General features: G+C 74.0%; 107 protein-coding genes, 4 tRNA genes and 1 riboswitch (2 of these 112 cut by a window edge). Of the genes, 81 read left to right on the top strand and 30 right to left on the bottom strand.

What is annotated here, in order from left to right:
• Together IR170_RS12070 and IR170_RS12065 are read left to right on the top strand one after the other, a co-directional pair.
• Nucleotides 1–179: the 3' end of a tyrosine-type recombinase/integrase gene (locus tag IR170_RS12070; RefSeq protein WP_193664366.1), read on the top strand. The gene continues 733 nt to the left of window position 1, outside the view; only the last 179 of its 912 coding nucleotides appear in the window; its start codon lies beyond the left edge, outside the window; it ends in the stop codon at nt 177–179.
• Between the two features lie 150 nt (nt 180–329).
• Nucleotides 330–821: a YaeQ family protein gene (locus IR170_RS12065; RefSeq protein ID WP_227489138.1), complete on the top strand. Its 492-nt coding sequence runs from the start codon at nt 330–332 to the stop codon at nt 819–821.
• 144 nt (nt 822–965) lie between these two features.
• Here the strand turns inward: IR170_RS12065 and IR170_RS12060 are convergent, their stop codons facing one another.
• The gene (locus tag IR170_RS12060; protein WP_193664364.1) at nt 966–1655 is read right to left on the bottom strand and encodes an endonuclease/exonuclease/phosphatase family protein; all 690 of its coding nucleotides are present in this window, start codon (nt 1653–1655) and stop codon (nt 966–968) included.
• Between the two features lie 199 nt (nt 1656–1854).
• Between IR170_RS12060 and IR170_RS12055 the strand changes: the two genes are divergently transcribed.
• Entirely contained in the window at nt 1855–2766 is a 912-nt protein-coding gene (locus tag IR170_RS12055) for a hypothetical protein (RefSeq protein ID WP_193664362.1), read from the top strand.
• A gap of 831 nt (nt 2767–3597) precedes the next feature.
• On the opposite strand, the gene glnA is transcribed toward IR170_RS12055, so the two are convergent.
• Nucleotides 3598–5022: a type I glutamate--ammonia ligase gene (glnA, locus tag IR170_RS12050; protein ID WP_056904425.1), complete on the bottom strand. Its 1425-nt coding sequence runs from the start codon at nt 5020–5022 to the stop codon at nt 3598–3600.
• A 207-nt stretch (nt 5023–5229) separates the two neighbouring features.
• On the opposite strand from glnA, the gene IR170_RS12045 reads away from it, so the two are divergent.
• Complete coding sequence (locus tag IR170_RS12045; protein ID WP_056904424.1) at nt 5230–5655, top strand: RDD family protein; 426 nt, start codon at nt 5230–5232, stop codon at nt 5653–5655.
• 89 nt (nt 5656–5744) lie between these two features.
• Nucleotides 5745–6626 carry a DUF6612 family protein gene (locus tag IR170_RS12040; RefSeq protein ID WP_193664359.1) on the top strand — a complete coding sequence of 294 codons (882 nt, stop codon included), beginning with the start codon at nt 5745–5747 and terminating at the stop codon, nt 6624–6626.
• 77 nt (nt 6627–6703) lie between these two features.
• Here IR170_RS12040 and IR170_RS12035 read toward each other — a convergent pair whose 3' ends face one another.
• The 5 genes from IR170_RS12035 to lipB all read right to left on the bottom strand — a co-directional run bounded on the left by IR170_RS12035 (nt 6704) and on the right by lipB (nt 11499).
• The gene (locus tag IR170_RS12035; protein WP_193664357.1) at nt 6704–7441 is read right to left on the bottom strand and encodes a DUF4191 domain-containing protein; all 738 of its coding nucleotides are present in this window, start codon (nt 7439–7441) and stop codon (nt 6704–6706) included.
• 34 nt (nt 7442–7475) lie between these two features.
• Nucleotides 7476–8417 (bottom strand): lipoyl synthase, encoded by a 942-nt coding sequence (lipA, locus tag IR170_RS12030; protein WP_056862687.1) that lies wholly within the window; start codon nt 8415–8417, stop codon nt 7476–7478.
• Between the two features lie 107 nt (nt 8418–8524).
• On the bottom strand, nt 8525–9517 hold the full coding sequence (locus tag IR170_RS12025) for a hypothetical protein (RefSeq protein ID WP_193664355.1): 993 nt from the start codon (nt 9515–9517) through the stop codon (nt 8525–8527).
• A complete protein-coding gene (locus IR170_RS12020) occupies nt 9517–10509 on the bottom strand; it encodes an ABC transporter ATP-binding protein (protein WP_193664353.1) in 993 nt (330 codons plus the stop codon). Before IR170_RS12020 ends, IR170_RS12025 begins: the two co-directional genes overlap by 1 nt.
• Nucleotides 10510–10737: 228 nt before the next feature.
• Nucleotides 10738–11499 carry a lipoyl(octanoyl) transferase LipB gene (gene lipB, locus IR170_RS12015; protein WP_193664350.1) on the bottom strand — a complete coding sequence of 254 codons (762 nt, stop codon included), beginning with the start codon at nt 11497–11499 and terminating at the stop codon, nt 10738–10740.
• Between the two features lie 109 nt (nt 11500–11608).
• Here lipB and IR170_RS12010 point away from each other — a divergent pair, with 109 nt between their 5' ends.
• On the top strand, nt 11609–12271 hold the full coding sequence (locus IR170_RS12010; RefSeq protein WP_193664347.1) for a hypothetical protein: 663 nt from the start codon (nt 11609–11611) through the stop codon (nt 12269–12271).
• 40 nt (nt 12272–12311) lie between these two features.
• Here the strand turns inward: IR170_RS12010 and IR170_RS12005 are convergent, their stop codons facing one another.
• From IR170_RS12005 to lpdA, 3 genes are all read right to left on the bottom strand, one after another.
• Complete coding sequence (locus IR170_RS12005) at nt 12312–13208, bottom strand: TIGR01777 family oxidoreductase (RefSeq protein ID WP_193664345.1); 897 nt, start codon at nt 13206–13208, stop codon at nt 12312–12314.
• 169 nt (nt 13209–13377) lie between these two features.
• Nucleotides 13378–15300 (bottom strand): 2-oxoglutarate dehydrogenase, E2 component, dihydrolipoamide succinyltransferase, encoded by a 1923-nt coding sequence (gene sucB, locus IR170_RS12000; protein ID WP_193664343.1) that lies wholly within the window; start codon nt 15298–15300, stop codon nt 13378–13380.
• A 123-nt stretch (nt 15301–15423) separates the two neighbouring features.
• Nucleotides 15424–16827, bottom strand: coding sequence for a dihydrolipoyl dehydrogenase (gene lpdA, locus IR170_RS11995; protein ID WP_319805045.1), 1404 nt, complete (start codon nt 16825–16827; stop codon nt 15424–15426).
• Nucleotides 16828–16941: 114 nt separating this feature from the next.
• Between lpdA and IR170_RS11990 the strand changes: the two genes are divergently transcribed.
• Nucleotides 16942–17319 (top strand): hypothetical protein, encoded by a 378-nt coding sequence (locus tag IR170_RS11990; protein ID WP_227489137.1) that lies wholly within the window; start codon nt 16942–16944, stop codon nt 17317–17319.
• Between the two features lie 55 nt (nt 17320–17374).
• Here the strand turns inward: IR170_RS11990 and IR170_RS11985 are convergent, their stop codons facing one another.
• Nucleotides 17375–18880, bottom strand: coding sequence for a leucyl aminopeptidase (locus IR170_RS11985; protein WP_193664339.1), 1506 nt, complete (start codon nt 18878–18880; stop codon nt 17375–17377).
• 42 nt (nt 18881–18922) lie between these two features.
• Here IR170_RS11985 and gcvT point away from each other — a divergent pair, with 42 nt between their 5' ends.
• From gcvT to IR170_RS11960, 5 genes are read left to right on the top strand one after another with little or no spacing between them, the layout of a single operon-like run.
• On the top strand, nt 18923–20110 hold the full coding sequence (gcvT, locus tag IR170_RS11980) for a glycine cleavage system aminomethyltransferase GcvT (protein ID WP_193664336.1): 1188 nt from the start codon (nt 18923–18925) through the stop codon (nt 20108–20110).
• Entirely contained in the window at nt 20107–20373 is a 267-nt protein-coding gene (locus tag IR170_RS11975) for a hypothetical protein (RefSeq protein ID WP_319805044.1), read from the top strand. Before gcvT ends, IR170_RS11975 begins: the two co-directional genes overlap by 4 nt.
• Nucleotides 20370–21290 (top strand): PhzF family phenazine biosynthesis protein, encoded by a 921-nt coding sequence (locus IR170_RS11970; RefSeq protein WP_319805043.1) that lies wholly within the window; start codon nt 20370–20372, stop codon nt 21288–21290. Before IR170_RS11975 ends, IR170_RS11970 begins: the two co-directional genes overlap by 4 nt.
• Before the next feature lie 10 nt (nt 21291–21300).
• Complete coding sequence (locus IR170_RS11965; RefSeq protein ID WP_193664334.1) at nt 21301–22113, top strand: thymidylate synthase; 813 nt, start codon at nt 21301–21303, stop codon at nt 22111–22113.
• Nucleotides 22110–22622: a dihydrofolate reductase gene (locus tag IR170_RS11960; RefSeq protein WP_193664332.1), complete on the top strand. Its 513-nt coding sequence runs from the start codon at nt 22110–22112 to the stop codon at nt 22620–22622. Before IR170_RS11965 ends, IR170_RS11960 begins: the two co-directional genes overlap by 4 nt.
• A gap of 128 nt (nt 22623–22750) precedes the next feature.
• On the opposite strand, the gene IR170_RS20340 is transcribed toward IR170_RS11960, so the two are convergent.
• Complete coding sequence (locus IR170_RS20340) at nt 22751–24796, bottom strand: ATP-binding protein (RefSeq protein WP_193664330.1); 2046 nt, start codon at nt 24794–24796, stop codon at nt 22751–22753.
• A gap of 93 nt (nt 24797–24889) precedes the next feature.
• Between IR170_RS20340 and IR170_RS11950 the strand changes: the two genes are divergently transcribed.
• From IR170_RS11950 to IR170_RS20335, 4 genes are all read left to right on the top strand, one after another.
• Nucleotides 24890–25825, top strand: a complete 936-nt coding sequence (locus IR170_RS11950; protein WP_193664329.1) for an LLM class F420-dependent oxidoreductase — start codon at nt 24890–24892, stop codon at nt 25823–25825.
• 42 nt (nt 25826–25867) lie between these two features.
• Entirely contained in the window at nt 25868–26785 is a 918-nt protein-coding gene (gene dapA / locus IR170_RS11945; protein WP_193664327.1) for a 4-hydroxy-tetrahydrodipicolinate synthase, read from the top strand.
• A 147-nt stretch (nt 26786–26932) separates the two neighbouring features.
• Nucleotides 26933–29677 (top strand): DNA translocase FtsK, encoded by a 2745-nt coding sequence (locus tag IR170_RS11940; RefSeq protein WP_193664324.1) that lies wholly within the window; start codon nt 26933–26935, stop codon nt 29675–29677.
• On the top strand, nt 29674–31719 hold the full coding sequence (locus IR170_RS20335) for a helix-turn-helix domain-containing protein (RefSeq protein ID WP_193664322.1): 2046 nt from the start codon (nt 29674–29676) through the stop codon (nt 31717–31719). Before IR170_RS11940 ends, IR170_RS20335 begins: the two co-directional genes overlap by 4 nt.
• Nucleotides 31720–31895: 176 nt before the next feature.
• On the opposite strand, the gene IR170_RS11930 is transcribed toward IR170_RS20335, so the two are convergent.
• Both IR170_RS11930 and IR170_RS11925 read right to left on the bottom strand, forming a co-directional pair.
• The gene (locus tag IR170_RS11930) at nt 31896–32573 is read right to left on the bottom strand and encodes a response regulator (protein ID WP_319805042.1); all 678 of its coding nucleotides are present in this window, start codon (nt 32571–32573) and stop codon (nt 31896–31898) included.
• 10 nt (nt 32574–32583) lie between these two features.
• Nucleotides 32584–34323, bottom strand: coding sequence for a sensor histidine kinase (locus tag IR170_RS11925; RefSeq protein ID WP_227489136.1), 1740 nt, complete (start codon nt 34321–34323; stop codon nt 32584–32586).
• A 181-nt stretch (nt 34324–34504) separates the two neighbouring features.
• Here IR170_RS11925 and IR170_RS11920 point away from each other — a divergent pair, with 181 nt between their 5' ends.
• From IR170_RS11920 to IR170_RS11885, 8 genes are all read left to right on the top strand, one after another.
• Nucleotides 34505–35470 carry a Bug family tripartite tricarboxylate transporter substrate binding protein gene (locus IR170_RS11920; protein WP_319805041.1) on the top strand — a complete coding sequence of 322 codons (966 nt, stop codon included), beginning with the start codon at nt 34505–34507 and terminating at the stop codon, nt 35468–35470.
• On the top strand, nt 35467–36027 hold the full coding sequence (locus IR170_RS11915) for a tripartite tricarboxylate transporter TctB family protein (RefSeq protein WP_082499968.1): 561 nt from the start codon (nt 35467–35469) through the stop codon (nt 36025–36027). Before IR170_RS11920 ends, IR170_RS11915 begins: the two co-directional genes overlap by 4 nt.
• Nucleotides 36027–37589 (top strand): tripartite tricarboxylate transporter permease, encoded by a 1563-nt coding sequence (locus IR170_RS11910; RefSeq protein ID WP_193664313.1) that lies wholly within the window; start codon nt 36027–36029, stop codon nt 37587–37589. The genes IR170_RS11915 and IR170_RS11910 overlap by 1 nt, the downstream gene beginning before the upstream one ends.
• Nucleotides 37586–38062: a universal stress protein gene (locus IR170_RS11905; RefSeq protein WP_193664310.1), complete on the top strand. Its 477-nt coding sequence runs from the start codon at nt 37586–37588 to the stop codon at nt 38060–38062. Before IR170_RS11910 ends, IR170_RS11905 begins: the two co-directional genes overlap by 4 nt.
• 130 nt (nt 38063–38192) lie before the next feature.
• Nucleotides 38193–39752 carry a 30S ribosomal protein S12 methylthiotransferase RimO gene (rimO, locus tag IR170_RS11900; RefSeq protein WP_193664308.1) on the top strand — a complete coding sequence of 520 codons (1560 nt, stop codon included), beginning with the start codon at nt 38193–38195 and terminating at the stop codon, nt 39750–39752.
• Complete coding sequence (gene pgsA, locus IR170_RS11895) at nt 39749–40384, top strand: CDP-diacylglycerol--glycerol-3-phosphate 3-phosphatidyltransferase (protein ID WP_056862706.1); 636 nt, start codon at nt 39749–39751, stop codon at nt 40382–40384. The genes rimO and pgsA (IR170_RS11895) overlap by 4 nt, the downstream gene beginning before the upstream one ends.
• 94 nt (nt 40385–40478) lie before the next feature.
• A complete protein-coding gene (locus tag IR170_RS11890; RefSeq protein ID WP_251530851.1) occupies nt 40479–42515 on the top strand; it encodes a bifunctional metallophosphatase/5'-nucleotidase in 2037 nt (678 codons plus the stop codon).
• A gap of 171 nt (nt 42516–42686) precedes the next feature.
• Complete coding sequence (locus tag IR170_RS11885) at nt 42687–45509, top strand: ExeM/NucH family extracellular endonuclease (RefSeq protein ID WP_193664304.1); 2823 nt, start codon at nt 42687–42689, stop codon at nt 45507–45509.
• Between the two features lie 95 nt (nt 45510–45604).
• On the opposite strand, the gene IR170_RS11880 is transcribed toward IR170_RS11885, so the two are convergent.
• Nucleotides 45605–47383 (bottom strand): glycoside hydrolase family 15 protein, encoded by a 1779-nt coding sequence (locus IR170_RS11880; protein WP_193664302.1) that lies wholly within the window; start codon nt 47381–47383, stop codon nt 45605–45607.
• 82 nt (nt 47384–47465) lie between these two features.
• Between IR170_RS11880 and IR170_RS11875 the strand changes: the two genes are divergently transcribed.
• Complete coding sequence (locus IR170_RS11875) at nt 47466–48041, top strand: CinA family protein (protein ID WP_193664300.1); 576 nt, start codon at nt 47466–47468, stop codon at nt 48039–48041.
• Between the two features lie 54 nt (nt 48042–48095).
• Nucleotides 48096–48398, top strand: coding sequence for a helix-turn-helix domain-containing protein (locus IR170_RS11870; protein WP_056862710.1), 303 nt, complete (start codon nt 48096–48098; stop codon nt 48396–48398).
• A gap of 34 nt (nt 48399–48432) precedes the next feature.
• On the opposite strand, the gene IR170_RS11865 is transcribed toward IR170_RS11870, so the two are convergent.
• On the bottom strand, nt 48433–49245 hold the full coding sequence (locus IR170_RS11865; RefSeq protein ID WP_193664298.1) for a DNA-formamidopyrimidine glycosylase family protein: 813 nt from the start codon (nt 49243–49245) through the stop codon (nt 48433–48435).
• Nucleotides 49238–54031: an Lhr family ATP-dependent helicase gene (locus IR170_RS11860; RefSeq protein ID WP_193664296.1), complete on the bottom strand. Its 4794-nt coding sequence runs from the start codon at nt 54029–54031 to the stop codon at nt 49238–49240. Before IR170_RS11860 ends, IR170_RS11865 begins: the two co-directional genes overlap by 8 nt.
• Nucleotides 54032–54226: 195 nt before the next feature.
• On the opposite strand from IR170_RS11860, the gene IR170_RS11855 reads away from it, so the two are divergent.
• From IR170_RS11855 to IR170_RS11830, 6 genes are all read left to right on the top strand, one after another.
• Complete coding sequence (locus IR170_RS11855; protein ID WP_425572616.1) at nt 54227–55171, top strand: ABC transporter ATP-binding protein; 945 nt, start codon at nt 54227–54229, stop codon at nt 55169–55171.
• Nucleotides 55171–56013 carry an ABC transporter permease gene (locus IR170_RS11850; RefSeq protein ID WP_193664294.1) on the top strand — a complete coding sequence of 281 codons (843 nt, stop codon included), beginning with the start codon at nt 55171–55173 and terminating at the stop codon, nt 56011–56013. Before IR170_RS11855 ends, IR170_RS11850 begins: the two co-directional genes overlap by 1 nt.
• On the top strand, nt 56013–56825 hold the full coding sequence (locus tag IR170_RS11845; protein ID WP_056862713.1) for an ABC transporter permease: 813 nt from the start codon (nt 56013–56015) through the stop codon (nt 56823–56825). The genes IR170_RS11850 and IR170_RS11845 overlap by 1 nt, the downstream gene beginning before the upstream one ends.
• 68 nt (nt 56826–56893) lie before the next feature.
• The gene (locus tag IR170_RS11840; RefSeq protein WP_056862982.1) at nt 56894–57088 is read left to right on the top strand and encodes a DUF3046 domain-containing protein; all 195 of its coding nucleotides are present in this window, start codon (nt 56894–56896) and stop codon (nt 57086–57088) included.
• A 101-nt stretch (nt 57089–57189) separates the two neighbouring features.
• Nucleotides 57190–58023 (top strand): S-methyl-5'-thioadenosine phosphorylase, encoded by an 834-nt coding sequence (locus tag IR170_RS11835; protein WP_193664292.1) that lies wholly within the window; start codon nt 57190–57192, stop codon nt 58021–58023.
• A complete protein-coding gene (locus tag IR170_RS11830) occupies nt 58020–59075 on the top strand; it encodes an NAD-dependent epimerase/dehydratase family protein (RefSeq protein WP_193664289.1) in 1056 nt (351 codons plus the stop codon). Before IR170_RS11835 ends, IR170_RS11830 begins: the two co-directional genes overlap by 4 nt.
• Nucleotides 59076–59127: 52 nt before the next feature.
• Here the strand turns inward: IR170_RS11830 and IR170_RS11825 are convergent, their stop codons facing one another.
• Nucleotides 59128–60537, bottom strand: coding sequence for a hypothetical protein (locus IR170_RS11825; RefSeq protein WP_227489135.1), 1410 nt, complete (start codon nt 60535–60537; stop codon nt 59128–59130).
• Nucleotides 60538–60790: 253 nt separating this feature from the next.
• Between IR170_RS11825 and IR170_RS11820 the strand changes: the two genes are divergently transcribed.
• The 13 genes from IR170_RS11820 (at nt 60791) to IR170_RS11760 (ending at nt 71515) form a co-directional block, all read left to right on the top strand.
• Entirely contained in the window at nt 60791–61447 is a 657-nt protein-coding gene (locus IR170_RS11820; RefSeq protein ID WP_228942047.1) for a glycosyltransferase family 2 protein, read from the top strand.
• On the top strand, nt 61444–62154 hold the full coding sequence (locus IR170_RS11815; protein WP_227489134.1) for a TIGR04282 family arsenosugar biosynthesis glycosyltransferase: 711 nt from the start codon (nt 61444–61446) through the stop codon (nt 62152–62154). The genes IR170_RS11820 and IR170_RS11815 overlap by 4 nt, the downstream gene beginning before the upstream one ends.
• A complete protein-coding gene (locus tag IR170_RS11810; RefSeq protein WP_319805040.1) occupies nt 62151–62888 on the top strand; it encodes a methyltransferase domain-containing protein in 738 nt (245 codons plus the stop codon). The genes IR170_RS11815 and IR170_RS11810 overlap by 4 nt, the downstream gene beginning before the upstream one ends.
• A 63-nt stretch (nt 62889–62951) precedes the next feature.
• A complete protein-coding gene (locus IR170_RS11805; RefSeq protein WP_193664287.1) occupies nt 62952–64160 on the top strand; it encodes a molybdopterin-dependent oxidoreductase in 1209 nt (402 codons plus the stop codon).
• Nucleotides 64157–64657 (top strand): hypothetical protein, encoded by a 501-nt coding sequence (locus tag IR170_RS11800; protein WP_193664283.1) that lies wholly within the window; start codon nt 64157–64159, stop codon nt 64655–64657. The genes IR170_RS11805 and IR170_RS11800 overlap by 4 nt, the downstream gene beginning before the upstream one ends.
• A 2-nt stretch (nt 64658–64659) precedes the next feature.
• Entirely contained in the window at nt 64660–65343 is a 684-nt protein-coding gene (locus IR170_RS11795; protein ID WP_193664281.1) for a response regulator transcription factor, read from the top strand.
• Entirely contained in the window at nt 65340–66587 is a 1248-nt protein-coding gene (locus IR170_RS11790; RefSeq protein WP_319805039.1) for a sensor histidine kinase, read from the top strand. Before IR170_RS11795 ends, IR170_RS11790 begins: the two co-directional genes overlap by 4 nt.
• Nucleotides 66588–66830: 243 nt before the next feature.
• Nucleotides 66831–67877, top strand: a complete 1047-nt coding sequence (recA, locus tag IR170_RS11785) for a recombinase RecA (protein ID WP_056862721.1) — start codon at nt 66831–66833, stop codon at nt 67875–67877.
• A 2-nt stretch (nt 67878–67879) separates the two neighbouring features.
• Nucleotides 67880–68746: a regulatory protein RecX gene (locus tag IR170_RS11780; protein ID WP_319805038.1), complete on the top strand. Its 867-nt coding sequence runs from the start codon at nt 67880–67882 to the stop codon at nt 68744–68746.
• Nucleotides 68747–68890: 144 nt separating this feature from the next.
• Nucleotides 68891–69385, top strand: coding sequence for a phosphoribosyltransferase (locus IR170_RS11775; RefSeq protein WP_056862722.1), 495 nt, complete (start codon nt 68891–68893; stop codon nt 69383–69385).
• Nucleotides 69382–70260 carry a PPK2 family polyphosphate kinase gene (locus IR170_RS11770; protein ID WP_193664277.1) on the top strand — a complete coding sequence of 293 codons (879 nt, stop codon included), beginning with the start codon at nt 69382–69384 and terminating at the stop codon, nt 70258–70260. Before IR170_RS11775 ends, IR170_RS11770 begins: the two co-directional genes overlap by 4 nt.
• Entirely contained in the window at nt 70257–71099 is an 843-nt protein-coding gene (locus IR170_RS11765) for a HipA family kinase (protein WP_319805037.1), read from the top strand. Before IR170_RS11770 ends, IR170_RS11765 begins: the two co-directional genes overlap by 4 nt.
• A complete protein-coding gene (locus IR170_RS11760) occupies nt 71096–71515 on the top strand; it encodes a DUF3037 domain-containing protein (protein ID WP_319805036.1) in 420 nt (139 codons plus the stop codon). The genes IR170_RS11765 and IR170_RS11760 overlap by 4 nt, the downstream gene beginning before the upstream one ends.
• Nucleotides 71516–71578: 63 nt before the next feature.
• Here the strand turns inward: IR170_RS11760 and IR170_RS11755 are convergent, their stop codons facing one another.
• From IR170_RS11755 to IR170_RS11740, 4 genes are all read right to left on the bottom strand, one after another.
• Nucleotides 71579–72322, bottom strand: coding sequence for a sirohydrochlorin chelatase (locus IR170_RS11755; protein WP_193664275.1), 744 nt, complete (start codon nt 72320–72322; stop codon nt 71579–71581).
• Between the two features lie 142 nt (nt 72323–72464).
• Nucleotides 72465–73211, bottom strand: a complete 747-nt coding sequence (locus IR170_RS11750) for a phosphoadenylyl-sulfate reductase (protein ID WP_056862725.1) — start codon at nt 73209–73211, stop codon at nt 72465–72467.
• Nucleotides 73208–73405: a hypothetical protein gene (locus IR170_RS11745; protein ID WP_193664273.1), complete on the bottom strand. Its 198-nt coding sequence runs from the start codon at nt 73403–73405 to the stop codon at nt 73208–73210. The genes IR170_RS11750 and IR170_RS11745 overlap by 4 nt, the downstream gene beginning before the upstream one ends.
• A complete protein-coding gene (locus tag IR170_RS11740) occupies nt 73402–75138 on the bottom strand; it encodes a nitrite/sulfite reductase (RefSeq protein WP_193664271.1) in 1737 nt (578 codons plus the stop codon). The genes IR170_RS11745 and IR170_RS11740 overlap by 4 nt, the downstream gene beginning before the upstream one ends.
• 440 nt (nt 75139–75578) lie before the next feature.
• Between IR170_RS11740 and IR170_RS11735 the strand changes: the two genes are divergently transcribed.
• The 3 genes from IR170_RS11735 to IR170_RS11725 all read left to right on the top strand — a co-directional run bounded on the left by IR170_RS11735 (nt 75579) and on the right by IR170_RS11725 (nt 78483).
• Complete coding sequence (locus tag IR170_RS11735) at nt 75579–77021, top strand: glycine hydroxymethyltransferase (protein ID WP_193664269.1); 1443 nt, start codon at nt 75579–75581, stop codon at nt 77019–77021.
• A gap of 86 nt (nt 77022–77107) precedes the next feature.
• Nucleotides 77108–77584: a hypothetical protein gene (locus IR170_RS11730; RefSeq protein WP_193664267.1), complete on the top strand. Its 477-nt coding sequence runs from the start codon at nt 77108–77110 to the stop codon at nt 77582–77584.
• Between the two features lie 71 nt (nt 77585–77655).
• Entirely contained in the window at nt 77656–78483 is an 828-nt protein-coding gene (locus IR170_RS11725) for a hypothetical protein (RefSeq protein WP_193664265.1), read from the top strand.
• Nucleotides 78484–78499: 16 nt separating this feature from the next.
• On the opposite strand, the gene IR170_RS11720 is transcribed toward IR170_RS11725, so the two are convergent.
• Nucleotides 78500–79210, bottom strand: coding sequence for a response regulator (locus IR170_RS11720; RefSeq protein ID WP_193664263.1), 711 nt, complete (start codon nt 79208–79210; stop codon nt 78500–78502).
• Nucleotides 79207–80922 (bottom strand): sensor histidine kinase, encoded by a 1716-nt coding sequence (locus IR170_RS11715; RefSeq protein ID WP_193664261.1) that lies wholly within the window; start codon nt 80920–80922, stop codon nt 79207–79209. Before IR170_RS11715 ends, IR170_RS11720 begins: the two co-directional genes overlap by 4 nt.
• 175 nt (nt 80923–81097) lie before the next feature.
• On the opposite strand from IR170_RS11715, the gene IR170_RS11710 reads away from it, so the two are divergent.
• The 4 genes from IR170_RS11710 to IR170_RS11695 all read left to right on the top strand — a co-directional run bounded on the left by IR170_RS11710 (nt 81098) and on the right by IR170_RS11695 (nt 85333).
• Nucleotides 81098–82495 (top strand): cation:dicarboxylate symporter family transporter, encoded by a 1398-nt coding sequence (locus IR170_RS11710; protein ID WP_056862732.1) that lies wholly within the window; start codon nt 81098–81100, stop codon nt 82493–82495.
• A gap of 142 nt (nt 82496–82637) precedes the next feature.
• A complete protein-coding gene (locus tag IR170_RS11705) occupies nt 82638–83822 on the top strand; it encodes a YihY/virulence factor BrkB family protein (protein ID WP_227489133.1) in 1185 nt (394 codons plus the stop codon).
• A gap of 51 nt (nt 83823–83873) precedes the next feature.
• Complete coding sequence (locus tag IR170_RS11700) at nt 83874–84932, top strand: potassium channel family protein (protein ID WP_056862988.1); 1059 nt, start codon at nt 83874–83876, stop codon at nt 84930–84932.
• Between the two features lie 68 nt (nt 84933–85000).
• Nucleotides 85001–85333, top strand: a complete 333-nt coding sequence (locus IR170_RS11695; RefSeq protein ID WP_193664259.1) for a hypothetical protein — start codon at nt 85001–85003, stop codon at nt 85331–85333.
• Between the two features lie 391 nt (nt 85334–85724).
• On the opposite strand, the gene IR170_RS11690 is transcribed toward IR170_RS11695, so the two are convergent.
• From IR170_RS11690 to IR170_RS11680, 3 genes are all read right to left on the bottom strand, one after another.
• Nucleotides 85725–85799 (bottom strand) — tRNA-Val (locus tag IR170_RS11690).
• A 1-nt stretch (nt 85800) separates the two neighbouring features.
• Nucleotides 85801–85871 (bottom strand) — tRNA-Cys (locus IR170_RS11685).
• A 33-nt stretch (nt 85872–85904) separates the two neighbouring features.
• Nucleotides 85905–85977, bottom strand: a tRNA-Gly gene (locus tag IR170_RS11680).
• Between the two features lie 184 nt (nt 85978–86161).
• On the opposite strand from IR170_RS11680, the gene IR170_RS11675 reads away from it, so the two are divergent.
• Both IR170_RS11675 and IR170_RS11670 read left to right on the top strand, forming a co-directional pair.
• Complete coding sequence (locus IR170_RS11675; protein WP_193664257.1) at nt 86162–87001, top strand: aminotransferase class IV; 840 nt, start codon at nt 86162–86164, stop codon at nt 86999–87001.
• 88 nt (nt 87002–87089) lie between these two features.
• Nucleotides 87090–87164, top strand: a tRNA-Val gene (locus tag IR170_RS11670).
• Between the two features lie 490 nt (nt 87165–87654).
• On the opposite strand, the gene IR170_RS11665 is transcribed toward IR170_RS11670, so the two are convergent.
• The gene (locus IR170_RS11665) at nt 87655–87969 is read right to left on the bottom strand and encodes a DMT family transporter (RefSeq protein WP_193664255.1); all 315 of its coding nucleotides are present in this window, start codon (nt 87967–87969) and stop codon (nt 87655–87657) included.
• An 11-nt stretch (nt 87970–87980) separates the two neighbouring features.
• Nucleotides 87981–88043, bottom strand: a riboswitch (guanidine-III (ykkC-III) riboswitch).
• Nucleotides 88044–88047: 4 nt separating this feature from the next.
• On the opposite strand from IR170_RS11665, the gene IR170_RS11660 reads away from it, so the two are divergent.
• From IR170_RS11660 to IR170_RS11640, 5 genes are all read left to right on the top strand, one after another.
• Complete coding sequence (locus IR170_RS11660) at nt 88048–88953, top strand: NADPH-dependent F420 reductase (protein WP_319805035.1); 906 nt, start codon at nt 88048–88050, stop codon at nt 88951–88953.
• A gap of 204 nt (nt 88954–89157) precedes the next feature.
• Entirely contained in the window at nt 89158–91152 is a 1995-nt protein-coding gene (gene thrS / locus IR170_RS11655) for a threonine--tRNA ligase (protein WP_193664253.1), read from the top strand.
• Between the two features lie 9 nt (nt 91153–91161).
• Nucleotides 91162–92241, top strand: a complete 1080-nt coding sequence (locus tag IR170_RS11650; RefSeq protein ID WP_193664251.1) for a glycoside hydrolase family 25 domain-containing protein — start codon at nt 91162–91164, stop codon at nt 92239–92241.
• A gap of 189 nt (nt 92242–92430) precedes the next feature.
• Nucleotides 92431–93468 (top strand): AurF N-oxygenase family protein, encoded by a 1038-nt coding sequence (locus IR170_RS11645; protein ID WP_193664249.1) that lies wholly within the window; start codon nt 92431–92433, stop codon nt 93466–93468.
• A 76-nt stretch (nt 93469–93544) separates the two neighbouring features.
• Complete coding sequence (locus tag IR170_RS11640) at nt 93545–95278, top strand: FAD-dependent oxidoreductase (protein ID WP_193664247.1); 1734 nt, start codon at nt 93545–93547, stop codon at nt 95276–95278.
• A 67-nt stretch (nt 95279–95345) separates the two neighbouring features.
• Here IR170_RS11640 and IR170_RS11635 read toward each other — a convergent pair whose 3' ends face one another.
• Nucleotides 95346–95483, bottom strand: a complete 138-nt coding sequence (locus tag IR170_RS11635; protein WP_165699018.1) for a hypothetical protein — start codon at nt 95481–95483, stop codon at nt 95346–95348.
• Nucleotides 95484–95605: 122 nt separating this feature from the next.
• Between IR170_RS11635 and IR170_RS11630 the strand changes: the two genes are divergently transcribed.
• Genes IR170_RS11630 through pdxS form a run of 5 tightly spaced genes read left to right on the top strand, consistent with a single transcriptional unit; the run spans nt 95606 to nt 99376 of the window.
• Nucleotides 95606–96391 (top strand): TetR/AcrR family transcriptional regulator, encoded by a 786-nt coding sequence (locus tag IR170_RS11630; protein WP_156697724.1) that lies wholly within the window; start codon nt 95606–95608, stop codon nt 96389–96391.
• Entirely contained in the window at nt 96388–96948 is a 561-nt protein-coding gene (locus tag IR170_RS11625; protein WP_319805034.1) for an HIT family protein, read from the top strand. The genes IR170_RS11630 and IR170_RS11625 overlap by 4 nt, the downstream gene beginning before the upstream one ends.
• A gap of 3 nt (nt 96949–96951) precedes the next feature.
• Nucleotides 96952–97788 carry an inositol monophosphatase family protein gene (locus tag IR170_RS11620; protein ID WP_193664245.1) on the top strand — a complete coding sequence of 279 codons (837 nt, stop codon included), beginning with the start codon at nt 96952–96954 and terminating at the stop codon, nt 97786–97788.
• 12 nt (nt 97789–97800) lie between these two features.
• The gene (gene pgsA, locus IR170_RS11615; RefSeq protein WP_193664243.1) at nt 97801–98409 is read left to right on the top strand and encodes a phosphatidylinositol phosphate synthase; all 609 of its coding nucleotides are present in this window, start codon (nt 97801–97803) and stop codon (nt 98407–98409) included.
• Nucleotides 98410–98461: 52 nt separating this feature from the next.
• Nucleotides 98462–99376: a pyridoxal 5'-phosphate synthase lyase subunit PdxS gene (pdxS, locus tag IR170_RS11610; protein WP_056862745.1), complete on the top strand. Its 915-nt coding sequence runs from the start codon at nt 98462–98464 to the stop codon at nt 99374–99376.
• A gap of 147 nt (nt 99377–99523) precedes the next feature.
• Here pdxS and IR170_RS11605 read toward each other — a convergent pair whose 3' ends face one another.
• Nucleotides 99524–100372, bottom strand: a complete 849-nt coding sequence (locus IR170_RS11605) for a hypothetical protein (protein ID WP_193664240.1) — start codon at nt 100370–100372, stop codon at nt 99524–99526.
• 249 nt (nt 100373–100621) lie between these two features.
• Here IR170_RS11605 and IR170_RS11600 point away from each other — a divergent pair, with 249 nt between their 5' ends.
• From IR170_RS11600 to secF, 17 genes are all read left to right on the top strand, one after another.
• Complete coding sequence (locus tag IR170_RS11600; RefSeq protein ID WP_193664238.1) at nt 100622–101155, top strand: alternate-type signal peptide domain-containing protein; 534 nt, start codon at nt 100622–100624, stop codon at nt 101153–101155.
• Between the two features lie 4 nt (nt 101156–101159).
• The gene (locus IR170_RS11595; protein ID WP_193664236.1) at nt 101160–101762 is read left to right on the top strand and encodes a signal peptidase I; all 603 of its coding nucleotides are present in this window, start codon (nt 101160–101162) and stop codon (nt 101760–101762) included.
• Entirely contained in the window at nt 101755–102363 is a 609-nt protein-coding gene (locus tag IR170_RS11590; protein WP_193664234.1) for a SipW-dependent-type signal peptide-containing protein, read from the top strand. The genes IR170_RS11595 and IR170_RS11590 overlap by 8 nt, the downstream gene beginning before the upstream one ends.
• Nucleotides 102360–102806: a hypothetical protein gene (locus IR170_RS11585; protein ID WP_193664232.1), complete on the top strand. Its 447-nt coding sequence runs from the start codon at nt 102360–102362 to the stop codon at nt 102804–102806. The genes IR170_RS11590 and IR170_RS11585 overlap by 4 nt, the downstream gene beginning before the upstream one ends.
• 161 nt (nt 102807–102967) lie before the next feature.
• The gene (locus IR170_RS11580; RefSeq protein ID WP_156697726.1) at nt 102968–103561 is read left to right on the top strand and encodes an alternate-type signal peptide domain-containing protein; all 594 of its coding nucleotides are present in this window, start codon (nt 102968–102970) and stop codon (nt 103559–103561) included.
• Complete coding sequence (locus IR170_RS11575) at nt 103561–104142, top strand: signal peptidase I (RefSeq protein ID WP_193664230.1); 582 nt, start codon at nt 103561–103563, stop codon at nt 104140–104142. Before IR170_RS11580 ends, IR170_RS11575 begins: the two co-directional genes overlap by 1 nt.
• Nucleotides 104143–104303: 161 nt before the next feature.
• On the top strand, nt 104304–104930 hold the full coding sequence (locus IR170_RS11570; protein ID WP_193664228.1) for a hypothetical protein: 627 nt from the start codon (nt 104304–104306) through the stop codon (nt 104928–104930).
• Between the two features lie 67 nt (nt 104931–104997).
• Nucleotides 104998–105564, top strand: coding sequence for a TasA family protein (locus IR170_RS11565; RefSeq protein WP_193664226.1), 567 nt, complete (start codon nt 104998–105000; stop codon nt 105562–105564).
• Nucleotides 105561–106406: a hypothetical protein gene (locus IR170_RS11560; protein WP_193664224.1), complete on the top strand. Its 846-nt coding sequence runs from the start codon at nt 105561–105563 to the stop codon at nt 106404–106406. Before IR170_RS11565 ends, IR170_RS11560 begins: the two co-directional genes overlap by 4 nt.
• A gap of 61 nt (nt 106407–106467) precedes the next feature.
• A complete protein-coding gene (gene pdxT / locus IR170_RS11555) occupies nt 106468–107067 on the top strand; it encodes a pyridoxal 5'-phosphate synthase glutaminase subunit PdxT (protein ID WP_056862756.1) in 600 nt (199 codons plus the stop codon).
• Between the two features lie 81 nt (nt 107068–107148).
• Nucleotides 107149–107916: a YebC/PmpR family DNA-binding transcriptional regulator gene (locus IR170_RS11550; protein ID WP_056862757.1), complete on the top strand. Its 768-nt coding sequence runs from the start codon at nt 107149–107151 to the stop codon at nt 107914–107916.
• 128 nt (nt 107917–108044) lie between these two features.
• Nucleotides 108045–108680 carry a crossover junction endodeoxyribonuclease RuvC gene (gene ruvC, locus IR170_RS11545; protein ID WP_193664222.1) on the top strand — a complete coding sequence of 212 codons (636 nt, stop codon included), beginning with the start codon at nt 108045–108047 and terminating at the stop codon, nt 108678–108680.
• A complete protein-coding gene (gene ruvA / locus IR170_RS11540; RefSeq protein WP_056904373.1) occupies nt 108677–109273 on the top strand; it encodes a Holliday junction branch migration protein RuvA in 597 nt (198 codons plus the stop codon). Before ruvC ends, ruvA begins: the two co-directional genes overlap by 4 nt.
• A 49-nt stretch (nt 109274–109322) precedes the next feature.
• Complete coding sequence (gene ruvB, locus IR170_RS11535; RefSeq protein WP_227489176.1) at nt 109323–110339, top strand: Holliday junction branch migration DNA helicase RuvB; 1017 nt, start codon at nt 109323–109325, stop codon at nt 110337–110339.
• Nucleotides 110340–110543: 204 nt separating this feature from the next.
• Nucleotides 110544–110873 (top strand): preprotein translocase subunit YajC, encoded by a 330-nt coding sequence (yajC, locus tag IR170_RS11530; RefSeq protein ID WP_193664219.1) that lies wholly within the window; start codon nt 110544–110546, stop codon nt 110871–110873.
• A gap of 1 nt (nt 110874) precedes the next feature.
• Nucleotides 110875–112764 (top strand): protein translocase subunit SecD, encoded by a 1890-nt coding sequence (gene secD / locus IR170_RS11525; RefSeq protein WP_193664217.1) that lies wholly within the window; start codon nt 110875–110877, stop codon nt 112762–112764.
• Nucleotides 112764–113702, top strand: the 5' portion of a protein-coding gene (gene secF, locus IR170_RS11520; RefSeq protein WP_056862763.1) for a protein translocase subunit SecF. 324 nt of this gene lie beyond the right edge of the window; only the first 939 of its 1263 coding nucleotides appear in the window; it begins with the start codon at nt 112764–112766; its stop codon lies off the right edge, out of view. Before secD ends, secF begins: the two co-directional genes overlap by 1 nt.

The raw sequence follows: 113702 nt of genomic DNA, 5'->3' as shown, positions 1-113702 counted from the left end.
CACACTCACTGCGACACGCCGCCATCACCAACGCCCTCGACGCCGGCGTCCCGCTACGCGACGCGCAGATCCTGGCGCGCCACGCCGACCCACGCACGACCGAGCACTACGACCGCGCCCGCGGAAACCTCGACCGACACGGCGTCCACTTTCTCACCGCCTACGTCGCTGGAGTGTGAACGTCCTGCGTCCCGTGCGCCCAGAAGGGTAGGCGCCCCTTTCCGAGGGAAGACAAGGCCTTGTCGCTGACACGTCGCGACGTTTCCTCGTTTCCCCCCGGCGATTCAGTCCATTCGACTTCAGGACGCGATGTGGGCCAGCATTGCCCAATGGCAGCCGGCGCGACGATGCACACGTTCGAGATCGAGCTGGCCGACATGGATCGGGGCGTCTACGAGCAGTTCACGCTTCGGGCGGCGCGGCATCCGTCAGAAACCGAGGCGTACCTCGTGACGCGTGTGCTCGCCTACTGCCTCGAATACGAAGAGGGCATCGCGTTCAGCGAGGGGATCTCGGCGGCCGCCGACCCGGCGGTGCTCGTGCGCGACCTAAGCGGAAAGCTGCTGGCCTGGATCGAGGTTGGGGCGCCGGACGCCGCGCGCCTTCACGCGGGCAGCAAGGCTGCTGAGCGAACGACCATCTACACGCACCGCGACCACACCAGGGTGCTGGCGCAGTGGGCGGGCGTGAAAATACATCGCGCAAGCGAGATTGTCCTGCACAACTTTGATCCCGGGTTCATCGATTCCGCCGTGGACGCGATCGAGCGCCGCAACGCGCTCACGCTCACTGTTACCGAAGACAGCTCTACCTCGAACTAAATGGCGTGCACCTTTCGTCGGCGGTCCACGATCATCCGATCAGTTAGTGGCGCGGGCTCCCCTCGCTATCGGCCCCGCTGTTGCCGAGCAGCATTTCATCGGTGCCAGCAGGCCACGCCCACTCCGCCGCCTCAGCCCCCCATGTCAGGCCGCGGGAGTCACGTCGACGATCAGTGGAACGTGATCGGACCGACGCGGTAAGACCCAGTCGTCGTAGCTGCCGACGGTCATCGAGAGCCTGCTCGCCCACTCCTTAGGGACGAAGGCATGATCAATGTGGAACGGGTGTTCCCGACGGAGCCAGCGGTAGTACGTGGGCTCGAGGGGTGCGCCCATCGCCCGGGTTGCAGTGAAGGCGCTCACGAGCCCGCGCTCTTCGAGCAGCCGCACATTCTCCGTGTGAGCCGCGGCAGTGGTGGCGATGGGAGCATTGAAGTCACCTGCCAGCACGACCGGGCCGGCGAGCTTCGGCAGGACGTCATCGATGACGCGCCGTGCCTGCGAAGTGTATGAGCCGAAGAGCTTGGGCTCTACACCCCAGAATCCCAGCAAGGTGAACGAAGTGGGTCCAGTCACGGTCATGGGGAGCAGCCCCGCCGTCGGCTGGATCTCGGTATGTGCTGTCACCCGCCATGGCTCTTGTGCAAAAACCCCCAGCAGCTTAGGAGCGCCGACGAGTGGCTGCACGTAGCTGGACGTGAGTCCGCGAACTTGGAGGGCGTCAGCTGTGATGCGGGTGCGCTCAGCAACGACAGCAACATCGAAGTTCAACTCCCGCAGATGGGCGTAGTTGGAAGAGAACTTCTCGCAGCAATTCCAGGCGATGAGGCGCATGCACGAGAGTGTGTCCGGCCGGCCCTGCGGCCAGCCAAGCACCCCTGGGTCAGGCCCTTGAGGTCCTGTGGTCTTGGAGCGTCATACCCTCGCGAGTCGGACGCACGGATCAGCCGAGATGCGCGTTGATCTGACGGAGGTCAAGCGTTGAGAGAGGATCAGTTCCGTCGTAGCAAGAGCGCACCGGAGGGTACGAGTCATGTCGGACGAGGAGTACGTCGCCACTCTGCTGGCCATCCTGACCAACACCGCACCAACCGGGATTGACCCCTCCGACCCCTACGGGGAGGCCGATGACGGCATCGACCGCTTCGACGGCTTCGGCCGAGACGTGATGGTCTGCGGCCTTCAGCGCGTTGATGGCCCGCACGGTGACGAGCTCGAGGTGTCGTTCATCCTGAAGCTGCCGAGTGGAGACCCTGACTGGCATGGCGTGCCAGCGGGTGGATCGGTCCGTGTTCCGTTCGATGCGGAATGGCGCCGTCTGAGCGAGTTCGACGACCCTGCTGCCTACGCACCTAAGGTCGCCATGCGGGTGATGTCGGCTGCTCGGGACCATGCCACGAAGCACCAGCACGAAGGTCGCCTGGTTCGGGAGAGAACCGAGTGGCGGACCCGGGCGCGAGAAGGATTACCGGACCGGGAGACCCAGCGGCAACTGCTTCTACAGACGCTGGCCGGGGAGGGAGAAGCCAGCCAGGTGGCGCCAGACCGGTTCGAACTGCGTCTGCGCCAGGACCACCAGGGCGACCCGACCGACGAAACTGCGGGTGCTGCAGCGCTAGATGCGGTACCGAAGGTGATCACGTTCGTGCTCACTCCCGAGGAGTGGGAGGAGGTACTGATCGACCAGGACGATTTGGGGCTCTACCTCGCCGAGACGCTCGCGGATCCGGACCCGGATGAACGATTCGTGGTGTTCCACAACGGGTCTCTACACCGATCGACCAGGGCCCAGCTCCCACCCGTGCAAGGCAGGGGTCGTGAGCGCGCGTGGGCTCGGCTCCGGGCCCAGCATCCCCTGGGGTCCGGCGACGGCTGGTACGCCGACGACCCACACGGCCGGGACCGACGGAACGACTCCCAGCGGCGGCTACCGCCGCAGCAGTGAACCCGGCATTCGCTCATGCCGCCGATGGCGCGCGGAACTGCCGATGAGAGGGCGAGCGACGCCGGGGGTACTGGCGCACGGGACCGGCGGCGACGAGACTGCGTCACATGTGCATGTCCGTAGCCAGTGCGTCGCGCCTGCTGGCCGTGGCGGCGATGGCTCTTGCGCACTGGGGGCGTGCGACTCGGCTTCGAGCCCCGCCTCCGACGTCGTCAAGGAAGCGGAGTCGGTCAGCGATTCACCTACCCCCGCTCCCGACAAGGCTGAGAAGTCAGTCGGTTCCTCCGCCGAACGTCTATGTGCCGACGCGGCCCCAGATGACGCCAAACTGCTTGGCGCGTGGCCGACCACTGTCCATGTCGTCAGGCAGCGCAGAGGAGGACCCGCACCTGCACCGGGTGGCTCCCGGCCCCCTCACCCGTGGGCGGGCCTTGATGGTTCACAGCCTGCCGCATGGTGCACATTCAGTCTCGATGGCTCGTACGCGGTTAGCGCGGCCACCGGGGATGGACCACTCATCGACTTCATGGTGACGGAGACGCCACCCGGTAAGTACCCGGACGGTCCGAAGATTCCCTGACGACCGCGAAACGCCCTCTTCTGCCGCGATCCGCGCGGACTGGAGGAGCCCCATTCCGCAAAGGTGCGCGTCCTCCGAGGTCTTGAGAACCGCTAACGGCGAGTGCGGCCGTCGGTGTGTGAGCCTCGAACGGCGCGTGGAGCGAATCTCCTGCGGAATCCCTGCGGAATTTGGCCCGTTTCGAGCCAACGAGAACGGCCCCCGATCCTGCGTCTCCGCAGGTCAGGGGCCGTTTCCCGGTCTTCGAGATCTTAGATGTCGTAGTAGAGCTCGAACTCGTGCGGGTGCGGGCGCATCTGCACGGGCATGATCTCGTTCTGGCGCTTGTAGTCGATCCAGGTCTCGATCAGGTCGGGCGTGAAGACGTTGCCGGCCGTCAGGAACTCGTGGTCGGCCTCGAGGGAGTCGAGGACGGCGTTGAGCGAGGTCGGGACCTGGTCGATGTCGGCCATCTCGTCCGGCGGCAGCTCGTAGATGTCCTTGTCGATGGGCGACGGCGGCTCCATCTTGTTCTTGATGCCGTCGAGGCCGGCCAGCAGCAGCGCCGAGAAGGCGAGGTAGGGGTTGGCCGACGGGTCGGGGCAGCGGAACTCGATGCGCTTGGCCTTGGGGTTGGACCCCGTGATCGGGATGCGCACGCAGGCCGAGCGGTTGCGCTGGGAGTAGACCAGCGAGATCGGGGCCTCGAAGCCGGGCACCAGGCGGTGGTAGGAGTTCACCGTGGGGTTGGTGAAGGCCAGCAGCGAGGGCGCGTGCTTGAGGATGCCGCCGATGTAGTGGCGGGCCATGTCGGAGAGGCCGCCGTAGCCGGTCTCGTCGTAGAACAGGGGCGAGCCCTCGTTCCAGATCGACTGGTGCACGTGCATGCCCGAGCCGTTGTCGCCGAAGATCGGCTTGGGCATGAAGGTCGCGGTCTTGCCGTTGCGCCAGGCGGTGTTCTTGATGATGTACTTGAACTTCATCACGTCGTCGGCGGCCTTGAGCAGCTCGTCGAACTTGTAGTTGATCTCGGCCTGGCCGGCCGTGCCGACCTCGTGGTGGGCGCGCTCGACCTGCAGGCCCGACTTCTCCAGCTCGATGACCATCTCGTCGCGCAGCTCGCCGAAGTGGTCGGTGGGGGCCACGGGGAAGTAGCCGCCCTTGTACTTCACCTTGTAGCCGCGGTTGTCGTTCTCGAACGAGTCACCCGTGTTCCAGGCGCCGGCCGAGGAGTTGATCTCGTAGTAGCCGGCGTTCTGCTTGGTCTCGAAGCGCACGTTGTCGAAGACGTAGAACTCCGCCTCGGGGGCGAAGAACGCGGTGTCGCCGATGCCGGTGGTCTGCAGGTAGGCCATCGCCTTGCGCGCGATGTTGCGCGGGTCGCGGGAGTAGGCCTCGCCGGTGAGCGGGTCGTGGATGAAGAAGTTCACGACCAGGGTCTTCGAGGACCGGAAGGGGTCGATGTAGGCCGTGGTCGGGTCCGGGAACAGCGACATGTCGGACTCGTGGATGGCCTGGAAGCCGCGGATCGAGGAGCCGTCGAAGGACAGGCCGTCCTCGAAGACGGACTGGTCGAACGACGACACCGGCACGGTGAAGTGCTGCATGACACCGGGCAGGTCGCAGAAGCGCACGTCGACCATCTCGACGCGCTCGTCCTTGATATAGGCGAGCAGCTCGTCGCTGTTCTGGAACATTCGTCCTCCTTGGCTGTCCATCTCGTGGGGCAGCCGGCGGTCTGGGAGTGGACAGCCCGGTGCGACGTTGCGCCGGACGGATGCGGCCCACCCTAGGGAGATAGGCGTTTCCTGACCGTATCGGTTGTGTGTCGTGCATGTAACAGCAGGCACGCCCAGTGGTCAGGCTCCGGCGGCGGCGCAGGAGCCGCTGGCTAGCCTGGGGGAGTGACCAGCGCCGCCACCGGACCCGCCCCCGCCGTCGACACCGCGACCTGGCCGCGGCGGATGCTCGCGCTGCTGGTCGACTGGGCCGCCTCCACCCTGGTCGTGGTGCTCTTCGTCGGCTTCGAGGACTACTTCGAGGTCGGCAGCAACCTGCAGTCGTGGACCCTGCTGGTCTACGTCGTCGAGGCCACCGTGCTGACCTCCACCGTCGGCGGCTCCTTCGGCCAGGTCGCCACGCGACTGCGCGTGGTCTCCCTGCCGTACGGCGCCCCCGTGCCCTTGCTGCGCAGCCTGGTGCGCCACGTGATGGTCATCCTCGTCATCCCGCCGCTGGTCTTCCGCCCCGACGGGCGCGGCCTGCACGACGTCGTCGCGGGCTCGGCCACCATCACCCTGCAGACCTACCGCGGGATGCTCGCGCGCTGAGCCCGGATCGTGACCTCCGGGGAGGTTTGCCGGACGCCGGTCGTTGGGACTCTCGAGACAGACCCCCACGACGACACGAAGGGCACCCCATGTCACGCACCACCACCTGGAGCCGCACCCTGCGCCGCTCCGCCGCTGCCGCGGTCGTCCCGCTGGCCCTCGTCTCGCTGAGCGCCTGCGGCAGCGACGAGTCCGCCGACGACACCAGCTCCAGCAGCGCCGACTCCGGCAGCGACACCGGCAGCGACTCCGGCTCCGAGGGCGACTCGGGCTCGGAGGGCTCGACCGAGGAGACCCTCGCCGAGGGCGACGAGGTGCCTGCCGACGAGATGGCCGACATCCTCTCCGCCTCCTTCGAGGACGCCACGACCGCCACCTTCACCATGGAGACCGGCGGCTCCACGGCCTTGCAGGCCGAGGGCGAGGCCGACTTCTCCGAGAACCCGTACTCCATGGAGATGCAGATGAAGGCCGGCGGCCAGGACCTCACCATGGTCCTGGAGGACAACGTCATCTACATGCAGGGCATCGCCGGCGACGGCTGGGTCAAGATGGACCTCAGCGACCCCAACAACCCCTTCGGCTCGCTGATGACCGAGCAGATGGACCCGCGCACGATGTTCGACTCGATGGAGAAGGGCATCCAGTCCGCCACCTTCGTCGGCACCGAGGACGTCGAGGGCGAGAGCCTCGACCACTACTCCATCGTGCTCGACGGCAAGGCCCTGCTGGAGAACCTCGACCCCGAGATGGCCGGGCTCGCCGAGTCGCAGATGCCCGACACGATCGCCTACGAGATCTTCCTCGACGACGAGGGCCTCTTCCGTCGCGCCGAGGTCGACATGGGCGCCACCGGCCCCATGACGATGACCTACGACAACTGGGGCGACCCGGTCGACATCGAGGCCCCGCCGGCCAGCGAGGTGCAGTCGATGGAGGACCTGATGGGCTCCATGGGCGGCATGAGCTGAGCCCCACCACCCAGCACGACGACGAAGGGCGCCTCCCTGGCCGGGGAGGCGCCCTTCGTCGTAGGTGGTGCGGTGGGTCAGCGGCCGCGCATGTTCTGCCGCATGCCCTTCATGTTGGTCGGCACCGGCCCCTTGGGCAGCGGTACGGCGGAGCGGTTGGCGTCGAGCGCCTTGAGCCGGTTGAGGATGTCGGTGATCTCGGCGGGCTTCACCTGGCGACCGAGCTTCTGGACGTGCTTGACCAGCTTCGGCAGCGGCACCTGGCCCTCCTCGCGGCCGCAGACGACCTCGTGGATCGGGGCGCCGCCGGCGACGCGCTCGTGCTTGCGGCGCTCGGCGGTGAGCAGTTGGCGGGTGCGGTGGGGGTTGCCCTCACCGATGAGCACGATGCCCGGAGGGCCCACGACGCGGTGCACGACGTCCTGCTGGCGGGTGAACGCGACCGCCGGGGTGGTCGTCCAGCCGCGGCGCAGCATGCGCAGGGCGGCCGCGGCGGCGCCGGGCTGCCCCTCCATCTGCCCGTAGGCCGAGCTCTGGGCGCGGCGGCCGAAGACGATGAGCGCGGCCAGCGAGCCGAAGAGCAGCGCACCGATGGTGGAGAGCACCCAGGCGAGGGCGCCGGAGCCGGGCAGGATCCAGAAGATCGCGAAGCCGACGGCGGCGGCGACCACGAAGGCCAGCAGCAGCCACAGCCCGATCTTGGGGTCGGTGCGCTTGGTGATCTTGTAGGTCTCGGCGAACTGCTTGCGCCGGCTCATCGCCTCCGGCGCTGCGGGTGCGCCGGACTTCGCGGCGGCGTCCTTCTTCTTGGCCATGCGGGCGTGCTGCTCCCAGTCGTGTCGGTCGTGCTCAGGCCGAGGCGCCGGAGCGGGCCTCGATGGCCTGACGGTACAGGCGCCCGGCGCGGTAGGACGAACGCACCAGCGGGCCCGAGAGCGCGCCGGCGAAGCCGATCTCCTCGGCCTCGGCCTGGAGCTCGACGAACTCCTGCGGCTTGACCCAGCGCTCCACGGGGTGGTGGCGCACCGAGGGGCGCAGGTACTGCGTGATCGTGATGAGGTCGCAGCCGGCCTCGTGCAGGTCGCGCAGCGCCTGCGAGACCTCCTCGCGGGTCTCGCCCATGCCGAGGATGAGGTTGGACTTGGTGACCAGGCCGAAGGCGCGGGCCTGGGTGATGACGTCGAGGGAGCGCTCGTAGCGGAAGGCCGGGCGGATCCGCTTGAAGATCCGCGGCACGGTCTCGACGTTGTGGGCCAGCACCTCGGGGCGCGACTCGAAGACCTCGGCCAGCAGGTCGGGCTTGCCGTTGAAGTCGGGGATGAGGTTCTCGACGCCGGTGCCGGGGTTCATGTCGTGGATGGCGCGCACGGTCTCGGCGTAGAGCCAGGCGCCGCCGTCGGGCAGGTCGTCGCGCGCGACGCCGGTGATGGTGGCGTACTTCAGCTGCATCTTCTGCACCGACTCCGCCACGCGACGCGGCTCGTCGCGGTCGAGGGCCTCGGGCTTGCCGGTGTCGATCTGGCAGAAGTCGCAGCGGCGCGTGCACTGGTCGCCGCCGATGAGGAAGGTGGCCTCGCGGTCCTCCCAGCACTCGAAGATGTTGGGGCAGCCGGCCTCCTGGCACACCGTGTGGAGTCCCTCGGACTTCACCAGGCCCATCAGCTCGGTGTACTCCGGGCCCATCTTGGCCCGGGTCTTGATCCACTCGGGCTTGCGCTCGATGGGGGTCTCGGCGTTGCGGACCTCGAGTCGGAGGAGCTTGCGGCCGTCAGGAGCAGGAGCAGTCGTCACCCCTCGACTCTACGCCGGTGGGCCAGGTCACGAGGAGTCGGCGAGCTCCGGCCGGCACCGGTGTGCCCGTGCGGGCGCCGGCCGCCCAGGTCGGGGAGCGGGCGGGCTCAGGGCACGTCGCGGCGGCGGAACGACACCACGGAGACCGCGCCCAGCGCGAGCAGCACGACGCCGACGTAGGAGCCGCCCTGCACGGCGCCGATGCGCTGGGTGGCGTCGCAGTCGAGACGGGGTCGGGCCATGCCGGTGAGGCAGGCGGGCTCGAGGCCGGAGTCGTCGTAGTAGGTGACCTCGTTGGTGACCGCGGCCATCACGTTGAGCTGGGGCTGCCAGCGCTGGGTCTCCTGCCCGCCGAGGACGCCGATGAGGGTGCCGCCGAGCACGGTGAGGGCGAAGACGACGCCGAGCGTGGCCACCGTGCTGCGCAGCAGCATGGTCAGCGCGTAGCCGCCGAACGCCGCGCCCGCGGCCACCAGGCCCGTGCGCAGGCACTGCTCGACGCCGTCGAGCAGCATGCCGTCGGCGGCGCTCAGGTCGCGGGAGGAGGCGATCGCCAACAGAGCGAGCCAGCACGCCAGGCTCACCAGCAGCGCGACGAGGAGCCCGACCGCGCCGACGGCGAGTGCCTTGGCCGCCCAGACGCGCCCGCGGCGGGCCTCGAAGAGCAGCTGGTTGCTCATCGACCCCGTGTTCCAGTCGTGGCCCACGAAGGTCGTGCCGAGCAGCACGAGCAGCAGCACCAGCACCGCGGCGACGACGAGCATCGCCCCGCTCTCCAGCGAGTCGGACAGGTCGAGCGGGCTGCGCCCGGCGTACGACGACACCACCGCGAGGCGGCAGGCCTCGGGGAGCTCGGCGGCCGCGACGTCCTCGAGGCCGTAGAACTCCGGCGTGCGGCCGCAGGAGCGCACCTCCTGGCGCAGGAACCGGCCGCCGAAGTCGCTCTCGGCCGAGGCCAGGTCGGCCTCGGAGAGGGGGCGGGTGCCCCACGCGGTGGCGCCGACCACGACCGCCGGCACCAGCACGGCGGCCGCGAGCAGCAGCACGACCGCGCGGCGCCAGCGCAGGCGGGTGAGCTCGACCTTCAGCAGGGCGCCCATCAGCGGCCTCCCAGGGTGTCGTCGGCGGTGAGGGCGAGGAAGTAGGACTCGAGGTCCTGGCGCACTGGGGTCAGCTCGCTCAGCCACACCCCGGCCTCGGCCAGGACCCGGGTGACGCGGGCGGGGTCGTCGGTCTCGACGGTGAGGGCGTGGTCGGGCTCGGAGCCCGGGTGGTCGGCTGGGTGGCCGGCGCGGTGGTCGCCTGGGTGGTCGCCTGGGTCCTCGGCGGGGCCGGTGACGGCCAGGCCGGCCGCGCGCAGCACGCGGGCGGCGAGGACGGGGTCGGGCGTGACGACGCGGTGGGCGGCGGCGCCGGCGAGGAGGTCGTCGACGGTGCCGCTGGCCAGCAGCCGGCCGTTGCCGATGATGGTGGCCGAGGTGCACACCTGCTGCACCTCGGCGAGGATGTGGGAGCTCAGCAGCACCGTGACGCCGGCGGCGCCGAGGTCGCGGACGGTGTCGCGCACCTCCCGGATGCCGGCCGGGTCGAGGCCGTTGGTGGGCTCGTCGAGGATGAGCAGGTCGGGGTCCTTGAGCAGGGTGGCGGCGATGGCCAGGCGCTGCTTCATGCCCAGGGAGTAGGAGCGGTAGCGGTCGGCGTCGCGGCCGGTCAGCCCGACGGTCTCCACCGCGGCGTCGACGCGCGCGTCGGGGGCGCTGATGGAGCGGGCCAGGAGGAGGAGGTTCTGCCGACCGGTGAGGTGGGGGGAGAACTTCGGCGACTCGACCACCGCGCCCACGCGGCCGATGACGCTCGGCAGCCGCTGCGGCACCTCCTCGCCGAAGAGGCGCATCGAGCCGGCGGTGGCCCGTGAGAGCCCCAGCAGCATGCGGATCGTCGTCGTCTTGCCCGACCCGTTGGGGCCCAGGAAGCCGTGGACCCCGCCGGCGGGCACCGCCAGGTCGAGGCCCTGCACGGCCACCCGCCGGCCGCCGCGGCGCGACGTGTACTCCTTGCGCAGGCCGCTGGTCTCGATCACGAGCGCGCTCACCGGTGTCCTCGATCCTCCCGACGTCACGGCGTCGGTCGGGTGATCAAAGCAGCCGCCCGCCGGCGGCGCGCGGGGGCGCGCCGCAGGAGGTCTTTACCCGCCACGGTCGCACTCGCGTCGGGGGCCGGCGCCGGGCGTGGGGTGGGACGTCGTGCGGAGGGTGGATGCGCATCCACGGTGCGTATGACGTCCGGGCCCGCCGCGGCGAGGAGCGCCGGAGCGGCGCGGTCAGCGGGAGGACGCGGGGGCGAGGATCTCGATGCGGGGGGCGCGGCCGGGCTCGGGGCGGGGCTCGTAGTCGGGGGTGGGGGTGTAGTCGTCCCACGCCAGCAGCGCCCGCAGGTGCTCGGTGAGCACCGGCAGGACCTCCGCGACGGTGACGTCGCGGCCGGCCTCCTGGCTCAGCGAGGTGACGCCGGCGTCGGCGATGCCGCAGGGCACGAAGCGGTCGTACCAGCCCAGGTCGACGTCGCAGTTGAGCGAGATGCCGTGCATGGTGACCCCGCGGCTGACGCGGATGCCGATCGCACCGACCTTGCGCTCGGGGCGCGTGCCGGAGCCGGGGGAGTCGGCGCGCAGCCACACGCCGCTGCGGCCGGGCACCCGGGCGGTGGTGACGCCGAAGGCCGCGCAGGTCGCGATCATCGCCTCCTCCATGCGGCGCACGAAGTCGACGACGAGCACGTGGTCGGGCAGGCGGACGATCGGGTACGCCACCAGCTGGCCCGGCCCGTGGTAGGTGATCTTGCCGCCGCGGTCGACGTCGAGCACGGGCGCGCCGCCCGGGTCGGCGGGCCGCTCGTGGGGGTCGGTGCGCTTGCCCGCGGTGAAGGTCGGGGGGTGCTCCAGCAGCAGCACCGTGTCGGGCGCCTCACCGGCCACGACCTGGGCGTGCACCTCGCGCTGGAGGTCCCACGCGGCGAGGTAGTCCACGGCCTGCGCGCCGAGGCCGACCGTGCGTACGTCGAGGTCTCTCCCGCTGCTCGCCATGGCCCCGATGCTACTCGCGGGCGTGCGCCCCCGCCCCGGCCCGTGCACAGGAGGCTGCCACCTGTGGACGGCCCGCGGGCGCCGATCGCCAGGTGGGTAGGGGGGACCCATGCTGCGCCTGCTGCTGACCGCCGTCGTCGTCACCTCCGCCGTCGTGCTGGGCGGGGTCGGCCTGCGGGGAGGAGGGCCCGGCCACGACCTGCGGCCCGCGGCCGCGGTGGCCGAGGGCCTCGGGGCGCTCGACGCGCCCTCCTCGAGCGCCGACGGTGGGTCCGTGACCGCGGGTGGTGGCCACCCGAGCGGTGGGGGCGGGGCGCTGGCCGGGCGCCCCGACCCGCGAGCGGGGGCCGCCGACGGGTGGTCGGCCGAGGAGCGCCGGGCGGCGCGCGTGGTGGCGCGGTGGGACCGGCAGCGGGCGGCGGCGTGGGCGAGGGCCGACTTGGAGCGGCTGGCGTCGCTCTACGTCGACGGCTCGGCCGCCGCACGCCACGACGTCGCGATGCTGCGCGCCTGGACGGCGCGCGGGCTGCGGGTGCGGGGCATGACCACGCGGCTGGTCGACGTCGAGGTGCTCCGTTTCGGCGGGGCCGCTCGGGGGACCGGTCGCCCCGCGGCCCGGCTGCGGCTGCGGGTGGTCGACCGGCTGGTCGGCGCGCGGGCGGTGGGGCGCGGGGTCGACGTACGCCTGCCGCGCGACCGGGCGACCGCCCGCGAGATCACCCTGGTCCGTGAGCGGGGTGGCTGGCTCGTCGCCGAGGTCGTGCCGGCCTGAGGCGCCCGCCCGGCCCGGCCCGAGCCGCCGCGGGCAGCGGTCAGCTCAGGCCGCTGCGGACCACGGCCTCGACGTCGGGGTCGTGGAAGGTGTAGCCGGAGTCGAGCAGCGCCTTCGGGGTGACGTTGAGCGAGCCGAGGATCTCCGGGCCCATCGCGCCGGCGGCGGTGCGCAGCAGCGGAGCGGGCACGAAGGCGACCGCGGGCCGCTTGACCCCGGCGGCGAGGGCCTTCGTGAACTCCGCGTTGGTCGGCGTGGTCACGCAGCACAGGTTGAAGGGGCCCGACGCCGACTCGTGCTCGGCGAGGTGGACGGTGGCGTCGACCCAGTCGCGCAGCGAGATCATCGCCATGTGCTGGCTGCCGTCGCCCAGCTTGGCGCCGAGCCCGAGCTTGAAGACCAGGCGCAGCTGCTTGAGCGGGGGAGCGGCGGCGTCCATCACCGGCGCGGTGCGCAGCACGCACACCCGGGCGCCGGCGTCGACGGCCGCGTCGGCCGCCGCCTGCCACTCCCGGGTGACGTCGGTGAGCAGCGCGTGGCCGCGGCTGTCGGCCGACTCGGTGAGCAGCGCGTCGCCGTGGTCGCCGTAGTAGGAGATCCCGTTGCCCGCGAGGTACGCCGGAGGGCGCTCGGCCTCCGCGATCACCTCCGCCAGCAGCCGGGTGGTCGTCACGCGGCTCTCGCGCAGCTCACGGGCCCAGGTCTTGGAGTGCGGGTTGCCGGCGGTCGGGGCGCCGGCGAGGTTGACCACCACGTCGGCCGACTGCACGAGCCCACGGTCGACGGCCCCGGCGTAGGGGTCCCAGGTCGACTCCGACGGGCCCTTCGCGGGGCGGCGGGTCAGCGCGGTGACGGTGTGGCCGCGCCCGCGCAGGGCGCCCACGAGGTGGGAGCCGAGGAATCCGGACGAGCCGGCGATGACGACGTTCAGGGGCATGGCCCCACCCTGTCACCCACCGGGAAACCCCGGCTCCCCCTTCGGGCCCGCACCTGGCGCGCGGCCGGTGCGGCCGGGTCGGGCGCGCCACAGCGGGCTCGGGCGGGCCGTGGACGCGCCGACGGCGCGAGGTCGGGGACCTCGCGCCGTCGGGTGGTGCGGTGGTGCGTCAGACCTCGAACTGGCCGGCTTCGAGGCGCGCCTTGACGTCCTGGAGGAAGCGGCCGGCGTCGGCGCCGTCGACCAGGCGGTGGTCGTAGGTCAGCGCGAGGTAGACCATGTGGCGCACGGCGATGGTCTCGCCGAGGTTGGCGTCGTCGATGACGACCGGGCGCTTCACGACGGCACCCGGGCCGAGGATGGCGACCTGGGGGCGGTTGATGATCGGGGTGTCCCAGAGGGCCCCGACGCTGCCCAGGTTGGTGATCGTGAAGGTGCCGCCCGACAGCTCGTCGGGACCGATCTTGTTGGTGCGGGTGCGCTGCGCGACGTCGGCGATCTTCTTGGCCAGGCCGGCGATCGACAGGTCGCCGGCGTCCTTGACGACCGGGGTCAGCAGACCCTTGTCGGTGTCGACGGCGAAGGCGACGTTCTCCCGGTCGTAGTAGGTGATCTCGCCGGCGTCGATGTCGATCGTCGCGTTGAGCTTGGGGTGCTGCTTGAGCGCGTCGATCGAGGCCTTGGCGAAGAACGGCAGGTAGGACAGCTTGACGCCCTCGCGGGAGAGGAAGTCGGCCTTCTTCGCCTCGCGCAGCCGCGCGATGTTGGTGACGTCGACCTCGACGACCTGGGTCAGCTGCGCCGCGGTGTGCAGCGAGTCGACCATGCGCTCGGAGATGATCCTGCGCAGGCGGCTGACCTTCTCCGTGGTGCCGCGCAGCGGCGACGGGGTGGTCGAGGGCGCCGAGGCACCCGACGCGGCGGGCGCCGCGGCCGGGGCGGCGGCCGCGGGAGCGGCGGCCGGAGCCGGCGCCTCCTTGGCCTTGGCGGCCTCGAGCACGTCCTGCTTGCGGATGCGACCGCCGACGCCGGTGCCGGTGACGGTGGCGAGGTCGACGTCGTGCTGGTTGGCCAGCTTGCGCACCAGCGGGGTGACGTAGCCGGCGGCGTCGTTGCTCGACGAGGAGCCGGACTCGCCGGTGGAGGGCGACTGCGCGCTGGGCGCGGGGGCCTTCTCGGCGGCCGGGGTGGTGGCCTCGGCGGGCTCGGGCGAGGCGGCGGGGGCGGCCGGGGCGGGGGAGTCGGACTTCTCCTTCTCCGGGGTCTCGTCGCCGGCGGGCAGCGAGCCCTTCTCCTCGAGGATCCGCTCCTCCTGCTCGGCCTTCTTGGCAGCCTCGGCGTCGTCCTTGGGCTGGGCCTCGGGCGCGGCGGAGTCGGTGGGCTCCTCGACCGAGGCGCCCTTGTCGCCGATGACGGCCAGCTCGGCGCCGACCTCGACGGTCTCGTCCTCGTCGACCTTGATGGCCAGCAGCGTGCCGGCGACGGGGGAGGGGATCTCGGTGTCGACCTTGTCGGTGGAGACCTCGAGCAGCGGCTCGTCGACGGCGACCTCGTCGCCGACCGACTTGAGCCAGCGGGTCACGGTGCCCTCGGTGACCGACTCGCCCAGTGCGGGCAGGGTCACCGAGGTGCCCGAGCCGCCGCCGGAGCCGCCGGCGGGGCCGGACTTCTCCGACTCGGGGGTCTCGTCGCCGGCAGGCAGCGAGCCCTTCTCCTCGACGATCTGCTGCTCCTGCTCGGCCTTCTTCTCGGCCTCGCCCTCGTCGGCCGGCTGGGCCTCGGGGGTCGCGGACTCGGTGGCCTCGGAGGCCTCGGGAGCGTTGGCGCCGCCGCCACCGTCACCGCCGGCCTCGCTCTCGTCGCCGATGAGGGCCAGGACGGCGCCCACCTCGACGGTGTCGTCCTCCTCGGCCTTGATCTCCAGGAGGGTGCCGGCGACCGGGGAGGGGATCTCGGTGTCGACCTTGTCGGTGGAGACCTCCAGCAGCGGCTCGTCGACCGCGACGGTGTCGCCCACGGCCTTCAGCCAGCGGGTGACGGTGCCCTCGGTGACGGACTCACCCAGGGCGGGGAGGTTGACTTCGGTGGCCAATGTGAGTTCCTTCGCTCGCGTTCTTCGTGTGGTGTGGGGCTGTGCGTCTGTGGTGGGGCGGGTGGAGCGGGGCGGGACCAGGGACGGCGCGCGCCCGGCGGGCGCGGGGCCGCCGGGGCCAGCCTAGGAATGCGCGTGCAACGGCTTCCCGGCGAGCGCCAGGTGGGCCTCGCCGAGGGCCTCGTTCTGGGTGGGGTGGGCGTGCAGCAGCGGAGCGACGTCCTCGGCGTGTCCCTCCCAGTTGTAGATCAGCTGCGCCTCGCCGATGAGCTCGCCGACGCGGTCGCCCACCAGGTGGACACCGACGACGGGGCCGTCGACGCGGCGGACCAGCTTGACGAAGCCCTGGGTCTGCAGGATCTGGCTCTTGCCGTTGCCGCCCAGGTCGTAGGTGAGGCTCTGCACCGCGTCGGCGCCGTACGCCGCGATCGCGGCCTTCTCGTCGAGCCCGACCGAGGCGACCTCGGGGTGGGAGTAGGTCACCCGCGGGATGCCCGTCTCGTCGATCGGGGCGGGCTCGAGCCCGGCGATCTCCTCGGCGACGAAGATGCCCTGCGCGAAGCCGCGGTGGGCCAGTTGGAGGCCGGGCACGATGTCGCCCACGGCCCACACGCCGGGCACCGAGGTGCGGCAGCGCTCGTCGGTGGTGACGAAGCCGCGGTCCAGGGCGACGCCCTGCTCGTCGTAGCCCAGGCCCTCGGTGACGGGGCCGCGGCCCACGGCCACCAGGAGCAGCTCGGCCTCGACGATCTCCTGCTCGCCCTTGGCGGTGTCGACGGTGACCGCGACACCCTTCTCGGTGCGCGCGACCGACGCGAAGCGGGTGGAGGTGCGCACGGTGATGCCGCGCTTGCGGAAGGCGCGCTCGAGCACCTTGGAGCAGGCCTCGTCCTCGGCCGCGACCAGGCGCGGCAGGGCCTCGACCACGGTGACCTCGGCGCCGAAGCTGCGCCAGACCGAGGCGAACTCCGAGCCGATCACGCCGCCGCCGAGCACCACGACGGAGGCGGGCACGCGCTCGAGGCGCAGGGCGTGCTCGGAGGTGAGCACCCGCTCGCCGTCGACCTCGAGGCCGGGCAGGCTGCGGGGGGTCGAGCCGGAGGCGAGGACGACGTGGCGGGCGGTGTGGGCCGTGCCGTCGACCGTGACCTCGTGGGGCCCGGTGAGGCGGCCCTCGCCCTCGATGACGGTGACCCCGCGCGAGCCGACGAGGCCGGTGAGGCCCTTGAAGAGCCGCGCGACGACGCCGTCCTTGTAGGAGTTGACGCCGGCCATGTCGATGCCCTCGAAGGAGGCGAGCACGCCGAAGCGCTCCGACTCGCGGGCGGCGTCGGCGACTTCGGCGGCGTGCAGGAGGGCCTTGGTGGGGATGCAGCCGACGTGGAGGCAGGTGCCGCCCAGTCGGTCCTTCTCGACCAGGGCGACGCGCAGGCCGAGCTGGGCGGCGCGCAGGGCACAGGCGTAGCCCCCCGAGCCCGCACCGAGGATGAGAACGTCGAAGTCGGTGTCGTGAGCGGGGCCGGCCACCGTGGTCCTTCCGTGCGCCGTGAGCAGGGGTGCGCCTCGTGAGCGCGGACCCATCTTTGCACTTCTTCAGGGTGTGTCCACACCGGCCTTCGGCGGGGCGGGCAGACTAGGGGCATGGCGTTCCTCGACCGATTCCGACGAAGCAGCGCGACGAAGATGCGCAAGCCGGCCCGTGACGGCTTCCGCACGGGCTCGACGCGCGTGCGCGCCTCGGACTCCGTCGACCAGGAGCACCTGCAGTCCTGGGTCGGCGAGCGCCACGGCGTGGAGGGCTTCGTCGAGCCCCGCACGGCGGTCTCCGACGTGACCCTGCTGCTCGTGGCGCACGACGGGGAGTGGACGCGGCGGCGGGTGCCGTCGGTGGAGTGGGCGCACGCGTTCTGCAACCGCCACCAGGTGCCGTCCTACGACGCGGCCGTCGTCGGCGTGCCGCAGCGCATGCGCGACTACAACTCCCGGATGAAGGCGCAGCGCAAGCAGCAGGGCCTCTAGCCCGCCGCGGCGGGGCGGGCCCCGCCGGGCCCGCCCTCCGACGGTCGCGCCGGGACTACTCCGCGGCGGAGAAGGCCCGGGCGTAGTCGACGAGCGTGGCGACGGCGAAGCCGGTGCCGCCGGCGGTCACGTGCCCCGAGGCGCCGGAGCCGAAGGACGGCCCGGCGATGTCGAGGTGGGCCCAGGGGAGTTCGGCGGTGAACTCGCGCAGGAAGGCGGCGGCGAAGAGTCCGCCGCCCCAGCGCACCCAGTCGTGCTGGGCCAGGTCGGCGACCTTGCTGGAGCGGACCCGCTCGCCCATCTGCTCGGGGATCGGCATCGGCCAGTGCGCCTCGCCGGCGACCTCGGAGGCGGCGAGCACGTCGTCGACGACCGAGCGGGTGCCCATCACGCCGGCCACCTTGTCGCCGAGGGCGACGACCATGTGACCGGTCAGCGTGGCGACGTCGAGCACGACGTCGGGCTCGGTCTCGGTCGCGCGCACGAGGGCGTCGGCCAGCACGAGGCGGCCCTCGGCGTCGGTGTTGGAGATCTCCACCGTGGTGCCGCCGTAGATGCGCAGCACGTCGCCGGGGCGGGTGGCGCTGCCGGAGACCATGTTCTCGGCCATCGGCACGAAGGTGCTGACCTTGACCGGCAGACCGAGCCGGGCGATCGCGAGCGTGGCCTGCACGACCGCGGCGGCGCCGGCCATGTCGGACTTCATCTCGCTCATCGAGGCGGCCGGCTTGATGGTCAGGCCGCCGGAGTCGAAGGTGATGCCCTTGCCGACCAGCGCGAGGTGGCGGGTGGCGCCCTTGGGGGCGTACGTCAGCTCGACCAGGCGCGGCGGGGCGCTCGAGCCGGCGCCGACGCCGAGGATGCCGCCGCAGCCGAGGTCGGCCAGCGCGGCCTCGTCGTGCACGGTGGCGGTGACCTTGTGGCCGCGTGCGACCTGCTTGGCGTTGTCCTTGACCGCGGCCACGACGGCGTCGGCGAAGGCCGGTGGGGTCAGGTCGCCGGGCGGGGTGTTGACCCAGTCGCGGGTGGTGGCGACGGCCTCGGCGACGACCTGGGCCTCCTCGAAGGCGGTGGTGGCCTCGGCGCGGCGCGCGACCGGCGACAGCACGGCGACCTCGGCGACCGTGGTGGTCGTGGCGGTGTCGCGCTGGTAGGCGGTGAAGCGGTAGCCGCCCAGCGCCCACCCCTCGGTGACCGAGCGGACCAGCGCGGCGGAGTCGGCGGGCAGCGCGAGCGCGACGCTCGCGGCGTTGGTGACGGCACGGGCCGCGGCGCCGGCGCCGCGGCGCACGGTCTCCGGCGTGGCCTCGGCACCGAGCCCGACGAGCACGAGGGTGGGGGAGGCGATGACGCCCCCGGTGGGCACGCGGGTCGTCTCGCCGACCTTGCCCGTCAGCGCCAGCATCGCCAGCAGCGGGCGCAGCTTGCGGCCGTAGGCCTCGCCCACCGCCTCCGCGCCCGGGGCCAGCACGACCCCGTCGCCGCTGCTCACGACCCCCACCACCACGGCGTCGGCCTTGGTCTTGGCGGGGTTGGCGTTGCGCAAGGTGTACGTCGTCACCGGGGCAGGTTAACCGTCGGCGCCTCACGCTAGGTTGAGGCCATGGCCGAGGACCGTGCACCCGACCCCTCCCGCGACCCCTCCCGCGACCCAGCCGGTGGCGTCACGCCGCCCGACGCGCAGGGGCTGGTCCGCTCGCCGCTGCACGAGCGCCACGTCGCGCTGGGCGCCAAGCTGGCGGAGTTCGGCGGCTGGTCGATGCCGCTGGAGTACCCCTCGGGCGTGGTCAAGGAGCACACGGCCGTGCGCGAGGCGGTCGGCCTCTTCGACGTCAGCCACCTCGGCAAGGCCAGCGTGACCGGCCCCGGCGCGGCCGACTTCGTCGACGCGACGCTCTCCAACGACCTGCGCCGCATCGGCCCGGGCCAGGCGCAGTACACGCTGTGCTGCGACGAGCAGACCGGCGGCATCGTCGACGACCTCATCGCCTACCTCCACGACGAGGAGCACGTGCTGCTGGTGCCCAACGCCGCCAACACCGCCGAGGTCGTGCGCCGGCTGGCCGCGGTCGCACCGGCGGGCGTCACGGTGACCGACGAGCACCGCGACCACGTCGTGCTCGCCGTGCAGGGCCCGCGCAGCGACGACCTGCTCGCGGCCGTCGGGCTGCCGGTGGGCCACGACTACATGAGCTTCGCCGTCGCGCCGTACGCCGCGCATGGCCTGACCCACGACGTGGTCGTGTGCCGCACCGGCTACACCGGCGAGCGCGGCTACGAGCTGGTCGCCCCCGTGGCCGCGGCGCTGGGCCTGTGGGACGCGCTGGTCGCCGCGGGGGAGCCGCTGGGCCTGCTCGCCTGCGGCCTGGGCGCGCGCGACACCCTGCGCACCGAGATGGGCTACCCGCTGCACGGGCAGGACATCTCCCTCGACGTCACCCCCAACCAGGCCCGGCTCGGCTGGGCCGTGGGATGGGGCAAGGACGCCTTCTGGGGCAAGGAGGTGCTCACCGCCGAGCGTGCCGCCGGGCCCCGCCGCCGCCTCCAGGGGCTGGTGGCCACCGGCCGCGGCATCCCGCGCCCCCACATGACGGTCTCGCTGACCCCCGACGTGCTGCTGGGGGAGATCACCTCCGGCACCTTCTCCCCGACCCTGCGCAAGGGCATCGGCCTCGCGCTGCTGCCCAGCTTCGTGGCCGACGACGCCGAGGTCGGCGTCGACGTGCGCGGGCGGCGCGAGGTCTTCCAGGTCGTCCGCCCGCCCTTCGTCGCACCCTCCGTCAGGACGTGATCCGCGTGAACCTGCCCGACCAGCCCCCGACCTTCCGCCAGCCCACCCCCGCCGAGCTGCCGTGGTGGTGGCGCCTCGAGGACGCCTCCGGTGAGGAGGTGAGCGTGGGCGCCGACCTCTCCGGCGAGCGCTTCGCCAACCAGGCCGACGCCGAGTCGTGGGTGGGGGAGTGCTTCGGCGACCTCGCCGCCGAGGGCGTCGACGCCGTCGTGCTCTTCGAGGGCGAGCGCCGCGTCTACGGCCCCATGTCGCTGCACCCGTGAGCGGGGCGCCGTTGCCCGGCGCGGTGGTCGAGCGCCGTTTCAGCCAGGTCGACGTGTTCAGCGCCGAGCCGCTGCGCGGCAACCCCGTGGCGGTGGTGCACGACGCCGAGGGCCTCGACGAGGCCGACATGGCCGCCTTCGCCCGGTGGACCAACCTGTCGGAGACGACCTTCCTGCTGCCGCCGACGACACCGGGCGCCGACTACCGGCTGCGGATCTTCACCCCCGGTCGCGAGCTCCCCTTCGCCGGTCACCCCACCCTCGGCTCGGCCCACGCCTGGCTCGAGGCCGGCGGGAGGCCGGCCGCCGACGGGGTCGTGGTGCAGGAGTGCGGCGCCGGGCTGGTGCGGCTGCGCCGTGGCGAGCGGCTCGCCTTCGCCGCGCCGCCGCTGGTGCGCTCCGGCCCGGTCGACGAGGCCGACCTCGCCCACGTGCGCCGCGTGCTCGGCGCCGGGCCCGGAGGCGGGCCCACAGGTGGCTCGGGGGTCGAGGTGCTCGACGCGGCCTGGGTCGACAACGGCCCCGGCTGGCTCGGCGTGCTGCTCGCCGACGCCGCCGCGGTGCTGTCGCTGGAGCCCGACCTCGCGGCCTTCGGCGACCTCAGGCTCGGCGTCGTCGGCGTCCACCCCGCCGGCACCAGCGACGCCGACGTCGAGGTGCGGGCCTTCGTGCCCAGCCTCGGGGTCGGCGAGGACCCGGTCACCGGCAGCCTCAACGCCGGCCTGGCCCAGTGGCTCGCGGGCGACCGGCTGCCCTCGGCGTACGTCGCCTCGCAGGGCACGGTGCTCGGGCGGCGCGGGCGCGTGCACGTCAGCACCGAGGCCGGCCCCGACGGCGAGCCCGTCGTGTGGGTCGGCGGCGACACCGCCACGACGGTGGCCGGGCAGGTCCGGCTGCCCGCCGGGCCGCGCCGGTAGGGTCGCGCTCGTGCAGGCCTACCTCGACCTCGTCCGGCGGATCCTCGACGAGGGCGTGGCCAAGGGCGACCGCACCGGCACCGGCACGCGCTCGGTCTTCGGCCACCAGATGCGCTTCGACCTCTCCGCCGGCTTCCCGCTGGTGACGACCAAGCGCATCCACACCCGCTCGGTCTTCGCCGAGCTGCTGTGGTTCCTGCGCGGCGACACCAACGTCACCTGGCTCCAGGAGCGCGGGGTGAGCATCTGGGACGAGTGGGCCGACGAGCACGGCGACCTCGGCCCGGTCTACGGCGCGCAGTGGCGCTCCTGGCCCACCCCCGACGGCCGCCACGTCGACCAGCTCGCCGAGGTCGTCGAGCAGATCCGTCGCGACCCCGACTCGCGCCGTCACCTCGTCTCGGCGTGGAACGTCGCCGACATCCCGTCGATGGCGCTGGCGCCCTGCCACGCGCTCTTCCAGTTCTACGTCGCCCCCGCGATCGACGGCGGGCCCGCGCGGCTGTCCTGCCAGCTCTACCAGCGCTCCGCCGACGTCTTCCTCGGCGTGCCCTTCAACATCGCCTCCTACGCGCTGCTGACCCACATGGTCGCCCAGGTCACGGGCCTGGCCGTCGGCGACTTCGTGCACACCCTCGGCGACGCCCACCTCTACTCCAACCACCTCGACCAGGCGCGTCTCCAGCTGACCCGCGAGCCGCGACCGCTGCCGACGCTGTGGCTCGACCCCAGCGTCACCGACCTCGGCTCCTTCGAGCTCGAGCACGTCGCCGTCGAGGGCTACGACCCCCACCCGGGCATCAAGGCGCCCATCGCCGTATGACCCCCGGCGGGCGGCGGGTGCTGCTCGTCGCCGCGGTGGCGCGCAACGGCGTCATCGGCGCCGACGGGGCGATCCCGTGGCACCTGCCCGCCGACTTCGCGCACTTCAAGGCGCTCACCCTCGGCCACACGCTGCTCATGGGGCGCGCGACCTACGACTCCATCGGTCGTCCGCTGCCCGGGCGCACCACCGTCGTGCTCACCCGCGACCCCGCCTGGTCGGCCCCGGGGGTGCTCGTCGCCCACGACCTCGACGCCGCGCTCGCCCTGGCCGACGACCAGCCCGAGGGCGCGGAGGTGAGGGTCGCCGGCGGCGCCGCGGTCTACGCCGCCGTGCTCGCCGCCTCCCGTGCCGACGGCGCGGGCCTGGCCGACGAGCAGGTCGTCAGCGAGGTGCACCTCGAGCCCGCGGGCGACACGACCTACCCCGCGATCGACCCCGCGCTCTGGCACGAGGCCTCCCGCGAGCCGCAGGACGGCTTCGACGTCGTGCGCTGGGTACGCCGCTGACGCTCGGCCCGGCCGCCGCGGCGCGGGCCTCGGGGTCGGCGGGGACGGTCGTACGAGCGGGGACGTCATGCAGAGGGTGGATGCGCCGCCACGTCTCGTACGGCGCCCGAGGCGGGGGCGGCCGCGCCTCAGAGTCGGCTCAGCGGCAGCCGCACGGTGAAGGTGCTGCCCTCGCCGAGCTCGGACTCCAGCCGGATCGAGCCGCCGTGGCGCTGGACGATGCGCCGCACGATGCTCAGGCCCAGGCCGGTCCCGGGGCGGGCGAGCGCCTCGGGGTTGGTGGAGCGGAAGAACTCGGTGAACAGCTCCTCCTGGTCGGGCTTGCTGATGCCCAGGCCGGTGTCGCGGCACACGAAGCGCACGAAGCGCTCGCTGCGCTCGACCGAGACGGTCACCTCGCCGCCGGCGGGGGTGTACTTGACGGCGTTGCCGACGAGGTTGAGCGCCACCCGCTCCAGCTCGTCGTGGTCGCCGCTGATGAGCAGCGGCCCGCCGTGGGGCTGGAGCACGAGCCGCACACCGTCCTCCTGGGCGTGGAGCCGGAAGGCGGCCACGGCGTCGACGGCGAGCTGGTGGAGGTCGACGATCGCGGCCTCGGAGGTGGCCTCGCGGTCGGTGAGCCGCTTGAGGGTCAGCAGGTCGTCGATGAGGGAGAGCACCCGGTCGAGGTTGCGGCGCACGACCTGGAAGCTGGCCGCGGGCGCGGCGGCCGGGTCGTCCTCGATCAGCTCCAGGTGACCCTGGATGGAGGTCAGCGGGGTGCGCAGCTCGTGGGAGACGGTGGAGATCAGGTCGTTCTTGTACACGTCGAGGGCCTCGAGCTGCTCGACGAGCACGTGCTCGCGCTCGAGCAGCCGGGCGTTGAGCACCGCCTGGCCGAGGTGGCGGGCGACCTGGCTGGCCGCGCGCACCTCGTGGGTCGACCAGCCCGCGGCGCCGGTCTCCGCTCCGCTGCCCGCCCCGTCGGCGGGCCCCTGAGCGCCCCCGTCGCCGGCCACGCCCCCGGCACCGGGCACGGCACCGGGCACGGCCCGGTCGCCGGTGCCGGCGCCGTCGCGACGAGCGAGCACGACGTAGCCGAAGCAGTCGGTGCCGGCGCCCATCGGCGCCATCAGCATGCTGCTCAGGTCGTTGCCGTGCAGGTGGGCCAGGACGGCGGCGCGCTCGGCCTCGTCGCCGATGTCGGTGCGCGGGCTCAGCGGCTGGCTGACCCAGCCCGCGGCCCCGCCGGCGACCGGGCGGCGGGTCGCGGTGTCGAGGTGGCGGGTGTGGGTGGTCAGCATGGCGCCGTCGGCGCTCACCGTGGTCAGCGACACCGTGCCGGCGGCCCAGTGGTCGCAGGCCTCGCGCGTCGCCCAGGCCACGACGGGGGCCGGGGTCTCGGCGTGGCCGGTGGGGAAGCGCGCCCCGTGGTCGGTGCCGGGCAGCGCGCCGGCGCCGACGACCCTGACCCGCACCCAGTCCGAGCGCAGCGCGGCGGCGATCGAGGCGGTCGCACGGTCCACCACCTGGGCGGCGTCGAGGCTGGCCACGGCCTCGCTGTTGATCGCGTCGACCGCCGCGCCCAGGCGCACCTGCTCGGCCAGGTCGACGGCGCGCCGGGCGTTGCCGAGGGCGATGCCGGCCAGGTCGGCGTACATCTCCAGCTGCTCGCGCCGCGCGGCGTCGGGGCGGCGGCCGTCGAGGGGCAGGTCGACCGAGAGCAGGCCGAGCAGCTCGCCCTCGGGGGAGCGCAGCGGCGCGCGCAGCGTGTCCTCCGGCCGCCACCGGTCGGGGTCGTCGGGGGACGGCTCGTCGCGGGGGGCCGCGGCGTCGGCGACGGGGATCCAGCCGTCGGTGGGCAGGTCGGCCAGCCGCTCGGCGGGGATGAAGAGCAGCGAGCCCCACGCGTCGGCGAGCGCGAGCTCCTCCTCCATGAGCGCCAGCGGCACCAGCGTGCCGACCAGCTGCTCGCGCGCCTCGGCGCTGCCCGCGACGCTGACGATCTCCAGGGTGGCGTCCTCGCGCAGGTAGCTGATCGCCGCCACCGCGAAGCCGACCGTGGCCGCGGCGCCCTCGGCCACGGCGTCGAGCACCGAGGCGACGTCGCCGCCCAGGTTGAGCCGTCGCATGATCTGGTAGACCGGGCGCAGGTCGCCGGTGACCGTGCGTGCCGTCTCGTCTGTGGCCTCCACCGTCGCCTCCCGCGTGGTCGGAGGCGTCATCCTCGCAGGTCCGCGACGCTCCGGCGGGGTTGCGCCGCGCCGGGCTGCTGGCAGCATGGCGGCATGGATCTGCGTGTGTTCACCGAGCCCCAGCAGGGCGCCACCTACGACGACCTGCTCGCGGTGGCCCGCGAGGCCGAGACCCTCGGCTTCGACGCCTTCTTCCGCTCCGACCACTACCTCGCGATGAGCGGCGACGGCCTGCCCGGGCCGACCGATGCCTGGACCACCCTGGCCGGGCTGGCCCGCGAGACCAGCACGATCCGCCTCGGCACGCTGATGACCAGTGCGACCTTCCGCCACCCCGGGCCGCTGGCGGTGCAGGTGGCCCAGGTCGACCAGATGAGCGGGGGGCGCGTCGAGCTCGGGATCGGCGCCGGGTGGTTCGCCGCCGAGCACGAGAAGTACGCCATCCCGTTCCCGTCGGTGGGCGAGCGCTTCGACCGCTTCGAGGAGCAGCTGGAGATCGTCACCGGGCTGTGGGCCACGCAGGGCGGCTTCACCTACGAGGGCCGCCACCACGTCGTGCGCGACTCCCCGGGCCTGCCCAAGCCGGTGCAGACCCCGCCCCCGGTGATCATCGGCGGGCTCGGCAAGCGGCGTACGCCGGAGCTCGCGGCGCGCTTCGCCGACGAGTTCAACCTGCCCTTCGTCGACACCGCCACGACCCGCGAGCAGAGCGCCCGCGTCGCCCGGGCCTGCGAGGCCGTCGACCGCGACCCCGCCTCGATGACGTGGTCCAACGCGCTCGTGCTGTGCGTCGGCGCCGACGAGGCGGAGGTCGCCCGCCGGGCCGCAGCCATCGGGCGCGACGTCGACGACCTGCGCGTCAACGGGCTCGCCGGCACCCCGGCGGAGGTCCTCGACCGGATCGGCGCCTACGCCGCGGAGGGCTGCCAGCGGCTCTACCTCCAGGTGCTCGACCTGCACGACCTCGACCACCTGCGGCTCGTGGCCGCGGAGGTGGCGCCGCACCTGCCCGCCGGCCGCGCGGCGTGACCGGTCCCGCGACGCGGCGACCGGGCGGGATAGCCTGCCGCCATGACTGCTGAGGCGACTCCCGGGGCCCCGACGGCACCCTTCGGCACCGTGCTGACCGCGATGGCCACCGCCTTCGCCCCCGACGGGTCGCTCGACCTCGAGAGCACCCAGCGCATCGCCCGCCACCTCGTCGCCCACGGCCACGACGGCCTCGTCGTCTCGGGCACCACCGGCGAGTCGCCGACCACCACCCCGGCCGAGGACGGCGAGGTGCTCGCCGCCGTGCGCGACGCCGTCGGCCCCGACATCGTCCTGGTGGCCGGTGTCGGCACCAACGACACCCGCACCTCCATCGGCCTGGCCAAGCAGGCCTCGCAGGCCGGCGCCGACGGGCTGCTGCTGGTGACGCCCTACTACAACAAGCCCGGCCAGGCCGGGGTGCTGCACCACTTCCGCCAGGTCGTCGGGGCCAGCGACGTGCCGGTGATGCTCTACGACGTGCCGGGCCGCACCGGCACCCAGCTCAGCCTGGAGTCCTACGCCGAGGTCGCCCGCTGGGAGCAGGTGCTCGCGGTCAAGGACGCGGTGGGCGACCTGGCCCGCGGCGTGCGGATCAGCCAGCTCGGCCTGGCGCTCTACTCCGGCGACGACATCGCCAACCTCGGCTGGCTGGCCCACGGCGCGGTCGGCTTCGTCTCGGTCGTGGGCCACGTCGCCGGCGACCAGCTGCGCGCCATGCACGACGCGCACCGCGCGGGCCGTGTCGGTGAGGCCCTCGACATCTACACGCGGATGCTCCCGGCGATCGAGGCCGTCATGGGGGTGGCCAACTACGGCGCCACCACGGCCAAGGCGAGCCTCGAGCTGCTCGGCGTGCTCGACAACCGACGGGTCCGCTCGCCGCTGCTGGAGCTCGACGACACCGAGGTCGCCGCGCTGCGCACCGGCCTCAAGGCCGCCGGCCTGCTGCCCGCCTGAGGCCCGCTGGGCGCGGGATGCCCGCCGTGCCACCACCGCCGGTCCACCGGGGTCCGCCCACCCCGGTGGGGGAGTGGTGACGGCTGGGGCGCGACACGCTTCCTGTGGTCCCTGTGACTGGAGTGGCGTTCCTCTAGGTTAACCAGCATGGCGACCCGTACGTCTTCCCCGCCGGGGTCGCGGAGCACGAGCACGTCCACGTCGACGTCCCCCACGACGTCCCGCAACGGCTCGAGCGCCCGACCACGGAGTACCCCGACCACCTCGACCGCGCGCAGCAAGGCGACCGGCAAGCGGCCTGCGCCCAAGAAGAAGACCGCAGCCCGTCCGGCGAGCCGGACGGGTGGTCGCTCGACGGCCAAGCGGCCCGCGACCAAGCGCCCCGCTGCGCGTCCGGCGCCGCGCGCCGTGCGCACCGGCCGCGGCCCGGTCGCGCGCCTCTTCGACGCGGTCCTGCGCGGCGTGGTCGCCACCTGGCTCGCCCTCGCCCACGGCGTGGGCGCCCTGGCCCGCGGCATCGGTCACGGTGCCCGCGAGCTCGACCCCGAGCACCGTCGCGACGGTGCGGGCCTCTTCGTGCTCGCCCTCGCGGTCGTCGCCGCCGCCGCCGTGTGGTTCCAGCTCGGTGGCAGCGCCATGGAGATCACCCGCACCGCCGTCACCGGCTCCGTCGGCAAGGTCGGCTGGCTGGTGCCGCTGGCCCTGGTGGTCGTCGGCTGGCGCACCATGCGCGACCCGGTCGGCAACGGCCCGGCCGGTCGTCAGGTCATCGGCTGGAGCTCGCTGGCCCTCGGTGTGCTCGGCATCGTGCACATCGCCGGTGGCAGCCCGCAGCCCGTGCGCGGCGACGCCAGCCCGCTGCAGGAGGGCGGCGGCGCGATCGGCTACGTCGTCTCCTCACTGCTGCTCGACCTGCTCCGCGAGGAGTACGTCGTCGTCCCGCTGCTCGTGCTGCTCGCCGTCTTCGGCCTGCTGGTCGTCACCGCCACCCCGCTCTACCAGGTGCCGGTCAAGCTCGCCGACCTGCGCGACCGCGCCCTGGGCCGCGACCTCTACGAGGACGACGACGACACCCGGGCCACCCGCTCGCGCCGCGGGCGCCACGACGCCGAGGACGAGATCGACCCCGAGATGGGCGACCCGGCCTACGACAGCCCGGTGCTCAGCGACCGCGAGCTGAAGAAGCGGCGCCGCAAGGACCCCATCGAGGTCGCCATGGAGCAGGAGGTCGCCACGGACGCCGGCGTCGACCTCTTCGCCCCCGAGCCGCGCACCCCGGCGGCGAAGCCGTCGGCGCCGCGCCCGGTCGCCCCCGCGCTCGCCGACCTCGGCGAGGACGACGAGCCGGAGGCCAAGGAGGAGCTGGTCCCGCCGCCGCACACGCCGCTGCCGGCGCGCGTGGAGCAGCTCGCGCTCTCCGGCGACGTCACCTACCACCTGCCCGCCGGCGAGGTGCTCAAGCCCGGCTCGGTGCACAAGGCCCGCTCCAAGGCCAGCGACGCGGTCGTCGACCGCCTCATGCAGGTCATGGACGAGTTCAACATCGACGCCCAGGTCACCGGCTACACCCGCGGCCCGACCGTCACCCGCTACGAGGTCGAGCTCGGCCCCGCGGTGAAGGTGGAGAAGGTCACCGCGCTGAGCAAGAACATCGCCTACGCCGTCGCCTCGGCCGACGTGCGGATCCTCAGCCCGATCCCCGGCAAGTCGGCGATCGGCATCGAGATCCCCAACGTCGACAAGGAGATCGTCTCCCTCGGCGACGTGCTGCGCTCCACGACGGCACGCTCCGACCACCACCCGATGATCGCCGGGCTCGGCAAGGACGTGGAGGGCGGCTTCGTGGTCGCCAACCTCGCCAAGATGCCGCACCTGCTCGTCGCGGGCGCCACGGGCTCGGGCAAGTCGTCGTTCATCAACTCGATGATCACCTCGATCCTCATGCGCTCCACGCCCGACGAGGTGCGGATGATCATGGTCGACCCCAAGCGGGTCGAGCTCAACGCCTACGAGGGCGTGCCGCACCTGATCACCCCGATCATCACCAACCCCAAGAAGGCCGCCGAGGCGCTGGCCTGGGTCGTGCGCGAGATGGACATGCGCTACGACGACCTGGCCAACTTCGGCTTCCGCCACATCGACGACTTCAACAAGGCCGTCAGGGCGGGCAAGGTCGAGGTGCCGCTCGGGTCCGAGCGCCAGCTCTCGCCCTACCCCTACCTGCTGGTCATCGTCGACGAGCTGGCCGACCTGATGATGGTCGCCCCGCGCGACGTCGAGGACGCGGTCGTGCGCATCACCCAGCTGGCCCGCGCGGCCGGCATCCACCTGGTGCTCGCGACGCAGCGGCCCTCGGTCGACGTGGTCACCGGCCTGATCAAGGCCAACGTGCCCTCGCGCCTGGCCTTCGCCACCTCCTCGCTCGCCGACAGCCGGGTCATCCTCGACCAGCCGGGCGCCGAGAAGCTGGTCGGCCAGGGTGACGGCCTCTTCCTGCCCATGGGCTCCTCGAAGGCCGTGCGCGTGCAGGGGTCGTGGGTCACCGAGGCCGAGATCGCCCAGGTGGTCAAGCACTGCAAGGAGCAGCTCGAGCCGACCTACCGCGAGGACGTCACCGCCCCCGCGGCCAGCAAGCGCGAGCTCGACGACGACATCGGCGACGACATGGACCTGGTCATCCAGGCCATCGAGCTCGTCGTGTCCACGCAGTTCGGGTCGACCTCGATGCTGCAACGCAAGCTGCGTGTCGGCTTCGCCAAGGCGGGCCGCTTGATGGACATCATGGAGAGCCGTGGCGTCGTCGGACCCAGCGAGGGCTCCAAGGCCCGCGACGTGCTGGTCAAGCCCGACGAGATCGACGGCGTCATCGCGACCCTGCAGGGGGAGATGTGAACGACATCCGCACCGACCTGACCGAGCCCGCCGAGGGCGCCACCGAGAGCCTGGCCGCCGACGAGCACGGCGTGCACGGCGAGGTGCCGCGCACGGTGGAGGTACGCCGCAACGGCGTGCTGGCCGGCGCCATCGGGGGCGTCGCCGCCCTCGTGGCCGCGGCCTACCTCGCCCGCGCCACCGCGACGGGCGCGGCGCTCGACTGGGCGCTCTGCGCCGTGATGGGCCTCGTGGCCGTCGGCCACGCCCTGGTCGTGCGCGACGCCCGCACCCCGCTCTTCGTCGCCGACGACCTCGGGGTGCGCCTGCGCACCGGCCGCACGTGGCGCGGCCTGCCCTGGACCCAGATCGAGGCCGTCGAGGTGCTCCCGCGCCGCCGTGTCGTGCGCGACGGGGCCATCGACGTCCTGGCCGGCGACGACGACCCGATCTCGGTGCCGCTGTCGGTCTCGACCCGCGTGGTCGGCGTCGAGCCCGGCGCCACCGTCGTCGACGCCCTCGACGCCCTCGCGGGCGGCGCCGTCGAGGTGGTCGAGATCGAGGGCTACGAGTACCTCGACGACGAGGCCTGGGCCGCCGTCCACGACGGCGACCCGGCGACCGGGCACACCGAGGCCCCCGCGGCCGACGCCGACGCCGAGGCCGGCGCCGAGGTCGAGGACGAGGTCGAGCGGCCCGTGACCCAGCGGGTCGCCACCGAGCAGCCCCCGGCGGCCGGGACCGACGAGGTCCCCGCAGCCACCGCGCCCCCCGCCGGACCCGACGACACGGCCGTGCGCCCCGCGGTGGGTGCGAGCGCTGCGGCGTACGCCCCCGGCGACGACGGCGGCGGTCTCGCCCACGAGGAGGCCGAGGAGGACGCGGGTCGCTCCCACGACCCCCGTCCCGCGCTCGCCCAGGCCATCGGCGACCTGGCCTCGCGGCTGCCCTGGCGCCGCGAGCGGGCCGCCGACGGCGACTCCTCCGACGACGACTCCTCCCGCGACGCCCCCGCCGGGACCGGCGCCGTGCGCGGCCCGGGCTCGCCCGTGGGCGCGCCCGTCATGGGGCGCCCCGAGGTCACCCCGAGCGCGACGCCGAGCCCGCTGCGCGAGCCCGTCGTGGCGGTGCGCAGCGAGATCCGCACCGACCTGGTGCACGGCGCCAACGCCCTCGACCTCGCCGACGACGAGTCCGACGACCACACCCGCCGCGGCCTCCCCGAGGCGCGCGAGCTGCGCCGCAGCGGCAGCGTGAGCCTGGTCGAGGACACCGTGGTGTGGGGTGACCGGGTCAGCCCGATCGCCACCGCCGGCGACGCCGTGGCACCCATCGTCATCGACGACCTCGGCGCCGAGCCGGCCGAGGATCCCGTGATCGGCCCCGAGCTGGCCGCGGCCCGGACCCGTCTGGGCCTCAGCGTCGACCAGCTGGCCGAGCGCACCCGCATCCGCCCGCACGTCATCGAGTCCATCGAGGTCGACGACTTCGCCCCCTGCGGCGGCGACTTCTACGCCCGCGGCCACCTGCGCACCCTCGCCCGCGTGCTCGGCGTCGACGTGGCGCCGCTGCTCGCCGACTACGACGCGAGGTACGCCGACGCCCCGATCAACCCGCGCCGCGTCTTCGAGGCCGAGCTCGGGGCGGGCGGGGCGATCCGCGGCACCCGCGGCGGCCCGAACTGGTCGATCATGATCGCCGCGGTCATGGCGCTCGTGCTCTGCTGGTCGGTCGCGCGGCTGGTCATGGACCAGCCGGTCGACCTGCGCGACCCGGCCCCGAACCTGCCGGCCGCCGTGCAGTCCTCGGCCGGGGCCCGCGTGCCGGTCACCCTCACCGCCGCCGGCGGCGGCGCCACGGTGTGGGTGCGCGACGGCGACAACGAGCTGGTCTTCAAGGGCACGCTGACCTTCGGCCAGGTCAAGGTCATCGACAAGGTCTCCCAGCCGGTGCGCGTGCAGTCGTCCGACGGCTCCGTCGAGGTCGCCGTCGACGGCCAGGACCGCGGCGCCCTCGGCGCCACGGGCAAGACCGCCCAGGACACCTTCACCGTCGAGGACTGACCGCACGGGCGCGACCCGCACACCGCCACCCGGCCCCGAGGAGCAGCTGCTCCTCGGGGCCGCGGTGCGTCCGCGGCAGGCTCGGGTGGCGGCGGGAGCGGGACGTCATGCGACGGGTGGATGCGCATCCACGGTGCGCATGACGTCCGCGGCGGGGGCGCCGCGGGCCCCACGCGTCAGGCGCGGCGGTAGCGGCGCTCGGGGCGCCCGGAGCCGCCGTACTGCAGCCGCACGGCGAGGCGTCCCTGGGCGACGAAGTGCTCGAGGTAGCGCCGGGCGCTGACCCGGGAGATGCCGACCGCCTCCGCGCACTCCGCGGCCGAGCGCTCCACGCCGTCGTCGAGGGCGGCGAGCACGGTGTCGGCGGTCTCGCGGCTCAGGCCCTTGGGCAGCACCTCGCGGCCGCGGTTGAGGGGGGCGAAGGCGGCGTCGATGTCGTCCTGCCCCGGGGTGGCCGAGCCGGAGAGGGCGGCGCGGGAGGCGCGGAAGGCCTCGAGGCGCCAGTGCAGGTCGTCGGCCTCGAAGGGCTTGACCAGGTAGTGCGCCGCGCCGCCGGCGACCGCCGCGCGCACGGTGTCGGCCTCGCGGGCCGCGGTGACCATGACGACGCCGACGTCGTTGCCGGCACCCCGCAGCCGGCGCAGCACCTCGATGCCGCTGAGGTCGGGCAGGTGCACGTCGAGCAGCACCAGGTCGGGGGAGAGCCGCTCGATCTCGGCCAGCGCGGTCTCGCCGGTCGCGGCGACGCCCACGACCCGGAAGCCCTCGGCGCGCTCGACGAAGCGGGTGTGGATCGAGGCGACCATGAAGTCGTCGTCGACGACCAGCACGGTCAGGTCGGTCGGCTCGGTCACGGCGCTGGGGTCACGGTCCTGGGGTCGGTGGGATCGGCTCGGTGGGGTCGGGCAGCCGCGCGGTGAAGACGGCGCCCTCGGCATTGTGCACCGAGACCGACCCGCCGCGCCGCTCGCACACCACCTGCACCAGTGCCAGACCCACCCCGCGCCCGCTCGCGTCGCCGGGCTTGGTGGTCACCCCGCGGCGGAAGACGGCCTCGCGCCGGTCCTCGGGCACCCCGGGTCCGGTGTCGGCGACCTGCACCACCACGGTGCCGTCGCCCTCGCGCACCAGGCGCACGTCGACCCGGCCCGCGCCGCCCGCGCCGCCGCCCGCGCCGCCGGCCACGACCGCGTCGACGGCGTTGTCGACCAGGTTGCCCAGCACGGTCCCGACGTCGGCCGACAGCTCGGGGTCGAGGCGGGGGAGCGAGGTGTCGTCGCGCAGCAGCAGCTCGACGCGCCGCTCCGCGGCCAGGGTGGTCTTGGCGATGAGCAGTGCGGAGACCGCCGGGTCGTCCACGCGGGCCAGCACGTGGTCGGTGATCTCGGCGCGACGCCGGTTGAGGGTGCCGAGGAAGCCCTGGAGCTCGTCGTACTCCTCGAGCTGGAGCAGTCCGGAGATGGTGTGCAGCTGGTTGCTGAACTCGTGGGTCTGCGCGCGCAGGGTCTCGGTGACGCTCTCGCGGGCGGTGAGCTCGCTCTGCATCGCGAGCAGCTCGGTGCGGTCGCGCAGGGTCGTGATGGTGCCGATGCGGCGCCCGCCGGCGGTGACCTGGTTGCGGTTGGTCACCAGCACCCGGCCCGCGACGACGAGCACGCCGTCGCGCAGGTCGTCGGGGGCCAGCAGCAGGTCGCGCACGGCGTCGCTGACCGGCAGGTCGGCCAGGGCGCGGCCCTGCGTGCCGGGCGGCAGGCCGAGCAGCTCGCGCGCGCTGTCGCTGACCACCGTGACGACGCCGTCGCCGTTGACCGCCACGACCCCCTCGCGGATCGAGGTCAGCAGCGCCTCGCGCTGGTCGGCGAGCGCGGAGATCTCCGCCGGCTCCAGGCCCCGCGTACGCCGCTTGATCAGGCGCGCCAGCAGCCAGGAGCCGGCCAGGCCGAGGGCCAGCCCGCTCAGCAGCACCACCAGCAGGTCGGCCGTGGTCTGGCGCAGCCGCTCGGTGATGGGCGGGTAGTCCTCGGTGACGACCACCAGCCCCACCACGCGCGGGGGCCGGCCCGCCCGGCCCGGCGTCGCGGCGCGGGCGCCGGCGTAGACCGGCACCTGCGCGGCGATGACCCGGTTGCCCCGGTCGACGATGTCGCCGGTCCAGGTGCGCCCCTGCGCGGCGTCGGGGCCCAGCTGCACCTGCTCGCCCTCGCGGGTCGGGTCGGTGGCGACGAAGGCCGTGCCGTCGGGGGAGGTGAGGTAGACCGTGCTGGCGCCCACGTCGTTCTGCCGCTGCTGGGTGTAGAAGGCCAGCGAGCGCGCGTCGTCCGTGCCGAGCAGGCCCAGCTGCACCGCCGGGGTGTTGGCCAGGCTGTCGGCGGCGGCGCGCAGCCGGGCGCCCCGGGTGTCGCGGAAGTCGGCGTCGCTCTGGCGCACCGACACCACGCTGGTCACCAGCACGACCAGCAGCAGCACCACCAGCTGGAGGATCAGGAACTGCCCGGCCAGGCTGAGGTGGCGGCGCGACGAGGGCTCGCGCTCGGTCGCCGCCCCGGGCGACGGCGGCGTCGAGCCGGCCCCGGCCCGGGCGCGCTCACCGCGACGTGACCACAAGTTCCACAACCTCCTTTGGTTGCCTAATCGTGACGGCCGACACAGCCTGCGTGACGATCGACACGTCCCACCCCGTCGACTCCCCAGGAGAGACATGTTCCCCGCAGCACCCCGGGCCCCGCGAGGGGGCCCACGCCGTGACCGCCGGCCTGGTTGGCCCGGTCCGCGACGCGCCCGCGTCGTGGCGGCCGCGCTGGCCACGGCCCTGGCCCTCACCGCCTCCTCCTGCGGCGTGACCCGCGGCGACGACAGCGCCGACCTCGACATGTGGATCCCCAACAGCCCCGGCGGCGGCTACGACCAGACCGGCCGCGCGGCGGTGGGGGTCATGGAGCAGGACGACATCACCGGCGGCAGCTTCCAGGTCACCAACATCCTCGGCGCCGGCGGCGCGGCCGCGATGAGCCAGCTGATGGGCCAGGAGGGCAACGAGCACCTGCTGATGACCATCGGGCTGGGGGTCGTGGGCTCGACGTACTCCTTCGCCTCCGACGCCCGGCCGCAGGACGCCACCCCGATCGCCCAGCTGATCGAGGAGCAGGAGGGCGTGCTCGTGCCGGCGGAGTCGCGGTTCGAGACCATCGACGACCTGGTGGAGGCCTGGAAGGCCGACCCCGGCTCGATCGTCGTCGGCGGCGGCTCCTCGCCCGGCGGCCCCGACCACCTCTTCCCGATGCAGCTGGCCGAGACCGTGGGCATCGACCCGCAGGAGGTCCGCTACGTCACCTACGACGGCGGCGGCCCGCTGACCAGCGCCCTGCTGGGCAACAAGATCCAGGTCGGCTTCTCCGGCCTCAGCGAGTTCGAGGGCCAGATCGCCGCCGGCGACCTGCGCGTGCTCGCGGTCTCCGGCGAGGAGCGGCTGACCGGCGAGGCCGTCAAGGACGCCCCGACCCTCACCGAGTCGGGCATCGACCTGGTCTTCATCAACTGGCGCGGCGTCCTGGCCCCGCCCGGCATCTCCGAGGAGCGTCAGGACGAGCTGATCGCCTACCTCTCGGAGATGCACGACTCCCCGCAGTGGCAGCAGACGCTCGAGAAGAACGGCTGGATCGACGCCTTCCGCACCGGGGACGACTTCGAAGCCTTCCTGCTGGAGCAGGACGACCGCGTCTCGTCGACGCTCGAGGAGCTGGACCTGCTGTGAGCACTCCCACCACGACCTCGCCCGGCGCCCCGGGCACCCCCGGCGGGCACGCCCCGGCCGGTGACCACCGGCCCGAGGGCGGCGTCGACAAGGCGCAGTACCCGCTGGCCGCCCTGCTCGTCGTCGTCGGCGCCTACACCTTCTACGACGCCTCCACCCTCAGCGTCGGCTTCGGCGACCCGGTCGGCCCGCGGGTCTTCCCCTACGTCATCGGCGCCGTGCTGGTGCTGCTCGGCGTGCTCCTCGCCATCGCCACGGCCCGCGGCTCGAAGGCCGAGCCCGAGGGCGGCGAGGACGTCGACCTCGCCCAGCGCGCCGACTGGGCCACCGTGGCCAAGCTGGTCGGCGTCCTGGCCTTCACGATCGCCACGGTCGACCTGCTCGGCTGGGCCGTCACCGGCGCCGTCCTCTTCGCCGGCGCCGCCTGGGCGCTCGGCTCCCGCACGCTGATCCGCGACGTGATCGCCGGCCTCGTGCTGGCGATCGGCAGCTGGTACGCGTTCTACGTCGGCCTGGGCATCCCCCTGGCCCCCGGCATCCTCGATGGGATCTTGTGATGGGTGACTTCGACCTCCTCTGGGGCGGCCTGCAACAGGCCGCGACCCCCGAGAACCTGCTCTTCGCCGCCGTCGGCGTGCTGCTCGGCACCTTCGTCGGCGTGCTGCCCGGCATCGGCCCGGCCATGGCCGTGGCGCTGCTGCTTCCGGTGACCTTCGGCCTCGAGCCGACCCAGGCCTTCATCATGTTCGCCGGCATCTACTACGGCGGCATGTACGGCGGCTCCACCACCTCCATCCTGCTCAACACCCCCGGTGAGTCGGCGTCGGTGATGACCGCGCTGGAGGGCAACAAGATGGCCAAGCGCGGCCGGGCCGCCCAGGCGCTGGCCACCGCCGCGGTCGGCTCGTTCGTCGCCGGGACCATCGGCACGCTGCTGGTGGCCTTCTTCGCCCCGCCGCTGGCCGACGTCGCGGTGCAGATCGGCGCTCCGTCGTACTTCGCGATCATGCTGCTGGCGCTGGTGATGACGACCGCCGTGCTGGGCTCCTCGGCGCTGCGCGGCTTCATCGCGCTCTTCCTCGGCCTCACCATCGGCCTGGTCGGCCTCGACCCCAACACCGCCCAGGCCCGCCTCGACCTCGGCCTGCCGCAGCTGATCGACCCCCTCGACATCGTCGTCGTCGCGGTCGGCATCTTCGCCCTCGGCGAGGCGCTGTGGGTCGCGGCCCACCTGCGCCGCAGCCCGCTGCAGATCATCCCCGTCGGCCAGCCCTTCATGGGCAAGGACGACTGGAGGCGCTCGTGGAAGCCGTGGCTGCGCGGCACGGCGCTGGGCTTCCCCTTCGGCGCCATCCCCGCCGGCGGCGCGGAGATCCCGACGTTCCTGTCCTACGTCTCGGAGCGCAAGCTGGCCAAGAACGACGAGTTCGGCAAGGGCGCCATCGAGGGCGTCGCCGGGCCCGAGGCCGCCAACAACGCCTCGGCGGCCGGCATGTTCGTGCCGATGCTGGCCCTGGGCCTGCCGGTCACCGCCACCGCCTCGGTCATGCTCGCCGCGCTCCAGGGCTACGGCATCCAGCCCGGCCCGCAGCTGATGACCGACCAGGCCGACCTGGTCTGGACCCTGCTGGCGAGCCTGCTGATCGGCAACCTGCTGCTGCTGGTGCTCAACCTGCCGCTGGCCCCGCTGTGGGCCAAGCTGCTGCGCATCCCGCGGCCCCAGCTCTACGCCGGCATCCTGTTCTTCGCCTGCCTGGGGGCCTACGCCACCAATCTCGACCCCTTCGACGTGGGCCTGCTGCTCGTCTTCGGCCTGCTCGGGCTGATGATGCGCCGCTTCGGCCTCCCGGTGCTGCCGCTGATCCTCGGCGTCATCCTGGGCCCCCTCATGGAGGGCAAGCTGCGCGAGGCGCTGAGCATCTCCGGCGGCGACTTCTCCGGCCTGGTGAGCGAGCCGCTGGCGGTCGTGGTCTACGCGATCATCGCCCTCGCCGTGCTGGCGCCGGTCGTGGTGAGCCGTGTCCGTGGACCCCAGGCACCGGCCGTCCCGGCCAGCGCCACCGACGGTGCAGTCGCCGACGCGGCCCCCGAGAGCGACGATGAGAAGGTGGGTCGATGAGCGACCAGACGCACGACCGCACGCAGGACCAGGCCGGCACCCCGGCGTCGCACGACGCGAGCAGCGCGAAGGGCTGGGTCGTGGTGGCCTGGGCCCCCGACGAGTTCGGCGCCGTCGCCCTGGCCCACGGCGTCTTCGAGGCCCGCGACCGCGGCCGCGGTGTGCTGGTGGTCAACGCCACCAAGGGCGACGCGCTGGTCGACGACCGCTACGCCGGCCCCGAGGCCCTGCAGCAGGTCGAGCGCGAGCTCGCGGCGGCCGGCGTGCCCTTCGAGGTGCGCCAGTCGGTCGGTGGCGACGTCGCCGACCAGGTGCTGCAGGTGACCAGCGAGGTCGACGCCCGCCTCGTGGTCATCGGGCTGCGCCGGCGCACCCCGGTCGGCAAGCTGCTGATGGGCAGCGTGGCCCAGCGCATCCTGCTGGCCGCCACCTGCCCGGTGCTGGCGGTCAAGCCCGGCGAGCAGCCGGGCTGACCCGTCCAGCGTCCGTCGACCCGCCCCTCGACGCGCCCCCGTCCCCGGTGCCCACGCGCCGGGAGCGGGGGCGCGCGCGTGTCGAGGGTTCGTGCCCGGCCCCGTGCGGGCGGCATACTCGGGGGCGATCATGACGACTGAATCCCTCCCCGCCTCCCTCCCCGCCCGCGACGACGCCGACACCCCGGCCGACGGCGAGCTGCTCTCGGTCGCCATGGTGACCCTGGGCTGCGCCCGCAACGAGGTCGACTCCGAGGAGCTGGCCGGCCGGTTGGAGGCCGGCGGCTTCCGCCTCGTCGAGGACCCCGCCGCCGCCGACACGGTGGTCGTCAACACCTGCGGCTTCGTGGAGGCCGCGAAGAAGGACTCCGTCGACACCCTGCTCCAGGCCGCCGACCTCAAGGCCTCGGCCGGCACGGGCGGCAGGGCCCAGGCCGTCGTCGCCGTCGGCTGCCTGGCCGAGCGCTACGGCAAGGACCTGGCCGAGTCGCTGCCCGAGGCCGACGCGGTGCTCGGCTTCGACGACTACCCCGACATCGCCGCCCGGCTGCGCTCCATCGTCGCCGGCGAGGTGCACCACCCGCACACCCCCCAGGACCGGCGCCTGCTGCTGCCGATCTCGCCGGTCGACCGCGCCGCCTCCACCACCCCGGTGCCCGGCCACGGTGACCAGGTGCCGCCGGCGGCCCCCGTCGCGGGCTCGGCGGCCGACCCGGCGACGGTCGGTGCCGGCGGCCCGGCGACCGGCCCCCGCGCCGTACGCCGCCGTCTCGACTCGGGCCCGATGGCGGCGCTCAAGCTGGCCAGCGGCTGCGACCGGCGCTGCTCCTTCTGCGCGATCCCGGCCTTCCGCGGCTCGTTCGTGAGCCGCCGGCCCTCCGACGTGCTCGCCGAGGCCCGCTGGCTGGCCGAGCAGGGCGCGCGCGAGCTCTTCCTGGTGAGTGAGAACTCCACGTCCTACGGCAAGGACCTGGGCGACCTGCGCCTGCTCGAGACGCTGCTGCCCGAGCTGGCCGCGGTCGACGGCGTCGAGCGGGTCCGGGTGTCCTACCTCCAGCCGGCCGAGACCCGCCCGGGCCTGGTGCAGGCGATCGGCGACACCCCCGGCGTGGTGCCGTACTTCGACCTGTCCTTCCAGCACGCCAGCGCCACGGTGCTGCGCCGGATGCGCCGCTTCGGCGACCCCGAGTCGTTCCTCGGCCTGCTCGAGCAGGTGCGCGCCGCCGCCCCGCTGGCCGGGGTGCGCTCCAACGTGATCGTCGGCTTCCCCGGCGAGACCGAGGACGACCTGCAGACCCTGTGCGACTTCCTCGTCGCCGCCCGCATGGACGTCACCGGCGTCTTCGGCTACTCCGACGAGGACGGCACCGAGGCCGCCTCCTACGACGGCAAGCTCGACGACGACGAGGTCCGCGCCCGCGCCGAGCACGTCACCGCCCTGGTCGAGGAGCTCAACGCCCAGCGGGCCGAGGAGCGCATCGGCGAGCACGTCGAGGTGCTCGTGGAGTCGCTCGGCGAGGACGGCACCGCCGAGGGCCGCGCCGCCCACCAGGGCCCCGAGGTCGACGGCACCACGACGCTCGAGGCCCCGCGCGAGGGCGCCCACGCCGTGGGCCGCCTGGTCGCGGCCACCGTCGTCTCGACCGACGGCGTCGACCTGCTCGCCGAGCCCACCGGAGGAGTCCGATGACCCAGCCCGAGGTCGAGCCCGTCTCGCCGAGGCCGAGCAACCTCAACCTGCCCAACGTGCTCACCACGCTGCGCATCGTGCTGGTGCCGTTCTTCGGCGCCGCGCTGCTCGTCGACGGCGGCGACTCCGGCACCTGGCGCACCGTGGCCTGGGTGATCTTCTTCGTGGCCATGGCCACCGACAAGATCGACGGCGACATCGCCCGAGCGCGCAACCTGGTGACCGACTTCGGCAAGATCGCCGACCCCATCGCCGACAAGGCGATCACCGGCATGGCCTTCATCGGGCTCTCGATCGTGGGGGAGGTGTGGTGGTGGGTGACGATCCTGGTGCTGCTGCGCGAGTGGAGCGTCACGCTGCTGCGCCTCTCGGTGCTCAAGCGTGTGGTGATCGCGGCCGCCGACCTCGGCAAGCTCAAGACGACCGTGCAGGGCCTGGCCCTCGGCCTGCTCGTGCTGCCCCTGCTCGACCCCGACCTGCCCTCGTGGCTCGAGACGCCCGGCGAGGTGCTGTTCTACGTCGCCCAGGCGCTGCTGGCCGTGGCCGTAGCCCTCACGCTGTGGTCGGGCGCCGAGTTCTACCGCGGCGTGTGGCGCCAGCGCCACGAGCTGCGCGGGAGCGGCAAGTCGTAACCCAGTTGTCACCTGACGACCCGGTCGCGCAGCGCTGATCCGGGGTTAGGGTCCGGAGGTCAATCGCCCATTTGGTGTGAAGGATCTCCCACTCGTGCTATCTCGCTCCTGGTCCGGACGGGCCACCCGTCCGCTCGCCGCGTCGCTGGGCCTCGGCCTCGCGGCCGCCGCCCTCTCGGTCACCACCGTCGCTCCCGCCCAGGCCGTTCCGTCGGCCCCGGCTCCGCGAGCGGACAAGGTCGTCGACCTCACCCTGCTCAACATCAACGACTTCCACGGTCGCATCGACGCCAACACCACGAAGTTCGCCACCACGGTCGAGGGGCTCAAGGCCGCCAACGGTCCCAAGCGCACGCTCTTCCTCAGCGCCGGCGACAACATCGGCGCCTCGCTCTTCGCCTCCAGCCAGTTCAAGGACCGGCCGACGCTGAAGGTGCTCGACGCGCTGGGCCTCAAGACGTCGTCGGTGGGCAACCACGAGTTCGACCGCGGCTTCGACGACCTCGACGGCCGCGTGGACAACGTCGCCGACTTCTCCTACCTCGGGGCCAACGTCTACGCCGAGGGCACCCGCACGCCGGTCCTGCCGGCCTACGACACCTTCAAGCGCGCCGGGGTCACCGTCGGCGTCATCGGCGCCGTGACGGAGGAGACCGCGAGCCTGGTCAGCCCCGCAGGCATCGAGGGCATCGAGTTCGGCGACCCGGTCGCCGCGGTCAACCGCGTCGCGCGCCAGCTCTCCGACGGCAGGCCGGGCAACGGCGAGGCCGACGTGCTCGTGGCGGAGTTCCACGAGGGCGCCGGCGAGGGTGCCCCCGCGGGCGCCACGCTGGAGGAGGAGGTCGCCGAGGGCGGCGCCTTCGCCCGCATCGTCACGAGGACCACGCCGAAGGTCGACGCGATCTTCACCGGCCACACCCACAAGCAGTACGCCTGGGACGCCCCCGTGCCCGGCACCGAGCGCACCCGACCGGTCCTGCAGACCGGCTCCTACGGCGAGAACATCGGCCGGATCACCCTGAGCGTCAACCAGCGCACGGGCCGGGTGAAGGCCTACACGCAGGAGAACGTCGCCCGCGTCGCCGAGGCCGACCTGTCCTACCCCGCGGTGGTCAAGGTGCAGCAGATCACCAACCGCGCGCTGCGGCTGGCCGCCGAGGTCGGCAACCAGCCGGTCGCGGAGATCACCGACGACATCACCACCGCGTTCTCCGGCGGCAGCTACGGCCCCGACGGCTACACCGGTGGCACGCGCGACGCCCGTGCGGAGGAGTCGGCCCTGGGCGACCTCGTCGCCAACGCCCTGCGCGACGGCGTGCAGGACTTCGCCGAGCCCGACCTCGGGCTGACCAACCCCGGCGGCCTGCGCGCCGAGCTGCTCTTCGCCGGCGACACGACCAGCAACCCGGCCAACACCGACGGCGTGGTCACCTTCGCCGAGGCCAACGCCGTGCTGCCCTTCAACAACACCGTCGCGATCGTCCGGCTCACCGGCGCCGACCTCAAGCAGGTGCTCGAGCAGCAGTACCAGACCAACGCCGACGGCACCGTGCCCTCGCGTCCCTACCTGCAGCTCGGCATGTCCGACAACGTCCAGGTCACCACCGATCCGACGGCCGCCGCCGGCTCGCGGATCACCTCGGTGCTCATCGACGGCGAGCCGCTCGACCCGGCGCGCACCTACACGATCTCGACGCTGTCGTTCCTGGCCACGGGCGGCGACAACTTCCGCGCCTTCACCAACGGCACCTTCACCGACACCGGCCTGCTCGACGCCGAGCTCTGGCGCGACTACCTGGCCGGCAACGACCCGGTCTCGCCCGACTTCGCCCGCCAGCAGGTCACCGAGTCGGGCCTTCCCGACGCGCTCGTCGCCGGCGAGGAGGCGAGCTTCACCCTCTCGAAGCTCAACCTCACCTCGCTGGGCAGCCCGGCCAACACCGAGCTGACCGCGACCTACGTCGACGGCTCGACCACGAGCCCGCTCGGCACCTTCCCGATCACCACCGACAACGGTGGGAGCGCCACCGTCACCCTCACCGTGCCCGCCGGGTCCTCCGGCGGCGTGGTCGAGCTGGTGGCCGCACCGAGCGGCACCACCGTCACCGTGCCGGTCTCGGGCACCCGCTGAGCCGCTGACCCCCAGCACCACACCGTCCTGACCGGGGCCGCCGACGCACGTCGGCGGCCCCGGTCACGGCGGCCACCGGGGCGCCCGTCGGGCGCACCCACGAGCACGTCCCGCACGCACCCCTCCCTCGGAAGGTCTGTCATGCCCCTGTCCCCTCGAGCCACCCGCCGGGTGGCTCTGCCCGTCGCCGGGGCGTTCAGCCTCGCGGCGGTCGTCACCGGCCTCGCCGGAGCCCCCGCCCTGGCCGCGCCCGACGCCTCCGGTCTCGTCATCAGCGAGGTCTACGGCGGCGGCGGCAACACCGGCGCCGCCTTCACCCACGACTTCATCGAGCTCTACAACCCCACCGCGAGCGCCGTCAGCGTGACCGGGATGTCGGTGCAGTACCGCAGCGCCACCGGCACCAGCGCCCAGGTCACGCCCCTCTCGGGCTCCGTGCCCGCGGGCGGGCACTACCTGGTGCAGCAGGCCGCCGGCACCACGCCGGCCGCCGCCCTGCCGACGCCCGACGCGACCGGCACCATCGCCATGTCCGGAAGCAACGGCGTCGTCGTGCTGGCCTCCTCCGAGACCCCCGTGAGCGCCACCGGCGAGCTCGCCGGCGCGGCCGGTGTCCTCGACGCCGTCGGCTACGGCACGACGCCCACCTCCTTCGAGGAGCGCAACACCGGCGTCGCCCTGACCAACAGCACCTCGGCCGCGCGCACCGCCACGGGCACCGACTCCGACGACAACGCCGACGACTTCGTCGAGGGCACCCCGGTGCCGCAGAGCTCGGGCGGCGCCGGTGAGCCCGAGCCCGAGCCCGACCCGGTCGAGGTCACCATCCCCGAGATCCAGGGCACCGGCGCGGCCTCGCCGCTCGACGGCGACCCGGTCATCACCTCCGGCGTCGTGACCGCGGCCCCGCGCTTCCTCTACGGGTTCTACCTGCAGACCCCCGGCACGGGCGGGTCGGTCGACCCGGCCTCCCGCACCGCCTCCGACGGCGTCTTCGTCTACTACCCCAACGGTGCCGGCAGCGTGAGCGTGGAGCCCGGCGACCACGTCGAGGTCAGCGGCGACGTCGACGAGTACGCCGGTCAGACCCAGGTCGTCTCCTCGGCGGCCGAGACCACGGTGCTCGACACCCCGGCCGCGCCCGTCACGGCGACCACCACCACGGCGTGGCCCGCCACGGCGGCGGAGAAGGAGGCGCTGGAGGGGATGCTCTACGACCCCACCGACGACTTCACGGTCACCAACACCTTCTCCACCCACCAGTTCGGCGAGGTCGGCCTGGCCCTGGGCGACACGCCGCTCATCCAGCCCACCGAGGTCGCCGACGCCCAGGACACCGCGGCGATCCGCGCGGTCGAGGCCGACAACGCCGCTCGGGCCATCGTGCTCGACGACGCCTCCGGCACGACCTACGCCCCGGGCACCAACGGCAAGACGCTGACCCCGCCCTACCTCTCCAACACCGCCCCCGTGCGGGTCGGAGCGGCGGCGACGTTCACCGACGACGTCATCCTCACCCAGGGCGGGTCGCCGAGCGCCCCGACGTACCGCTTCCAGCCGCTGCAGACCGTCAGCGGCCCGGACTACACCGCGACGTCGCCGGCGACCTTCGAGAACACCCGCACCGACGCGCCCGACGAGGCACGCATCGAGGCCGACGGCGAGAGCGACCTCAAGGTCGCGTCCTTCAACGTCCTCAACTACTTCACCACCCTCGGCGACGCCGACGACGACAACGTCGGCGACGGCGGCTGCACGACGTTCCCCGACAAGGACGGCGACGGCAACTCCGTGGGCGGGGGCTGCGAGCAGCGCGGCGCCTGGGACCCCCAGGACCTCGCGCGGCAGCAGGCCAAGATCGTGTCGGCCATCAACGCCCTCGACGCCGACGTCGTGGGTCTCATGGAGATCGAGAACTCGCTGGTCGTCGACGGCGACGCCGACGAGGCCACCGAGACGCTGGTGGCGGCGCTCAACGCCGACGCCGGCGCCGGCACGTGGGCGGCCAACCCGTCGTCGACCGAGCTGCCCCCGGCGGCCGAGATGGACGTCATCAGCAACGCGATCATCTACAAGCCGGCCGCCGTCGAGCGCAGCGGCGAGGCCCGTGCCCTCGGCACGCTGAGCGGCTCGGGCGAGGCCTTCGACAACGCCCGTGAGCCCATCGCCCAGGCCTTCACGCCGACGGGCGGCGACGAGCCGTTCCTCTTCGTGGTCAACCACTTCAAGTCCAAGGGCTCCGGCGCCGACGACGGCACCGGGCAGGGCAACGCCAACCCCGACCGCGTGGCCCAGGCCACCGCGCTGCGCGACTGGGTGCCCGGTGTGCAGCAGGAGAGCGGCGCCGAGGGCGTCCTGCTCGTCGGCGACTTCAACTCCTACTCCCAGGAGGACCCGCTCCAGGTCCTCTACCAGGCCGGCTACACCAACATCGAGGACGGCGAGGGCGCCGACGCGGAGTACTCCTACTCCTTCAGCGGCCTCTCCGGCTCCCTCGACCACGTGCTCGCCAACGACGCCGCGCTCGAGGCGATGACCGGGCACGACATCTGGAACATCAACTCCGGTGAGTCGATCTACATGGAGTACAGCCGCTACAACTACAGCCCGACCGACTTCCACACCGACGGCCCGTTCCGCTCCTCCGACCACGACCCGGTGGTCATGGGTCTCGACCTGGTCGAGGACGTCGTGGCGCCCCCGGCCGCGGAGCTGGCGCTCAAGGTCAGCAGCACCCCCAAGAAGGTCAAGGCCGGCAAGACCAAGGTGACCCTGCGGGTGAAGGTCACCGCCGATGGCGAGCCCGCCCGCGGCGGCACCGTCACCGTGCGGCTGCCCGGCGGCGAGACCCGCACCGCCACGACCAACCGCCAGGGCGTCGCGAAGATCCGCCTCGCACCCTTCGACCGGGTCGGCACCAAGACCCTCCAGGTCGAGTGGAGCAAGGGCGACGCGACCGTCGGCGGGACCTCCACGATCCGGGTCGTGAAGTGACCGACTGACCCGCCCGACCCGCACCAGCACCGACGGGGCCCTGCCGACCGGCAGGGCCCCGTCCTGCGTCCGGCCCGCCGGACCGCGGGACTCCGTCAGCGGCGCTCGGCCGCGGCGAGGTGGAACGCCGCCTGCACGAGGGCCAGGTGGCTGAAGGCCTGGGGGAAGTTGCCGACCATGCGCTCGGCCCCCGGGTCGTACTCCTCGGCGAGGAGGCCGACATCGGTGGAGAGCCCGACCAGCCGCCCGAGCAGGGCCCGCGCGTCGTCGAGGCGACCGACGACGGCGTAGGCCGAGGCCAGCCAGAACGAGCACGCCAGGAAGGGGTGCTCGTCGCCGGAGAGCCCGTCGACTCCGCTGGCGGTGCGGTAGCGGAGCACGAGCCCGTCACGCAGCAGGTCCTCCTCGACGGCACGGATGGTGCCGGCCAGACGCGGGTCGTCGCCGGGCAGCAGCCCGATGGTGGCCAGCACCAGCAGCGAGGCGTCGACCTCGCGGGTGCCGGGGTGCTGCACGAACGTGCCCCGCTCGGAGTCCCACCCCTCACCAAGCACCAGGTCGCGGGCGGCGTCGCGCTCGCGGCGCCACCGGTCGACGTCGCCGGGCAGACCCCGCTCCTCGACCGCCCGCACGGCCCGGTCGAAGGCGACCCACACCATGGCGCGCGAGTGGGTGAAGTGGCGCGGCTCCCCACGGATCTCCCAGATGCCGTGGTCGGGATCGCGCCAGCGGGTGACCAGGTCGTCGACCAGGGCCCGCTGCAGCGCCCAGGCGTTGGGGTCGTCGTCGCCGAGGTGCTCGCGCACCAGCGCGAGGGCGTCCATCACCTCGCCCAGCACGTCGTGCTGGCGCTGCCCGACGGCGCCGTTGCCGATCCTCACCGGGCGTGAGCCGGCGTAGCCCGGCAGGTGGTCGAGCTCCGACTCGGGCAGCCGGCGGGAGCCGTCCACGGCGTACATCACCTGCAGGTCCTCGGGGTCGCCGGCCACCGCGCGCAGCAGCCAGTCGCGCCACGCCGCGGCCTCCTCGGTGTAGCCGGCCTGCAGCAGCGAGGCGAGCGTCAGCGCGGCGTCGCGCAGCCAGCAGAAGCGGTAGTCCCAATTGCGCTCGCCGCCGAACTCCTCGGGCAGCGAGGTCGTGGGCGCCGCGACGATGCCCCCCGTCACCTCGTGGGTCATCAGCCGCAGCGTCAGCAGCGAGCGTCGCACGGCCTCGGGGTGGGGGAGGTCCTGGCGGCACACCTGCGCCCACGCCTCGTCCTCGGCCACCGTCTCGGCCACCCGCGCGTCGAGGTCGCCCAGGTGACCGGGCTCGACGTGCGAGGGCAGCCACACCATCGCGAAGGACAGCTCCTCCCCGGCGGCGAGACTGAACTCGTCGGCGTGGGTGTGGTCGACCGCCACCGGGAGCCGCGGCCCGCGCAGCACGAGCTTGTCGGGGCCGGCCACCGCGGTGATGACGTCCTCGCCGCCGAGGCACTCGCGACGCACCCACGGCCGGATCCGGCCGTAGTCGGGGCGCAGCCGCCACTCGTGACGCATCGGCACCGTGCCGCTCACGCAGACCAGGCGGCGCACCAGGTCGGCCCGCTGGTCGCCGCGGGGCATCACGTCGGTCAGGGTCACCACGCCCGCGGCCGTGGTGAAGGTCGTCTCCAGCATCGCCGAGGAGCCGAGGTAGCGCCGCTCGGTGGCGTAGGGCACCGTCGGCACCAGCTGCCAGTGGCCGTGCTCCGGCGTGCCGAGCAGGGCGGCCAGGCAGGCGGGAGAGTCGAAGCGAGGCAGGCAGAGCCAGTCGACCGAGCCGTCGGTCCCGACCAGCGCCGCGGTGCGCCGGTCGCCGATCAGGGCGTAGTCCTCGATGGGCAGCGGCATGCCGGGGAGCCTACGGGCGGTGCCCTCGCCCGGCCCCCGCCCGACCGGCACGACACCGCACCCGCTGTGGCAGGGTCGGGGCATGCTGCGACGCCCCGCCCCCGACGACCTCACCGAGGTCGCCACCCGCCTGGTCGACCGGCTGCGCGCCGAGGGCGCCACCGTCGCCACCGCCGAGTCGCTCACCGGCGGCCGCCTCGCGACGGCGCTCACCGCCGTGCCGGGTGCGTCGGCGGTCTACCGCGGCGGGGCGGTCACCTACGCCACCGACCTCAAGGTCTCGCTGCTGGGCGTGCCCCAGGAGCTGGTCGACGAGCACGGCGTCGTCTCGGCCGACTGCGCCGCCGCGATGGCCGGGGGCGCCCGCCGGGTCGCAGGCGCGACGTACGCCCTGGCCACGACGGGGGTGGCCGGGCCCGACGCGCAGGAGGGGCGCCCGGTGGGCACGGTCTTCGTCGGCGTGGCCGGCCCCGAGGTCACCTCGGTGCTGTCGCTGGAGCTCGCGGGCACCCGCGCGCAGATCCAGGAGAGCACGTGTCGCGAGGCGCTGCTCGGCCTGCTGGTGCACCTCGACCAGGAGGCCGCCGCCGGTCCCGGGGAGCCCCACGACGACGCCGACCCCGGGGACCTCCGGGTGGAACAGAACCCTCTCCGGTAGCGTTGGCATCCTTGATCGACCCGGAGATCGACCGGACAACCCACGGAGGCTCGCATGGTGCTCTTCCGCCGCCTGCTCGGCGACGTGCTCCGCGCGCAGCGGATGCAACGGGGCATGACCCTGCGCGAGGTCTCCGAGCAGGCCAGGGTCAGCCTGGGCTACATCTCCGAGATCGAGCGCGGCCAGAAGGAAGCCTCCTCCGAGCTGCTGTTCTCGCTGTGCCAGGCCCTCGACGTGCCGCTCTCGCTGGTGCTCCGCTCGGTCTCCGACGCCGTCGCCCTGGAGGAGGCCGCCACCGCGGCCACACCGCTCCCGGTGCCGCGCGCCGCCGGCCCCGTCGTCGCCTCCGCCGCCTGACCCGCCGCGGCCTCGGAGCGCGTCGGGCTGTCGCTCAGGACCGGCCGGGCCCCGTGGGCACGGGCTGGCACGACGGGCAGAAGTAGATCGCGCGCTCGCGGCCGGCCGGGCCCTGCAGGTCGACCTCCACCCTCGTGCCGCAGCGCCGACACGGCGCGTGGTCCTGGCGGTAGACCCACGTGCGCCGGCGCTCGCGCAGGTCGCCGGTGGTGGACTGGACCGCCCGCTCCTTGTTGAGGTCGAGCATCTGGCGCCCACGGCGCACCATGCGCGGCAGGTCGCGCACCTCGCCGACGGGCACGCGGGGGTGCACGCCGGTGACGAAGCACAGCTCGGCGACGTACATGTTGCCCAGGCCCGCCAGCCTGGTCTGGTCGCGCAGCGCGTCGCCGACCTCGCGGGCGTCGTCCTCGTGGAGGCGGCGCAGCGCCTCGTCCTCGTCCCAGTCGGGGCCGAGCAGGTCGGGTCCGAGGTGGCCCACGACCGCGTCCTCGTCAGCGGTGGGCAGCAGCTCCACGATCCCCAGGGAGAACCCGACCGCGTGGCGCGGCCCCACGTCGAGCACCACGCGTGCCTGGTGGGCCGGGCGGGGCCAGCGCGCCCCGGAGTCCAGCACCCGCCAGGCGCCCTCCATCTTGAGGTGGGTGTGGAGGGTCCAGCGACCGGTCGGGTGCTCGATGCGTGTGAGCAGGTGCTTGCCGCGCGAGACCGTCGCCCGCACGCTGCCCCCGGACAGGTCGGTGGTGGCGTGCTGCGGCACCCGGAAGTCGGTGCGCACGAGCACCCGGCCCGAGAGCGAGCGGTCGAGCAGCCGGGCGGCGCGGAAGACGGTGTCGCCCTCAGGCACCCCGGCTCCTCAGCTGCAGCCCGCGCGGGGTGGCCAGGAAGCCGGCCGACTGCAGCGCCTCGCGCAGCGGGGTCGTGCCGCCGCCCAGCAGCGGGGCGCCGTCGGCCTTCTCCACCGTCATCCGGCCCAGCGCCCCGGCCCGGGCGGCGTCGGCGAGCGACTGGGCGCCGAGGGTGAGCCGGTCGACGTCGTCGGTCCAGGTGAGCAGGGTGCGGCCGCCGCGCTCGACGTAGAGGGTGAGCTCCCCGTCGACGAGCACCACCAGGCCGCCGGCCTTGCGGCCGGGGCGGTGGCCCTTCTCGCCCTCGGCGGCCTCGCTGGTCGAGGGTCGCGCGGGCCAGGGCAGGGCCGCGCCGTAGGGGTTGGCGGGATCGGTGGCGGCGAGGGCGACCGCGAGGGGCTTGGCGTCGCCGGATCCCTCGGCGGCCTCGGAGAAGGTCCGCAGCCGGTCGATGGACCCCGCGGTGCCGAACTGCGCTGCGCCCAGGCCACTGACGAAGTAGCCCCGTCGGCAGCGACCGGAGTCCTCGAAGGCCGAGAGCACCTTGTAGACCGCGGCGAAGCCGCCGGCGACGCGCTCGCTCATCACGGCACCGCGGATCACCACGCCGTGACGCTCCAGCAGGTGCTCGGCGCTGGCGTGGGCGCGGCGGGTCGGGTCGGCGTCGACGTCGGGCAGCAGCGCCCAGCGGCCGGCGGTCTCGGGAGGGCCGGTGCGTGGCGCGGGTCGGGCGCCGCCGCGCCCGCCGGTGGTCGACGACATCCGCAGCCGCGGCGGCGGGCGCTTGCTGCGGTGGGCCGAGGAGCCACCGCGGGGCAGCGCGCGCAGCGGGGTGAGGGTGTCGTTGCTGACCCGCCCCGACCAGACCAGGTCCCACAGCGCCGCCGAGACGGCCTGGTCGGTGGCGCTCTGGCCGGTGGCCTGCACCTGCTGCACGAGCTGGCGGAAGAACCACGCGCCGCCGCCCTCGAGGGAGTCGAGGATGGCCTGGTGCAGCTCGCTGTGGTCGAAGGGCTCGTGGGCGGGCAGCGTCAGCGGGGCCTGGTCGGCGAGGTGGAGCGACACCCAGCCGTCGGAGCCCGGCAGCGCGCCATGACCCGACCAGACGACCTCCCCGGAGGCGGTGAGCTCGTCGAGGTACGACGGCTCGTAGTCACGCACCCGCGCCGAGAGCACCAGCGGCTCCAGCGCCGAGGCGGGCACGGCACAGCCGGCGAGCTGGTCGACGGCGGCGAGCACGCCGTCGACGCCGCGCAGGCCGCCCCGACCGCTGGTGGAGGCGGCCCACACGTGCTGCCAGGCCGGCAGGAAGCGGCCCAGCGCCTCGGGGTCGACGGGCTCGACCTCCTTGCGCAGCCGGGCCAGCGAGCGGCGGCGCAGACGGCGCAGCACCTCGGCCTCGCACCACTCGCTGCCCGAGCCGTGCGGTCGGAACTCGCCCTCCAGCACCCGCCCCGAGGCGGCCAGGCGCTGCAGGGTGTGGCGCACGACCGCCGTGCCGAGGCCCAGGCGCGCGGCGACGTCGTCGGTGGTGAAGGGTCCGTGGGTGCGCGCGAAGCGTGCGACCAGGTCGCCCAGCGGGTCGTCGACGGGGTCGGTGAACGCCTCCGGCGTGCCCGGGGGCACGGGGGTGCCCAGACCGTCACGCAGGCGGCCGACGTCCTCGATCGCCGACCAGCGCTCGTCGCCGGCCATCCGCAGCTCGACCACGCGGCGGCTCTGCGCGAGCGCTGACAGCCACCCGGTGACGTCGGCGTCGGGCACGCTGCGCGCGGCGATCTCGTCGGTGCTCAGCGGCCCGAGCAGGCGCAGCAGGTCGGCCACGCCCTCGGCGTCGCGGGCCCGTCGCTCCTCGGTCAGCCGCTGGAGCTCGGCGGCGACCTCCTCGAGCACCTCGGGGTCGAGCAGCTCGCGCAGCTCGGCGCGGCCCAGCAGCTCGGCGAGCAGGCCCTGGTCGAGCGAGAGCGCCGCGGCGCGGCGCTCGGCGATGGGGGAGTCGCCCTCGTAGACGAACTGCGCGACGTAGCCGAAGAGCAGGCTGCGGGCGAAGGGCGAGGGCGACGGCGTGGCCACGTCGACCACCTGCACCTCGCGCTGCTCCACCCGTCGCATGAGGCCGATCAGGGACGGGAGGTCGTAGACGTCCTGGAGGCACTCACGCACGGCCTCGAGCACGATCGGGAACGACGGGTACTTGGAGGCGACCTCCAGCAGCGCCGCCGAGCGCTGACGCTGCTGCCACAGCGGTGAGCGGCGACCCGGGTCGCGCCGGGGCAGCAGCAGGGCCCGGGCGGCGCACTCGCGGAAGCGGGAGGCGAAGAGCGCCGAGCCACCGACCTCCTGGGTGACCAGGTCGTCGACCTCGTCGGGCTCGAAGACCACCAGCTCCGCGCCGGGCGGCTCGGCGTCGGTGTCGGGGATGCGGATGACGATGCCGTCGTCGGAGGCCACGGCCTGGCCGTCGACGCCGTAGCGCTCGCGCAGGCGTGCGTTGAGCGCGAGGGCCCACGGCGCGTGCACGGGGGTGCCGTAGGGCGAGTGGAGGACCAGGCGCCAGTCGCCGAGCTCGTCGCGGAAGCGCTCGACGAGCAGGGTGCGGTCGCTGGGCAGGGTGTTGGTGGCCTCCAGCTGCTCGTGGAGGTAGGACACCAGGTTGCCCGCGGCCCACTCGTCGAGACCCTCCTCGCGCACCTTGGCCTCGGCAGCGGGGCGGGGCAGCGCGGCCAGCTCCCGGGTGAAGGCACCGATGGCCTGGCCCAGCTCGGCGGGGCGGCCCAGGCTGTCGCCCTTCCAGAAGGGCAGCCGGCCCGGGATGCCGGGAGCCGGGGTGACGAGGACCCGGTCGTGGGTGATGTCCTCGATGCGCCAGCTGGTGGCGCCGAGGGCGAAGACGTCGCCGACGCGCGACTCGTAGACCATCTCCTCGTCGAGCTCGCCGACGCGCCGCCCCGGGCCCTCGCCGCCGACCAGGAAGACCCCGAAGAGGCCGCGGTCGGGGATGGTGCCGCCGCTGGTCACCGCCAGGCGCTGCGCGCCGGGCCGGCCGGTGAGCTCGCCGGTGACGCGGTCCCAGACGATGCGCGGGCGCAGCTCGGCGAACTCGTCGGAGGGGTAGCGGCCGCTGAGCAGGTCGAGGGTGGCGTCGTAGGCCGAGCGGGGCAGGGCGGTGAACGGCGCCGAGCGGCGCACCAGGGCGAAGAGCTCGTCGGCGTCCCAGCCCTCGAGCGCGGTGATGGCCACGACCTGCTGGGCCAGCACGTCGAGGGGGTTGGTCGGCACCCGCAGCGACTCGATGGCGCCGGCGCGCATGCGCTGCACGGCGACGGCGGTCTGGGCGAGGTCGCCACGGTGCTTGGGGAAGAGCACCCCCCGTGACACCTCGCCGACCTGGTGGCCCGCACGGCCCACGCGCTGCAGGGCGCTGGCGACCGAGGGGGGCGACTCGATCTGCACGACCAGGTCGACCGCCCCCATGTCGATGCCGAGCTCGAGGCTGCTGGTGGCGACCACGGCGGGCAGGCGGCCGCGCTTCAGGTCGTCCTCGATCAGCGCGCGCTGCTCCTTCGAGACCGACCCGTGGTGGGCCTTGGCGATGACGACCGCGCCCTCCGGGCTGCCGCCGGAGGACCCGGACTGGGCCATGACCTGGGCCGGCGGGCGCGACGGGACGGTCCGTCCGCTGCCGTCGTGGTCGTCGGCCAGGTCGTCGGCCAGGTCGTCGGGTTGGTCGTCCCCGTGGCCGGCGCCGTCACCGTGGGGGTCGCCGTCGTGGTCGTGGGCGCCGGCGGGCACGGGCACGAGGTCCCCGGCCTCGGGCTCGACGCCGGCGCGCTCGTTGGCGATCTCGTTGAGCCGCGAGGTGAGGCGCTCGGAGAGCCGCCGGGAGTTGGCGAAGACGATGGTCGAGCGGTGCGACTCGATGAGGTCGACGACGCGCTCCTCGACATGGGGCCAGATCGAGGCCGCCCGGGTGGCCGAGCCCTCGCCGTCGGCGTCCTCCTCGTCGTAGCCCCCCGGGGCGGTCATGTCCTCCACGGGCACGACGACGCTCAGCTCCCACTGCTTGCGGGACGGCGGCGCGACGATCTCGACGGGCGCGGAGCCGCCGAGGTAGCGCGCGACCTCCTCCAGCGGCCGCACGGTGGCCGACAGCCCGACCCGCTGCGCCGGCCGCTCCAGCAAGGCGTCGAGGCGCTCGAGGGTGAGCGCGAGGTGGGCGCCGCGCTTGCCGCCGGCCACGGCGTGGACCTCGTCGACGATGACCGTCTCGACGCCGCGCAGCGACTCGCGGGCCTGGGAGGTGAGCATCAGGAAGAGCGACTCGGGCGTCGTGATCATGATGTCGGGCGGAGCGGTGGTGAGCTTGCGGCGGTCGGCCGCGCTCGTGTCGCCGGAGCGCACGCCGACCCGCACGTCGGCCACCTCGGACCCGAGCCGGTCGGCGGTGTGCCGGATGCCCGTGAGCGGGGAGCGCAGGTTGCGCTCGACGTCCACGGCCAGCGCCTTCAGCGGGGAGACGTAGAGCACCCGGCAGCGGCGCTGCTTGTCCTCCGGCGGCGGGGTCGACAGCAGCCGGTCGAGCGACCACAGGAAGGCCGACAGGGTCTTGCCCGACCCGGTCGGCGCCACCACCAGGGCGTGCCGGCCCGCGCCGATCGCCTCCCACGCGCCGGCCTGCGCCGGGGTGGGCTCCGCGAACGCCGCGGCGAACCACGTGCGCGTCGGCTCGCTGAAGCGCGCCAGCGGGTCGGCGGGCGGCGCGGCCGCGGGGGTGGGAGGGGTCACCGGGCCAGTCTCGCCGACGCCACCGACAGCCGGGCTCCCCCCGACGGCTGGGCCCGCCCCGGCCACTCGCCCCGCGCCGTGGTGAGGCCCGTGACGAGGACCGGGGTGATGTCCGGCTCGGCCCCTGCGGCGCGGCGGCGGGTGGGGCGGGGGAGCGGAGGCGTCCTGTCGGCGCTCGGGCCTAGGGTGCCTCACGTGACGGCGACCGACTCGATGATCTGGGCCCAGGGCCTGCGCAAGGGGTTCGGCGACGTCGAGGCCGTGCGCGGCATCGACGTCGACGTGCGCCGGGGCGAGGCCTTCGGCTTCCTGGGGCCCAACGGCGCCGGCAAGTCCTCGACCATGCGCATGGTGGCCGCCGTGTCGCCCATCAGCGGCGGTGAGCTGCGCATCCTCGGTCTCGACCCGGCCGTCGACGGTCCCGAGATCCGCGCCCGCATCGGTGTCTGCCCGCAGGAGGACACCCTCGACACCGAGCTGACCGTGCGGGAGAACCTCTTCGTCTACGGCCGCTACTTCGGCCTGCCGCGCAAGGAGGTCCGTGCCCGCGTCGACGAGCTGCTGGAGTTCGTGCAGCTGACCGAGAAGGCCGGCTCGATGGTCGAGGACCTCTCCGGGGGCATGAAGCGCCGCCTGACGATCGCCCGCTCGCTGATCAACCGGCCCGAGGTCCTGCTGCTCGACGAGCCGACCACCGGCCTGGACCCCCAGGCCCGTCACGTCGTGTGGGACCGGCTGTTCCGCCTCAAGCAGCAGGGGGTCACCCTGGTCCTCACGACCCACTACATGGACGAGGCCGAGCAGCTGACCGACCGGCTCGTGGTGATGGACAAGGGGCTCATCGTCGCCGAGGGCTCCCCGCTCGACCTGATCGCCGAGCACTCGACCCGCGAGGTGGCCGAGCTCCGCTTCGGCGTGGCCCAGGAGGGCGACACCCACGAGGTCGTCGCCCGGCAGGTCGAGGACCTCGCCGACCGGGTCGAGGTGCTGCCCGACCGGCTCCTGCTCTACTCCCACGACGGCGAGGAGACCGTGGCCAAGGTCCACGAGCGCGGGCTGGAGCCGGTCGCCACGCTGGTGCGCCGCTCCACGCTGGAGGACGTCTTCCTCCGCCTCACCGGCCGGACCCTGGTCGACTGATGGCCGCCACGACACCCGGAGGCGCCGGCAGCCCCGACCCTGCCCGGGCCACCGCACCCGCCAGCACGCTCGCCGGCGCGCTCCGGCTGCTCGACTACTGGCTGACGGTCTACCGCCGCACGTGGAAGGGCACGATCGTCTCCTCCTTCGTCACCCCGCTGCTCTACGTCGTGGCCATGGGCGTGCTGCTCGGCGGCTTCATCGAGGGCGACCCCGCCGAGCTCGAGGGCGCCACCAGCTACCTCGCCTTCGTGGCGCCCGGCCTCGTGGCGGCCCAGGCGATGACCACGGTGATCGGGGAGACGACCTACCCCGTCATGGACATGGTGAAGTGGCACAAGGTCTACTTCGGGATGATCGCGGCGCCGCTGCGCGTGGGCGACATCATGCTGGCCCACCTGGCCTTCGTGCTCTTCCGGGTCGCGCTCACCTCCGCGGTGTTCCTCGCGGTGATGGCGCCCTTCGGGGTCTTCAGCAGCGTCGGGGGAGTGCTGCTGGCCTTCCTGGTGCAGCTGCTGGTGGGCCTGGCCTTCGCCACCCCGGTCTACGCCTACGCCGCGGGCGCCAAGGACGAGAGCGCCTTCAACCTCATCTTCCGCCTCGGCATGATCCCGCTCTTCCTCTTCTCCGGGGCCTTCTTCCCCGTCGCCAACCTCGACGCGCCGCTCGAGCTGCTGGCCACGATCACCCCGCTGTGGCACGGCGTCGACCTGACGCGGATGCTCACGCTGGGCCGGGTCGACGTGTCCGCGGCGCTGGTCCACGTCGCCTACCTGGTGGTGCTGGCCGCGCTCGGCTGGCGCTGGGCCGCCCGGCGCCTGCAGCGGAGGCTGATCGCCTGATGAGCGCCGTCACCGCCGCCGTCGCGCGCCAGGCCGCCTCGCCCCTCGGGGCCCGCGAGGCCACCGCCCTGCTGCTCTACCGCAACTTCCTCGCCTACCGCCGGGCCTGGTACATCTTCCTCACCGGGTTCCTCGAGCCGGTCTTCTACCTGTTCTCGATCGGCGTGGGCGTCGGCCAGCTCGTCACGGGCTTCGAGGTCGACGGCCGGACGATCGAGTACGCCGCCTTCGTCGCCCCCGGCATGCTCGCGGCCTCGGCCATGAACGGCACGATCCTCGACGCCACCTTCAACTTCTTCTTCAAGCTCAAGTACAACAAGCTCTTCGACCAGATGCTGGCCACGCCGCTGACCACCATGGACATCGCCCGCGGCGAGCTGAGCTGGTCGCTGCTGCGCGGCGGCATCTACTCCGCGGGCTTCCTGGTCGTCATGCTGCTGATGGGCCTGGTGTCGTCGTGGTGGGCGGTGCTCGTCGTGCCCGCCGCGCTGCTCATCGGGCTGGCCTTCGGCGGGGTGTGCATGGCGCTGACCACCTTCATGCGCTCCTGGCAGGACTTCGAGCTGGTCACCCTGGCCACGCTGCCGATGTTCCTCTTCTCCGCGACCTTCTTCCCGGTCACGGCCTTCCCCACCTGGCTGCGCTGGGTCGTGGAGTGCACCCCGCTCTACCGCGGCGTCGTCCTGTGCCGCGAGCTCACCACGGGCACGGTCTCCTGGGCCTCGGCGGTCTCGGTGGTCTACCTCGTGGTGATGGGCGTCGCCGGACTCCTCGTCGTGCGCCGCCGCCTCGACCGGCTGCTCCTCACCTGACCACGGGGGCTCGGCCTCAGGCCACCCTCGGTCGGGGGCCGTCGGCGGCGCGAGGCATCATGGGCTTCATGCGGCACACGGAGTTCTGGGAGCGTCTCGACCACGCCCTCGGCACGGCGTCGTCGCGGTCGTGGGCGAGCTTCTTCGTGATGAGCGAGCTCGGCGACCGCACGGCCCAGGAGGCCCTCGACGCCGGGGTGCCGCCCAAGCAGGTCTGGGCCGCGGTGTGGAGCGCGCTGGCCCTGCCGGCCTCCGAGCGCTGACCCGGAGCGCCGACCTCGGGCACCCACCCCGAGCACCGACCCGGGCGCGTCGACCAGCACCCCCGGCGAGGGCCGGGGTGAGGGCTGGCACAGTTGCGGCCATGAACGCGACCGCAGACGTCGCCGTGATCGGCGGCACCGGCTTCTACTCCTTCCTCGACGACCCCGAGCAGGTCAGCGTCGAGACCCCCTACGGCCTGCCCTCGGCGACCATCTCGGTCGGCACCGTGGCCGGGCGCCGGGTGGCCTTCCTGCCGCGCCACGGCGACCACCACGACTACCCGCCCCACGCCATCCCCTACCGCGCCAACCTCTGGGCGCTGCGCTCGCTGGGTGTGCGCCAGGTGCTCGCGCCATGCGCCGTCGGGGGGCTGCGCGAGGAGGTCGCGCCCGGCGACATCGTCGTGCCCGACCAGCTGGTCGACCGCACCTACCGCCGCATCCCGTCCTACGTCGAGAGCGGCGCGGTGCACCTGCCCTACGCCGACCCCTACTGCGAGCGCCTCGGCGCGGCCGTGGCCGGCGCCGACCCGGAGATCAAGGCCGGCGGCGCGATGGTGGTCATCGAGGGCCCGCGCTTCTCCACCCGCGCGGAGTCGCAGCACTACGCCGCCCAGGGCTGGTCGCTCATCAACATGACCGGCCACCCCGAGGCGCCGCTGGCCCGTGAGATGCAGCAGTGCTACACCGCCATCGCGCTGGTCACCGACATGGACGCCGGCGTCGAGGCCGGCCAGGGCGTCGGCCAGGAGGAGGTCTTCGCCCTCTTCAAGGCCAACCTCGAGCGGCTCAAGGGCGTGCTCACCCGCACCATCGAGAGCCTCCCCGACCCCGACGGGTGCACCTGCTCCACCTGGGCCGAGGGCATGGAGCTGTCCTACGGCATCCCGACGCCCGACGGCGCCGGCGAGCAGGGCGAGGAGGCCGGCGCGTGAAGGTCCTGCTGACCGGCTCGGCCGGCTTCATCGGCGCCGCGGTGGCCGAGGCCCTGGAGGCCGACGGCGACGAGGTCGTGCGCGTCGACTGGATGCTCGACATGGCCCACGGCGAGGCCCGCCCGCCCGTGGGCACCCACCACGTCGACGTGCGCGACGCCGACGCGGTGAGCGCGCTGCTCGACGGCGTCGACGCGGTCTGCCACCAGGCGGCCGTCGTGGGGGCCGGGGTGAAGGTGGCCGACCTGCCGGCCTACGCCTCGCACAACGACTACGGCACGGCCGTCCTGCTCGCGGCCATGCACGAGGCGCGCGTCGACCGCATGGTGCTCGCCTCGAGCATGGTCGTCTACGGCGAGGGCCGCTACACCTGCCCCGAGCACGGCGACCAGGCGCCGGGGCCGCGCACCGTCGCGGCGCTGGAGTCCGGCGACTTCGACAACCACTGCCCCGTGTGCGGCGGACCGCTGGGCTGGGCCCTGGTCGACGAGGACGCCCGCCTCGACCCGCGCTCCAGCTACGCCGCCAGCAAGCTGGCCCAGGAGCACTACACCTCGGCGTGGGTGCGCCAGGCCGACGCCGCCGCGGTGGCGCTGCGCTACCACAACGTCTACGGCCCGGGCATGCCGCGCGACACGCCGTACTCGGGGGTGGCGGCGATGTTCCGGTCCTCCCTCGAGCGCGGCGAGGCGCCCAAGGTCTACGAGGACGGCGCGCAGATGCGCGACTTCGTGCACGTCAGCGACGTCGCGCAGGCCAACGTCGCCGCGCTGCGCGCCGTCGTGGCCGCCCCGACGGGTCACTACGCCGCCTACAACGTCGCCTCCGGGCGACCGGTGGGCATCAAGCAGGTCGCCGAGCTCGTCGCCACCGGCACCGGCGCCGACGGGGGCGCGGAGATCGCCCCCGAGGTCACCGGCGGCTTCCGGCTCGGCGACGTGCGCCACATCGTCGCCTCACCCGAGCGCGCCCGCGCCGAGCTCGGCTTCGCCGCGGCCATCGCCCCCGAGGAGGGCCTGCCCGCCTTCGCCACCGCGCCGCTGCGCGCCTGAGGCACGGTTCGGGGCGGCCGGGTGCCGGCCGCCCCGACCGGGCTGGGCTGGGCTACCAGCTGGTGTACATCAGGTGCTGCAGCAACAGCGCCGCGACCAGTTGCAGACCCAGCCCCCAGCGCCGCCAGCGCTCGGGCAGGAAGGCCGCGCCGATCATCATCCACGGCACGAACGGCACCCAGATCCGCTCGACCTCGGCCTTGCTCATCCGTGAGGCGTCGGCGACGGCCACGGCCAGGGCGGCGCTGAGCACGAGCAGCAGCGGCGAGGCGAGCACGTCGCGCCCCAGCTGGCGCGCCCTGAGGCCGGCCACGGCCAGCGCCGAGCCGAGCAGGGGGCCCGCGCTGAGCACGAGCGCCGCGATGTTGCCCCACAGCCAGTACGACGCCGGCCGGTCGGCGGCGATGCCCTCCCAGTAGCGGTCGTGGAGCACGGGGTAGGCCTCCCACCACGCGAAGCCGCCCGCGGCGAAGCCGAGCACCACCACGAGCGCGGCGCCCGCGGCGACCGGCAGCGGCAGCCAGGAGCGGGCCAGGGCCAGCACCGCCAGCGCGGTGAGGCCGAGCAGCGGCAGGCCGTAGGACGTCATCACCATGGCGCCGAGCAGCAGGCCCGCCAGGGTCGACCACGCCAGCAGTCCGCGGCGCGAGGCGTGGCGGGCCCCGAGCGCCAGGCAGGCCAGGCCCCAGGCGCCCAGGGCGCCGAAGAGGGCGTCGGCGGAGACGGCCATGAAGACCGCCGCCGGGGCGAGCACGAGGAAGGGAGCGGCCCGCCGGGCGAGCGCCTCGTGACCCAGCGCGCGCAGCGTGGTCATCACCGCCAGCGCCGTGGTCGCGGCGAGCACGGTCACCACGATCCCGGCCGCCAGGTCGCCGCCCAGACCGACCCGCACCAGCCCGACGAAGAACAGCAGCGCCAGCGGCGGGTGGCCGGCGACGTGGGTGGGCCAGTTGTCGGGGGAGGAGTAGGAGATGCGTCCGACGTACTCCTGGAGCAGGGTGCCGATCCCGTCGACCTCCCGGGCGGTGGGGAGGTACTCCACGTCGCTGCCCAGCACCCGGGAGAGACCCGAGCTGCCGTCGACCAGGGCCAGCGAGACCATCCAGGCCAGCGCCACGACGTACGACACGAGCAGCAGCCGCCGCCACGGGAGGGTCTCCGCCCACCCGGCGAACCAGCGCCATCCCACGAGCGCGACCAGCAGCGCCGGCACCGTGCCGGGGCCGAACAGCTTGGGGTCCCAGAACCCGTGCAGCGGTGGCACCGCGAGGTCGGTGTAGGAGCGCGGCGCGCGCGTCCAGGTCTCCCAGTCGAGGACGCGGGGCACGACGATCGCGAGCGCCACCAGCACGACGGCGACGCCGAGGCCCCAGGCGGCGGCGCGGGCGCCGGAGCGGTCCTCGACCGGCGCCGCTCCCGCCGGGGCCGGGGGCGGGTCGGTCAGAGGGGGGCTGGTCGCCATGCCCAGACCCTAGCCAGCCCACCGGTGGCGCCCGACAGCGACGACCCGGGCCCGCGCGGTGCCGCAGCCACGCGCGCGATCGCGCACGACACGCGGCGCACGCTGCGGGAACGCCGGGGGAACGACACGCGAACGTCTGGCCTCCCGGGTGAACACCCCCGAGCACCCCGTGCGGTTCGATGGGGCGGCCGGACCGACCGGCGTCACCTCTTCGTAAGGGTTCACCGCCACGATGCCACCTACCGTTGACGACGTGCCCGTCTGCGACCTCGTCCTCCCCTGCAAGGACGAGGCGCCTGCCCTGGGCGACCTGATCCCGCGGGTGCCCGCCCGCTTCTCGGTGATCGTCGTCGACAACGGATCGGTCGACGGCACGGCCGCGGTCGCCGAGCGGCTCGGCGCCCGGGTCGTGCGCGAGAGCGTGCCCGGCTACGGCTCGGCCGTGCACGCCGGGCTCCTCGCCGCCACCCACGACTACGTCGCCTTCATGGACGGCGACGGCTCCTTCGACCCCGCCGAGCTGCTGCCGCTGCTCGACGACGTCGCCTCGGGCCGCGCCGACTTCGCCGTGGGCCGGCGCCGCCCCGTGCAGCGCGGTGTGTGGCCGTGGCACGCCCGCGCCGGCAACGCGCTGATCGTGGCCTGGCTGCGCCGGCGGATCGCGATGCAGGCCCACGACATCGCCCCGATGCGGGTCTCGCGGCGCCAGGACCTGCTCGACCTCGGTGTCGAGGACCGCCGCTTCGGCTACCCCGTCGAGCTGCTGCAGAAGGTCACCGTCGCCGGGTGGCGGGTCTCCGAGCGCGACGTCGGCTACCACCCCCGTGCCGCCGGCACCCGCTCGAAGGTGTCGGGGTCGGTCAAGGGCACCGTCCGCACGGCGCGCGACTTCTGGAAGGCCCTCGCATGAGCAGCACCACCCCCACCCCGTACGCCGCAGGCGCCGACCCGGCCGCGGCGCCGCGGATGCTGGTCGTCGCCAAGGCACCGGTCGCGGGGCGGGTCAAGACCCGCCTCGGCGCCGACATCGGCATGGACCTGGCCGCGGAGATCGCCGCCGCCTCCCTGCTCGACACCCTCGTGGCCTGCACCGACGCGGTGGGCCCCGACCGCTGCCACCTCTCCCTCGACGGCGAGCTGCTCGACGCCGTGCACGGCGAGCGCATCCGCCGCCACCTGCACGGCTGGCAGGTCACCCCGCAGGTCGGCGACGGCTTCGACGAGCGACTCGTGCGCGCCCACGCCGACGTGGCCGCCGCCGGCCCCGGCCCGGTGGTGCAGGTCGGCATGGACACCCCGCAGGTCACGCCCGACCTGCTGCTCGGTGCGGCGGCACCGCTGGCCGACCACCACGCCGTGCTCGGCCCCGCCGAGGACGGCGGCTGGTGGGTGCTCGCCCTGCGCGACCCCCTCGCCGCCGCCGCGCTGCGCGGCGTGCCGATGTCGACGCCCACCACCCACGACGACACCCGCGCGGCGCTCGAGGCGGCCGGCCTGGCCGTCGCCACGACCGCGGTGCTGCGCGACATCGACACGGTGGCCGACGCCGACGCGGTCGTCGCCCTCGTGCCCGGTGGCCGCTTCGCCGCGGCCTGGAGCCCGGAGGTGGCCTCGTGAGCGTGCGTGACGAGTCCTTCTCCGCCGTCTTCACCCACGCCCTGCGGGGCATGCCGTGCCGCGTGGTGGGCCTGGGCCCCGAGCCGTCGCCGCTCCCGGTGGCGGACTGGACCCGCGAGGCCGACGAGGCCGACCACGCGCTGCTCGCGTGGTGCGTGGGCCCCACCATCGACATCGGCTGCGGACCGGGCCGGCTCTCCGCGGGCCTGGCCGCGCGCGGCCACGTCGTGCTCGGCATCGACGTGGTCCACGAGGCCGTCGAGCAGACCCGACAGCGCGGCGCCTCGGCGATCCTGCGCGACGTCTTCGAGTCGATCCCCGGCGAGGGGCGCTGGGAGTCGGCGCTGCTCGCCGACGGCAACGTCGGCATCGGGGGAGACCCCGTGCGGCTGCTGCGGCGCGTGCGCGAGGTGCTCGACCCGCGCGGTCGGGTCGTGGTCGAGGTGGCGCCGCCGGGGGTCCCGATGACGACCACGTGGGCCAGCATCGAGGGCGACGACGTGCGCAGCCGGCCCTTCCGCTGGTCGGTGCTCGGGGTCGACGACATCGCCCACGTGGCCGAGGCCGCGGGCTGGGGCGTCAGCGCGTGCGAGCCCTTCGCCGGGCGCTGGTGCGCCGTGCTGGAGGAGCAGCTCGCCCCCGTCGCGGCGGTCCCCCTCGCACCCGCAGGCGCGGCACGCCACCTGCAGGACGTCTCTCGGGACCCCCACCACCCCGAGGAGCCGACGACCTGATGACGAGCCCCAGCGCAGGACCCCTCGCCCGCACCCGGACGGGGACGTGACGACGTGGCGGTGATGAGCCGGCTGGCCGAGCGCCTGCCGAGCGAGGACAGCTTCCGCTCCGAGCTGCGCAGTCCCACCGTCGCCGCCCGCGTCGGCCTGTGGCTGGGCGTCTGCTTCACCGTCTGCTTCCTCACCGGGCTGGTCAGCCACTACGCGCAGAACGTCGACCACCCGGTGCCGTTCCCGGCCTCGCCCTCCTGGGGCTACCGCGTCACCCAGGGCCTCCACGTCGTCACCGGCACCGCCGCCGTGCCGCTGCTGCTGGTCAAGCTCTGGACGGTCTTCCCGCGGCTCTTCGCCCGGCCGGGCCGCGGAGTGCGCGCGCTGGCCGTCACCGCCCTCGAGCGGGCCTCGATCCTGGCGCTCGTCGGCTCGGCGGTCTTCCTGCTCGTCACCGGCCTCATGAACTCCGCCCAGTGGTACCCCTGGGCCTTCTCCTTCCGCTCCACCCACTACGCCGTGGCGTGGGTGGCGATCGGCTCGCTGGTCGTGCACGTCGCGGTCAAGCTGCCGGTCATCCGCGCCGCGCTCGGCGCCGACGTCGACGACACCACCCTCGACCGGCCCCGCACCGACCGGCCCGGGACCGACGGACCCGGGACCGACCGGCCGACCGAGCGCGGCGGCGGGCTCTCCCGGCGCGGCCTGCTGCGCACGACCTGGGCGGCGGCCGGCCTGGCCGTGCTCGCCACCGCGGGCAGCACGGTGCCGCTGCTGCGCAAGGTCTCCGTGCTCGCCGTGCGCACCGGTGACGGCCCGCAGGGGCTGCCGGTCAACCGCTCCGCCGCGGCGGCCCAGGTCACCACCGACGACGTCGGCGACTCCTACCGCCTCACGGTGGCCCACGGCTCGCGCACCGTCGAGCTCGGCCGCGAGGACCTGCTGGCGATGACCCAGCACACCGTCGACCTCCCGATCGCCTGCGTCGAGGGCTGGTCGGCCGACGCCACCTGGACCGGGGTGCGGGTCGCCGACCTGCTCGCCCTGGTCGAGGCCCCCGCCGACAGCGACCTGCGGGTGACCTCGCTGCAGCGGGCCGGTGCCTTCGGCACCACCGCGCTCCAGGCCTCCTTCGTCGAGGACGACCGCACGCTGCTGGCCCTGCAGGTCAACGGCGAGACGCTGAGCCTCGACCACGGCTTCCCCTGCCGGATCATCGCCCCCAACCGTCCCGGGGTGCTCCAGACCAAGTGGGTCACGTCGCTCGAGGTGCTCGCGTGAGCGCCCCGACCGGGGTCGCGCCGACCCCGCTGGGCCTGCGCCTGGCGCTCGGCGCCGTCGGCGTGGCCCTGGGGCTGTACGGCGCGTGGCTGCTGTGGTCGCGCGCCGAGCCCGCCCAGGTGCTCGACGCGCTGCTGTGGGCGGCCTCCGGCGTGGTGCTCCACGACGCCGTGCTCGCCCCGCTCGTCCTCGTGCTCGTCGTGGTGGGCGCGCGCGTCGTGCCCCGCCCCTTCCGTGCCCCCGCCACGGTGGGTCTCGTCCTGCTGGGCAGCCTGACCCTGCTCGCCGTGCCCGTGCTGGGCCGCTTCGGCGAGCGCGCCGACAACCCCACGCTGCTCGACCGCGACTACACCGCCGGCTGGGTCGCCGTCGCCGGGCTCGTGCTGCTCGGGGTCGTCGTGGCGGGCCTGCTGCGGCGACGCGCGCGGCACGCCGCCGGCCCGGTCGCCCCCGACCCGCCCGGCCCGTCCGACCGCCCCGGCCCCGCCGGTCGCTGAGCGTGGCCCTCGTGCTCGTCGTCGACGACGACCTCACCGTGCGCGAGGTCGTCGTGTCCTACCTGCGCGCCCACGGCCACGAGGTCGTCGAGGCCGGCGACGGCGAGGCGGCGCTGGAGCTGATGGGCTCCCGCCCGGCCGACCTCGTGGTGCTCGACCTGATGCTGCCGGGCATCGACGGGCTCGAGGTGTGCCGTCGGCTGCGGAGCAGCGGCGACGTGCCGGTGGTGATGCTCACCGCCCTCGGCGAGGAGGGCGACCGGGTCGCCGGCCTCGAGCACGGCGCCGACGACTACGTGAGCAAGCCCTTCAGCCCGCGCGAGCTGGCCCTGCGGGTCGACTCGGTGCTCCGGCGTACGTCGGAGCCGGCCGAGGTCGTCGGTCCGCGGGTCGTGGTCGACGGCGACCTCGAGGTCGACGCCGCACGTCACACGGTCACCCGGGCGGGCCGCGAGCTGGCCCTGACCGCCCGGGAGTTCGACCTGCTGTGGTGGTTCCTCACCCACCCCGGCGTCGCGGTCAACCGCGACGACCTGCTGCAGGAGGTCTGGGGCTGGTCGGTCGGCGACCGCTCCACCGTCACCGTGCACGTGCGCCGCCTGCGCGAGAAGGTCGAGCAGGACCCCACCCACCCACGGCGGCTGCTGACGGTGTGGGGCGTGGGCTACCGGTGGGAGGCGTCGTGAACGGCGAGCAGGCGCAGGTCGTCCTCGTGGCGGCGGTCGCGGCCGTCGTCGTGGGCGTCGTCGGGCTGCTGCTGGCCTGGCTCGTGCGCCGGCTGTCGATCCGCTGGCAGCTCGGCCTCGCCGCGGTCGTGCCGGTGGCCGCGGTGCTCGCCGGGGTGCTCGCGGCCTCCCAGCGCATGTTCATCAGCGACGACGACGTCGAGGTCGTCACGCTCGTGGCCGGCGCCGCCACGGTGGTCGCGCTGGCGGTCGCGCTCGCCCTCTCGCGGGCGGTCACCCGCTGGTCGCTGTCGCTGCGCGAGGAGGTGCGGCGGGTGGGCTCCGGCTCGCCGTACGTCGGCGGGGCCCGCGGGCCCTCGGAGTTCCGCGCGCTGTCCGAGGAGCTCGCCACCGCGCACGCCCGGCTCGAGGAGGCCCGTGGGCGCGCGGCGCGCCTGGAGGACTCGCGCCGCGAGCTGGTCTCCTGGGTCTCCCACGACCTGCGCACCCCGTTGGCCGGCATGCGGGCGATGACCGAGGCGCTCGAGGACGGCATGACCCCCGAACCCGAGCGCTACCACCGCCAGATCCGGGTCGAGGTCGACCGCATGGTCCGCATGGTCGACGACCTCTTCGAGCTCTCCCGCATCCACGCCGGCGTGCTGCGGCTGGCCCCCGAGGCCGTCGTGCTGGGCGACGTCGTCAGCGACGCGATCGCCGCCGCCGACCCGGTGGCGCGGGCCCGCGGGGTCAGGCTCGGGGGAGCGGTGCCCGGCGGTCTCGAGCTCGTCGCCGACCCCTCGGGGCTCTCGCGCGTCGTCTCCAACCTGGTGATGAACGCCGTGCGCCACACACCGCCCGGGGGCACGGTGCACGTCGAGGGCACGGGCCTCGCCGCCGGGGTGCGCGCCGCCGCGGGGGACGCCGCGGGGGGCGGTGCGGGGGGCGACTGCGTGGAGCTCGTCGTGACCGACGGCTGCGGCGGCATCGGGGCCGTCGACCTCGCCCGGGTCTTCGACGTGGCCTGGCAGGCCGAGCCCTCGCGCACCCCTGACGACGTCACCGGTCGTGGGGCCGGGCTGGGCCTGGCCATCGTCAAGGGCATCGTGGAGGCCCACCGCGGCAGCGTGCACGCCGAGGACGTCACCGAGCAGGGAGTCGACCAGGGGGGCCGGCCGACCGGCTGCCGCTTCCGGGTCGTGCTGCCCGTCGACGGCCCCGGGCCGCCCGACGCGGTGGTCCCGGCCCCCGTCGCGCTCTCCTGACCGTCGGTCCGACGAGCACGCCGTCGACCGGGCGCCGCCAGGGCGCGGCGTGTCGACTGGGGTCGAACACGTGTTCGGGCTACCGTGCAGGGGACGGCGCGCAGATCGGCGTTCTCCACAGTCCCGGGTCACCGTTCCCCGACTGTCGGCGGGCTCCTCTAGCGTTCCCGGCACAGACGTTGCACGACACCACAGACCACACCGTGGAGGGCCGAGCGCCCTCCGCCCCAGGACGGAGACATCATGGCTGGAGACCGCGACAAGGCCCTCGACGTAGCGCTCGCCTCGATCGAGAAGCAGTTCGGCAAGGGCTCGGTGATGCGCCTCGGCGACGAGACCCGCGCGCCCCTCGAGGTGATCCCCACCGGGTCGATCGCCCTCGACGTCGCCCTCGGCCTCGGCGGCCTGCCGCGCGGTCGCGTGGTGGAGATCTACGGCCCGGAGTCCTCCGGAAAGACGACGGTCGCCCTCCACGCGGTGGCCAGCGCCCAGCGCAACGGCGGCATCGTCGCCTTCATCGACGCCGAGCACGCCCTCGACCCCGACTACGCCAAGGCCCTCGGCGTCGACACCGACGCCCTGCTGGTCTCCCAGCCCGACTCCGGTGAGCAGGCCCTCGAGATCGCCGACATGCTGATCCGCTCGGGCGCGCTCGACCTGATCGTCATCGACTCCGTGGCCGCGCTCGTGCCCCGCGCCGAGATCGAGGGCGAGATGGGCGACAGCCACGTCGGCCTCCAGGCCCGCCTGATGAGCCAGGCGCTGCGCAAGATGACCGGTGCGCTCAACAACTCCAAGACCACCGCGATCTTCATCAACCAGCTGCGCGAGAAGATCGGCGTCATGTTCGGCTCGCCGGAGACCACGACCGGTGGTCGCGCGCTGAAGTTCTACTCCTCGGTGCGCCTCGACGTGCGCCGCATCGAGACGCTGAAGGACGGCACCGACATGGTCGGCAACCGCACCCGCGTCAAGGTCGTCAAGAACAAGGTCGCGCCGCCCTTCAAGCAGGCCGAGTTCGACATCATGTACGGCAAGGGCATCAGCCGCGAGGGTGGCCTGATCGACGTCGGCGTCGAGGCGGGCCTGGTCCGCAAGGCCGGCGCCTGGTACACCTACGACGGCGACCAGCTGGGTCAGGGCAAGGAGAACGCCCGCACCTTCCTGCGCGACAACCCCGACCTGGCCAACGAGCTGGAGAAGAAGATCCTCGAGAAGCTCGGGGTCGGCCCCACTGTCGACGCCGAGGTCTCGCTGCCCGGTGACCCGGTCGGCGTCGACGACTTCTGATCGTGACCCGGTCGCAGCGACCGGTCGACCGCGACGTCGACCCCCGGCCCGCCCCGTCGTGGGCCGGGGTCGACGCGACTGAGTCCGACCTGGGCGAGCCGGCGGTCTCCCCGTCCTGGCGTGGCGACGTCTCGGTGGGCGTCGACGCCTGGACCCAGCGCTCCGAGCGGTCTGCGCCGTCCGCGCGGTCCGGCGGTGCCGAGGGCGCGGCCGGGGCCGACGGGGCCTCGCGCTCCTTCGGGGAGGCGAGGTCCTCGGGTCGCCGTGGCTCTCGGGCCCGCGGCGGGTCCGAGGGTCGGCGGCAGGGTCGTAGCCGCTCGTCGGCGGGCCAGCCGCCCCCCGACCGTGCCGCGCTGGGGCCCGAGGCCGACCCGGAGTCGGTGGCCCGCACGATCCTGCTCGACCAGCTCACGGGCCGTGCCCGCAGTCGCAAGGAGCTCGGCGACAAGCTCGCGCAGCGCGAGGTGCCCGACGAGATCGCCACGGCGCTCCTCGACCGCTTCGAGGAGGTCGGCCTCATCGACGACGAGGCCTTCGCGCGGCTCTGGGTCTCCTCCCGCGGCGCCGGCGGGGGTGGCAGCAAGTCCCTGGCGCGCCGCGCGCTGAGCCAGGAGCTGCGACGCAAGGGCGTCGACGACGAGGTCGCCCGCACGGTCCTCGACGAGATCGACCCCGACGACGAGGAGCAGGCCGCGCGCGAGCTGGTGCGCAAGAAGCTGCGCTCGCTCTCGCGCGTCGACGACGTCACCGCGACCCGCCGTCTCGTCGGCATGCTGGCGCGCAAGGGCTACGGCTCGGGCCTGGCCTTCTCCGTGGTCAAGCAGGAGCTCGCCGCCTCCGGTCGCGACGAGCCCGACCCCCTCGACTGACGCGAGGTGGTGGAGGAGCGAGCGCCAGCGAGCGTCTCGACACCACCTACTCGCCGCACCGTGGTCGAGGAACGTGCCCCGCCCGCCCGCCCTCGCCCCGCCCCCCGCTCGACGCTGCGGCCGGCCTCCCGCCACAATGACCGGGTGGCCGACGAGCGCGAGATCCTGACCTACGACCTCTTCGGCACCGCGGTGCGCGACCTGGCCCAGCAGGTGGTCGACGACGGCTACGAGCCCGACCTCGTGCTGGCCATCGCCCGGGGCGGTCTGGGCCTGGCCATGGGGTTGGGCTACGCCCTCGACGTCAAGAACCTCTCGGCGGTCAACGTCGAGTTCTACACCGGCGTCGACCAGCGCCTCGACGTGCCGATCATGCTGCCCCCCACGCCTGCGGCCGTCGACCTGTCGGGCCTCAAGGTGCTCATCGCCGACGACGTCGCCGACAGCGGACGCACCCTGGAGTCGGTGCTGGCCTTCTGCGCCGACCACGTGGCCGAGGCCCGCTCGGCGGTGGTCTACGAGAAGCCGCAGAGCGTGGTGAAGCCCGACTACGCCTGGCGTCGCACGACGCGCTGGATCAACTTCCCGTGGTCCACGCAGCCGCCGCTGGTGACCCGCTCCACCGTGGTCGACGCGTGAGCGCCTCGCTGCTGCGGCTGCCGACGGGCCCGGTGGACCTGCGCGGCCTGCCCACCGACGCCACGCCCGACTTCGCGCACGGCAAGACCGCCGGCAAGGTCGCGCTCGCCGAGCTCGGCCCGCGGCTGGGGGAGCTGCAGGAGCGGCTCTTCTCCGAGCACACCACGGAGCACCCCCGCAGCGTGCTGCTGGTGCTGCAGGGCATGGACACCTCGGGCAAGGGCGGGGTCCTGCGGCACACCCTGGGGCTCGTCGACCCCCAGGGTCTGCGGATCACGTCCTTCAAGGCCCCCACAGCGGAGGAGCGGGAGCACGACTTCCTGTGGCGCATCCGTCGCGCGCTGCCCGGCCCGGGGCTGATCGGCGTCTTCGACCGCTCCCACTACGAGGACGTCCTCGCCGCACGGGTCAGGGGCCTGGCCCCGCTCGAGGAGATCGAGCGCCGCTACGCCGCCATCAACGACTTCGAGGCCGAGCTGCTGGCCGCCGGCACGACCGTGGTCAAGTGCATGCTCCACATCAGCGCCGACACCCAGCGCGAGCGGCTGCTGGAGCGCCTCGACCGACCCGACAAGCACTGGAAGTTCACCCCCGGGGACATCGACGACCGCCAGCTCTGGCCGGCCTACCGCGCCGCCTACGAGACGGCCCTGGAGCGCACCAACACCGAGGTCGCCCCGTGGCACGTCGTGCCCAGTGACCGCAAGTGGTACCGCAACCTCGCGGTCGGGCGCCTGCTGCTCGACGCCCTGGAGGGCCTCGCGCCCACCTGGCCCCCGGCGCGCTACGACGTCGCGGAGCAGCGACGGCGCCTGCTGCACGAGGCCGACCCGGATCCCGACCCCGATCCCGACCCGGAGGGGAGCGCGGCGTGAGCCCCGACCACCCGTCCGGTGCCGCCGACCGCGCCGTCGACGACGGCCCGCTGCCCACCGTGGCCGTCACGCGCTACGTCACCCCGCTGCGCGAGGGCGGCAGCCTGCCGGGCATCGTCGAGGCCGACGACCTGGGCACCTACGTGTGCAAGTTCCGCGGCGCGGGCCAGGGCGTGCGGGTCCTGGTCGCCGAGGTCGTGGTCGCCGAGCTGGCCCGTCTGGTCGGGCTGCGCACCCCGCGGCTGGTCGCCCTCGAGCTCGACGCGGAGATCGCGCGCTACGAGGCCGACGAGGAGGTCCAGGACCTGCTGGTGGCGTCGGTGGGGCTCAACCTGGGTGTCGACTTCCTGCCCGGCTCCTTCGGCTACGACGGCGAGCGGGCGGCCACGACGCCGGGCGGCGGCACCGCGGCGGTGGCCGAGGAGGCCGCCCGGGTGCTGTGGCTCGACGCGTTCTGCGCCAACGTCGACCGCAGCTGGCGCAACCCCAACCTCCTGGTGTGGCACGACGACCTCTGGGTCATCGACCACGGCGCCTCGCTGTACTTCCACCACGCCTGGAGCGGCGGCGTCACCGACCCGGCCCGCTTCGCCGCCCAGCGCTGGGACGTCTCCGACCACGTGCTCGGCGCCCACGTCGGCGGCCTCGGCGCCGTCGACGCGGCGATCAGCGACGTGCTGACGCCCGAGGTGCTGCCCGGCGTGCTCGAGCGCGTGCCCGACGCCTGGCTCCAGCCCGTGCCCGGCGCCGAGACGCCCGCGGCGCTGCGCGCGGCGTACGTCGCCTTCCTCACCGCCCGGCTCGGCACCCGCCAGTGGCTGCCGGGGGCCGACGCGTGAGCGGCGTGCCGGCCGGGTCCGCCGGCGCCCCGACGCGTCCGCTGATGGCCTACCAGTACGTCGTGCTGCGCTGCGTGCCGCGCGCCGACCGCGAGGAGTTCCTCAACGTGGGCGTGGTGCTCTACTGCCAGGCCGGCGACTTCCTGGGCACGGCGTGGCACTGCGACCGCGAGCGCCTGACCGCCTTCAGCGCCGGGCTCGACGTCGACCAGGTCTGCGCCTCGCTGCGCTTCGCCGAGGCCGTCAGCGCCGGGGACGAGCGCGGGGGTGCGGCCTCGCGCCACCCGGTGGGACAGCGCTTCGGGTTCCTCAAGGCACCCAAGAGCACGGTGGTGCAGCCCGGTCCGGTGCACGGCGGACTGACCGCCGACCCCGCCGCCGAGCTGCGGCGCCTGCTCGCCTGCCTGGTGACCTGAGCCCGGTGTGCTGAGGGCCCCGGTGGGCCGAGACCCGGGCCCCACCACGGGGCGGGCCCGGGATCAGACCGGGACGAGCTCGACGGCGCCGACGGCGTAGCGGGCCAGCACGGTGCGGGCGACCTCGGGGTGGGCGCCCAGCGGCTCGGAGACGGCCACCGCACCGGCCTCGAGGGCCAGCTCGGCGGAGCGGTCGGTGGCGCAGCCGGGGGAGAGGAAGAGCGAGGCCACGGCGATGTGGCGACGGCCCTCGCCGCGGAAGGCGCGCACAGCCTCGCCGGTGGCCGGCGGGGAGACCGAGGCGAAGGCCGCGGTGACGGGCAGGCGGTGGTGGGCCCCCCACAGCCGGGCGAGGCGGGCGACGGCCTGGTTGGCCAGCGGGTCGGTGGAGCCCGACGCGGCCAGCACGAGGGCGTCGAGCTCGCGCACCCGCGACTGGCGCAGCGCCTCGCGCAGCCGCACGTCGAGCACCTCGAGGAAGCACGGCTCCAGGCCGAGGATGGCCGTCGAGCGGATCTGCAGCCCCGGGTGCCGCTCCGCGGCCGCGGCCACGGCGGAGGGCACGTCGGCGGCGAGGAGCTGGCCCTCGGTCAGCAGCAGCGGCACGACCACGATCTCCTCGTGCCCGGCCTTGACGAGCCGGTCGACGACGGTCTGGAACGCGGGCCGGGCCGACTCGAGGAACGCGCGCTCGACCTTGAGGTCGGGGCGCATCGCGCGCACCTCGTCGACCAGCGCGGTGATGGTCGCGGAGGAGCGCGCGTCGCGGGTGCCGTGGGCCAGGGCGATCAGTGCCGGAGCTGCCATCGGAGGTGGCCTCCCTTGTCGTGGTGATCTCGGTGGGGCGGGGGTCCCGGGCCCAGCGGCGCTGCTGGTGGGTGTGGTGCTGGTGTCGTGCGGTGGGTGTGGAGCGGTCCTCGGGTGGTGCGGGTGGTGCCGGGGGCAGCGGTCACATGTGGATGCCGCACTCGGTCTTGTTGGTGCCGGCCCAGCGGCCGCTGCGGGCGTCCTCGCCGGGGGCGACGCGACGGGTGCAGGGGGCGCAGCCGATCGAGGGGTAGCCGTCGTAGACGAGCGGGTTCACGAGGATCCCGTTGTCGGCGATGTAGGTCTCGACCTGCTCGTCGCTCCAGCGGGCGATGGGGGAGACCTTGACCTTGCCCTTCTTGGCGTCCCAGCCGATGACCGGCGCGATGACCCGGTTGCGGGTCTCGGCGCGGCGCAGGCCGGTGGCCCAGGCGTCGTAGCCCGCGAGCGAGCGGGCCAGCGGCTCGACCTTGCGCAGCTTGCAGCACAGGTCGGGGTCGGTCTTGTAGAGGTCCTTGCCGTACTCCGCGTCCTGCTCGGCCACGCTCTGCACGGGGGTGATCGTCAGCAGGTTGACCGGCATCGTCGCCTCGACGGCGTCGCGGGTGCCGATGGTCTCGGCGAAGTGGTAGCCGGTGTCGAGGAAGACCACGTCGATGCCGGGCACGACCTTGGAGGCCAGGTGCGACAGCACGGCGTCGCCCATCGAGGAGGTCACGCAGAAGCGCTCCCCGAAGGTGGCGGCGGCCCACTCGATGATGTCCTCGGCCGGGGCGAGCTCGAGCTCGGCGCCCCAGTGGGACACGAGGTCGCGCAGCTCCTCGGGCGAGCGGCCTGCGGTCTCGATGGCTCGGTTCGCGCGCGCCGTGAGGGTGGTGGCGGCGGTCATGTGGCGGCTCCCTGGGTCGTGGTGCCCGGCCGGATCAGGCCGAGCATCCTCAGGGAGAAGGCGCGCAGGCAGGAGCGGCATTCCCAGCTGCCGTGGGGGGAGCTGATCTGACCGTCCTGCGAGACGACCTCGTGCGGACGCAGGTCCTCGTCACCGCAGTAGGGGCAGTGGAAGGGGATGCCGCGCCCGCTCATGAGGCCGGCTCGAGGGTCTTGTCGCCCTTGAGGAGCTCCTCGTCGGCGCGGGCGACCCACGTCGTGAAGGACTCCTCGGTGCCGGTGCGGTCGGCGAGGTAGTTGACGACCAGGGTGGCGACGTAGTCGCCGAGCCCGGCGCTGGTGACCTTGTGGGCGCGCAGCTTGCGACCGAAGTTGGCCTGCAGCCCGGTGGCGCCGCCGAGGTGGACCTGGAAGCCCTCGACCTGCTGGCCCTCGTGCATCACCAGCTGGCCCTTGAGCCCGATGTCGGCGACCTGGGTGCGGGCGCAGGCGTTGGGGCAGCCGTTGACGTTGACGGTGATGCCGTCGGGCACCAGCGCGTCGAGGTCGGGGAAGCGCTGCTCCAGCTCGGCGATCAGGTCGCGTGCGCGGTCCTTGGTGTCGACGATGGCCAGCTTGCAGAACTCGATGCCGGTGCAGGCCATCGTGTTGCGGCGCCAGCCCGAGGGCCGGCCCGAGAGTCCGAGCTCGTCGAGGTCGTCGAGCAGGGCGTCGACGGCGTCGGCGGGCACGCCGATCAGCACGATCTTCTGGTACGGCGTGAGCCGCGCGCCCTCCACGCCGTGGCGCTCCATCGCGTCGGCCAGGCCGACCAGCAGCGTGCCCGACACCCGGCCGGCGGTCGGCGCGACGCCGACGTACTTGCGCCCGTCGGTCTGGTCGTGCACGCCGATGTGGTCGCGGTGGCCCACCGGTGAGGCCGGGGACTCGCAGGAGACGAGCTGGCGCTTCAGGTACTCGGTCTCGAGGACCTCGCGGAAGCGCTCGACGCCCCAGTCGGCGACGAGGAACTTCAGCCGCGCCCGCGAGCGCAGCCGGCGGTAGCCGTAGTCGCGGAAGATCGAGGCGACGCCCTCCCAGACGTCGGGCACCTCGTCGAGGGGCACCCACACGCCGAGCTTCTGGGCGAGCATCGGGTTGGTCGAGAGCCCGCCGCCGACCCAGACGTCGAAGCCGGGGCCGTGCTCGGGGTGCACCGTGCCGACGAAGGCGATGTCGTTGGTCTCGGGGGAGACGTCGTGGGAGGGGTGGCCGGTCAGGGCGGTCTTGAACTTGCGGGGGAAGTTCGAGAAGGCCGGGTCGCCGATGTAGCGGCGCTTGATCTCCTCCAGCGCCGAGGTGCCGTCGATGATCTCGTCGGCGGCCACGCCGGCGACGGGCGAGCCGAGGAAGGGGCGCGGGGAGTCGCCGCAGGCCTCGAGGGTGCTGAGCCCGGCCTCCTCGAGGCGCTCCCAGATGGTGGGGACGTCCTCGACGCGGATCCAGTGGTACTGGATGTTCTCGCGGTCGGTCACGTCGGCGGTGTCGCGGGCGAAGTCCTGCCCGATCGTGCCGAGCGCCCGCACCGTGGCGGGGGGCAGCAGGGCGCCGTCGGAGCGCACGCGCATCATGAAGAACTCGTCGTCGAGCTCCTCCTCGGCCAGGGTGGCGGTCTTGCCGCCGTCGAAGCCCGGCGCGCGCTGGGTGTAGAGGCCCATCCAGCGGAAGCGGCCGCGCAGGTCGGCGGGGTCGATGGAGGCGAAGCCGCGCTTGGAGTAGACGTTGAGGATGCGCGCCCGCACGTTGAGCGGGTTGTCGTCCTTCTTGGACTGCTCGTTCTTGTTCAGCGGCTCCATGTAGCCGAGGGCCCACTGACCCTCACCGCGCTTGGGGCGCGGACGGGCGGGGCGGGGGGCGGCGGCCTGCTCGGTGGAGAGCTGCTCAGTCATGGGGTGGGGTTCCTCGGGTGCGTGTCTCGGCGGTGAGCGCGCGACTCTTCACGGGTCGGAACCACGTCGTCGGGGTTCGCTGCGACCTCGGAAGACCGGGCGCCCGCGGTCGGTTCGTGCGGGCGGTGCGTCGGGTGTCGCCGGGTGGGCGCGACGCGGGTCAGTGAGGTCGACACATGGAGCTGCGGGTGCGCCCGAGGTCCACGTGGCGTCGGACCACGAGGAAGGCGGACGTGGCAGCGGAGATCATGTCAAGGAGTCTCAGTCCTCGGACCGTCCGCCCACAAGGCGAAATCCCATGATGTGAGATCTGCATCCGCATGGTGAGACGGCCCACCGCGGGACCGCGGCCCGCCACGGGGTCGTGCGTCCCATGTCACACCACCGTGACCTGTTCGCGACCATCCGCGGGGCCGGCCCGGCCGCGTAGGCTGAGGGCCATGTCGTCCACGCCCGACCTCACCAGCAGCGTCTACTCCCAAGCCCTCGAGCTGATCGCCTCGGTGGAGCCCCGCATCGCGGAGGCGACGCGGCAGGAGCTCGCCGACCAGCGCGCCTCGCTCAAGCTCATCGCGAGCGAGAACTACGCCTCGCCCGCCGTGCTGATGACGATGGGCACCTGGTTCAGCGACAAGTACGCCGAGGGCACGGTCGGTCACCGCTTCTACGCCGGCTGCCAGAACGTCGACACCGTCGAGACGCTGGCCGCCGAGCACGCCCGCGAGCTCTTCGGCGCCGAGTACGCCTACGTGCAGCCGCACTCCGGCATCGACGCCAACCTCGTGGCCTTCTGGTCGATCCTGGCCCACCGCGTGGAGTCGCCGGCCCTGGCCGAGCTGGGTGCGCGCAACGTCAACGACCTGACCGACGAGCAGTGGGAGACCCTGCGTCGCCGGCTGGGCGACCAGCGCCTGCTGGGCATGTCGCTCGACGCCGGCGGCCACCTGACCCACGGCTTCCGGCCCAACATCAGCGGCAAGATGTTCCACCAGCAGCAGTACGGCACCGACCCCGAGACCGGCCTGCTCGACTACGACGCGCTCGCCGCCAAGGCGCGCGAGTTCAAGCCGCTCGTGCTGGTCGCGGGCTACTCCGCCTACCCGCGCCGGGTGGACTTCGCCAAGGTCCGCGAGATCGCCGACGAGGTCGGCGCCACCCTCATGGTCGACATGGCCCACTTCGCCGGGCTCGTGGCCGGCAAGGTCTTCACCGGCGACGAGGACCCGGTGCCGCACGCCCACGTCGTCACCAGCACCACCCACAAGTCGCTGCGCGGCCCGCGCGGCGGCATCGTGCTGGCCACCGAGGAGTACGCCCCCTCGGTGGACCGCGGCTGCCCGATGGTGCTCGGCGGCCCGCTCTCGCACGTGATGGCGGCCAAGGCCGTCGCGTTCGCCGAGGCCCGCCAGCCGGCGTTCCGCACCTACGCCCAGCAGGTCGCCGACAACGCCCAGTCGCTCGCCGAGGGCTTCCTGGGCCGCGGCGCCACCCTGGTCACCGGCGGCACCGACAACCACCTCGTGCTGCTCGACGTCTCCTCCTACGGCCTCACCGGCCGCCAGGCCGAGTCGGCGCTGCTCGACGCCGGCGTCGTCACCAACCGCAACTCGGTGCCCGGCGACCCCAACGGCGCCTGGTACACCTCCGGCATCCGCCTGGGCACCCCGGCGCTGACCACCCGCGGCTTCGGTCACGACGAGTTCGACGCCGTCGCGGAGCTCATCACGATGGTCCTGGAGAACACCCAGCCCGGCACGACCAAGGCCGGCGGCCCCTCCAAGGCCTCCTACGTCCTGGCCGACGGCGTCGCCGCCAAGGTCAAGGACGCCTCGGCCGAGCTGCTCGACAAGCACCCGCTCTACCCCGGCCTCGAGCTCTCCTGAGCCCTCCCCCCGCGCCCGACCACGGCCGGCACCCCGCGAGGGGTGCCGGCCGTCGTCGTACGTCGGGACCGTGGCAGCCTGGAGCGGTGACGGAGCCGACCCACCCCGACCAGCCCCACCCCGACCAGCCGGCGCCCACCTACCAGTGGGCGGTGACCAGCGACCCCGACGTGCTGCACGTGCAGCTGCCGCCGGTCGCGGTGGTCGACGGCGACCGGGTGCGCGACGCGCTGCGGGCCCTCTTCACCCGCCGCGGCTTCGCCGCGCTGCGCGACCCCGAGGACCTGCGCGCCCGCGCCGCCAACGGGTGCGTGCTGCGCCTGGTCGACGACCGGAGCGCCGAGCTGGTCGTGACGATCAGCGAGGGCGTCGGCGTCACGCGGGTGCCGGTGCCGCACCACGACCCGGCCTGGTCGGCGCGCGTGCTGGCGGCCGGCGAGGTCACCGTGCTGGTCACCGAGGCCGCGATCGACCCCAGTGGGGCCCTGACCCCGGAGCGCCTCGCCGCCGACGTCGCCGCCGGCGGCGTCAGCCTGGCCCGCGTGCCCGCCGGAGAGCTCTGACGCGACCCCTCCGCGGCGAGCCCGGCCCGGCGCGTGCCACGGCGGGGGCGCCGCGCGTCTGGTGTCCTGCCGTGGACCCCACCTCCCGCGCCGCGACGGACGCCGTCGACGACGACCCGGAGCGCCCGCGCAGCACGCTCCCGGGCCGTGGCCTCGTGCCCGAGCGGTGGCAGGCGTGGCGCGTGCTCCTCGGTGCGGCCTGGGTCGGGGTGCTGGCCACCGTCGTCCTCACCGGCGTGCGCGACACCGGGTGGGCCGACCTGACCCAGGCGGTGCGCGCGGGCGAGGTCGACCGGGTGGAGGTCGTCGGCGGTCTGCCCGAGGGTGCACGCGGCACCGCGACCGTGGAGGTCCTCTGGCGCGACGGGCTCCTGCGCCGCTCGACCGAGGTCGTGGAGCGCCGACCCCTGCGCGCCTCGCCCGACGGCACGCCGCTGGGTCCTCGGGGCTCGGTCGGTCGCGGCCTGCGCGCCGCCGACGGGTCGCCCCCGGTGGTCCCGGACGTCGGCGCGGCACTGACCGCCCTCGACGCCGGCTCCGCCCCCGGGCTGGTCCTGGAGCGCGGCGAGGCGTCGCAGGCGTCGTGGCACACGGAGGTGCGCCTGGCCGGCTTCCGCACCGGGGGCACCCTGGCCGGCGCCGCTCTCGTCTTGCTGGTGCTGACGGTGCTGCTCCTGGTCCGCGGCCCCGAGCCGCGTCGGGCGACCCGGTGGGCGTGGTGGTGGATCCTGCTCACCCTGCCGCCGCTGGGGCTGGCGGCGTACCTGCTGCTGGGCGGCCCGGGCCGGTCGACGACCGGTGGCGAGCCCGCGGGGGCCGGGCGCGACGGGCGGCTCACCGGAGGGTGGGCCTTCCTGCTCACCGTCCTGCTCGGGTCGGCGTCCTCGAGCCTGCTCTGAGGCCGGGGCGGCGTGCTCAGCGCCGCCAGCGGTACTCCAGCTCGGGGCGTCCCCCGCGCCCGTAGCGCGGCTGCCGCTCGGCGAGCTCGGAGTCGGCGAGGTGCTCGAGGTAGCGCCGCACGGTCACGCGGGAGGCCCCGACGGCCTCGGCCACCTCCGAGGCCGACCGGGGGCTCCCGGCGTCGCGCAGCGCCGCGGTCACCTCGCGCAGGGTCTCCGCGCTCATCCCCTTGGGCAGCACGGTCGCGGCGGCGGGGGAGCGCAGGCTGCCCAGCATCCGGTCGACCTCGTCCTGGGCCATCTCCGCCGAGGAGGCCGCGAGCCGGTCGCGGTAGGCGGCGTACTGCTCGAGCTTGGCGCGGAAGGTGGGGAAGGTGAAGGGCTTGAGCAGGTAGAGCACGACGCCCTGGGCCACGGCGTGCCGCACGACCTCGGTGTCACGCGCCGAGGTGACCGCGATGACGTCGCACAGGTGGCCCGAGGCGCGCATGCGCTGCAGCAGGCCCAGCCCGTGGCCGTCGGGCAGGTGCAGGTCGAGCAGCACCAGGTCGACCGGACGGCCCTCGGTGCGCGCCTGCTCCAGCAGCCGGGCGGCGTCGCCGGCCGAGCGCGCGGTGCCGGCCACCGCGAAGCCCGGCACGCGCCCGACGTACGCCGTGTGCGCCTCGGCCGCCCGCGCCTCGTCCTCGACCACCAGCACGCGCACCTCGGCCGCGGGGCCGGTCACGGGGTCGCCTCCGCGGTGTCACGGGCGGAGCCGGTCGGCGGCGGGGCCGTGGAGCCCAGGCCCAGCACGACCTCGAACTCCGCCCCGCCGAGGGGGGAGACGCCCACGGTGACCTCGCCGTGGTGGCGGCGGGCGACCTGGGAGACCAGGGCGAGACCGAGACCGCGGCCGTGCCCGGCGCTCGCCTTGGTCGACCAGCCGCGCTCGAGCACCCGGGCCGCGGAGTCGGGGTCGAGGCCGGGGCCGGAGTCGCCGACGGTGACCCGCAGCCGCCCGCCGTCGGGCTCCCCCCGCCGCCCGCTCAGGTCGGGGCTGGCGTCGGTGCTGGGGTCGGTGCGCAGGTCGACGTGCACCCGGCGCTCGGGGCGCGAGGTCACGGCGTCGAAGGCGTTGTCGACGAGGTTGCCGAGCACCGTGACGAGGTCGCGGGCCGGCACCTCGGAGCCGTCGCGGACCTCGCCGGTGATGACCAGCTCGATGCCGCGCTCGACGGCCTCGGAGGTCTTGCCGAGCAGCAGGGCGGCCACCACCGGGTCGCCGGTGGCGCCCACGACCCGGTCGGCCAGCAGCTGGGCGACCTGGAGCTCCTCGGTGGCGAAGTCGACGGCCTCCTCGGGGCGACCCATCTCGATGAGCGACACCACGGTGTGCAGCCGGTTGGCGGCCTCGTGGTTCTGCGAGCGCAGCGACTCCGTGAGCCCGCGCACGGCGTCGAGCTCGCCGGTGACCGAGCGCAGCTCGGTGTGGTCGCGCAGGGAGACCACCGAGCCGACCTCGTGGCCGTCCCACGACGCAGGGGCCGAGGAGACCACCAGCATGCGGTCGCCGGCGAGGTAGAGGTCGTCGGACTCCGCGGTGCGCCCCAGGGCGGCCGCGACGAGGCCGGGGGCCAGCCCGAGGTCGTGCACCGAGCGCCCCACGACCTCGTCGCGCTCGCGGCGCCCCTCGGCGACCGGCTCGGGCAGGCCGAGCAGCCGACGGGCCTCGTCGTTGACCAGCTGCACCCGCCCGTCGGCGTCGATGAGCAGCAGCCCCTCCCGCACGGCGTGCAGCACCGCGGAGTAGTACTCGTACATCCGGGTGATCTCGCGCTCGCCCAGGCCGTGGGTCTGGCGGCGCAGCCTGCGGCTCACCAGCCACGCGCCGAGCAGGCCCACCGCGAGCACGGCCACGGCGGAGACCGCGATCAGCACGAGGTCGTCGCCCAGGGCCTGGTCGATGGCCTGCACGGTGATGCCGACCGAGACCAGCGCGACCACCGTGCCGGCGTCGTCGAGCACCGGCACCACGGCGCGCATCGAGGGCCCGAGGGTCCCGGTGTACTGCTGGGTGAGGATCCCGCCCTGCGGCGCGTCGCCCAGGTCGCCCACGAAGGGCCGGCCGATGAGCGCGGGGTCGGGGTGGCTGTAGCGGGTCCGGTCCAGGGCCATCACGGTGACGAAGTCGACGTCGGTGTCGCGGCGGACCTCCTCGGCGTAGGGCTGGATGCGCACCGCGGGGTCCTCGGTGCGCAGCGCCGCGACCAGCGCGGGGGAGTCGGCCACGGCGCGGGCCACGCCGACCGCGCGGTCGGTGGCGGCCACCCGGGCGTCGCGCCGGGCGTCGTACGTCGCGAGCGCCAGCGACGCCACCACCAGGACCACGACCACCAGCACCTGGAGCAGCAGCACCTGGCGGGCGACCGACCCGTCCCGCCGCTCCGACCTCCGCACCTGCGCATTGTGCCCCACCGGCGTGCCGCCGCCCGTCCAGCGCCCGTCGGCCGTCGGTGCCCGCGGAGCGGACGTCGGCGTCCGCGAACTCAACGACCACAACGGTGACCACGGTCACAAGCGGTGCGAGCGTGCTCGGGTCGGGCACGGGCCCGGACGAGACACGGAGGAACCCATGAGCAGCAGCACCACCGCGAAGCCGGGCCGCACGGCACCGCGCAACCGCACGCACTACCTCTACATCGCCGTCATCGTGGCGGTCGCCCTCGGCATCCTGGTCGGCATCGTCGCGCCCGACTTCGCCAAGGAGCTCAAGCCGCTCGGCACCGGCTTCGTGGCCCTGATCAAGATGATGATCCAGCCGGTCATCTTCTGCACGATCGTGCTCGGCGTCGGCTCGGTGGCCAGCGCCGCCCGCGTCGGCAAGGTCGGCGGCCTCGCGCTCGGCTACTTCATCACGATGTCGACCTTCGCCCTGGCCATCGGCATGGTCGTCGGCAACATCCTCAAGCCCGGCGACGGCCTCCAGCTCGACGAGTCGGCCGCCTCGGCCGGCCAGGAGCAGGCCGCCGGCGCCCACAGCAGCACCGCCGACTTCCTCGTCGGGATCATCCCCGACTCGATGCTGTCCTCGCTGACCTCCGGCGAGGTGCTCCAGACCCTGCTCGTCGCGCTGCTCATCGGCTTCGCCCTGCAGCGCATGGGCCGCAGCGGCGCCCCGATCCTGCGCGGCATCGAGCACGTGCAGCGCCTGGTCTTCCGGGTGCTGGCCATGATCATGTGGGCCGCCCCCGTGGGCGCCTTCGGGGCCATCGCCGCCGTCGTCGGCGAGACCGGCGTCGGTGCGCTGAAGTCGCTGGCCGTGCTGATGATCGGCTTCTACATCACCTGCGCGCTCTTCGTCTTCCTGGTGCTCGGCACGCTGCTGAAGGTCGCCACCGGCGTCAGCGTGTTCAGCCTCTTCAAGTACCTCGGCCGCGAGTTCCTGCTCATCGTGTCGACCTCCTCCTCCGAGTCGGCCCTGCCGCGCCTGATCGCCAAGATGGAGCACGCCGGCGTCGACAAGCCCACCGTGGGCGTGGTCGTGCCCACCGGCTACTCCTTCAACCTCGACGGCACCGCCATCTACCTCACGATGGCCTCGCTCTTCATCGCCGAGGCCCTCGGCGACCCGCTGTCGATCGGCGAGCAGATCTCGCTGCTGTTCTTCATGATGATCGCCTCCAAGGGCGCCGCCGGCGTCACCGGCGCCGGCATGGCCACCCTGGCCGGTGGCCTGTCCTCGCACCGCCCCGAGCTCGTCGACGGCGTCGGCCTCATCGTCGGCATCGACCGCTTTATGTCGGAGGCCCGCGCGGTCACCAACTTCTCGGGCAACGCGATCGCCACGATCCTCATCGGCCACTGGACCGGCGGCCTCGACCGGCCCCAGCTCGACCGCGTGCTGAGCGGGCAGGACCCCTTCGACGAGACCACGATGATCGACGACCACGGCGACGACGCCCACCTCGACCAGGCCGAGGTGGCCCCCGCCGGGCCCGCCGGCCCGGTGCGCCCCACGCAGTCGGTCTGACCCGCACCTCCGCTCGACCACCGGGCCCCCGTCGCACCCGCGACGGGGGTCCGCTGCGTCGTGGGCCACCCACCGCGACCGCTCCCGCAGCACGCGCTCGGGGTGCCCGGATCGGGGTCCGGCGGGCGATACCGTACCGACCATGGCCACCCCCACCCCCCAGTCCGCCGAGGGGTCGCCGCTCCTCGCGTGGGGGCGGCGCGCGGCCGAGACACTGTGGCGGCTGGTGGTCGCCACCGTGGGCGCCTGCCTGCGCTTCCGGGTGACCGGCCTGGCCGCCGAGGCGGCGTTCTTCGCCGTCGTCTCCGTGCCGCCCCTGGTCTTCGCCCTGGCGGGGGCGATCGGCTACGTCTCCGAGCAGTTCTCCGCCGCCCAGGTGGCCGACGTGCGCGCGGCGATCCTCGAGATCTCCTCGCGCGCGCTGACCGAGGGCGCGGTGCGCGACGTCATCGAGCCCACCATCGACGACGTCCTGGGCGGCGGCCGCTTCGACGTGGTCTCGCTGGGCTTCGTGCTCGCGCTCTGGTCGGGCTCGCGCGCGCTCAACGTCTTCGTCGACACCATCACGATCATGCACGGCCTGGGCGGCCACCGCGGGATCGTCAAGACCCGCGCGCTGTCCTTCGTGCTCTACGTCCTGGCCATGATCACCGGCGTCGTCTCGCTCCCGCTGGTCGTCGCAGGCCCGAGTCTCGTGGGCCGCTGGCTGCCCGAGCGTGCCGAGGTGCTCATGCACTTCTACTGGCCGCTGGTGCTGGTGCTGTGCATCTGCTTCCTGGCCACGCTCTACCACGTGTCGGTGCCCGTGCGGACCAACTGGAGCTTCAACCTGCCCGGTGCCGTCTTCTCCCTCGTGGCCTGGATCGCGGGGTCCTACGCCCTGCGCTGGGTGCTCACCGTCACCGCGTCGGACTCCCGCTCGATCTACGGCCCGCTCGCCGCACCGATCGCGGTGCTGCTGTGGCTCTACCTCGTCGCCATCGCGGTGCTCATCGGGGCCGCGGTCAACGCCGCCTTCGACACCGTCTTCCCCCAGTCGACCACCTCCCGGGCCCGCACCGAGTTGGTCGCCCGCCTGCGCCAGCGGCTGACCCGCGAGCGCGCCGACGACGAGCCGGACGCACCCCCCGCCACCGAGCCGGCCAGCAGTCCTGCCGTCGGTCCGGCGCCACCCGCAGCGTCACCCGCGGCACGACCCCCGGCAGCGTCCCCGGCTCCGCCGGGGGGCCACGAGCCGCCTCCCACCCAGCCACTGCGTGCGCTGCGGCGCGGGTCGGCGGTCCCCGAACCGGGGCGGGTCGGCGGCGGCGCGGGCCGGGTCGACTAGATTCGGCGCGTGCCCGACGTACCCGAGCCCACCGCGGGCGGCAAGCGCGGGATGATCTCGCTGCCCGACCGCCAGCGCAGCCCGCTGTGGGAGCTGGGGCGGCGCCTGCTGCTGGCCACCGCGATCCTGGTCGGCACGGTGCTGCTGGTCTACTTCGACCGCGAGGGCTACCGCGACGGCAACGACCCCGGGTCGAACTACGCCGTCGACTTCAAGGACGCGATCTACTACACGACCGTCACCCTCAGCACGACCGGCTACGGCGACATCGCGCCGGTCTCGGAGACCGCGCGCATGGTCAACGCGTTCGTCATCACCCCGGCCCGCATCGCCTTCCTGGTGCTGCTGATCGGCACCACCCTCGAGGTCCTCGCCTCGCAGGGCCGCGAGCTGTTCCGGGTCTCCCGGTGGAGGAAGCGCATGCTCAAGCACGTCGTCGTCATCGGTTACGGCACGAAGGGCCGCAGCGCGGTCGACACGCTGATCAACAACGGCCTCGACCGCGAGAGCGTGGTGGTGGTCGACCCCAGCCCCGCGGCGCTCCAGGACGCCCACGCCGACGGGCTCGCAGTCGTCACCGGGGACGCCACGCGTCGTGAGGTGCTGCGCCGCGCCGGCTGCGCCACCGCCGAGCAGGTCATCATCACCACCGACCGCGACGACTCCAACGTGCTGGCCACCCTCACCGTGCGCCAGCTCAACCCCGACGCGTGGATCGTCGCGGCCGTGCGCGAGCAGGAGAACGCGCCGCTGATGAAGCAGTCGGGCGCCGACTCCGTCATCACCTCCTCCGACGCCGTGGGCCGCCTGCTGGGCCTGTCGTCGATGTCGCCGACGCTGGGCTCGGTGATGGAGGACCTGCTGACCTACGGCGACGGCCTCGAGGTCGCCGAGCGCGACCTGCTGGTCAACGAGGTCGGCAAGCAGCCGCAGTCGCTGCCCGACCAGGTCATCGCCGTGGTGCGCGACGAGAAGGTCTACCGCTACTTCGACCCGGTGGTGACCCGGCTGGCCCGTGGCGACCGCCTCGTCGTCGTGCGACCGGCCAAGGAGCTGCCGTGGGCGCCGCGCCCCGGCACCCACAACGAGGAGTTCGCCACCGAGGACTGACCCGCTCCCGGCCACCCGACCCCTCCTGTGTGTCGAACAGGTGTTCGACCGTGTGGGACAATGGGGCGGTGAGCAGAGGAGCGCGGCAACGGCGGGGCGACGCGCCCCCGGGGCGCCCCGGACGACGCCCGCCCGGGTCCTCCGGCGGCCCGACCCAGCCCTCGCTGGGCGTCTCGGCGCTGCACGGCACGGCCGGGGGAGTGGAGGACTGCCCCGTGCGCCACTGCTGGGTCTCCGGTGCCGTCGACGTCGACGGTGTGACCCGGCCCGGGATGCTCGTGGAGTGGCGGCGCGGCGCGGGCGGCTGGGAGGGGCTCGTCGTACGCCCCGAGCGCCGGGCGCCCGGGGTGTGGGTGCTGGTGCAGCAGTGGGTGCCGGCGCGCCTGCTCAGCCCCCGCTGAGGCCGCCTTGCCCTCCCGTGCCGTGTCGGGCCTCCCGCGTGGCCCGTCGCCGTCTGCCAGGGTGCAGTGCGCCCGCGCCTCCCGAGCCGTCGTCCTGGCCGACAACCGGTGGGCGCTGCTCGGCCTCGTGCTGCCCCTGGCCGGCGGGCTGCTCCTGCTCGGCGGGGTGCGCCAGCGGGGGCTGCGGGCCCCGGGCCTGCTGCTGGCCTCGTCGGTGCGTTTCTGCCGTTCTGGCTCGACGTTGTCACCCCATGAGACCGGCGCTCGCACGTCGCGCACCGGTCCGTGGCTGTTCGAAGCCGACTCCGGGTGGACCGCGTCGCGCTCGTGCGGGAAAGCAGAAGGCCCCGCCTCCCTGGGAGGGAGCGGGGCCAGACCTGCGGTGTAGCTGTGGTGGGCGATACTGGGTTTGAACCAGTGACCTCTTCCGTGTCAAGGAAGCGCGCTACCGCTGCGCCAATCGCCCGAGGTGGAGACGGGATTTGAACCCGTGTAGACGGATTTGCAGTCCGTTGCCTCGCCTCTCGGCCACTCCACCGTTGGAGGTCAAACCAAGAGAGAGACCTCTCCGAGCGGACAACGAGACTCGAACTCGCGACCTCAACCTTGGCAAGGTTGCGCTCTACCAACTGAGCTATGTCCGCTTGCTTCCGACGTTCCCGTCGGCGTGCGGTGAAACAGTAACCCAACGCCTGAGGCGTGCCAAATCCGGGTGTCGGGCGTGTTGCGGGGGCATGTCCGGCGGTCGTCACGGGGCCCTGGGAGCCTCCGCCGGCCCCCCCGGCGGCCCGTGTCGCGGGGTGCCCGCGCCCTCCTAGAGTGGCGGCCATGCGCGCCTGGATCGACGGTCACCTCCTGCCCGACCCCACCGCCCCCGCCGTCGGGGTCACCGACCACGGCCTCACCGTGGGTGACGGCGTCTTCGAGGCGGTCAAGGTCGTGGAGGGGCGTCCGTTCGCGCTGACGCGCCACCTCGAGCGCCTGCGCACGAGCGCCGCCGGCCTCGGGCTGCCGAAGGTCGACCTCGACCTGGTGCGCCGGGGCGTCGCGGCGGTCCTGGCCGAGGAGCACCTCGCGCTGGGTCGCCTGCGCATCACCGTCACCGGGGGACCGGCCCCGCTGGGCTCGGGTCGCGGCGACGCGGCGCCCACCGTCGTCGTCGTGGCGGCGCCGATGCCGCCGGCGGCCGCGCAGGTGGCCGTGGCGACCGTGCCGTGGCCGCGCAACGAGCGCGGCGCACTGGCCGGGCTGAAGACCACGTCGTACGCCGAGAACGTGGTGGCCCTCGCCGAGGCGCACCGGCGCGGCGCCGACGAGGCCGTGGTGGCCAACCTGGCCGGCCACCTGTGCGAGGGCACCGGCTCCAACGTCTTTTACGTCGTCGACGGCGAGCTGCGCACCCCCACGCTGGGCAGCGGTTGTCTCGCCGGGGTCACGCGGGCGCTGGTGCTGGAGTGGTTCGGCGGCCGGGAGGTGGACGAGCCGATCGACGTCGTGCGCGGGGCCAGCGAGGTGTTCCTGGTGTCGACCACCCGCGACGTGCAGCCGGTCGTGCGCTGGGACGACGTCGACCTTCCCGCCCCGGGGCCGGTGACCCGCGCGGCGCAGGCGGCCTGGAGCGAGCGCGAGACGAGCATGCTCGAGGAGGCCCGCACGCCGGGCGACTGAGCCGGCGCGACGCCCGCGGGGCGGACCCGGACGGGCCCCGATGTGTGGGTCGGCGCGGGATGGGTTATCGTTTCCGCCGCATCACCGCGGGCGATTGGCGCAGTGGTAGCGCGCTTCGTTCACACCGAAGAGGTCACTGGTTCGAACCCAGTATCGCCCACCAGATCACGCACGAGGCCGGTCCCCACGGGGCCGGCCTCGCGGCGTTCCTGGGCCGCTCGGTCAGGGCCGTCCGGCGCCGCGTGGGCCGGAGCGGCGAGGTGTGTCCCGCCGCTCCGGCCGCTGGTGAGTCCCCCCGGTCACCGGCACGGGTCCAACGAGGCGCCGCGCAAGCGGTTACGCCCCGGTCGCCTCCTCGGTGCGTGCGTCCTGTCGACGCCGCGATGTGGTCCGAGAGGGGGAGGACGTCCGTGCCGGCGGGCGTCCGGGCGCCGACGACCCGCCCTCCGACGAGACCCCCGCCCTGCGTCGCGGCCCCGACGGCGTGCCGGCCCGCCGAGCGACGGGCGGCGTCCGGGTCGTCCGGCGGCGGTCCCATCAGCCCCACGCGTCACACCGGTCGGCCCGGACCCGCACTTGTCGCCCCGCGCGTGGGCCGACAGGTGCGGGTTTCGCCAGCCGGCTGGCGAAACCCGCGGGGCCGGCCACCGACCTCAGTGGGTGAGCTTGAGACCGGCGACGCAGGCGACGATGCCGAGCAGGAGCAGCACCCGCACGACGGAGACCGGCTCGGCGCCGGTGGCCATGGCCCAGCCGGCGGTGGTGGCGGCGCCGATGCCGACCCACACGGCGTAGGCGGTGCCGACGGGCAGCTCGCGCAGGGCCCAGGAGAGGCCGGCCATGCTGGCGGCGGCGGCCACGAGGAAGACTGCCGCGGGCCCGAGGCGGGTGAACCCCTCGCTGCGGTCGAGGGCGGTGGCCCACACGGCCTCCAGGACACCGGAGACGACGAGGACGATCCAGGACATGGTGAGCTCCTTGGGCATCGTCTTGTCGCTGGCCGGGTACGACGCGCCTCGTCCGGGTGCCGGTCTGGCGCGGCCATCGTGGCACGCCCGCGTCGCTGGCCCGAGGCGGTCCGCCCCGCGCCCGCCACGCCCCTGCCCACTGGCCCGCCCACTGATCCCGCCCACGCGTCCGCCCACGCGTTCCCCCACGCGCCGCCCACGCGTCCGCCCACGCGCCGGCACGGCGTCGGCACGGCACCGGCGTGGCGACGGCCACGGAATCAGCGCCGGCCGGGCGGGGTTGGAGCCAGCATGACCACCATCGGACTCATCGGAGCAGGCAACATCGGCAGCACCGTCGCGCGACTCGCGGTGCGTGCCGGACACGACGTCGTCGTCAGCAACAGCCGCGGGCCGGAGACGCTCTCCGACCTCGTGGCCGAGCTGGGCGAGCACGCCCGCGCGGCGACCGCGACCGAGGCGGCGGAGGCCGGCGACGTCGTCGTCGTGACCATCCCGCTGAAGAACTACCGCGAGGTGCCGGTCGAGCCGCTGCGCGGCAAGGTCGTCATCGACACCAACAACTACTACCCCGAGCGCGACGGTCACATCGCCGAGCTCGACGACGAGTCGACCACGACCGCCGAGATGCTCCAGGCCCACCTGCCGGAGTCGCAGGTCGTGAAGACCTTCAACAACATCTACTTCGAGCACCTGCTGCGCCTCGCGCGCCCCTCGGGCGACCCCGAGCGCAGCGTGCTGGCCATCGCCGGCGACGACGCCGCGGCCAAGCGGACGGTGACCGAGGTGCTCGACAGCCTCGGCTACGATGCCCACGACGCCGGCCCGCTCAGCGAGGGGTGGCGCTTCCAGCGCGACACCGCGGCCTACGCCGACCTCTACGCCGGCGAGCGCGGCTTCGACCCCGAGGGCGGTCGCCGCGTCGACGAGGCGTTCCTCGTCCAGCAGCTCGACGCGGCGAAGCGCTACCGCGACATGGCCTGACCCTCCCGCACCACCCGCACCACCCGCCACGCCCCGACGCCGGCCGGTGCGCGGGTGGAGGCGGCGTACGACGAGCGCGGCCCGCACGGCCCCGGACAAACCCGGGAGCCGTGCGGGCCGCGCTGTCGCTACCCTTGACCCGGCTCGTCCGAGCCGCCCGCCGGCCCGTGGCCGGTGGCGCCGCCCCACCGTCAGGAGACCCCCGTGCCCGACCTCAAGATCGCCCTCGTCCACGCCGGTGAGCGTGAGGTGCGGGAGGTCACTGCGGGCACCAAGGCCTGGGAGCTGTTCACCGACGACACCTCGGTCATCGCCGCCCGGGTCGGGGGCGAGCTCAAGGACCTCTCCCACCCGCTGAGCGAGGGCGACGAGGTCGAGGGCGTGGCCATCGACTCCGCCGACGGCCGCGACATCCTGCGCCACTCCACCGCGCACGTGATGGCCCAGGCCGTGCAGCAGCTCTTCCCCGAGGCCAAGCTCGGCATCGGCCCGCCGGTCACCGACGGCTTCTACTACGACTTCGACGTCGAGACCCCCTTCGTGCCCGAGGACCTCGCCAAGATCGAGACCGCGATGCGCAAGATCGTCAAGGAGGGCCAGCGCTTCGACCGCCGCGTCACCACCGACGCCGACGCGATCAGCGAGCTGGCCGAGGAGCCCTACAAGATCGAGCTGATCGGCCTCAAGGGCTCCGGTCGCAGCGACGACGCCGCCGAGGGCGCCAGCGTCGAGGTCGGCGCCGGCGAGCTGACGATCTACGACAACGTGCGCCGCAACGGCGACGTGGCGTGGTCGGACCTGTGCCGCGGCCCGCACCTGCCGACCACCAAGCGCATCCCGGCCTTCAAGCTGATGCGCTCGGCGGCCGCCTACTGGCGCGGCGACGAGAAGAACAAGCAGCTCCAGCGCATCTACGGCACCGCGTGGGAGACCAAGGAGGCCCTCGAGGAGCACCTGCACCGCCTCGAGGAGGCCGAGCGCCGCGACCACCGCAAGCTCGGCCGCGAGCTCGACCTGTTCTCCTTCCCTGACGAGATCGGCTCGGGCCTGCCCGTCTTCCACCCGCGCGGCGGCGTGATCAAGCGCGAGATGGAGGACTACGTCCGCCTGCGCCACATCGAGGAGGGCTTCGAGTACGTCGGCACCCCCCACATCGCCAAGGAGGGGCTCTTCCACACCTCGGGCCACCTGCCCTACTACGGCGAGGGCATGTTCCCCGCGCTCGACGTCGACGGCATGGACTACCGCCTCAAGGCGATGAACTGCCCGATGCACAACCTGATCTTCGACGCCCGCCAGCGCTCCTACCGCGAGCTGCCGCTGCGGCTCTTCGAGTTCGGCTCGGTCTACCGCCACGAGAAGTCCGGCGTCGTGCACGGCCTGACCCGCGTGCGCGGCTTCGCCCAGGACGACTCCCACTCCTACTGCACCCCCGAGCAGGCGCCGGGCGAGGTCAAGCACCTGCTCGACTTCATGCTCAGCGTGCTGCGCGACTTCGGCCTCGACGACTTCTACCTCGAGCTGTCGACGCGCGACGACTCCAAGCCCGACAAGTTCGTCGGCTCCGACGAGGACTGGGCCGCGGCCACCGCCGTGCTCGAGCAGGTCGCCACCGAGTCGGGCCTCGAGCTCGTGCCCGACCCGGGCGGCGCCGCGTTCTACGGCCCCAAGGTCTCGGTGCAGGCCAAGGACGCCATCGGCCGCACCTGGCAGATGGGCACGGTGCAGTACGACTTCAACCAGCCCTCGCCCGACCGCTTCAACCTCACCTACGTCGCCCCCGACGGCTCGCGCCAGCAGCCGGTGATGATCCACTCCGCGAAGTTCGGCTCGATCGAGCGCTTCCTCGGCGTGCTCGTCGAGCACTACGCCGGCGCCTTCCCCCCGTGGCTGGCCCCCATGCAGGTGCAGGCCATCCCGATCGCGGAGCGCCACGCCGACTACCTGCACGACGTGGCCCGCCGCATGCGCACCCAGGGCCTGCGCGTCGAGGTCGACGACTCCGACGACCGGATGCAGAAGAAGATCCGCAACGCCCAGCTGCAGAAGGTGCCGTTCATGATGATCGCCGGCGACGACGACCTCGCCGCGGGCGCCGTCTCCTTCCGCTACCGCGACGGCCGCCAGGACAACGGCGTGCCGCTCGAGGAGGCGATCGCGCGCGTCGCGGCCGCCGTGGAGTCGCGCGAGCAGGTCTGAGGCCGGGTCGTGGGCCGGGTCGTGGGCCGGGTCGTGGGGGAGCGGGCCGCCCGGGGCCGGCGTACGTCGGGCCGCACGGGCGCCCGGTCGGCCGCGGCGCTGGCCGCGCTCCTGGCGCTGAGCGCCTGCGCGGGCGGGCCCGGCGGCTCGGGCGGCGACGTCGCGCCGCGCGAGCAGGCCGAGCAGCGTGTGGCCGCGGGCGAGCCGCCGCTGGTGGAGCCACCGCGCTCGGCCTCGCCGGTGGACTCCGGCGCCAGCGGCGGCCGTGGCGACCCCGACGCGCCCGACCCGCAGGACCTCGAGGACCTCGCGGCGCTCGCCGAGGGTGAGGCCCGTGCGCAGGAGCGCAGCGTCCCGGCCTTCGACGGGCCGGTGCTCGGCGGCGACATCAGCTGGCCGCAGTGCCCCCGGGGCCTCGGCATCCCCGAGAAGCGCACGCTGGGGCTGCCCCCGCCGCTGCCGGAGGCGCGCTACGTCGTGATCGGGCTGACCAACGGCCCCGGCTTCGTGGCCAACCCCTGCCTGGCCGACCAGGTGGCCGAGTCGCGCGAGCGCGACCTGCTGGTCTCGGCCTACGCCGTGTCGTCCTTCCCCAGCGCCGCCGAGCAGGAGACCCACGGCGCCGACGGCCCCTACCCGGCCGGCTCGCGGCTGGGGCGGCTGGCCAACACCGGCTACCAGCAGGCGCGCTACAACGTCGCGTCGATGCGCGCGGCCGGCCTGGAGACCCCGGTGGTCTGGATCGACGTCGAGCCGGTGCCCGACTTCGCGTGGAGCAGCGACCCCACCGCCAACGCCGCGGTGGTGCAGGGCGTCGCCCGGGGCTACACCGACGCGGGCTACCGGATCGGGGTGTACTCCACCCCGCTGCTGTGGGAGCAGGTCGTCGGCCCCCTGGAGCTCGGCCTGCCCGAGTGGCGCGCCGCCGGCCAGACCTCGCGCGCCGAGGCCGCCTCCCGCTGCGGGGACGACTGGGTCATCCAGGGCGGTGAGGCGGTGATGGGCCAGTGGGTGGAGGCCTCCCGCGACCAGAACGTCACCTGCGGCGACGTGCACCTCGACCTGGGTCGCTGGTTCCACCGCTACTGACGCGCCGGCGCCCGGCGGGACGGCGTGGCGCCCTCACCCCTCCGGTGGTTACCGACGGGTAAGTGCGACGTGGTGTCGCGCTCACCATTTACACCGACACGGTGTCGCACTAACGTCCGTGGGACTGCAGCACGAGCCCCGCAGCAGCGGGGCTCCGGCCACGACGACGACGCCACGACGAGGTGCGAGATGACCGCGACCCCCACGCTCCACGACACCGCCGCCCCCGCCCGTGCGACGGCCTCCGCCGACGACGCGGCGGCGCGCGCCGAGCGCACGCAGGCCTACGAGCACCGGCTCCGCACGCTCTCCGAGGCCTCGGTGCACCAGCACTTCGACGCCTTCCTCGACATCGCCTGGGACGACCCCGACCACGCCATCCGTCTCGACGACCCGCGCTGGGTCCTGCCCAGCGTCGACGTGCTCGGTGGCACCGACTGGTACCGCTCGCTGCCGCTGGAGGAGCAGATCCGCGTCGGCATCTACCGCCAGGCCAACATCTGCAAGGTCGGCCTGCAGTTCGAGCAGATCCTCATCAGCGGCCTGATGAACTTCGCCTTCAACCTCCCGAACCGCTCGGCGGAGTTCCGCTACTCCACCCACGAGGCGACCGAGGAGTGCCACCACACCCAGATGTTCCAGGAGTTCGTCAACCGCTCGGGCCAGGACGTCCCCGGCGGGCGCCTGCTCTTCCGGATGGCCGGCCCCTTCCTGCCGCTGGCCGCGCGCTGGGTGCCGTTCGGCTTCTTCTACGGCGTGCTCGCCGGCGAGGAGCCGATCGACCACGTGCAGAAGTCGGTGCTGCGCGCGGGCGACGACATGCACCCGCTGCTGCAGCGGATCATGCAGATCCACGTCGCCGAGGAGGCCCGCCACATCGGCTTCGCCCACCAGTACCTCGAGCACCAGGCGCCCAAGCTCACCCGCCGCCAGCGCGCGGTGCTCTCGGTGCTGGTGCCGGTCGTGATGCGGGTGCTGTGCGACGAGATCCTCGTGCCCAGTCGCCGGATGCAGCGCGACCTCGGCATCCCGCGCCAGGTGGTCAAGGACCTCTACTGGCGCGAGCCGGAGTCGCGGAAGTTCCTGCGCGACCTCTTCGGCGACGTGCGCATGCTCGCCGAGGAGACCGGGATGATGAACCGCGCCTCGCGAATGGTCTGGCGCTGGATGGGGATCGACGGCCGCCCCAGCCGCTTCCGCAGCGAGGTCGCCTCGGCCGCGGCCTGAGCCGCTCCCGAGCCGCCTCGAGCCCTGCCACAGCCCGGCCGACCCCGGCCGGCACCCGAGCGAGCGGACCCCTCCCGTGCCCTACGTCGTCACCCAGTCGTGCTGCAGCGACGCCTCGTGCGTCGTGGCCTGCCCGGTCAACTGCATCCACCCCGCCCCGGGCGAGCCCGGCTTCGCGACGGCCGAGATGCTCTACGTCGACGCCGACTCCTGCGTCGACTGCGGGGCGTGCGCGACGGCCTGCCCCGTCGACGCGATCAAGCCGCACACCAGGCTGAGCGAGGCGGAGCTGCCGTTCCTCGACATCAACGCCGCCTACTTCGACGTCTTCCCCCACGCCGACCGCACGCCCCTGGCGGTGGTGGCCGCGCAGCGTCGGATGAAGCGGCCGCGGCCGGTGCACGTGGCCGTGGTCGGCGCGGGGCCCGCGGGGCTGTACGTCGCCGACGAGCTGCTGCGCCACCCGGAGACACGCGTCGACGTGCTCGACCGGCTGCCCACGCCCTACGGCCTCGTGCGCGCCGGCGTCGCGCCCGACCACCCGCACACCAAGCGGGCCACCACCCTCTTCGCCGCCATCGAGGCCGAGCCCGGTTTCCGGTACCTGCTGGGCGTGGGGGTCGGTGAGGGCCCGGGGGCCGCGGTCACCCACGCCGAGCTGGTGGCGCACTACGACGCCGTCGTCTACGCCGTCGGCGCGGCCAGCGACAAGGCGCTCGGCGTGCCGGGTGAGGACCTGCCCGGATCGCTGTCGGCCACCGACCTCGTCGGCTGGTACAACGGCCACCCCGACAAGCAGGACCTCGCGGTCGACCTCGGTCACGAGCGCGCGGTGGTGGTGGGCAACGGCAACGTCGCCCTCGACGTCGCCCGGGTGCTGACCGCCGATCCCGACGAGCTGGCCGGCACCGACCTGGCCCGGGTGCCGTGGGCGGTGCTCGCCGGCAGCGGGGTCCGCGAGGTGGTCGTGCTCGGGCGCCGCGGCCCCGACCAGGCGGCCTTCACCCTGCCCGAGCTGGTCGGCCTGGCCGCGCTGCGCGGCGTCAACGTCGTGGTCGACACCCAGGGGGCGGCGCTGAGCGAGGGCGAGGCCCCAGGCGTCGAGGGCGACCTGCGGCGTCAGGTGCTCGCCGAGCTCGCCTCCCGCACCCCCGACCCGGCGCTGCGCACGATCGTGCTGCGCTTCCTCACCTCGCCGACGCGGCTGCTCGCCGGACCCGACGGGCGGGTGGGCGGGATCGAGCTGGTGCGCAACGAGCTGGTCGCCGACGCCGCCGGGGTGCCGCGCGCGCGGTCGACCGGCGAGACCGAGGTGCTGCCCGTCGGGCTGGTGCTGCGCTCGGTGGGCTACCACGGCGAGCCCGTCGACGGCCTACCCCACGACGCCGCCACCGGCACCGTGCCGCACACCGCCGGACGGGTGGTCCCCGGCGTCTACGTCGCCGGCTGGGTCAAGCGCGGCCCCAGCGGCTTCATCGGCACCAACAAGGCCGACGCCCAGGAGACGGTGTCCACCCTGCTCGACGACCTCGACGCCGGCCTCGTCGCGGGGCCCGAGGCGTCCGTCGGGGGGCCGCGGTCGCACCGGGGCGACCTGGCCCGGGTGCTGCGGGAGCGAGGCGTCGCGGTGGTCGACCTCGCCGGGTGGCGCGCGATCGACGCCGAGGAGCGCCGCCGCGGTGCCGCTGCGGGGCGCCCCCGGACCAAGGTCGTCGACGTCGCGGAGATGCACCGGATCGCGGCGCAGACGGCGGACGCCCGGCCGCGCCGGCGGACCCTGCTCGGCGTACGGACCGCGGGCAGGGCCTGAGCGCGCGATCCCACCCGAGCCCCGGCCGAGCCCGGGCGCGCGGTCGGCGCTGCGACCAGCGCTGGGCTCAGCGCTTGCGGTCGGTGAGCTTCTCCACCCCGCTCGTCGCGGCGTCGGCCGCCTTGTCGCGCTTGGCTCCGCGCTTCTCCTTGAGGGACTTCCCGGACTTCTTCGACAGGGCTTGGCGCGGGGACTTGTCGCTCATGGCGGTTCCTCTGGTGGAGGGCCTGGATGGCCCCGTGCGATCGACAGTACGCCGGTGCCACGGGTTAGGGTTGTCAGCACAGCGACAGCGACGCGCCGACGGGCGCACGGGACGGGGTGGGGATGGCGTCGACCGAGCGCGGCCGCCCCGACGGGCGCCAGGCGCGCTGGGACCGCCACAACCAGGAGCGGCGCCAGCAGATCATCGACGCCGCCCTCGCGGTGATCGAGGCCGGTGAGCCCGGCGCCGAGGTCCACGTGCAGCAGTACGCCGAGCAGGCCGGCCTCAGCCGCACCGTCATCTACCGCCACTTCGCCGACCGCGCCGACCTCGACCGGGCCGTGCAGACCGCGATCGTCGAGGGGCTGGCCGCCGAGCTGCTGCCCGCCGTCACCCTCGACGGCACCATCCCCGAGATCGTCGGCCGCGTCGTGCGCACCTACGTCGACTGGGCCACCACCCATCCCGCGCTGCACCACGTGGCCGAGCAGGACACCTCCCTCGACGGCTCCGGCCCGCTCCAGCAGGGCATCGAGCGGATCGCCGCCCAGGTGGTCGAGGTGATCACCACCGCGGTCGACCTGCTCGACCTCGAGGTCAGCGAGGACGAGCGTGCCGCCCTCGACCCGCTGGTCTTCGGCCTGGTGGGGGCCGTCTTCGGCGCCGTGCGCCGCTGGATGGCCAAGCCCGAGCAGACCCCGCCCGCCCCGCTGCTGGTCGCGCTGACGACCGACTCGGTGTGGTTCATCCTCCAGGGCCACGCCCGGAGCCTGGGGCTGGAGCTGCGCTCCGACCAGCCCATCGAGCAGCTGCTCGAGCAGGCCTCCGCCGCCGTCGACGCGGCCGCGCGGGTCGAGACCAGCGACCTCGTCGACCTCCCGCCCGCCCGGGTCGAGGGCCCCCGGTGAGCGGGCGAGGAGCCGAGGACGAGGCGGTCCTGGTGCAGGACGGCATCGGCGAGCCCGACGGCCTCGACCGGCTGTGGACGCCCCACCGGATGGCCTACATCCGCGGGGAGAACAAGCCGGCCGACGCGACGTCGGGGGAGTGCCCCTTCTGCCGGATCCCCTCGCTGCCCGACGAGGACAGCCTCGTGGTGCACCGCGGCCGGCTGAGCTTCGTGCTGCTCAACCTCTACCCCTACGCGCCGGGCCACCTCATGGTGTGTCCCTACCGCCACATCGCCGACTACACCGAGACCACCGACGAGGAGGCCGCGGAGATCGCCGACCTGACCCGCACCGCCATGCGCGTGGTGCGCTCGGTCTCCGGGGCGGGCGGCTTCAACATCGGCATGAACCAGGGCGAGATCGCCGGGGCAGGCATCGCGGCCCACCTGCACCAGCACGTCGTGCCGCGCTGGCCCGGCGACCAGAACTTCATGCCGATCATCGGGCGCACCAAGACCCTGCCCGAGCTGCTCGGCCAGACCCGCGCGCTGCTCACCGACGCCTGGCCCTCCTGAGCCGTGGCCCCTCCCGCGCCGCGCGACCGGCGTCCCGACCCCGCCGACGTGGAGCTGGCCGTCGCGCTGGTGCGCGACGCGGGGCGCCTGGCGCTGCGCATGCGCGGCGCCGGAGCCCTCGACACGACCCGCAAGACGTCGGTCTCCGACGTCGTCACCGCGGCCGACCACGCTGCGGAGCGGCTGGTGCTCGAGCGGCTCGCCGCGCTGCGCCCCGACGACGGCGTGCTGGGGGAGGAGGGCGCCGAGCGGGTCTCGCGCAGCGGCCGCACCTGGGTGGTCGACCCCGTCGACGGCACCTACAACTTCGTGCGCGGTCTCACCGGGTGGTGCTCGGCCCTGGCCCTGGTCGAGGGCGACCCCTCGCGCCTCGACGCCGCCCTGCTGGGGGCGGTGCACCACCCCCACGACGACACGACCTGGGTCGGCGGCCCGGCCCTGCCGAGCACGCGCGACGGCGTGGCGCTCGACCCGGTGGTCGACCGCACCCTCGACCAGGCCTGCGTGGCGACCTACCGCCACCCCCCGACCCACGCCACCCCGGCCGGCCTGGCCTGGGGCCACGCCCTGGCGCCCGCGGCGACGGTGCGGATGCTCGGGTCGGGGTCGATGGACGCCGCGCTGGCCGCCGGCGGCGTCGTCGACGTGGTCGTGCAGCACTCCGTGCCGGACTGGGACCGACTGCCCGGCGAGGCGCTCCTGCGCGGGGTCGGGGGCGTCGCGCGCCTCGTCGAGGCCGCGGGCCGGCGCTGGTACGTCGCCGGCGCTCCGAGCGCGGTGGCCGAGGTCTGCGACCGCCTGGCCGAGGCGGGTGCCGGCGCCGCGGCGCCGGGCCGCTAGCCTGCTCCCGCCATGATGGAACGTTTCCGCGCCTTCTGGACGAAGGTCATCGCCCCCGTCGCCCACCTCCTGATCCGCCTCGGGGTGAGCGCCGACGTGGTGACCCTCGTCGGCACCCTCGGGCTCAGCGCCGGCGCCCTCGTCTTCTTCCCCCAGGGCATGCTGCTCACCGGTGTGCTGGTCGCGACCGCCTTCGTCTTCAGCGACCTCATCGACGGCTACATGGCCCGGTCGCAGGGCAAGAGCAGCAAGTTCGGCGCCTTCCTCGACTCCACCCTCGACCGCATCGGCGACGGCGCGATCTTCATCGGGCTCTCGCTCTACTTCGCGGGCCCGGGCGACAGCACGCTCTACCTCGTGCTGTGCCTGGTCTGCCTCCTCATGGGGGCGGTGACCTCCTACGCCCGCGCCAAGGCCGAGGGCCTCGGCTTCACCGCGAAGGTCGGCATCGCCGAGCGCGCCGACCGTCTCGTGGCCATCCTGGTGATGACCGGGCTGAGCGCGATCTTCGACGCCCCGATCCTGCTGCACGTCGTGCTGTGGGCCCTCGCCGTGGCCAGCACGGTCACCGTGGTGCAGCGGATCTGGGTCGTGCGCCAGCAGGCACTCGCCGACATGTGAGGACCCTCTCGTCGAATGGGTCGGGCAGGTAAACGGCCGTAGAATTCGTCCCATGGCTGACACCGCTGGCACCCCGTCCGAGACCACCGGCACCGGCACCACCCGCGTCAAGCGCGGCATGGCCGACATGCTCAAGGGCGGCGTGATCATGGACGTCGTCACCGCCGAGCAGGCCAAGATCGCCGAGGACGCCGGCGCCGTGGCCGTCATGGCCCTCGAGCGGGTGCCCGCCGACATCCGCGCCCAGGGCGGCGTGAGCCGGATGAGCGACCCCGACATGATCGACTCGATCATCGAGACCGTCTCGATCCCCGTCATGGCCAAGGCCCGCATCGGCCACTTCGCCGAGGCGCAGGTGCTGCAGAGCCTCGGGGTCGACTACATCGACGAGTCCGAGGTGCTGACCCCGGCCGACTACGCCAACCACATCGACAAGTGGCAGTTCACCGCCCCCTTCGTCTGCGGCGCCACGAACCTGGGCGAGGCGCTGCGCCGCATCGCCGAGGGCGCGGCCATGATCCGCTCCAAGGGCGAGGCCGGCACGGGCGACGTCTCCAACGCCGTCATGCACATGCGCACCATCGGCGGCGAGATCCGCCGGCTCTCCTCGCTGCTGCCCGACGAGCTCTACGTCGCCGCCAAGGAGCTCCAGGCGCCCTACGACCTGGTCAAGGAGGTCGCCGAGCGCGGCTCGCTGCCCGTGGTGCTCTTCACCGCCGGCGGCATCGCCACCCCGGCCGACGCCGCGATGATGATGCAGCTCGGCGCCGAGGGCGTCTTCGTGGGCTCGGGAATCTTCAAGTCCGGCAACCCCCAGCAGCGCGCCGAGGCCATCGTCAAGGCCACGACCTTCTACGACGACCCCGACGTGGTCGCCAAGGTCTCGCGCGGCCTGGGCGAGGCGATGGTCGGCCTCAACGTCGACGAGATCCCGCAGCCGCACCGCCTGGCCGAGCGCGGCTGGTGACTCCCGGGCCCGCCGCGCCCTGACGGGCCGGCGGGTCGCCCGGCACGGCGTCGGCTCGGCCGACGCCGCCCGTCGCCGCAGGGCTCGGCGCAGGGCTCAGGGCAGCGCAGGTCTCAGGGCAGCGCAGATCTCAGCGCAGCGCAGATCTCAGCGCAGCTCGGGGCAGGGCAGGCGCGCCCGGTCACGAGCCGTGAGGGCGTCGTAGTCGCCGACCAGGTCGAGCACCCGGCCCGTGGTGTCGAGGTAGGCGCGGAAGTCGTAGGGCGCGGCCGCCCAGTAGAGCTGGGGCTCCCCGCCGTCGGCGACGGTGTAGCGGCCCGACGGCTCGCCCATGAGGTCGACCACGACGCCCGACGGCGACCCGGGCTCGAGGTCGCACCACGCCGCGACCCACTGCGCGGTGACGGCGTCGTCGACGGCCCCGCCGCCGCGGGCCACCGTGGCCAGCACCCGCCACCGCGCGTCGTCGTAGGTCATCGTCACCGTCTGGTCGCGGCCGGGCAGGTCGGCCGCCAGCACGGTCCGCTCCGCGGTGGCCGAGGTGACCTCGAGGCCGGCGACGTCGGTCTCGAGGGTCTCGGTGGGCTCGTCCCACAGCACCCCGACGAAGCCGGTGCAGGGGTCGCCGAGGCCGGCACGACCCAGCAGGATCGCCCTGCCGCGCAGCTCGATCGTCAGCTCGGGCGCCTGCCGCGCACAGGCCCCGGCGGCGTCGCGCGCCGCGAGCGCCCCCAGCCACGCCAGGTACGCCGACTCCGCGGCCGTGCCGCCGCCGGGCGCGCCGGGGCCCGCCGTGGCGTCGCCGGCGTCGGATCCCGCGTCGGACCGCGCGGCGGACCCGGCGTCGGGTGCACCGGTGTCGGCGGGGGCGGTGGCGACCGACGGGTCCACCGGGAGCGGGGCGGCCCTGCGCGGGGTGCCGGGGTCGGTGCAGGCGCCGAGCCAGAGGACGGGGGCGAGGAGCAGCGCCGCGACGGCGACGCGGGCCCGGGTCATGGCGTCAGCCTGCCACGCGGCGTACACCCCCGGCGGCGCACGGACGGGCGGGCCCGTCCGGGCCATGCCACGACCCGCGCCGCGCACCGACGGGCGGGCCCGCCCGGGCCATGCCAGGACCCGACCGGGTGGACCGGGTGGACGGACGGGTCATCGACGCGCGGAAGCCTCCGACGGGCGCCGTGCCGACCGATGGGCACGGGGAGCCGGTTGCCGCCAGGGCGCTGCCGGAGCCAGGAGGGCGTCGACGTGCGCACCATCGTCAAGGGATCACTCGCCGCGGGCGCAGGCGTCGTGCTGCTGCTCGGCGGAGCCGGCACGCTCGCGGTGTGGACCGACGCCGAGGACCTCCCCGGCACCGGCTCCACCAGCGGCTACCTCGACCTCACCGACCCGGTCTGCGACCCGTGGGAGCTCGACGGGGGCGCTGCGTTCACGACCCAGCTGATCGTGCCGGGCGACGAGCTCAGCCACCGCTGCACCTTCACCCTCGACGCCGCGGGTGAGCACCTGTCGGCGACCTTCGAGACCTCCGACCCCGTCGTGACCGAGACCAACGCGCTGGTCGACGACCTCGTGGTCTCCACCGCCTACACCGTCGCCGGCGTCCCCGTCGACCCGGAGGCCGGCGGGGTGGCGGTGCAGGACGGCGACGTCGTCACCGCGGTGGTGACCGTGTCCTTCCCGCTGGGGTCCGACAACGCCAGCAACGTGCCGACCGCCGGGCTGCAGGCGACGCTCGAGGACATCACGGTCACCGCGACCCAGGGCCACTCCGGCTGAGGCCGTGCGCGTCGTGACGTGGGTCCGTCGCGTCGCCCGGGTCGCGGCCTGGGCGGCGACACTGCTCGCGCTCGCAGCGCTGACCGTGGGGCTGGTCGTGCCGCGTCTCGCGGGCGGGTCGGCCTACACCGTGCTCACCGGCTCGATGCGGCCCGGACTGCCACCGGGCACCCTGGTCGTGGTGCGGCCGGTCGAGACCGGCGAGCTGCGCACCGGCGACGTCGTCACCTACCAGCTGCGCAGCGACGAGCCCGCCGTCGTCACCCACCGCGTCGTGGCCGTGGGGGTCGACGGGGCGGGCGAGCTGCGCCTCACCACTCGGGGCGACGCCAACGACGTCGCCGACCCCGTCGGCGTGCGGCCCGAGCAGGTGCGCGGACGGCTCTGGTACGCCGTGCCGCACCTCGGCCACGTCGGGCGGCTGCTCAGCGGGGAGCAGCGGCGGCTGGCCGGCCTCGTCCTGGCCGGCCTGCTGCTGTCCTACGCCGCCTCGGCGTACGCCCGGGCGGTGCGGGAGCACCGCGCCGCGTCGTCGCGGCGCACCTCCGTCGCAGCGGGGCGGCACCGGGCCCCGGTCGAGCACCCCCGCGAGCGCGCCGATGCCTAGCCACCGCGCGACCCCCGCCCGCGGCGGGGTGCCCCGGCCGCTGCGGTCGCTGCGGGTGCAGGCGGCGCTCGGTCTCGCGGTCGTGGCCTGCGTCGCGACCACCGGCACCTGGGCGGCGTGGACCGACGAGGTGCCGGTCAGCGGCGCCACCGTCACCGCGGGGAGCATCGACCTGACCGTCGACGGCGGCAACGCGGTGACCGGCTACGCCTCGCTGTCGGTGGGGGCGATGGTGCCCGGGGGCAGCGTCGCGGCGGTGCTCACCGTGCGCAACGCGGGCACCGCCCCGCTGCGCTGGACCGCCACGTCGACCGCGACCAACGCCGACGGCAAGGGCCTGGCCGCGGCGCTGGCGGTCAAGGTGACCGGCGACACCGCGGTCTCGGGCAGCGCCCCGGCCACCACCTGCGCCGGCACCGCCCTGGCCGGCGCGGGCTCCACGCTCGGCGGGGCGCTGGTCGGGACCGGTCGCACCCTGGCCCCCGCCACCACGGAGAAGGTCTGCGTGCAGCTGACCCTGCCCGGCACGGCGGCCAGCGGCTTGCAGGGCGCCACGACGGCGGTGGCCCTCACCTTCACGGCCTCCTCGGACCTGTCGTGACCCCGCGGCACCGGGGCGGTCCACGTCCGCACGGCCGGGCCCGCGCCGCGGCGCACGCCACGCTGGCGGCGCTGGCGCTCGCCGCCGGCCTGCACCCGGCGCCGGCGCAGGCCGCCCCCTGGACCGACACCGTCGGCGTCATCGGCACCACCCTGGGCGCAGCCACCGTGCCGGCGCCGGCCACGTTCACCTGCACCGGTCTGGGCCTCGGCAGCGTGCGGTTCACCTGGTCCGCGGTGGCGGGCGCGACGAGCTACACGGTCTCCTACGACGGCGGAGCCGGGTCGGTGACCACGACCGGCACCTCGGTGGACCTGGCGGGCCTGCTCAGCGGGGGCACGGCCTGGGTGCGGGCCCACGTCGCCTACCCGTCGGTGACCTGGTCCTCGGTGCCCTCGACCACCCGCACCTACACCTTCGTCGTCGTGAGTCTCTGCGGCTGACCCGCGCCACCGCACCCGGGTCCCGTCCTGGCCCGCACGGAAGCCGGTGAGTAGTCCGTCCGGGCCGGTGCGGCGCCGGTCGGGCAGAACCCCTGACCCGTCGTGACCATCTCCGTCCGGCGGCCATGACCCCGGCTGCGAGGGTCCGTTGAGGAGGTGTCTTGCCCGCCACCCACCGACCGGAGCCCCTCATGAACAAGACCACCAAGGGTGCCCTCGCGGCGTCCACCGCCGCCGTGCTGCTGCTCGGGGGCGCCGGCTCGCTGGCCTACTGGACCGACAACGACGTCGTGCAGCCCGGGTCCTTCGCCAGCGGCGAGATCAAGCTGACCAACGGCACGTGCGCGACGAGCTGGACCTACGCCCCCGGCAACGCCAAGGCGGGATCCGTGGTGACCGCCATCGTCCCGGGGGACAAGATCACGAAGACCTGCACCTTCACGGTGCTCGCCAAGGGCGACAACCTGTCGGCGACGCCGACCCTCCCCGCGGTGATCCCCGTCCGCAAGACGTCGTCCGACCCGGGTACGTCCACCCTCGACGCCACCGCCGCCGCGACCTACACCACCACCAGCGGGTTCACCGCGGGCAAGCTGACCCCCTCGAACAACAACGACACGCTGAGCGCGGCCATCACGGTCTCCTTCCCGTACGGCGACGCGACCACCAAGAACGCCAACGACACCCAGAACCTCATCGCCGCGGTCGACGCGCTCACGGTGTCCCTGGTGCAGGACAACCCCAACCCGGCCTGATGCGCAGCCGCAGCCGCAGCCGCAGCCGCAGCCGCGGCACAGCGCGGGGCTGGGCGGGGCAGGTCGCCGCCTGGACCGTGCTGCTCGCGGTCGCGGCGGTCGTCGCGGCCGGGGTCGTCGTGCCCCGGGTGGTCGGGGCGACGCCCTACACGGTGCTCACCGGGTCGATGGCCCCGACCTACCCGCCGGGGACCCTCGTCGTGGTGAGGCCCGTCGACGCCGACGACGTCGGCCCGGGCACGCCGGTGACCTTCCAGCTGGAGTCCGGACGGCCCGAGGTCGTGACCCACCGCGTCGTCGGCGTGGCCTACGACCTGACCGGCCGGCGGCTGTTCACCACCCAGGGCGACGCCAACCCGGTGCCCGACGCCGAGCCCGTCGAGGCCGCGCAGCTGCGCGGCGAGGTCTGGTACGCCGTGCCGCACCTCGGCCGCGTCAACGCGCTGCTCACCGGCCACCAGCGCCAGGTCGCGGTGTGGGTCGTCGGCGGTGGGCTGCTCGCCTACGCCGGCGCCATGTTCGTCGGAGCCGCCCGCGAGCGGGGTCGCCGCCCGCGCCCGACCCACCTGCGCACCGCCTGACCTGCACCGCCTGACCTGCACCGCCTGACCTGCACCGCCTGACCTGCACCGCCTGACCTGCACCGCCTGACCTGCACCGCCCACCGCGACCGTCCGCGGGTGCGCCGCCGACTGCTCGACCGACCGCCCGCCCGCCCGCCCGATCCAGGAGAGGAGCCACCGTGTCGCACGCCCGTCGCCTCCGCGCGGTGCTCGTCGCCGCCGTCCTGGTCGCGCTGCCGGTGAGCACCGTCGCGATGCGCCCGGTGGCCGGGCCGCCCGAGGCCGGGCCGGGCCGGGCCGAGGAGTCGGCGCTGCGCGACACCGACGTGTCGTCGTACCTCGCGGTGTCGCGCGACCGCGCCTTCGACACCGCCTGGGACGGACCCGTGTGGGGCCGCGGGGTCCGCTGGGTGCCGGGGGACCGGCGTGCGGGGGACTTCTGGGTGCGCAACGACGGCCCGGCGCCGGCCGACCTGACCCTCACCGTGGCCTCGCGCGGCGCGAGGCCGCTGCTGAGCGCAGACCGGTTCAGCGTGCGGGTGGCGGGTCGTGCGCGTCGCGGTGCTCCCAGCGGCGACCTCACGCGGAGCCTCGCCCGGGTGGAGGGGTCGCTGCGGCGCACCGCCCCGGTCGTGCTCGCCTACCACCTGCGCCCGGGCCGGCTGGTGCACGTGCGGGTCATCGCCGCCCTGGCCTACACCGCCGGCAACCGCACCCAGGGCCGGGGATCGCGCGTGTCCCTCGAGCTCCGCCTGACCCAGGACGTCAACGGCTTCCGCGACGACACGGTGGTGCTCCGTGGCTGAGCACCGCAGGAGCCGGCGGCCGTCCCGGCCCGCGCGCACCCGCTCCACGGGCCGCCGTCGGGCAGTGATGGCGCGACGCGGTCGGGCCACCAAGGGCTGGGCGGCGCTGGCGCTGGCCGGCGGACTGGTCCTGGGCGCCGGCAGCCAGGGCACCTTCGCCTTCTGGAGCGACACCGACACCGTGGCCAGCGGCTCCTTCACCACCGGGCGCCTCGACCTCACCGTCGACGGGGCCCAGGGCAACCCCACCGCCTACGCCGCCACCAACCTCGCGCTCGCCACGATGGTGCCGGGCGAGAGCGTCGCCGCGACGCTCACCGTGCGCAACGCCGGCGACGCGCCCTTCACCTTCCGCGCCAGCGCCACCAAGGCGGGCGACCTGGCCACGCCGCTGGTGGTCGAGGTGCTCGCCGGGTCGACGCAGACCGGCGACGACGCGACCTACCCCCGCACCGAGGGGTGCTCCGGCGGCACGCCGCTGTCGCCCACCACGGCGACCCGGCTCGACGTCGCCGCCTCGCTGACACTGTGCGTCAAGGTGAGCCTCCCCTTCGAGACCGCCGACACCTTCCAGTCCAAGACGACCCCGAGCACCGTCTCCGTCGCGCTCGCCGCCACCCAGGTCGCCGCGTGAGCCGCGCAACGCTCGTGGTGCTAGCGCTCCTGCTGGGGCTGGGTGTCGGAACGACCCTCGGGTCGAGGACCCCCGCGACCCTGGCCGCCTTCTCCGACTCCGCCGCCGCGACCAGCGGAGGGCTCACCAGTGGGGCGATCGCCAAGCCGACCTCGCCGGTGGGCAGCCGTTCGCTGGCGGGCGCGGTGACCCTGAGCTGGGCGGCCACACCGGCGGGCACCGGCACGGCCGGCACCTACCGGGTGCTGCGCTGGAGCGCGCCCACGGGCGGCACCAGCGTGCAGGCCTGCGCCACCACGGCCCCCACCACGACCTGCTCCGACGCGGGCGCGCCGCTGCTCGCCACCGCCTACTACTCCCTCGTCGCCACTGTCGGCGCCGCCTGGAGCAAGGAGTCGGACCGGGTGGCGGTGCCGGTGGCCGGCTCCTCCGACACCGTCGCCCCCGCGCTCTCCGTGGGCTTCCCGACCACCGGCACGTCCTTCTCGTCCGGCTCCATGTCGACCAAGGTCGCCGCCGGCTGCCCGGCGGGGGGAGTGGCCTGCGGCTCCACGTCGGACAACGTCGCCACCACCGCGGTCACCTACCGCCTGGAGCGGCGCAGCGGCGCCGGCCCGGTCAGCGTCACCGAGTGCTGGAACGGGTCGGCGTGGTCGGGGGCCACCTGCCTGCTCGGCCAGCAGCCGGCCACGCTGGTCGGCGGCACGGCCTGGCGGGTGCCGGGGCTGCTGGAGCCCGCCTACCCCAACGCGTTCGGCGCGGCGGCCTTCACCCTCACCGTCCGTGCCGTCGACGCCGCCGGCAACGCCACCACCGCGACCAGCACCTTCTCCACCACCTGACCCGCCCCGCGCGCTCCCACCTGCCCGCGCGGGGATCCGGGCCCGGCCCTACGATCGCCCGGTGCCGTCACCCCGCATCGGAGTCCTCGCCCTCCAGGGCGACGTCGTCGACCACGTCCGCGCGCTGCGGGCGCTGGGGGCCGAGGCGACCGGCGTACGCCGCGCAGCGGAGCTGGCCGCCGTCGACGCGCTGGTCGTGCCGGGCGGCGAGTCGACCACGATGATCCGCCTGGCGAGGGTCTTCGACCTGCTCGGACCGCTGCGCGAGCGGATCGCCGAGGGCCTGCCGGTGCTCGGCACCTGCGCGGGGATGATCATGCTGGCCGACCGCGTCGAGGACGCCGCGCCCGGGCAGGAGACCCTCGGCGGGCTGCACGTCACGGTGCGCCGCAACGCCTTCGGGCGCCAGGTCGACTCCTTCGAGGGCCCGCTCGACGTGGCCGGCCTCGACTCCCCGGTGCACGCCGTCTTCATCCGGGCGCCCTGGGTGGAGGCCGTCGACGACGACGTCGAGGTGCTCGCGCGTGTGGCGCACGGTCCGGCCGTGGGTAGGATCGTCGCGGTCCGGCAGGGCCCGCTCATGGCCACCTCGTTCCACCCCGAGGTCGGCGAGGACACCCGCATCCACGGGTTGTTCCTCGACCTGGTCCGGGAGCGCTGACCGGCCGGCGCAGCACTTCGACAAGCACGACCGCCCCGGTGCGCCGGGAGCAGGGCGTGGACGGACGGGAAGAGGGAACGCATGTCGGGGCACTCCAAGTGGGCGACCACCAAGCACAAGAAGGCCGCGATCGACGCCAAGCGCGGCAAGATGTTCGCCAAGCTGATCAAGAACATCGAGGTCGCGGCCCGCATGGGCGGCGGTGACCCCACCGGCAACCCGACGCTCTACGACGCCATCCAGAAGGCCAAGAAGTCCTCGGTGCCCAACGACAACATCGACCGCGCGGTCAAGCGCGGCTCCGGTGCGGAGACCGGCGGCGCCGACTACCAGACGATCATGTACGAGGGCTACGGCCCCTCCGGCGTCGCGATGCTCATCGAGTGCCTCACCGACAACAAGAACCGCGCCGCCATGGAGGTCCGCACCGCCATGACCCGCAACGGCGGCTCGCTGGCCGACCCGGGCTCGGTGTCCTTCCTCTTCCACCGCAAGGGCGTCGTCGTGGTGCCCGCGCAGCAGGAGGGCAAGACCGTCTCCGAGGACGACGTGCTCGAGGCGACCCTCGAGGCCGGCGCCGACGCCGTCAACGACCTGGGGGAGGCCTTCGAGGTCGTCTCCGAGCCCACCGACCTGGTGGCGGTGCGCACCGCGCTGCAGAGCGCCGGCATCGACTACGACTCCGCCGACGCCTCCTTCGTGCCCGACATGCAGGTCGCGCTCGACAAGGACGCCGCGGCCAAGATGTTCCGCCTCGTCGACGTCCTGGAGGACCTCGACGACGTGCAGAACCTCTACGCCAACTTCGACGTGGCCGACGACGTCATGGCCCAGCTCGAGGACGCCTGACCCGAGGCTGCACCCCGGCCCGCGTGTCGCCGCGGCGCAGGTCGGTCGTGGTGGGTAGCGTTGCCTGCGAACACATGTTCGACGCGACGCCGGCCCACCGAGGTCCGGCGCGAGGACCAGGAGGCGCGATGCGGGTGCTCGGGATCGACCCCGGCCTGACCCGCTGCGGCCTCGGGGTGGTGGAGGGGTCGGTGGGCCGCCCGCTGACCCTCGTCGACGTCAACGTCGTGCGGACCTCCTCGCACCTGCCGGTCGCGGAGCGCCTGGTCACCATCGAGAAGGGCGTGGACGCCTGGCTCGACGAGTTCTCACCCGACGCCGTCGCGGTGGAGCGGGTCTTCGCCCGCTCCGACGTGAGCACGGTGATGGGCACGGCGCAGGCCAGCGGGATCGCCATGGTGTGCGCGGCGCGACGCGGGCTGCCGATCGCGCTGCACACCCCCAGCGAGGTCAAGGCCGCGGTCTCGGGCAACGGTCGCGCCGACAAGCAGCAGGTCGGGGCGATGGTGACCCGGATCCTGCGCCTCGACGCGCCGCCGAAGCCGGCCGACGCGGCCGACGCCCTGGCCCTGGCCATCACCCACATCTGGCGCGGCGGGGCCCAGCAGCGCCTCGACGCCGCCGTCGGGGCCAGCGGCGCGCGCGCCCACCGGCAGGCGCAGGTCGACGCCCAGGTCAGGGCCCAGCGGGCCGTCCAGCAGCAGGCGCGCAGGCGCGCGCTGGAGCAGGCCGCCGAGGTCGCGGCCGGGAGGAGCAGCAGGTGATCGCGTTCGTGCACGGCCAGGTGGCCACGGTGGGCCTGTCCAGCGCCGTCCTCGAGGTGGGCGGCGTGGGGCTGGAGCTGCTCTGCACCCCCGGCACCCTGGCGTCGCTGCGCGTGGGGCAGCCGGCGACCCTGCCCACCAGCATGGTGGTGCGCGAGGACTCCCTGACGCTCTTCGGCTTCCTCGACGACGACGAGAAGGCCTGCTTCGAGCTCGTGCAGACCGCCTCCGGCGTCGGCCCCAAGCTGGCCCAGGCGGTGCTGGCCGTGCTCGCGCCCGACGACCTGCGCCGCGCGGTCTCGGCCGAGGACGTCAAGACCCTCACGCGTGTGCCCGGCATCGGCCAGAAGGGCGCGCAGCGGATCATCCTGGAGCTCAAGGACCGCCTCGGCGCGCCCGTCGGCGGTCGCTCGGCGCCGGCCGCCGCCTCGGCCGAGCCGTGGCGTGAGCAGGTGGCGACCGGTCTGGTCGGTCTGGGCTGGTCGGCGAAGGACGCCGAGAAGGCCGTCGACGCCGTGGCCCCCGAGGCGGGGCCGGTGCCCGACGTCGCTGCGCTGCTGCGCGCCGCGCTGCGCTCGCTGAGCAGGGCCTGACGTGCGCGAGGAGGACCTCGCGGCCGCCGAGGACGCCTACTTCGGGTCCCTGACCGCCGCCGAGGCCGAGGGCGACGAGCGTGCGGTCGAGGCCGCGCTGAGGCCGCGCAGCCTCGACGAGGTCGTCGGTCAGGCCCGGGTGCGCGACCAGCTGGGCCTGGTGCTGGAGGCAGCGCGCATGCGCGGGCGCTCGCCCGACCACGTGCTGCTGTCGGGGCCGCCCGGTCTCGGCAAGACCACGCTGGCCATGATCATCGCCCACGAGATGACGGCACCGCTGCGCCTGACCAGCGGCCCGGCCATCACCCACGCCGGCGACCTGGCCGCGATCCTGTCGGGGATGAACGAGGGCGAGGTCCTCTTCGTCGACGAGATCCACCGGATGTCGCGGCCGGCGGAGGAGATGCTCTACATGGCGATGGAGGACTTCCGCGTCGACGTCGTCATCGGCAAGGGGCCCGGCGCCACCGCCATCCCGCTCGAGATCCCGCCCTTCACCCTCGTCGGAGCGACCACCCGTGCCGGGCTGCTGCCCGGCCCGCTGCGTGACCGCTTCGGCTTCACCGCCCACCTCGAGTACTACGAGCCCCACGAGCTCGACCGCATCGTGCACCGCTCGGCGGGCCTGCTCGGGGTCGAGCTGCGCCCCGACGGCTCCAGCGAGATCGCCTCGCGCTCGCGCGGCACCCCGCGCATCGCCAACCGCCTGCTGCGCCGGGTGCGCGACTTCGCGCAGGTCCGCGCCGACGGCGTGGTCACCCTCGACGTGGCGCGCGCGGCGCTGGACCTCTACGAGGTCGACGAGCTCGGCCTCGACCGGCTCGACCGGGCCGTGCTCGACGCGCTGTGCCGCCGCTTCGGCGGCGGCCCCGTGGGGGTCTCCACCCTCGCCGTGGCCGTGGGGGAGGAGCGCGAGACCGTCGAGGAGGTCGCCGAGCCCTTCCTGGTGCGCAACGGCTTCCTGGCCCGGACCCCCCGCGGGCGCATCGCCACCCGCGCGGCCTGGCACCACCTCGGCCTGGCCGCACCCGCCGCGGTCGCCGACACGGCGCTCTTCGACGACTGAGCGGTCGCGCGCCGCGTGGCCGCGACGCCGCCACCCGCCGGGCCCGCGCGACCTGGTCCGAGAGGGTGTGGCGGTGCGCGCCCCGCCGGGCACGGTGGTGCACGACGTGGCCTGGGCCACGGCTACACTTTGCCGTCGGTCGCCCCCGGGACTCCTCCGGGGTCCCGCGGCCCTGCACCCACTCCCTGCTCGAGAGGTCTTGTCGTGTCGACGCTCGTCAACCTGCTGCCGATCATCCTGATCGCGCTGGTGTTCTGGCTGCTGATCATCCGGCCGCAGACCCGGCGCCAGAAGGAGCTCGTGCGGATGCAGGGCTCCCTCACCGTCGGCGACCGGGTGATGCTGACCTCGGGCGTCTTCGGCGAGGTCCGCGAGATCACCGACGAGCACGTCGGGGTCGAGATCGCCGACGGCGTCGTGATCCGCGTGGTGCGCGGGGCGATCGGCTCGATCATCCCCGCCCACGACCCGCTCGAGGACCCGACCGACGGGCCGGCTCTCGGCGAAGGCCGCACCGAGACCGAGGAGCGCTGACGTGGCGCGCCCCTCGACCCGTCCGGGCCGCACCCTGGTGGTGTTCTTCCTCGGCGTGGCGATCCTCTACGGGCTCACCGCGCTGGCGGGCACCTGGAAGCCGGCCCTGGGCCTGGACCTCCAGGGCGGCACGCGCATCGTCCTGATCCCCGACGGCGACCCCTCGCAGGAGAACCTCGAGGAGGCCCGCCAGATCATCGACGACCGCGTCAACGGCTCCGGCGTCTCCGAGGGCGAGGTCACGACCTCGAGCGGCAACATCACCGTCGAGATCCCCGGCGAGGACCAGAGCGACCTCGAGGAGACCGTGCAGCGCACCGCCCAGCTCCGTTTCCGTCTCGTCGCGTGCTCCCCGCTCCTCGGCACCGCCTGCGGCGCGGCCGGCCAGGTGAGCACCGACCCCGGCACCCAGGTGCCCGGCGCCACCAGTCCCGGTGGCCAGCAGGGTGGGCAGCAGGGCGGCCAGCAGGACGGCACCCAGCAGGGTGGCCAGCAGGACGGCACCCAGCAGGGTGGCCAGCAGGACGGCACCCAGCAGGGCGGCCAGCAGGACGGCGCCGGTCAGAGCGGCAACAACCGGCCCGCTCCCGGCTTCGCCCAGCGTGACCTGTTCACCTCCGGCACGGCCTCGCCCAGCCCCAGCGACCAGCCCAGCGGCCAGGCCGGCGACGGTGCGAGCACCAGCCCCTCGGCCCAGCCCTCCGGCAGCGCCTCGCCCTCGGGCAGCGCCAGCCCGGGCGCCGCCGCCGGCGGCCAGGCCGCGATCGACAGCTGCCTGGCGGCCGCCGCCGCCGACGAGACCCTGGCCGACCCGCTGGCCTGGATCAACAGCCCCACCCCGGCGTGCGCCGAGGCGTTCACGGCGTACCAGTGCCCCGCCGAGGGCACCGGCCAGGCCATGCCCGACGACCCGGCCACGCCGCTCATCACCTGCGACGACGAGGGCATCCCCTACCTGCTGTCGAGCTCGATCATCGAGGGCACCGACCTCACCGACGCCGCCGCGGGCATCCCGCAGGGCCAGGTCGGCTGGGCGGTCACCCTGTCGTTCAACGGCGAGGGCACCGACACCTTCGGCGAGGTCTCCCAGGCCCTGGCCGGCCAGGAGCGCCCCTTCGCCATCGTGCTCGACGGCGGCGTGATCTCCGCGCCCACCATCGACACCCCCATCCTCAACGGCGAGGCCCAGATCACCGGCGACTTCGGCGAGGAGGAGGCCGACAGCCTGGCCACGAGCCTGAAGTACGGCTCGCTGCCGATCGCCTTCGGTGACACCTCGGTCGAGACGATCGGCCCCTCGCTCGCGGGCAGCCAGCTCAGCGCCGGCATCTACGCCGGCGCGGCCGGCCTGCTCCTGGTGATGCTCTACTGCCTGGTCTACTACCGCGGCCTGGGCCTGGTGGTCGTCGGCTCGCTCGCCGTCGCGGCGGCCATCACCTACGCCATGGTCCTGCTCCTGGGCGCCGGCGCGGGCTTCACGCTGACCCTGCCCGGCATCGCCGGTCTCATCATCGCGGTCGGTGTCACCGCCGACTCCTTCATCATCTTCTTCGAGCGCATCCGCGACGAGATGCGGGAGGGCAAGTCGATGCGGGTCGCGGTCGAGTCGGGCTGGCAGCGCGCCCGGGTCACCCGGCTGGCCGCCAACGTCGTCTCGCTGCTCTCCGCGGCGGTCCTCTACATCTTCGCGACCGGCGTCGTGAAGGGCTTCGGCTTCGCGCTGGGCCTCTCGACGCTGATCGACCTCGCGGTGCTGTTCTGGTTCACCAAGCCGATGGTGTCCTACCTCGCGCGCTACTCGTTCTTCAACGGCGGCGGTCGGCTCTCCGGCCTCAGCCCCGAGACCCTGGGCATGGACCGGGTCCCGGCCACGGCAGGAGGCAAGGCCTGATGGGCACGTTCTCACGGCTCGGCAACGACCTCTACGGCGGTCGGAAGTCGATCGACTTCGTCAACAAGCGCGGCCCCTGGTACCTCGTCTCGGTGCTGCTGGTGGCCGCGGCGATCGCCATCGTGCTGCTCAAGGGCCTCAACTTCGGCGTGGAGTTCACCGGCGGCACGCAGTTCGACGTCGACGTCGCTGCGAGCTCCGCGACCCAGGACACCGCCGACGAGCTGCGCCAGGAGATCGCCGACTCCGGGATCGAGGCCGCGGGCACGCCCACGGTCACGACCTCGAGCCGCGACGCGCTCATCGTGCAGACCGAGAACCTCTCCAACGCCGACAACGACGCGATCCTGCAGATCATCGACGACGTCACCGGCGCGTCGGGCGACGCGATCTCCCAGACCGAGATCGGCCCGAGCTGGGGCCAGCAGGTCGCCCAGCGCGCCGTGCTCGGCGTGGTCATCTTCCTCATCCTCGTGGTGCTCTTCATCTGGGCCTACTTCCGCGAGTGGAAGATGTCGGTGGCCGCGCTGGTCGCGCTCTTCCACGACATCGCCATCACGATCGGCATCTACGCCCTCTCCGGCTTCCCCGTGACACCGTCGGCGGTCACCGGTCTGCTGGCGATCCTCGGCTTCTCGCTCTACGACACCGTCGTCGTCTTCGACAAGGTCCGCGAGAACACGACGTCGGCCGAGCTGCGCCGCACCCGCTACACCTACGCCGAGGCCGCCAACCTGGCGGTCAACCAGACGCTGGTCCGGTCGATCAACACCGCGATCGTCGCGCTCATCCCGATCGGCGCGATCCTCTACGTCAGCACCGTGCAGCTGGGCGCGAGCTCCCTGCAGGACCTGGCGCTCTCGCAGTTCGTCGGCATGGCGGTCGGTGTCTACTCCTCGATCTTCCTGGCGCCCCGCCTGCTGGTGCACATGAAGTCC

Origin of the sequence: Nocardioides kribbensis, assembly GCF_015070375.1 — a bacterium.
GTDB lineage: Bacteria > Actinomycetota > Actinomycetes > Propionibacteriales > Nocardioidaceae > Nocardioides > Nocardioides kribbensis.
Note: the sequence above shows the minus strand (reverse complement) of the source record. Positions and strands in the feature narration are given on the sequence as shown.

What these genes read in the sequence shown, in the direction of transcription:
- IR170_RS12065 (WP_227489138.1), top strand. Translation starts at nt 330, where the DNA reads ATGGCAGCCGGCGCGACGATGCACACGTTCGAGATCGAGCTGGCCGAC.
- IR170_RS12060 (WP_193664364.1), bottom strand. Translation starts at nt 1,655, where the DNA reads ATGCGCCTCATCGCCTGGAATTGCTGCGAGAAGTTCTCTTCCAACTAC.
- IR170_RS12055 (WP_193664362.1), top strand. Translation starts at nt 1,855, where the DNA reads ATGTCGGACGAGGAGTACGTCGCCACTCTGCTGGCCATCCTGACCAAC.
- glnA (WP_056904425.1), bottom strand. Translation starts at nt 5,022, where the DNA reads ATGTTCCAGAACAGCGACGAGCTGCTCGCCTATATCAAGGACGAGCGC.
- IR170_RS12040 (WP_193664359.1), top strand. Translation starts at nt 5,745, where the DNA reads ATGTCACGCACCACCACCTGGAGCCGCACCCTGCGCCGCTCCGCCGCT.
- IR170_RS12035 (WP_193664357.1), bottom strand. Translation starts at nt 7,441, where the DNA reads ATGGCCAAGAAGAAGGACGCCGCCGCGAAGTCCGGCGCACCCGCAGCG.
- IR170_RS12025 (WP_193664355.1), bottom strand. Translation starts at nt 9,517, where the DNA reads ATGGGCGCCCTGCTGAAGGTCGAGCTCACCCGCCTGCGCTGGCGCCGC.
- lipB (WP_193664350.1), bottom strand. Translation starts at nt 11,499, where the DNA reads ATGGCGAGCAGCGGGAGAGACCTCGACGTACGCACGGTCGGCCTCGGC.
- IR170_RS12010 (WP_193664347.1), top strand. Translation starts at nt 11,609, where the DNA reads ATGCTGCGCCTGCTGCTGACCGCCGTCGTCGTCACCTCCGCCGTCGTG.
- IR170_RS12005 (WP_193664345.1), bottom strand. Translation starts at nt 13,208, where the DNA reads ATGCCCCTGAACGTCGTCATCGCCGGCTCGTCCGGATTCCTCGGCTCC.
- IR170_RS11990 (WP_227489137.1), top strand. Translation starts at nt 16,942, where the DNA reads ATGGCGTTCCTCGACCGATTCCGACGAAGCAGCGCGACGAAGATGCGC.
- gcvT (WP_193664336.1), top strand. Translation starts at nt 18,923, where the DNA reads ATGGCCGAGGACCGTGCACCCGACCCCTCCCGCGACCCCTCCCGCGAC.
- IR170_RS11960 (WP_193664332.1), top strand. Translation starts at nt 22,110, where the DNA reads ATGACCCCCGGCGGGCGGCGGGTGCTGCTCGTCGCCGCGGTGGCGCGC.
- IR170_RS11950 (WP_193664329.1), top strand. Translation starts at nt 24,890, where the DNA reads ATGGATCTGCGTGTGTTCACCGAGCCCCAGCAGGGCGCCACCTACGAC.
- dapA (WP_193664327.1), top strand. Translation starts at nt 25,868, where the DNA reads ATGACTGCTGAGGCGACTCCCGGGGCCCCGACGGCACCCTTCGGCACC.
- IR170_RS11940 (WP_193664324.1), top strand. Translation starts at nt 26,933, where the DNA reads ATGGCGACCCGTACGTCTTCCCCGCCGGGGTCGCGGAGCACGAGCACG.
- IR170_RS11910 (WP_193664313.1), top strand. Translation starts at nt 36,027, where the DNA reads ATGGGTGACTTCGACCTCCTCTGGGGCGGCCTGCAACAGGCCGCGACC.
- IR170_RS11905 (WP_193664310.1), top strand. Translation starts at nt 37,586, where the DNA reads ATGAGCGACCAGACGCACGACCGCACGCAGGACCAGGCCGGCACCCCG.
- rimO (WP_193664308.1), top strand. Translation starts at nt 38,193, where the DNA reads ATGACGACTGAATCCCTCCCCGCCTCCCTCCCCGCCCGCGACGACGCC.
- pgsA (WP_056862706.1), top strand. Translation starts at nt 39,749, where the DNA reads ATGACCCAGCCCGAGGTCGAGCCCGTCTCGCCGAGGCCGAGCAACCTC.
- IR170_RS11880 (WP_193664302.1), bottom strand. Translation starts at nt 47,383, where the DNA reads ATGCCGCTGCCCATCGAGGACTACGCCCTGATCGGCGACCGGCGCACC.
- IR170_RS11875 (WP_193664300.1), top strand. Translation starts at nt 47,466, where the DNA reads ATGCTGCGACGCCCCGCCCCCGACGACCTCACCGAGGTCGCCACCCGC.
- IR170_RS11870 (WP_056862710.1), top strand. Translation starts at nt 48,096, where the DNA reads ATGGTGCTCTTCCGCCGCCTGCTCGGCGACGTGCTCCGCGCGCAGCGG.
- IR170_RS11850 (WP_193664294.1), top strand. Translation starts at nt 55,171, where the DNA reads ATGGCCGCCACGACACCCGGAGGCGCCGGCAGCCCCGACCCTGCCCGG.
- IR170_RS11845 (WP_056862713.1), top strand. Translation starts at nt 56,013, where the DNA reads ATGAGCGCCGTCACCGCCGCCGTCGCGCGCCAGGCCGCCTCGCCCCTC.
- IR170_RS11840 (WP_056862982.1), top strand. Translation starts at nt 56,894, where the DNA reads ATGCGGCACACGGAGTTCTGGGAGCGTCTCGACCACGCCCTCGGCACG.
- IR170_RS11835 (WP_193664292.1), top strand. Translation starts at nt 57,190, where the DNA reads ATGAACGCGACCGCAGACGTCGCCGTGATCGGCGGCACCGGCTTCTAC.
- IR170_RS11825 (WP_227489135.1), bottom strand. Translation starts at nt 60,537, where the DNA reads ATGGCGACCAGCCCCCCTCTGACCGACCCGCCCCCGGCCCCGGCGGGA.
- IR170_RS11815 (WP_227489134.1), top strand. Translation starts at nt 61,444, where the DNA reads ATGAGCAGCACCACCCCCACCCCGTACGCCGCAGGCGCCGACCCGGCC.
- IR170_RS11805 (WP_193664287.1), top strand. Translation starts at nt 62,952, where the DNA reads ATGAGCCGGCTGGCCGAGCGCCTGCCGAGCGAGGACAGCTTCCGCTCC.
- recA (WP_056862721.1), top strand. Translation starts at nt 66,831, where the DNA reads ATGGCTGGAGACCGCGACAAGGCCCTCGACGTAGCGCTCGCCTCGATC.
- IR170_RS11755 (WP_193664275.1), bottom strand. Translation starts at nt 72,322, where the DNA reads ATGGCAGCTCCGGCACTGATCGCCCTGGCCCACGGCACCCGCGACGCG.
- IR170_RS11750 (WP_056862725.1), bottom strand. Translation starts at nt 73,211, where the DNA reads ATGACCGCCGCCACCACCCTCACGGCGCGCGCGAACCGAGCCATCGAG.
- IR170_RS11745 (WP_193664273.1), bottom strand. Translation starts at nt 73,405, where the DNA reads ATGAGCGGGCGCGGCATCCCCTTCCACTGCCCCTACTGCGGTGACGAG.
- IR170_RS11740 (WP_193664271.1), bottom strand. Translation starts at nt 75,138, where the DNA reads ATGACTGAGCAGCTCTCCACCGAGCAGGCCGCCGCCCCCCGCCCCGCC.
- IR170_RS11735 (WP_193664269.1), top strand. Translation starts at nt 75,579, where the DNA reads ATGTCGTCCACGCCCGACCTCACCAGCAGCGTCTACTCCCAAGCCCTC.
- IR170_RS11710 (WP_056862732.1), top strand. Translation starts at nt 81,098, where the DNA reads ATGAGCAGCAGCACCACCGCGAAGCCGGGCCGCACGGCACCGCGCAAC.
- IR170_RS11705 (WP_227489133.1), top strand. Translation starts at nt 82,638, where the DNA reads ATGGCCACCCCCACCCCCCAGTCCGCCGAGGGGTCGCCGCTCCTCGCG.
- IR170_RS11700 (WP_056862988.1), top strand. Translation starts at nt 83,874, where the DNA reads ATGATCTCGCTGCCCGACCGCCAGCGCAGCCCGCTGTGGGAGCTGGGG.
- IR170_RS11675 (WP_193664257.1), top strand. Translation starts at nt 86,162, where the DNA reads ATGCGCGCCTGGATCGACGGTCACCTCCTGCCCGACCCCACCGCCCCC.
- IR170_RS11665 (WP_193664255.1), bottom strand. Translation starts at nt 87,969, where the DNA reads ATGTCCTGGATCGTCCTCGTCGTCTCCGGTGTCCTGGAGGCCGTGTGG.
- IR170_RS11645 (WP_193664249.1), top strand. Translation starts at nt 92,431, where the DNA reads ATGACCGCGACCCCCACGCTCCACGACACCGCCGCCCCCGCCCGTGCG.
- IR170_RS11635 (WP_165699018.1), bottom strand. Translation starts at nt 95,483, where the DNA reads ATGAGCGACAAGTCCCCGCGCCAAGCCCTGTCGAAGAAGTCCGGGAAG.
- IR170_RS11630 (WP_156697724.1), top strand. Translation starts at nt 95,606, where the DNA reads ATGGCGTCGACCGAGCGCGGCCGCCCCGACGGGCGCCAGGCGCGCTGG.
- pgsA (WP_193664243.1), top strand. Translation starts at nt 97,801, where the DNA reads ATGATGGAACGTTTCCGCGCCTTCTGGACGAAGGTCATCGCCCCCGTC.
- pdxS (WP_056862745.1), top strand. Translation starts at nt 98,462, where the DNA reads ATGGCTGACACCGCTGGCACCCCGTCCGAGACCACCGGCACCGGCACC.
- IR170_RS11605 (WP_193664240.1), bottom strand. Translation starts at nt 100,372, where the DNA reads ATGACCCGGGCCCGCGTCGCCGTCGCGGCGCTGCTCCTCGCCCCCGTC.
- IR170_RS11590 (WP_193664234.1), top strand. Translation starts at nt 101,755, where the DNA reads ATGCCTAGCCACCGCGCGACCCCCGCCCGCGGCGGGGTGCCCCGGCCG.
- IR170_RS11575 (WP_193664230.1), top strand. Translation starts at nt 103,561, where the DNA reads ATGCGCAGCCGCAGCCGCAGCCGCAGCCGCAGCCGCGGCACAGCGCGG.
- IR170_RS11565 (WP_193664226.1), top strand. Translation starts at nt 104,998, where the DNA reads ATGGCGCGACGCGGTCGGGCCACCAAGGGCTGGGCGGCGCTGGCGCTG.
- IR170_RS11550 (WP_056862757.1), top strand. Translation starts at nt 107,149, where the DNA reads ATGTCGGGGCACTCCAAGTGGGCGACCACCAAGCACAAGAAGGCCGCG.
- ruvC (WP_193664222.1), top strand. Translation starts at nt 108,045, where the DNA reads ATGCGGGTGCTCGGGATCGACCCCGGCCTGACCCGCTGCGGCCTCGGG.